The organism is Actinoplanes campanulatus (assembly GCF_014647795.1).
In the GTDB taxonomy this organism is placed as follows: Bacteria; Actinomycetota; Actinomycetes; order Mycobacteriales; family Micromonosporaceae; genus Actinoplanes; species Actinoplanes campanulatus.
This window is the reverse complement of the sequence record NZ_BMPW01000001.1, coordinates 339,620-454,962: the sequence shown is the minus strand read 5'-3', so window position 1 is coordinate 454,962 and position 115,343 is coordinate 339,620. Positions and strand designations below refer to the sequence as shown.

General features: G+C 71.5%; 95 protein-coding genes, 3 tRNA genes, 2 pseudogenes and 2 riboswitches (2 of these 102 running past the window's edge). Of the genes and pseudogenes, 52 read left to right on the top strand and 48 right to left on the bottom strand.

The window, feature by feature from the left end; all coding sequences use genetic code 11:
- The 9 genes and pseudogenes from IEZ13_RS46275 to IEZ13_RS01945 form a co-directional block, all read right to left on the bottom strand.
- A protein-coding gene (locus IEZ13_RS46275; RefSeq protein WP_229794450.1) for a cupin domain-containing protein crosses the window boundary here: on the bottom strand, positions 1-206 show its 5' end (the start). 220 nt of this gene lie to the left of the window's left edge; 206 of the gene's 426 nt are visible here — the first part of the coding sequence; the start codon lies at positions 204-206; its stop codon lies off the left edge, out of view.
- Positions 207-296: 90 nt separating this feature from the next.
- Positions 297-647, bottom strand: a pseudogene (locus IEZ13_RS46270) (SRPBCC family protein); the annotation flags it as partial.
- 13 nt (positions 648-660) lie between these two features.
- Positions 661-909, bottom strand: coding sequence for an acyl carrier protein (locus tag IEZ13_RS01975; protein ID WP_183216026.1), 249 nt, complete (start codon positions 907-909; stop codon positions 661-663).
- A gap of 185 nt (positions 910-1,094) precedes the next feature.
- On the bottom strand, positions 1,095-1,421 hold the full coding sequence (locus tag IEZ13_RS01970; RefSeq protein ID WP_183216024.1) for a TcmI family type II polyketide cyclase: 327 nt from the start codon (positions 1,419-1,421) through the stop codon (positions 1,095-1,097).
- A 113-nt stretch (positions 1,422-1,534) separates the two neighbouring features.
- Entirely contained in the window at positions 1,535-2,209 is a 675-nt protein-coding gene (locus IEZ13_RS01965; RefSeq protein WP_183216022.1) for a response regulator, read from the bottom strand.
- Positions 2,188-2,970: a sensor histidine kinase gene (locus IEZ13_RS01960; protein ID WP_183216020.1), complete on the bottom strand. Its 783-nt coding sequence runs from the start codon at positions 2,968-2,970 to the stop codon at positions 2,188-2,190. The genes IEZ13_RS01965 and IEZ13_RS01960 overlap by 22 nt, the downstream gene beginning before the upstream one ends.
- A 431-nt stretch (positions 2,971-3,401) precedes the next feature.
- A complete protein-coding gene (locus IEZ13_RS01955) occupies positions 3,402-3,701 on the bottom strand; it encodes an antibiotic biosynthesis monooxygenase family protein (RefSeq protein WP_183216018.1) in 300 nt (99 codons plus the stop codon).
- Positions 3,698-4,480, bottom strand: a complete 783-nt coding sequence (locus IEZ13_RS01950) for an SDR family NAD(P)-dependent oxidoreductase (RefSeq protein WP_183216016.1) — start codon at positions 4,478-4,480, stop codon at positions 3,698-3,700. The genes IEZ13_RS01955 and IEZ13_RS01950 overlap by 4 nt, the downstream gene beginning before the upstream one ends.
- Entirely contained in the window at positions 4,477-4,845 is a 369-nt protein-coding gene (locus IEZ13_RS01945; protein WP_183216014.1) for a SchA/CurD-like domain-containing protein, read from the bottom strand. Before IEZ13_RS01945 ends, IEZ13_RS01950 begins: the two co-directional genes overlap by 4 nt.
- Before the next feature lie 160 nt (positions 4,846-5,005).
- Between IEZ13_RS01945 and IEZ13_RS01940 the strand changes: the two genes are divergently transcribed.
- The 5 genes from IEZ13_RS01940 (at position 5,006) to IEZ13_RS46265 (ending at position 10,607) form a co-directional block, all read left to right on the top strand.
- The gene (locus tag IEZ13_RS01940) at positions 5,006-6,175 is read left to right on the top strand and encodes an FAD-dependent oxidoreductase (RefSeq protein WP_183216012.1); all 1,170 of its coding nucleotides are present in this window, start codon (positions 5,006-5,008) and stop codon (positions 6,173-6,175) included.
- A gap of 10 nt (positions 6,176-6,185) precedes the next feature.
- Positions 6,186-7,025: an SAM-dependent methyltransferase gene (locus IEZ13_RS01935; RefSeq protein ID WP_183216010.1), complete on the top strand. Its 840-nt coding sequence runs from the start codon at positions 6,186-6,188 to the stop codon at positions 7,023-7,025.
- Entirely contained in the window at positions 7,022-8,212 is a 1,191-nt protein-coding gene (gene metK / locus IEZ13_RS01930; RefSeq protein ID WP_183216008.1) for a methionine adenosyltransferase, read from the top strand. The genes IEZ13_RS01935 and metK overlap by 4 nt, the downstream gene beginning before the upstream one ends.
- Positions 8,213-8,252: 40 nt before the next feature.
- Positions 8,253-9,425: an oxygenase MpaB family protein gene (locus tag IEZ13_RS01925; protein ID WP_183216006.1), complete on the top strand. Its 1,173-nt coding sequence runs from the start codon at positions 8,253-8,255 to the stop codon at positions 9,423-9,425.
- A gap of 90 nt (positions 9,426-9,515) precedes the next feature.
- Complete coding sequence (locus IEZ13_RS46265) at positions 9,516-10,607, top strand: dipeptidase (RefSeq protein WP_229794407.1); 1,092 nt, start codon at positions 9,516-9,518, stop codon at positions 10,605-10,607.
- Between the two features lie 101 nt (positions 10,608-10,708).
- Here IEZ13_RS46265 and IEZ13_RS01920 read toward each other — a convergent pair.
- Positions 10,709-13,321 (bottom strand): annotated as a pseudogene (locus IEZ13_RS01920) (ATP-binding protein); the annotation flags it as partial.
- A gap of 396 nt (positions 13,322-13,717) precedes the next feature.
- Between IEZ13_RS01920 and IEZ13_RS01915 the strand changes: the two are divergent.
- A complete protein-coding gene (locus tag IEZ13_RS01915; protein ID WP_183216002.1) occupies positions 13,718-14,140 on the top strand; it encodes an acyl-CoA thioesterase in 423 nt (140 codons plus the stop codon).
- A 40-nt stretch (positions 14,141-14,180) separates the two neighbouring features.
- On the opposite strand, the gene IEZ13_RS01910 is transcribed toward IEZ13_RS01915, so the two are convergent.
- The gene (locus tag IEZ13_RS01910; protein WP_183216000.1) at positions 14,181-14,786 is read right to left on the bottom strand and encodes a hypothetical protein; all 606 of its coding nucleotides are present in this window, start codon (positions 14,784-14,786) and stop codon (positions 14,181-14,183) included.
- Positions 14,787-15,052: 266 nt separating this feature from the next.
- Here IEZ13_RS01910 and IEZ13_RS01905 point away from each other — a divergent pair, with 266 nt between their 5' ends.
- The 7 genes from IEZ13_RS01905 to aqpZ all read left to right on the top strand — a co-directional run bounded on the left by IEZ13_RS01905 (position 15,053) and on the right by aqpZ (position 17,809).
- Positions 15,053-15,241 carry a hypothetical protein gene (locus IEZ13_RS01905; RefSeq protein WP_183215998.1) on the top strand — a complete coding sequence of 63 codons (189 nt, stop codon included), beginning with the start codon at positions 15,053-15,055 and terminating at the stop codon, positions 15,239-15,241.
- Between the two features lie 93 nt (positions 15,242-15,334).
- Positions 15,335-15,406: transfer RNA gene (locus tag IEZ13_RS01900), tRNA-Gly, on the top strand.
- A gap of 39 nt (positions 15,407-15,445) precedes the next feature.
- A tRNA-Cys gene (locus tag IEZ13_RS01895) sits at positions 15,446-15,516 on the top strand.
- A 10-nt stretch (positions 15,517-15,526) separates the two neighbouring features.
- Positions 15,527-15,598: transfer RNA gene (locus IEZ13_RS01890), tRNA-Val, on the top strand.
- Between the two features lie 365 nt (positions 15,599-15,963).
- A complete protein-coding gene (locus IEZ13_RS01885) occupies positions 15,964-16,194 on the top strand; it encodes a hypothetical protein (protein ID WP_183215996.1) in 231 nt (76 codons plus the stop codon).
- A 266-nt stretch (positions 16,195-16,460) separates the two neighbouring features.
- Positions 16,461-16,934, top strand: a complete 474-nt coding sequence (locus tag IEZ13_RS01880; protein ID WP_183215994.1) for a hypothetical protein — start codon at positions 16,461-16,463, stop codon at positions 16,932-16,934.
- A gap of 110 nt (positions 16,935-17,044) precedes the next feature.
- Positions 17,045-17,809 carry an aquaporin Z gene (gene aqpZ / locus IEZ13_RS01875; protein ID WP_203833613.1) on the top strand — a complete coding sequence of 255 codons (765 nt, stop codon included), beginning with the start codon at positions 17,045-17,047 and terminating at the stop codon, positions 17,807-17,809.
- A 127-nt stretch (positions 17,810-17,936) separates the two neighbouring features.
- Here the strand turns inward: aqpZ and IEZ13_RS01870 are convergent, their stop codons facing one another.
- Complete coding sequence (locus tag IEZ13_RS01870) at positions 17,937-18,449, bottom strand: phospholipase (protein ID WP_183215992.1); 513 nt, start codon at positions 18,447-18,449, stop codon at positions 17,937-17,939.
- A gap of 316 nt (positions 18,450-18,765) precedes the next feature.
- Between IEZ13_RS01870 and IEZ13_RS01865 the strand changes: the two genes are divergently transcribed.
- Positions 18,766-20,118 carry an FAD-dependent oxidoreductase gene (locus tag IEZ13_RS01865; protein WP_183215989.1) on the top strand — a complete coding sequence of 451 codons (1,353 nt, stop codon included), beginning with the start codon at positions 18,766-18,768 and terminating at the stop codon, positions 20,116-20,118.
- A 4-nt stretch (positions 20,119-20,122) separates the two neighbouring features.
- On the opposite strand, the gene IEZ13_RS01860 is transcribed toward IEZ13_RS01865, so the two are convergent.
- Entirely contained in the window at positions 20,123-22,021 is a 1,899-nt protein-coding gene (locus IEZ13_RS01860) for an acyl-CoA dehydrogenase family protein (RefSeq protein WP_183215987.1), read from the bottom strand.
- Between the two features lie 181 nt (positions 22,022-22,202).
- On the opposite strand from IEZ13_RS01860, the gene IEZ13_RS01855 reads away from it, so the two are divergent.
- From IEZ13_RS01855 to IEZ13_RS01835, 5 genes are read left to right on the top strand one after another with little or no spacing between them, the layout of a single operon-like run.
- Complete coding sequence (locus IEZ13_RS01855; protein WP_183215985.1) at positions 22,203-23,054, top strand: S1C family serine protease; 852 nt, start codon at positions 22,203-22,205, stop codon at positions 23,052-23,054.
- Between the two features lie 30 nt (positions 23,055-23,084).
- A complete protein-coding gene (locus tag IEZ13_RS01850; protein ID WP_183215983.1) occupies positions 23,085-24,077 on the top strand; it encodes an AAA family ATPase in 993 nt (330 codons plus the stop codon).
- Positions 24,074-24,958 (top strand): DUF58 domain-containing protein, encoded by an 885-nt coding sequence (locus IEZ13_RS01845; protein ID WP_183215981.1) that lies wholly within the window; start codon positions 24,074-24,076, stop codon positions 24,956-24,958. Before IEZ13_RS01850 ends, IEZ13_RS01845 begins: the two co-directional genes overlap by 4 nt.
- Positions 24,955-25,908, top strand: a complete 954-nt coding sequence (locus tag IEZ13_RS01840; RefSeq protein ID WP_183215979.1) for a VWA domain-containing protein — start codon at positions 24,955-24,957, stop codon at positions 25,906-25,908. The genes IEZ13_RS01845 and IEZ13_RS01840 overlap by 4 nt, the downstream gene beginning before the upstream one ends.
- Positions 25,908-26,981, top strand: coding sequence for a VWA domain-containing protein (locus IEZ13_RS01835; protein ID WP_183215977.1), 1,074 nt, complete (start codon positions 25,908-25,910; stop codon positions 26,979-26,981). The genes IEZ13_RS01840 and IEZ13_RS01835 overlap by 1 nt, the downstream gene beginning before the upstream one ends.
- Before the next feature lie 443 nt (positions 26,982-27,424).
- On the opposite strand, the gene IEZ13_RS01830 is transcribed toward IEZ13_RS01835, so the two are convergent.
- On the bottom strand, positions 27,425-29,443 hold the full coding sequence (locus IEZ13_RS01830; protein WP_183215975.1) for a bifunctional sugar phosphate isomerase/epimerase/4-hydroxyphenylpyruvate dioxygenase family protein: 2,019 nt from the start codon (positions 29,441-29,443) through the stop codon (positions 27,425-27,427).
- 6 nt (positions 29,444-29,449) lie between these two features.
- Positions 29,450-30,091, bottom strand: a complete 642-nt coding sequence (locus IEZ13_RS01825; protein ID WP_183215973.1) for a TetR/AcrR family transcriptional regulator — start codon at positions 30,089-30,091, stop codon at positions 29,450-29,452.
- A gap of 90 nt (positions 30,092-30,181) precedes the next feature.
- Between IEZ13_RS01825 and IEZ13_RS01820 the strand changes: the two genes are divergently transcribed.
- A complete protein-coding gene (locus IEZ13_RS01820) occupies positions 30,182-31,006 on the top strand; it encodes a shikimate dehydrogenase (protein WP_183215971.1) in 825 nt (274 codons plus the stop codon).
- Complete coding sequence (locus IEZ13_RS01815) at positions 31,000-32,388, top strand: Nramp family divalent metal transporter (protein WP_183215969.1); 1,389 nt, start codon at positions 31,000-31,002, stop codon at positions 32,386-32,388. The genes IEZ13_RS01820 and IEZ13_RS01815 overlap by 7 nt, the downstream gene beginning before the upstream one ends.
- A gap of 37 nt (positions 32,389-32,425) precedes the next feature.
- Here the strand turns inward: IEZ13_RS01815 and IEZ13_RS01810 are convergent, their stop codons facing one another.
- The 3 genes from IEZ13_RS01810 to IEZ13_RS01800 all read right to left on the bottom strand — a co-directional run bounded on the left by IEZ13_RS01810 (position 32,426) and on the right by IEZ13_RS01800 (position 35,773).
- The gene (locus IEZ13_RS01810; RefSeq protein WP_183215967.1) at positions 32,426-33,190 is read right to left on the bottom strand and encodes a peptidase; all 765 of its coding nucleotides are present in this window, start codon (positions 33,188-33,190) and stop codon (positions 32,426-32,428) included.
- Positions 33,190-34,437, bottom strand: a complete 1,248-nt coding sequence (locus tag IEZ13_RS01805; RefSeq protein ID WP_183215965.1) for a VWA domain-containing protein — start codon at positions 34,435-34,437, stop codon at positions 33,190-33,192. Before IEZ13_RS01805 ends, IEZ13_RS01810 begins: the two co-directional genes overlap by 1 nt.
- 169 nt (positions 34,438-34,606) lie before the next feature.
- Positions 34,607-35,773, bottom strand: a complete 1,167-nt coding sequence (locus IEZ13_RS01800) for an acyl-CoA dehydrogenase family protein (protein WP_183215963.1) — start codon at positions 35,771-35,773, stop codon at positions 34,607-34,609.
- 64 nt (positions 35,774-35,837) lie between these two features.
- Between IEZ13_RS01800 and IEZ13_RS01795 the strand changes: the two genes are divergently transcribed.
- The 5 genes from IEZ13_RS01795 to IEZ13_RS01775 all read left to right on the top strand — a co-directional run bounded on the left by IEZ13_RS01795 (position 35,838) and on the right by IEZ13_RS01775 (position 41,659).
- A complete protein-coding gene (locus IEZ13_RS01795; protein ID WP_183215961.1) occupies positions 35,838-36,836 on the top strand; it encodes a polyprenyl synthetase family protein in 999 nt (332 codons plus the stop codon).
- A 73-nt stretch (positions 36,837-36,909) separates the two neighbouring features.
- On the top strand, positions 36,910-38,607 hold the full coding sequence (locus tag IEZ13_RS01790; protein ID WP_183215958.1) for an Ig domain-containing protein: 1,698 nt from the start codon (positions 36,910-36,912) through the stop codon (positions 38,605-38,607).
- Positions 38,608-38,621: 14 nt separating this feature from the next.
- Positions 38,622-39,236: a PilW family protein gene (locus IEZ13_RS01785; RefSeq protein ID WP_189285726.1), complete on the top strand. Its 615-nt coding sequence runs from the start codon at positions 38,622-38,624 to the stop codon at positions 39,234-39,236.
- The gene (locus IEZ13_RS01780) at positions 39,233-40,705 is read left to right on the top strand and encodes an RICIN domain-containing protein (RefSeq protein ID WP_183215954.1); all 1,473 of its coding nucleotides are present in this window, start codon (positions 39,233-39,235) and stop codon (positions 40,703-40,705) included. Before IEZ13_RS01785 ends, IEZ13_RS01780 begins: the two co-directional genes overlap by 4 nt.
- Positions 40,706-40,753: 48 nt before the next feature.
- Positions 40,754-41,659, top strand: coding sequence for a DUF6282 family protein (locus tag IEZ13_RS01775; RefSeq protein WP_183215952.1), 906 nt, complete (start codon positions 40,754-40,756; stop codon positions 41,657-41,659).
- Between the two features lie 280 nt (positions 41,660-41,939).
- Here IEZ13_RS01775 and IEZ13_RS01770 read toward each other — a convergent pair whose 3' ends face one another.
- From IEZ13_RS01770 to IEZ13_RS01760, 3 genes are all read right to left on the bottom strand, one after another.
- Entirely contained in the window at positions 41,940-42,719 is a 780-nt protein-coding gene (locus IEZ13_RS01770) for a hypothetical protein (protein WP_183215950.1), read from the bottom strand.
- On the bottom strand, positions 42,716-43,216 hold the full coding sequence (locus IEZ13_RS01765; RefSeq protein WP_183215949.1) for a SigE family RNA polymerase sigma factor: 501 nt from the start codon (positions 43,214-43,216) through the stop codon (positions 42,716-42,718). The genes IEZ13_RS01770 and IEZ13_RS01765 overlap by 4 nt, the downstream gene beginning before the upstream one ends.
- Before the next feature lie 125 nt (positions 43,217-43,341).
- A complete protein-coding gene (locus IEZ13_RS01760; protein WP_183215947.1) occupies positions 43,342-45,780 on the bottom strand; it encodes a glycogen/starch/alpha-glucan phosphorylase in 2,439 nt (812 codons plus the stop codon).
- 131 nt (positions 45,781-45,911) lie between these two features.
- On the opposite strand from IEZ13_RS01760, the gene IEZ13_RS01755 reads away from it, so the two are divergent.
- Positions 45,912-46,553, top strand: coding sequence for a 4'-phosphopantetheinyl transferase family protein (locus IEZ13_RS01755; RefSeq protein ID WP_183215945.1), 642 nt, complete (start codon positions 45,912-45,914; stop codon positions 46,551-46,553).
- On the opposite strand, the gene IEZ13_RS01750 is transcribed toward IEZ13_RS01755, so the two are convergent.
- On the bottom strand, positions 46,554-48,065 hold the full coding sequence (locus tag IEZ13_RS01750) for a glycosyltransferase family 39 protein (protein WP_183215943.1): 1,512 nt from the start codon (positions 48,063-48,065) through the stop codon (positions 46,554-46,556).
- Positions 48,066-48,104: 39 nt separating this feature from the next.
- Positions 48,105-48,269, bottom strand: a complete 165-nt coding sequence (locus IEZ13_RS01745) for a hypothetical protein (protein ID WP_183215941.1) — start codon at positions 48,267-48,269, stop codon at positions 48,105-48,107.
- A 130-nt stretch (positions 48,270-48,399) separates the two neighbouring features.
- Between IEZ13_RS01745 and IEZ13_RS47405 the strand changes: the two genes are divergently transcribed.
- The 7 genes from IEZ13_RS47405 to IEZ13_RS01715 all read left to right on the top strand — a co-directional run bounded on the left by IEZ13_RS47405 (position 48,400) and on the right by IEZ13_RS01715 (position 58,375).
- Positions 48,400-51,129, top strand: coding sequence for an ATP-binding protein (locus IEZ13_RS47405; protein WP_268240064.1), 2,730 nt, complete (start codon positions 48,400-48,402; stop codon positions 51,127-51,129).
- 77 nt (positions 51,130-51,206) lie between these two features.
- Positions 51,207-52,577 carry a WD40 repeat domain-containing protein gene (locus IEZ13_RS01740; RefSeq protein ID WP_268240071.1) on the top strand — a complete coding sequence of 457 codons (1,371 nt, stop codon included), beginning with the start codon at positions 51,207-51,209 and terminating at the stop codon, positions 52,575-52,577.
- A 79-nt stretch (positions 52,578-52,656) separates the two neighbouring features.
- Entirely contained in the window at positions 52,657-53,442 is a 786-nt protein-coding gene (locus tag IEZ13_RS01735) for a 2,3-dihydro-2,3-dihydroxybenzoate dehydrogenase (RefSeq protein ID WP_183215937.1), read from the top strand.
- 42 nt (positions 53,443-53,484) lie between these two features.
- Positions 53,485-54,633, top strand: coding sequence for an isochorismate synthase (locus tag IEZ13_RS01730; protein WP_183215935.1), 1,149 nt, complete (start codon positions 53,485-53,487; stop codon positions 54,631-54,633).
- Positions 54,623-56,221, top strand: a complete 1,599-nt coding sequence (locus IEZ13_RS01725; RefSeq protein WP_183215933.1) for a (2,3-dihydroxybenzoyl)adenylate synthase — start codon at positions 54,623-54,625, stop codon at positions 56,219-56,221. Before IEZ13_RS01730 ends, IEZ13_RS01725 begins: the two co-directional genes overlap by 11 nt.
- Positions 56,221-56,895, top strand: coding sequence for an isochorismatase family protein (locus IEZ13_RS01720; RefSeq protein ID WP_183215931.1), 675 nt, complete (start codon positions 56,221-56,223; stop codon positions 56,893-56,895). The genes IEZ13_RS01725 and IEZ13_RS01720 overlap by 1 nt, the downstream gene beginning before the upstream one ends.
- A gap of 142 nt (positions 56,896-57,037) precedes the next feature.
- On the top strand, positions 57,038-58,375 hold the full coding sequence (locus IEZ13_RS01715) for an alpha/beta hydrolase-fold protein (RefSeq protein ID WP_183215929.1): 1,338 nt from the start codon (positions 57,038-57,040) through the stop codon (positions 58,373-58,375).
- A 410-nt stretch (positions 58,376-58,785) separates the two neighbouring features.
- On the opposite strand, the gene IEZ13_RS01710 is transcribed toward IEZ13_RS01715, so the two are convergent.
- From IEZ13_RS01710 to IEZ13_RS01695, 4 genes are all read right to left on the bottom strand, one after another.
- The gene (locus IEZ13_RS01710; RefSeq protein WP_183215927.1) at positions 58,786-59,964 is read right to left on the bottom strand and encodes a CynX/NimT family MFS transporter; all 1,179 of its coding nucleotides are present in this window, start codon (positions 59,962-59,964) and stop codon (positions 58,786-58,788) included.
- A gap of 27 nt (positions 59,965-59,991) precedes the next feature.
- Positions 59,992-60,834, bottom strand: a complete 843-nt coding sequence (locus IEZ13_RS01705) for a siderophore-interacting protein (protein WP_183215925.1) — start codon at positions 60,832-60,834, stop codon at positions 59,992-59,994.
- Between the two features lie 272 nt (positions 60,835-61,106).
- Complete coding sequence (locus tag IEZ13_RS48195) at positions 61,107-62,522, bottom strand: hypothetical protein (protein ID WP_183215923.1); 1,416 nt, start codon at positions 62,520-62,522, stop codon at positions 61,107-61,109.
- A 237-nt stretch (positions 62,523-62,759) separates the two neighbouring features.
- On the bottom strand, positions 62,760-63,521 hold the full coding sequence (locus tag IEZ13_RS01695; RefSeq protein ID WP_229794405.1) for a glycerophosphodiester phosphodiesterase family protein: 762 nt from the start codon (positions 63,519-63,521) through the stop codon (positions 62,760-62,762).
- 288 nt (positions 63,522-63,809) lie between these two features.
- Between IEZ13_RS01695 and IEZ13_RS01690 the strand changes: the two genes are divergently transcribed.
- The 9 genes from IEZ13_RS01690 to IEZ13_RS01650 all read left to right on the top strand — a co-directional run bounded on the left by IEZ13_RS01690 (position 63,810) and on the right by IEZ13_RS01650 (position 76,465).
- Positions 63,810-66,020: an FAD-dependent oxidoreductase gene (locus IEZ13_RS01690; RefSeq protein ID WP_183215919.1), complete on the top strand. Its 2,211-nt coding sequence runs from the start codon at positions 63,810-63,812 to the stop codon at positions 66,018-66,020.
- 266 nt (positions 66,021-66,286) lie between these two features.
- Positions 66,287-66,970: an L-type lectin-domain containing protein gene (locus IEZ13_RS01685; protein WP_229794404.1), complete on the top strand. Its 684-nt coding sequence runs from the start codon at positions 66,287-66,289 to the stop codon at positions 66,968-66,970.
- Between the two features lie 100 nt (positions 66,971-67,070).
- Entirely contained in the window at positions 67,071-67,937 is an 867-nt protein-coding gene (locus IEZ13_RS01680) for a glycosyltransferase family 2 protein (RefSeq protein WP_183215915.1), read from the top strand.
- The gene (locus IEZ13_RS01675; protein WP_183215913.1) at positions 67,934-69,031 is read left to right on the top strand and encodes a glycosyltransferase family 4 protein; all 1,098 of its coding nucleotides are present in this window, start codon (positions 67,934-67,936) and stop codon (positions 69,029-69,031) included. Before IEZ13_RS01680 ends, IEZ13_RS01675 begins: the two co-directional genes overlap by 4 nt.
- Positions 69,028-70,995 carry a hypothetical protein gene (locus IEZ13_RS01670; protein ID WP_183215911.1) on the top strand — a complete coding sequence of 656 codons (1,968 nt, stop codon included), beginning with the start codon at positions 69,028-69,030 and terminating at the stop codon, positions 70,993-70,995. The genes IEZ13_RS01675 and IEZ13_RS01670 overlap by 4 nt, the downstream gene beginning before the upstream one ends.
- Positions 70,992-72,581 carry a hypothetical protein gene (locus IEZ13_RS01665; RefSeq protein ID WP_183215909.1) on the top strand — a complete coding sequence of 530 codons (1,590 nt, stop codon included), beginning with the start codon at positions 70,992-70,994 and terminating at the stop codon, positions 72,579-72,581. The genes IEZ13_RS01670 and IEZ13_RS01665 overlap by 4 nt, the downstream gene beginning before the upstream one ends.
- Positions 72,566-73,960 carry a lipopolysaccharide biosynthesis protein gene (locus IEZ13_RS01660; protein ID WP_229794403.1) on the top strand — a complete coding sequence of 465 codons (1,395 nt, stop codon included), beginning with the start codon at positions 72,566-72,568 and terminating at the stop codon, positions 73,958-73,960. Before IEZ13_RS01665 ends, IEZ13_RS01660 begins: the two co-directional genes overlap by 16 nt.
- Positions 73,961-74,034: 74 nt before the next feature.
- Positions 74,035-75,279, top strand: coding sequence for a glycosyltransferase family 4 protein (locus tag IEZ13_RS01655; protein ID WP_183215907.1), 1,245 nt, complete (start codon positions 74,035-74,037; stop codon positions 75,277-75,279).
- Positions 75,251-76,465 (top strand): glycosyltransferase, encoded by a 1,215-nt coding sequence (locus IEZ13_RS01650; RefSeq protein ID WP_229794402.1) that lies wholly within the window; start codon positions 75,251-75,253, stop codon positions 76,463-76,465. Before IEZ13_RS01655 ends, IEZ13_RS01650 begins: the two co-directional genes overlap by 29 nt.
- Here the strand turns inward: IEZ13_RS01650 and IEZ13_RS01645 are convergent.
- From IEZ13_RS01645 to IEZ13_RS01630, 4 genes are all read right to left on the bottom strand, one after another.
- Positions 76,405-78,075: a glycoside hydrolase 5 family protein gene (locus tag IEZ13_RS01645; RefSeq protein ID WP_183215905.1), complete on the bottom strand. Its 1,671-nt coding sequence runs from the start codon at positions 78,073-78,075 to the stop codon at positions 76,405-76,407. The genes IEZ13_RS01650 and IEZ13_RS01645 overlap by 61 nt on opposite strands.
- Before the next feature lie 209 nt (positions 78,076-78,284).
- Positions 78,285-79,940, bottom strand: coding sequence for a precorrin-2 C(20)-methyltransferase (locus IEZ13_RS01640; RefSeq protein WP_183215902.1), 1,656 nt, complete (start codon positions 79,938-79,940; stop codon positions 78,285-78,287).
- Positions 79,941-80,076: 136 nt separating this feature from the next.
- Positions 80,077-80,694 carry a precorrin-8X methylmutase gene (locus tag IEZ13_RS01635; protein ID WP_183215900.1) on the bottom strand — a complete coding sequence of 206 codons (618 nt, stop codon included), beginning with the start codon at positions 80,692-80,694 and terminating at the stop codon, positions 80,077-80,079.
- 1 nt (position 80,695) lies between these two features.
- Positions 80,696-82,174: a precorrin-3B synthase gene (locus IEZ13_RS01630; RefSeq protein ID WP_183215898.1), complete on the bottom strand. Its 1,479-nt coding sequence runs from the start codon at positions 82,172-82,174 to the stop codon at positions 80,696-80,698.
- A 104-nt stretch (positions 82,175-82,278) separates the two neighbouring features.
- A riboswitch (cobalamin riboswitch) is annotated at positions 82,279-82,406 on the top strand.
- Between the two features lie 35 nt (positions 82,407-82,441).
- On the opposite strand from IEZ13_RS01630, the gene cobN reads away from it, so the two are divergent.
- Positions 82,442-86,113 carry a cobaltochelatase subunit CobN gene (gene cobN, locus IEZ13_RS01625; protein ID WP_183215896.1) on the top strand — a complete coding sequence of 1,224 codons (3,672 nt, stop codon included), beginning with the start codon at positions 82,442-82,444 and terminating at the stop codon, positions 86,111-86,113.
- 45 nt (positions 86,114-86,158) lie between these two features.
- On the top strand, positions 86,159-86,692 hold the full coding sequence (locus IEZ13_RS01620) for a GNAT family N-acetyltransferase (RefSeq protein WP_183215894.1): 534 nt from the start codon (positions 86,159-86,161) through the stop codon (positions 86,690-86,692).
- A 34-nt stretch (positions 86,693-86,726) separates the two neighbouring features.
- Here the strand turns inward: IEZ13_RS01620 and cobF are convergent, their stop codons facing one another.
- The 14 genes from cobF to IEZ13_RS01550 form a co-directional block, all read right to left on the bottom strand.
- Positions 86,727-87,482 (bottom strand): precorrin-6A synthase (deacetylating), encoded by a 756-nt coding sequence (cobF, locus tag IEZ13_RS01615; RefSeq protein WP_183215892.1) that lies wholly within the window; start codon positions 87,480-87,482, stop codon positions 86,727-86,729.
- A gap of 15 nt (positions 87,483-87,497) precedes the next feature.
- Positions 87,498-88,670 carry a DNA polymerase IV gene (dinB, locus tag IEZ13_RS01610; RefSeq protein WP_183215890.1) on the bottom strand — a complete coding sequence of 391 codons (1,173 nt, stop codon included), beginning with the start codon at positions 88,668-88,670 and terminating at the stop codon, positions 87,498-87,500.
- Positions 88,671-88,696: 26 nt separating this feature from the next.
- Complete coding sequence (locus tag IEZ13_RS01605; RefSeq protein WP_183215888.1) at positions 88,697-89,338, bottom strand: carbohydrate-binding protein; 642 nt, start codon at positions 89,336-89,338, stop codon at positions 88,697-88,699.
- A 13-nt stretch (positions 89,339-89,351) separates the two neighbouring features.
- Positions 89,352-90,407: an ABC transporter ATP-binding protein gene (locus IEZ13_RS01600; RefSeq protein ID WP_183215886.1), complete on the bottom strand. Its 1,056-nt coding sequence runs from the start codon at positions 90,405-90,407 to the stop codon at positions 89,352-89,354.
- 11 nt (positions 90,408-90,418) lie between these two features.
- Positions 90,419-91,507 (bottom strand): ABC transporter ATP-binding protein, encoded by a 1,089-nt coding sequence (locus IEZ13_RS01595; protein ID WP_183215884.1) that lies wholly within the window; start codon positions 91,505-91,507, stop codon positions 90,419-90,421.
- 55 nt (positions 91,508-91,562) lie between these two features.
- Complete coding sequence (locus tag IEZ13_RS01590; protein ID WP_183215882.1) at positions 91,563-92,543, bottom strand: ABC transporter permease; 981 nt, start codon at positions 92,541-92,543, stop codon at positions 91,563-91,565.
- A 140-nt stretch (positions 92,544-92,683) separates the two neighbouring features.
- Positions 92,684-94,408: an ABC transporter substrate-binding protein gene (locus tag IEZ13_RS01585; protein ID WP_183217166.1), complete on the bottom strand. Its 1,725-nt coding sequence runs from the start codon at positions 94,406-94,408 to the stop codon at positions 92,684-92,686.
- A 53-nt stretch (positions 94,409-94,461) separates the two neighbouring features.
- A complete protein-coding gene (locus IEZ13_RS01580) occupies positions 94,462-95,478 on the bottom strand; it encodes an ABC transporter permease (RefSeq protein WP_183215880.1) in 1,017 nt (338 codons plus the stop codon).
- 600 nt (positions 95,479-96,078) lie between these two features.
- Positions 96,079-96,984 (bottom strand): TIGR03619 family F420-dependent LLM class oxidoreductase, encoded by a 906-nt coding sequence (locus tag IEZ13_RS01575; RefSeq protein WP_183215877.1) that lies wholly within the window; start codon positions 96,982-96,984, stop codon positions 96,079-96,081.
- Between the two features lie 83 nt (positions 96,985-97,067).
- Entirely contained in the window at positions 97,068-99,797 is a 2,730-nt protein-coding gene (locus tag IEZ13_RS01570; RefSeq protein WP_229794401.1) for a putative bifunctional diguanylate cyclase/phosphodiesterase, read from the bottom strand.
- 88 nt (positions 99,798-99,885) lie between these two features.
- Positions 99,886-100,542 carry a response regulator transcription factor gene (locus tag IEZ13_RS01565; RefSeq protein ID WP_183215875.1) on the bottom strand — a complete coding sequence of 219 codons (657 nt, stop codon included), beginning with the start codon at positions 100,540-100,542 and terminating at the stop codon, positions 99,886-99,888.
- A 2-nt stretch (positions 100,543-100,544) separates the two neighbouring features.
- A complete protein-coding gene (locus IEZ13_RS01560) occupies positions 100,545-101,639 on the bottom strand; it encodes a sensor histidine kinase (RefSeq protein ID WP_229794400.1) in 1,095 nt (364 codons plus the stop codon).
- 136 nt (positions 101,640-101,775) lie between these two features.
- Positions 101,776-102,732 carry a DNA polymerase domain-containing protein gene (locus tag IEZ13_RS01555; RefSeq protein WP_183215872.1) on the bottom strand — a complete coding sequence of 319 codons (957 nt, stop codon included), beginning with the start codon at positions 102,730-102,732 and terminating at the stop codon, positions 101,776-101,778.
- 17 nt (positions 102,733-102,749) lie between these two features.
- Positions 102,750-104,012, bottom strand: coding sequence for an ABC transporter substrate-binding protein (locus IEZ13_RS01550; RefSeq protein WP_183215870.1), 1,263 nt, complete (start codon positions 104,010-104,012; stop codon positions 102,750-102,752).
- A 116-nt stretch (positions 104,013-104,128) separates the two neighbouring features.
- Between IEZ13_RS01550 and IEZ13_RS01545 the strand changes: the two genes are divergently transcribed.
- Positions 104,129-104,488, top strand: a complete 360-nt coding sequence (locus IEZ13_RS01545; RefSeq protein WP_183215867.1) for a hypothetical protein — start codon at positions 104,129-104,131, stop codon at positions 104,486-104,488.
- Here the strand turns inward: IEZ13_RS01545 and rnhA are convergent.
- Complete coding sequence (gene rnhA, locus IEZ13_RS01540) at positions 104,454-104,939, bottom strand: ribonuclease HI (RefSeq protein WP_183215866.1); 486 nt, start codon at positions 104,937-104,939, stop codon at positions 104,454-104,456. The genes IEZ13_RS01545 and rnhA overlap by 35 nt on opposite strands.
- Positions 104,940-105,061: 122 nt before the next feature.
- Here rnhA and IEZ13_RS01535 point away from each other — a divergent pair, with 122 nt between their 5' ends.
- The 6 genes from IEZ13_RS01535 to IEZ13_RS01510 all read left to right on the top strand — a co-directional run bounded on the left by IEZ13_RS01535 (position 105,062) and on the right by IEZ13_RS01510 (position 112,586).
- Positions 105,062-106,021, top strand: coding sequence for an ABC transporter ATP-binding protein (locus tag IEZ13_RS01535; protein WP_229794399.1), 960 nt, complete (start codon positions 105,062-105,064; stop codon positions 106,019-106,021).
- Positions 106,018-106,773 carry an ABC transporter permease gene (locus IEZ13_RS01530; protein WP_229794398.1) on the top strand — a complete coding sequence of 252 codons (756 nt, stop codon included), beginning with the start codon at positions 106,018-106,020 and terminating at the stop codon, positions 106,771-106,773. The genes IEZ13_RS01535 and IEZ13_RS01530 overlap by 4 nt, the downstream gene beginning before the upstream one ends.
- A gap of 341 nt (positions 106,774-107,114) precedes the next feature.
- Positions 107,115-108,311: an RNA-guided endonuclease InsQ/TnpB family protein gene (locus IEZ13_RS01525; RefSeq protein WP_203833616.1), complete on the top strand. Its 1,197-nt coding sequence runs from the start codon at positions 107,115-107,117 to the stop codon at positions 108,309-108,311.
- Positions 108,312-108,423: 112 nt separating this feature from the next.
- On the top strand, positions 108,424-109,509 hold the full coding sequence (locus IEZ13_RS01520) for a sensor histidine kinase (RefSeq protein ID WP_183215862.1): 1,086 nt from the start codon (positions 108,424-108,426) through the stop codon (positions 109,507-109,509).
- Positions 109,506-110,123, top strand: a complete 618-nt coding sequence (locus IEZ13_RS01515; protein ID WP_183215860.1) for a response regulator — start codon at positions 109,506-109,508, stop codon at positions 110,121-110,123. The genes IEZ13_RS01520 and IEZ13_RS01515 overlap by 4 nt, the downstream gene beginning before the upstream one ends.
- Positions 110,124-110,304: 181 nt before the next feature.
- Positions 110,305-110,384: riboswitch (cyclic di-GMP riboswitch) on the top strand.
- A 15-nt stretch (positions 110,385-110,399) separates the two neighbouring features.
- Positions 110,400-112,586 carry a Calx-beta domain-containing protein gene (locus IEZ13_RS01510; RefSeq protein WP_183215858.1) on the top strand — a complete coding sequence of 729 codons (2,187 nt, stop codon included), beginning with the start codon at positions 110,400-110,402 and terminating at the stop codon, positions 112,584-112,586.
- Positions 112,587-112,656: 70 nt separating this feature from the next.
- On the opposite strand, the gene IEZ13_RS01505 is transcribed toward IEZ13_RS01510, so the two are convergent.
- Positions 112,657-114,618 (bottom strand): ABC transporter ATP-binding protein, encoded by a 1,962-nt coding sequence (locus tag IEZ13_RS01505; RefSeq protein WP_183215856.1) that lies wholly within the window; start codon positions 114,616-114,618, stop codon positions 112,657-112,659.
- Positions 114,615-115,343: the end of an ABC transporter ATP-binding protein gene (locus tag IEZ13_RS01500; RefSeq protein ID WP_183215854.1), read on the bottom strand. The gene runs 1,008 nt beyond the window's last position; the window shows 729 of its 1,737 coding nt (coding positions 1,009-1,737); the start codon falls outside the window, past its right edge; the stop codon is at positions 114,615-114,617. Before IEZ13_RS01500 ends, IEZ13_RS01505 begins: the two co-directional genes overlap by 4 nt.

Here is a 115,343-nt window from a genome sequence, read left to right as displayed (position 1 = left end):
TCGCCGCTGACCAGGTAGAGGTACTCCTCGGAGTACGGGTGGTAGTGCTCGGAGACGCCCTCGCCGGGCGCCAGCCGGACCGCGCCGCAGAACCCGGAGGTCGAGCCGACGGTCGCCGGCGAGACGAGGGTACGCAGGTCGCCGCCCCGCCGGGTGTTCGACGGCACGTCCGGGAAGCCGATCACGGCCTGCCGCCGCCGCTCCAGCGTCTCCCTGATCACCTTCTGCTGGACCAGGGTGTTGCGGTTGATCCGCTCGGTCATCCCGGCGGTGTCCACCGGTGCGTCCGGGCGCATGTGGAAGTCCTGCGTCCAGCGCATCCGGGTGCGGTCGGGGGCCAGTTCCTCGTACGTCCAGGTGATGTTCATGAACTCGAACGGGCCGGTCTCCACCCGCCGCGCCCGGGCCGTCCAGGTGTCCCGGTCCCAGGTGCGGTGCGAGACCCAGGACCAGACCCGGCCCTGCTCGTCGGGGTGCATGGTGAGCCGGAAGGTCACGCCGCACGGCTCCTCGTCGAGCACGTCGACCGAGGCGTACTCGGTGAACAGGGCGGGCCAGGCCCGTACGTCGTTGGTGTTGGCCCAGACGAAATCGATGGGCGCGCCGATCTCGACGGCGTTGTCGGTGTGTCCCAGCAGGCCGGTCATCGGTCCCCCTCGGCTAGTTCGCGGCGGCGAGGTCGTTGACCAGGGCGCGCAGGCTCTCCGGCGTGCTGTCGGCGTCCAGCCGCGGCTCGACGTCGACGCCGTACCGGTCCTGGATCCGGGTGCCGATCTCGGTCCGGGCCAGCGAGTCCAGGTCCAGTTCGGCGAACGATCGACCGTAGTCGGCGGCGCCGATGCCGGGGTCGGCGCCGACCGCCAGCAGCAGGGTGCGCAGATCGTCTTCGGTGAAGGCTTGGGATGCCATGCGGGCTTCTCCTTCTCATCAGAGCGCCCGGGCTGGGCGTCGTCACGACGCTAGGTCGGTGTGCGCGTCCAGTCTTCCACCGGCGTGATGAGAAAGGGCCTCCCACCAGGGATGATGTGCCCGCCCGGGGGAGGAGACGACGAGGCGCCCGCCGATGGGCGGGCGCCACGGTAAGGTGGGGCGGGTCAGCGGGTCCAGGTGTAGAACGAGTGCGCCATGGCGTCGGCCGGGCTGCGCCATGTCGCCGGATCGTAGGGCGTGATGTGCGCGTCGAGGGCCGTGCTGAGAGCCCGGAAGTCGTCCCGGTCACGGGCGCGGGACACCGCCTCCCGGCTGTCCCCGTCGAACTCCGCATAGTGGAAGTAGAGATCCCGGTACTGGAACAGGTGCCGCCGGGTGACGCCGAGGGCGTGCGGCAGCGGGCCCGCGTCCGATTCGGCGAAGAGGCGGGCGACGTCGGGCGACGCGTCCGGCTTGATCCGGGCAACGATGAGGATCCGATGGTCGCTCATGTGACAGCTCCCTGGTCGGCGTGATGGTCGGATGCCGTCACGTTAGGATGCCGGGCCCGCGCTGTCGTCCGCTGCGGAATGAAGCATGTTCTCCCCCGGGCGGGGGAGAACACCTACGCCGGCAGGAGCCGGCGATCGATGAGACCGTTCTCGTACGCGTAGATGACGACCTGTACCCGGTCCCGGACCCCGAGCTTCTGGTAGAGGTGCTGGACGTGTGATTTCACGGTGCTCTCCCCGAGGACCAGCATCCGGGCGATTTCCTGGTTGGAGTGCCCGCACACCAGCAGCCGGAAGACGTCCAGCTCGCGGTCGGTGAGGTGGCTCAGCTCGGCGCCCGGCGTGGACAGCGACGGCCGGCGGGCGAACTCCCCGATCAGCCGCCGGGTGACCGACGGCGACAGCAGCGCCTCCCCGGCCGCCACCTCGCGGACGGCCTGTTCCAGCGTGCTGGTCGGGGAGTCCTTCAGCAGGAACCCGCTGGCGCCGGTGCGCAGCGCCTCGAAGACGTGCTCGTCCCGGTCGTACATGGTCAGGATGATCACCCGGGTGCCGCTGTTCTCCTCCGGCGCGCAGATCCGCCGGGTGGCTTCCAGACCGTCCATCCGCGGCATGTTGACGTCCATGAGCACCACGTCCGGCCGGAGCCGGCGCACGTCGCGGACCGCGTCCAGCCCGTCCGGCGACTCACCGACCGTGACGATGCCCGGCAGACCCTCGAAGACCGACCGCAGCCCCCGCCGCACCAGCGGCTGGTCGTCGACGATCAGGATGCGAATTCCATCCATTCCCGCTCCCCGTGTTCGTGTGTGCGACCGATCCGCGTGACACCGGCGGGCTCCACTGGCAGCCGGGCGTGGACCAGGAAGACTCCGCCGTCGCGGCGGCCGTGGGCGAACTCGCCGCCGACCTCGGCGACGCGTTCGCGCAGCCCGGCCAGGCCCTTGCCGCCGCGGCGCTGGTTCTCCCGGGCCGGGCAGGAGATCTCGATCTCGACGTCGGCGCCGAACCGCAGCGAGATCCGGGCCGGGCCGGCGCCGTGCTTGATGGCGTTGGTCAGGCTCTCCTGGACGATGCGCAGCGCGGTGGTGCGGATCGGCACGGACAGCCGTGGCTCGGTGCCCGAGGTGTGCAGGGTGACCGTCAGGTGGGCGGCGGCCAGCCGGGCGATCAGCTCATGGATCCGGCCGAGCAGCGTCTCCTCGGCGTCCGGCTCCCGGCGCAGCTCGCCCACCAGCGAGCGGACCTCGGTCATGGTGGCCTGGGCCAGTTCGTCGATCGCGGTCGCGACCGGCTCCGGATCGGTGGGCCCGGTCCGCAGCCGGCGGGCCTGCATCGAGATCACGACCAGACCGTGGCCGACGACGTCGTGCAGCTCGCGGGCGATCCGCCGGCGTTCACGGTGGACGGCGGCCATCGACGGATCGGCCGCCCGCTCCCTGGCCCGCCTGCGGACCACCAGGGCCGTGACCACCGCGGTGAGCACGCCCAGGACGATGCCGATCACGAAAGCCGTGCCGTGGGTGTGATCGTAGGAATTCAACGGCATCAGCCACTCCTGCTCGACGCGATCTCGACACGGCGTGAAAGATCATTAACGGCGAAGATGGTTGAGACCGAAACCTTTGTCAGAACTGAACAACCCTGCTGACCGCCCCCGCCGCAGCCTTCCGCCGAAACGCTAATGGACCGCACAACGCACTGCAAGGCATCTATGTGACAGCTCTAAGGAAGAGGGTTGTTGACATTCCTCAGCTGCTTGATTTACTGGTCCTTCTTGTCCGTAATACCCGGACTTAGCGTGTCGATAATGTGACCAAGGCCGCTGATTAATGCTCTTGCTTCGAGAGTTCTTAGAGTTTCATCTGAATCGCTGTGAGAGTCCCGGCAATCGGTTACCGGTGGGTCAAATTCACTTGCCGGTAACAAATACGTGAGGGCTCCTCCGAAAACGCGGAGGAGCCCTTCGTGCAGCGGGGTTCAGGCCGTCTCGGCCCGGATCAGGAAGCGCAGCGAACGCGCCTCGGTGAAGTTCTCCCGCATCGGCCGCACCAGATCCCGGTGCTCGGCGGTGGCCTCCCAGGCGGTGAAGTCGTCCAGCGAGCGCCACTCGCTGGTGATCAGCCACTGCTCCGGATCGGTGGACGACTGGCACACCTGATCCCGCAGGTGTCCCGGCACGCCGCCGGCCACCAGATGGCGGATCTTCTCGTACGCCGCCAGGAACGCCTCCTGACGGTCGTCCGGCACCCGGATCAGGAAGACGATCCGGGCGCTCACGCGACGATCCCCGGCGGCGGTCCACCCGGGCCACCCGCACCGGGCGGGCCACCCCTGCCGGGCGGGGGACCGGCCAGCGCCGAGCTGAACTCGAACTTGTTCAGCACCGGCACGCAGCTGCCGTACAGGCCGTCGGCCGCCTCGCTGGTCAGGAAACCCACCACCGGGGCGACCAGCTCCGGGCTGATCGTGTGGTCGAAGTCCAGGTGCGGCCGGGCGGCCCGGACGTCCTCGGTGTCCGCGATGGTCATCACCACCGCGTTGGCGTGCACGTCCTTGCGCTTGACCTCGTGCGCGATCGACCGCATCCAGGTGAGCAGGGCGGCCTTCGCGGCGCCGTACGCGGAGAAGGCCGGCAGCGGCTCGGTGGCCAGCGGGGTGGCGAAGTAGACCAGCCGCCCGCCCTCGCCGAGGTGCGGCAGCACGGCGTGGGTGGCGATCACCGCCGACAGGAAGTTCGACCGCCACAGCTCCTCGTACGCGGCCGGCTCGGTCCGGAACAGCGGACCGACCGCGAACCCGCCGACCAGGTGGATCAGCCCGTCCAGCCGCCCGAACCGGGCCACCGCGGTGTCCGCCGCCCGGTTGATCGAGATCGGGTCGAGGGCGTCCGCCTCGGCGGTCTCCACCTCGCCGGCCCGGCCGTAGCGCTCGGCCAGCCCGTCCAGCTTCGCCTTGTTGCGGGAGGTGAGCAGGATCCGGTCGCCCCGGGTGGCGAGCAGGTCGATGATCGGCGGCGCCAGCTTCCCGGTCGCCCCGGTGATCATGAAGACGCTCATGTCGGCGCGTCCTCGAAGGTCGCCCGGCGGGTGGTGACGTGCTCCATGAGCGCCCTCTGGAAGAAGGTGCGGGCGCCGTCCGGCGAGCTCACGTCACGCTGGTGCCCGTCGGCCAGGTACTGGTTCAGCTCCCGCTCCAGCTTCTGCACGCTGGGCTGGCGGCCGAGGTGGGCCATCACCGACGGCAGGTTCCCGTCGATCTCGATCATGCGGATCACCAGACCGTCCTTCATGAAGATGGACGTGCTCAGCAGCCGGGTGCCGTCCGGCGTGACCCACTCCGGTGGCGCATAGGTGGCGAGCAGCTCCCGGACCTTGTCCTCGGTGCCGGGCCTGATCCGGAACATCACGGCGTACCGTTGCATCGCTTTTCCTCCGTTTGACGTGGCATGGGGCATCAGCCTGGCCGCAACGGCGCCGGGGGTCTTCCGCCGCCGGTCGGAAATGCCGTCTCCGGCGTGCGGATGACCGGCTCCGCCGCCTGGTGGAAGACGTTCCCATGGACCCGCCCCTAGCGTCGGCGAAATGAACGAGCGCACCTCCAAGGTGGTCATCGTCGGCGCCGGCATCGGTGGGCTCGCCGCCGCGGTGGCGCTGCGCCGGGCCGGGATCCCGGTCACCGTCTACGAACGAGCCGCCGAGCTGGGCCGGGCGCAGGCCGGGCACGGGCTGGTGCTCTGGCACAACGCGGTGCTGGCGCTGCGTGCGCTGGGCCTCGGCAAGGAGACCGCCGAGATCGGGTACGCGCTGGACCGGCACCAGTTCTGGACCTGGTACGGCCCCAACCTCGCCGACTGGCCGCTCGACGAGGGTGCGGCCCGCACCGGCGCCCCGGTCTACTCGGTGAGCCGCCCGGCCCTGCACCGGATGCTGCTCGACGCGGCCGGCGGCGACGTGGTGCTCGGCCACACCTACGCCGGTCACACCGAGGACGACGACGGCGTGACCGTGCGGTTCGGCAACGGGCGCACGGTCCGGGCCGGGCTGCTGGTCGGCGCGGACGGGCTGCGGTCGGGGGTCCGGGCCGCACTCATGCCGTACGAGCCGCCGCCCGTCTACGCCGGCTTCACCGCCTTTCAGGGCGTGATCGACACCGGCGTGCCGGGCGTGCGCGACCACGCGTTCGTCAGCACCTGGGGCCGTGGCCGGTGGTTCGTGTACTACCGGCTCGCCGACGGCCGGATCTACTGGGACGGCATCCTGGGCGACCGCCGGGTCCGCCGCCTGTCCGGGGTCGGCGGCGGTCGCCGGGAACTGCTGCTGGGCGAGTTCGCCGGCTGGCCGGCCCCGATCACCGGCCTGATCGAGGCCACCGGCGAGGAGGGGATCGTCCCGGCCCACATCTTCCACCGCCCGCCGGTCGACCGGTGGAGCACCGGCCGGGTCACCCTGCTCGGCGACGCCGCCCACCCGATGACCTTCAACCTCGGCCAGGGCGCCGGGCAGTCCGTCGAGGACGCCGTGGTGCTCGCCCAGTGCCTCGGCCGGAGCGGAGAGCTCGCCGAGTACGAGCGGCGCCGCGCCGGCCGGGTCCGGCGGATAGCGAACCGGTCCCGGGCCAACGGCGAGTTCACCCGCTGGCACAGCCTGCCGGCCTGCCTGTTCCGGGACGCCTTCATGCGCCTGACGTTCGACCGGCTGGTGCGGCGCAAGACGTACCAGCTGACCATGCGCGTCGACTTCGTTGATTCTTAGGAGGACACCCATGCACCCGCCCACCCCCACCGGAGTCAGCCGGACCGCCGTTCTGATCGCGCAGGCCCGGGCACGCGAGGGCCGCCGCAGGGACCGGATGTTCATCGACCAGTACGCCGGACCGCTCGCCGCCGCGGCCGGCTGGATCGGCAACCTGAGCCGGGCCGGGATGCTCGTCGAGGACCACTTCGTGCTGCGTACCCGGTATTTCGACGACTACCTGACCACGGCGCTCGACGACGGCATCCGGCAGGTGGTGCTGCTCGCCGCGGGGCTGGACAGCCGGGCGTACCGGATGCTGTGGCCGGACGGCACCCGGGTCTTCGAGGTCGACCTGCCGGACCTGCTCAGCTTCAAGAACGAGGTGCTGGCCAGGCGGGGCGCGGTGCCGTCCTGCGAGCGGGTGCCGGTGCCGGCCGACCTGCGCGAGGAGTGGCCGGGCGCGCTGCGGGACGCCGGCTTCGACCCGGAACTGCCCACCGCCTGGCTGGTCGAGGGCCTGATGGTCTACCTCACCGCGGCGGACAACGACCGCCTGCTGGCCCGGATCGGCGCCCTCAGCGGCACCGGCAGCAGGCTGGCGATCGAGCACGTGAACCAGGCGTACAGCGAGCATCCGCGGATGAAGCCTGCGCACAACCGGCTCGCCGCCACCGCCGCCTCCTGGCAGTCCTCCGTGGAGGATCCGGTCGCCTGGCTGGCCGGGCACGGCTGGCGCGGCCGGATCACCGGGCAGGCGGAGATCGCCAAGCGCAACGGCCGGGACATCCCGCCGATCGCCGACGTCACGGTGATGGGCGACGCCCGGCTGTGGCTGGTGGACGCCGTCCAGGAGGGCGCGGACCGGTGAGAACACATCTGTTCACCTCCGAGTCGGTCACCGAGGGACACCCCGACAAGATCGCCGACCAGATCAGCGACGCCGTACTGGACTGCATGCTGGCCGGTGACCCGGCGTCCCGCGTCGCGGTCGAGACGCTGATCACCACCGGGCAGGTCCACGTGGCCGGCGAGGTGACCACCCAGGCCTGGGTCGACATCCCGGCGGTGGTCCGCTCGACCCTGCTGGACATCGGGTACGACTCCTCGTACAAGGGTTTCGACGGCGCCACCTGCGGGGTGAACGTCGCGATCGGCACCCAGTCGCCGGACATCGCCCGGGGCGTCGACCGGGCGCTGGAACGGCGTACCGGGGACGGGGACGATCCGCTGGACGCACAGGGCGCTGGCGACCAGGGCCTGATGTTCGGCTTCGCCTGCGACCAGACCCCGGAGCTGATGCCGCTGCCGATCGCCCTGGCGCACCGGCTGGCCCGCCGCCTCGGCCAGGTCCGCCGCGACGGGACGATGGCCTACCTGCGGCCGGACGGCAAGACCCAGATCACCGTCGAGTACGCCGGCCGGCGCCCGGTGCGGCTGCACACCGTCGTGGTGTCCAGCCAGCACGCGTCCGGCGTCTCGCTGGACGGGCTGCTCACCCCGGACGTGCGTGAGCACGTGATCGAGCCGGAACTGGAGGGCCTCGGCCTGGACGTCGACGGCTACCGGCTGCTGGTCAACCCGACCGGGCGCTTCGAGGTCGGCGGCCCGATGGGTGACGCCGGACTCACCGGCCGCAAGATCATCGTGGACACGTACGGCGGCTGGGCCCGGCACGGCGGCGGCGCGTTCTCCGGCAAGGACCCGTCCAAGGTGGACCGGTCCGCGGCGTACGCGATGCGCTGGGTCGCCAAGAACGTGGTGGCCGCCGGGCTGGCGGCCAGCTGCGAGGTGCAGGTGGCGTACGCGATCGGCGCCGCCCGCCCGGTGAGCCTGTCGGTGGAGACGTTCGGCACCGAGAACGTGCCGCCGGAACGGATCGAGAAGGCCGTCGGTGAGGTGTTCGACCTGCGCCCGGCCGCGATCTGCCGGGATCTCGGCCTGCGCCGCCCGATCTACGTCGGCACCGCCGCCTACGGCCACTTCGGGCGGGAGCTGCCCGAGTTCACCTGGGAGCGCACCGACCGGGCCGCGGATCTGAAGGCGGCCGCGGCCTGAGCCGGTAGCGTGCGAATCCGGATTCACTTATCGTCGGTTCATGACGACGCACGCGGAACTGCGGGTGCCCACCCGGTTCGGCGCCGACCGGGAGTGGTCCGAGCGGGCCGCCCGCCCGCTGCGGCTGGTCACCGGCCCGGGAGCGAACCCCACCGGGGAGGAACTGGCCGCGCTCGGCGCCGGCCTGATCCGCCGCGACGAGCTCGCCGCCGAGCTGGTCCGGGCGGTGCGGCCGAACGAGCTGCACCGGGCGCTCGCCGCCGGCCCGGACGGCGACGTGCCGGAGCCGCTGCGGGCCTTCTACGACGCGGTCGGGCGGCGGCCGTCCTGGGTGGACGACACGTTGCTGGCCCACGGCGCCGAAGCCTGCCGGACGTTCGGCATGGACGCCGGCCTGGTCCTGGCGTACGGGTCGCTGCTCGGCGGCTACCGCACCGCGGCCGCGCTGGAGCCGCTGGTGCGGACCGGGCGGCTGGCCGGCGGCGAGACGCTGCGCCGGATCCAGGAGACCTCGATCTGGTGGCGCGCGGTCACCGCACCGGGCGGCCTCGACCCGGGCGCCGAGGGCTACCGGATCAGCCTGCACGTCCGGGTCATGCACGCGCTGGTCAACGCCCGCCTGGAGGCCGATCCGGCCTGGGACTGGGAGCTGCGCGGCGTGCCCGTCAACCAGTACGACCAGGCCAGCACGCTCGGCGTCTTCAGCACCAGCTTCCTGCTGCACCTGCGGCTCCTGGGAGTCCGGGTGTCCCGCCCCGACGCCCACGCGGTGATGCACCTGTGGAGCTACATCGGCTGGCTGATGGGTGTCGACGAGGACTGGCTGCCACACACCGAGCGGCGCGGCCGGCGGCTGCTCTACCACTTCCTGTCCCACGATCCGCCGCCGGACGGCAACAGCGTCGCCCTGGCCCGCGCGCTCATCGACATGACCGACGACGTGACGACCGGCTGGCGGCGCCGCTACGAGCGGGAGCGGGCCCTGTCGGTGAGCTGCTGGCTGCTCGGCCGGGCCGCCCTGCGCGACCTCGGCCTGCCCTACCGCCCGCCGTGGTACGGCCTCGCCCGGATAGGCGCGAACCTGCTGGTCAGCCAAGGCCTCGGCCGGCTGCCCGGAGGCCGCGCCCGGCTGCTGGCCCGGTCCGAGCGGCAGGCACGGGCCCAGTTCCGCCGCTGGGGCGCCACCCTCCCGCCCGGCCTCCCGCCGGGCTGACAGAAACGTGCCAGAAAACCGGCAGACGCCCGTGACAGCCTGAGGACGTCGCCGGGACGAGACACGGCTTCGGATGGGGTGTGACCGCGGGTGTGGCCGATCGACGAGTCTGCTCGTGACGGGGGCGACCGAATCGCCCGCCTGCTCAGCGCGTACCCGCTGATCGACGGGCACAACGATCTGCCCGACGCGCTGCGCACCCTGGCCGGAGGCCCGGTCTCCCCGGCCGAGCTGGAGAAGTTCGCCCTGGACCAACCGCATCCACGGACCCGCACCGATCTGCCGCGGCTCACCGCGGGACGGGTCGGCGCCCAGTTCTGGTCCGTCTACGTGCCCGGCGACCTGCCACCGGCCGCCGCCGTGGTGCGCACCCTCCAGCAGATCGACCTCGTCCACGAGATGACCCGGCTGCACTCCGGCCGGCTGGCGCCGGCGCGGACCGCGGACCAGGTGGAGGCGGCCTTCCGGGCCGGGCGCATCGCCGGGCTCATCGGGGCCGAGGGCGGCCACAGCATCTGCGACTCGCTCGCCGTCCTGCGCATGCTGGCCCAGTTGGGCGTACGGTATCTGACCCTGACCCACAACCAGAACGTCGCCTGGGCGGACAGCGCCACCGACGTACCCCGGCTCGGTGGCCTGAACGACTTCGGCCGTGCGGTGATCGCCGAGATGAACCGGATCGGCATGCTGGTCGATCTGTCGCACGTCGCCGACACCACGATGCACGACGCCCTGGACGTCAGCACCGCGCCGGTGATCTTCAGCCACTCGTCGGCGCGGGCGCTCTGCGGCCACCCCCGCAACGTGCCCGACGACGTGCTGACCCGGCTGCCCGGCAACGGCGGCGTGTGCATGGTGACCTTCGTCCCGGCGTTCCTGACCGCCGACCGGTGGGCCTGGGAGCGGCAGCCGGACGGCCCGCCTCCACCGGTGACGGTGGAGCAGGTGGCCGACCACGTCGAGCACGTCCGTGCGGTGGCCGGGATCGAGCACGTCGGCATCGGCGGCGACTTCGACGGCTGCGGCGACATGCCGGCCGGGCTCGACGACGTGTCCGGCTATCCCCGGTTGTTCGGGGAACTGGCGGCCCGCCGCTGGTCCGACGCGGACCTGGCGGCGCTGGCCGGCGGCAACGTGCTGCGGGTGCTGCGGGCCGCCGAGACGGTCTCCGGCGGGCAGTGACAGCCGAACCGGGCACGCCACCCGGTCAGCTCGGTGCGTTCCCGGACGCCCAGCTCCTGAAAGACCTCCCCGGCCGCCGCCCAGTCCCGGTGCGCGGCATCGTGATCGCCGGCCGCGCGGCGTGCCGCGCCCAGATCCCGCAGCGTCCGCGCCCGCCCCAGCTCCATCCCGATGGCCCGCCACTGCTCGGCGGCCGACTCCAGCAGCCTGATCGCCTCGGCCGGACGGCCGGCCGCCAGATGCAGCTCACCGAGGGTACGGGTGACCAGCGCCGTCCCGTACCCGTCGCGCCGCCCGGTGGTGGTGGCCAGCGCGGTCCGCAGCGGATCGCGGCCCCGCTCCGGATCGCCCTGCCGGATCCACACCTTGGCCAGCGCCTGCGCCGTGTAGGCGGCCAGGTGCGGATCGCCGATCCCGGTGGCGATGGCGTGCGCCGAGGCACAGTGCTCGGCGGCCTCGGCCAGCTCGCCGCGGGCCCGGTGCACCAGGCCGATGCCGCGGATCGAGATCAGCTCGCCGCGCCGGTGGCCGATCCGCCGGTACCGCTCCAGTGCGGACGCGAAGTGGCCCAGCGCTACCGCGTCGTGGCCCAGCTCCCGGTGCGCGAAACCGAGGCTGTAGTGGGCGTGCGCCACCCCGGCGTCGTCACCCAGCCGGTCCAGCATCTCCCGGGCCCGGTTGATCTGCGGCAGCGCGACGGTGTGCTCGCCCAGCTCCCGGCCCACGGTGCCGAGGCCGTTCAGCGCCACCGCCTGGCCGTGGTCGTGCCCGGCCGCCTCGAACAGCCCGGCCGCCCGGGAGAAGTGCTCCCGCGACTCCGGGAACCGGTCCTGGGCATAGCGCAGCTGGCCGATGCCGCACTCCATGGCGGCCTCGGCGAGACGGTTCCCGGCCCGGCGGGCGGCCACGCTGACGGCGGTGTGCGTGCGCTCCCAGCCGTCGAAGTTGTTCCGGGCCGCGAACGACGCGAACACCAGCGCGTCGGCCAGCCCGCACGCCGGCTCGACCAGGTCCAGCGCGGCGGCCCGCTCCACCGCGGCGATCAGGGCCGGCTCCTCGTGGGCGAACCAGCAGTTCAGGTCGACCCGGTCGATGGTGGTGGCCCAGTGCGCGGGCGGCTCCGGCAGGCCCGCCGGGTGGTAGAGCCGCGGGGTGGCCACCGGAAGCTGCTCGGCCAGGCGCTCCACCAGGCGCAGCAGCGCGGCCAGCGCCCCGGTCACGGTCGCCCGGGCGGCCTCCGGTTCGGCCCGGCTCAGCTCACCGGCGTACAGGCGGACCAGGTCGTGCATGCGGTAGCGGATGCACGACCCGTCCGTGCCGATGACGTCCAGCAGCCGCGCGTCGGTGATCTCCTCGACCAGGTCGCCGGCCTCGTCCAGACCGGTGCCGAGCAGCGCCGCCACGGTGAGCGCGGTCAGCGACGGCGGGTCCAGGTTGCCCAGCGCACGGAAGGCGACCTGGGCCCGCGGGCTCAGCCCGCGGTAGCCGACGGCCAGCCCGGCCCGCACCTCCATGTCGTCGACGGCCAGCTCGTCCAGCCGGCGGCGCTCGTCGTCGAGCCGGTCGGCGAGCTGGGCGACCGCCCAGTGCGGCCGGGCCACCAGCCGGGCGCCGGCCACCCGAACGGCCAGCGGCAGCCGCGCGCACAACCCGATGAGGCGGGCGGTCTGCTCCGGATCGGCGTCCGTCCGGGCCGCGCCGATCACCCGGGTGAGCAGCGCCCACGCCTCGCCCAGCGACATCATGCCCAGCTCGACCCGGCCGGTGGCGGGCACCGTGGCGAGCCGGAACCGGCTGGTCACCAGCAGCGCCGACCCGGCGTCCCCAGGTAGGAACGGATGAACCTGCCGGGCCCGGACCGCGTCGTCGACGACCACCAGCACCCGGCGGCCGGCCAGCTCGGCCCGGTAGCGCGCCTCACGCTCGCGGAGGTCCGGGTTGCCCTGCGCGTCCGCGTCGGTGACGCCGAGCATGCGCAGCAGCCGGCTCAGCGCCTCGGCCGGCTCCAGCGGGTCGGCGCCGCCGACGTCCAGGAAGAGCAACCCGTCCGGGTAGTGGTCCCGGACGGCGTGCGCCACATGCACCGCGAACGCCGTCTTCCCGGCGCCGCCAGGCCCGGAGACCACCACCACCGGGCTGGCCCGGGGCGCCCGCAACGCCGCCACGGTCTCGGCCACCCGCTCGGTGAAACCGGTGTAGTCGGGCAGGTCCGGAGGGAGCAGGAACGGCTTCCCGGCCGCCTTCGGAAGCGCGGGCCCGGCACGCTCCGGCACGGACGCGGCGGGTGAGCGCAGGATGGCGGTGTGCGCTTCGCGCAGCAGCCGCCCGGGTTCCGCCCCCAGCTCATCGACGATCCGGTTGCGCGACCGGGCAAAAAGATCAAGAGCCTCGACGGTACGCCCGGAGGCGTGCAACGCACGCATCATGGCCGCGATCAGCGGCTCACACAGTGGATCCCGGGTCAGCGCCGCGGCCAGCCGGTCGACCGCCTCGACGGGCCGGCCCCCCTCGACCGCGGCCGCCGCCCAGTCGGCCAGCGCCGCGAGCCGCTGCTGCTCCAGGCTCTCCCGGGTCAGCCGGGCCCACTCGCCGGGCAGCCCGGCCAGCGCCTCGCCACGCCACAGCCCGAGCGCCTCGTCCAGCGCGGCGAGCCGGTCGCCGGGCCGGGCGGACCGGGCCGACTCGAGCAGCTCACGGAACCGGAACAGGTCCACCGCGCCGTCCGGGACCTGCAACGTGTAGCCGCCGGACCAGCGGACCAGGGTGACACCGGTGCTGTCCTTGACCACCCGGCGCAGCCGGGCCACATAGCCGTAGAGCGCGCCACGGGCGTCGGCCGGCGGCCCGTCACCCCAGAGCCGGTCGATCAGCGTCTCGAAGGTGACCGGGTGCCCGCCGTCGAACAGCAGCGCGGCCAGCAGGTGCCGTTGTTTGAGCGCGCCGAGCGCGACGATGCGTGCCCCCTCGGATGCATCCACCGGACCCAGCAGCCGGAACCGCACCACACCCCCTCGGACACGGACCTCGCGCCGGCCAAGCCTAGGACGGGGAATCGTCAGCGTCTATGTCGTTCTTGATCCCGCGCCACCGGGGTGTGCCAGGATCGGGTGATGGCTGACCTCTTCCAGGTACGCATCGCGGTCCGTGGTTACGAGCTGGACCTACAGGGCCACGTCAACCAGGCGGTCTATCTCCAGTACGGCGAGCACGCCCGCTGGCAGTGCTTCCTCGCCGCCGGGGTCGGCCCCGACGTGCTGGTCCGCGCCGGTGTCGGGCCGGTGGTGCTGGAGACCACGATCCGCTACCTGAAAGAGCTGCGGGCCGGCGACGAGGTGGACGTGACCTGCCGATTCGTCTGGGGCGACGGCAAGACGTTCCAGGTCGAGCAGGACTACACCCGGGCCGACGGGGTGCCGGTGGCCCGGGTGACCGGGGTCGCCGGGCTGATGGACCGGACGACCCGGCGACTAGTCACCGACCCGGCCGGGCGGCTGCGGGAGCTGGCCACCGACCCATCCTGGCTCGGCGTCTGACACGGCGGCGGCGGTCGCCCACCGCCGCCGCGCCGTCGGATCAGGTCCCGGATCCCTGCTGAGTGCCCTGCTGTCCGCTGCCGGTGTCGCCGGAGCCTTGCTGGCCGCCCGTGTCGCTGGAGCCTTGCTGGCCGCCCGTGTTGCCGGAGCCTTGCGGGGCGCCGCCCGGGAATCCGCCGCCACCCCGCATCCCGCCCCCGCCGCGCATGCCGGGCCCGCGCTGCCCGGTGCCGTCCTGCCGGGTGGTGGTGGCCGGAGCGGTGTCCCTGTCGATCGCCGTCATCACCCCGGCCGTGACCCCGGAGCTGGCGATCGCGGTGATCAGCACGGCGGCGATCAGCACCAGCTTCGGGCTCCGGCCGAACCGGCCCTTGGCCGCCGGCGCGGCTGCCGGCGGAACCGGCGGGCCGGGCGGGAACGGGCCGGTCGGTGCGGTGCCACCCGGATCACCGGCCGACGGCGCCACATGCTCGACCGGCTGGACCGCGGCCGGTTCGGTCTCGACCGGCTGGGTCTCGACCGGCTTGACGTCCACCGCGGTGGGCGGCTCGTCCGGGGTGGTCTGTCGCACGGCGTCCGGGGCCCACGGATCGACGGCCTCGGTGGCCGGCTCGGCATCCGGGTTGATCTGGTCTTTCGATGTCATCTTCGTGGCTCCTTGGCTGGTCCCGAAGACCATCGTGCGGAGCCTGCTTGTGCGGAGTCTGTGCCGCGATTGAGGGATGACTGTCAGACCGCTACGTGACCGTCGTGGACCCTTCGGACGACTCGAGGGCTCTCCGGGACGGCCGTCCGTTCACCGGCATCCGGCGGAGGTGCCACTGCCGATCGGTCCGGCCCGCTCCGACGGGTGACCGGTATTGCGGCGAACCCGGGCGTGCGAGATTGTCGCGCGTGTTCGAGGAGGCCCCCATGGAAGAAGCATTCGAGGCGTACGCCGCCGGTCACGCGGACGGCTCCGCCGGACTGCGCGACCGGCAGCGCGCCGACCATCCGGAGACCGGCGACGACTACCGGATCGGCGTCGTCGACGGCAGCGTCGCGGCGTTCCAGGCGGAGCTGGTCGCCGAGGTCCGCCGGCTGCTCGGCGAGAACCGATGACCAGCGCCACGCGGAGAAAACCGGGGGCCGCTTTGGCATCTCCCCGGTGGCTCGGCTAAGGTTCATCCGTCGCCAGGGAAACCGGCGCGGCACGCGGAAGTGGCGCAGTGGTAGCGCATCACCTTGCCAAGGTGAGGGTCGCGGGTTCGAATCCCGTCTTCCGCTCGGAGAAGGCTGTTGCTGATCATGTGCATCGGCCGCCACGGTGGAGTGGCCGAGAGGCGAGGCAACGGCCTGCAAAGCCGTGTACACGGGTTCAAATCCCGTCTCCACCTCGCATCACCAGGGCGATTGGCGCAGCGGGAGCGCGCTTCCTTGACACGGAAGAGGTCACTGGTTCGATCCCAGTATCGCCCACGAGTAGTCGTTATCGAGCCGGATGCCCGTTTTGGGCATCCGGCTCGATCTGTATCGATGGCTTTTGAGCTGCGGTTGTGCGTAGGGCCACGACGGTTCGGTCGACGAGCCTGAAACGCTGCTCGACCAGGCCAAGCCGCAGCAACGGAACGTAACTGTCATTCGAGTCCGGCGCGCCGGACTCGCGACAGATCCGGGCGCCTGAGCGGCGTGCCTCCCTGCGGGGGCGCCGGCGCGTTGACCGGCTCCTCGACGAGGACGAGCCGATTGATGTCAGGTGATAGCTTTCGGAGGAAGACGGTTGCGCATCCGTCGTGGTGGGCCGCCAGATTGTCAGCCTTTCCACCCGTCCTGGGAGAGATGCGATGACGAACAACAGCAAGCCCTCGGGCGCCGCAGGTCTCGGGATCTGGGCAAATCTCGGGGTCTGGATCGCGTTCGGCGCTGCCTTCGGCCTTCTCTTCGACGTCGTCGTCGGGGGTTTTTTCGACAACGCCATTCTCGGTGCCGGGCTAGGTTTGTCCCTGGGGTCGGGCCTGGCTGTGGCCGCCTGGGCCGTCTTCATCGCGGGAAGGAATGCCCGCGGCGAATCCTGAGCGTCGCGCTCGAGGATGGGTGGGGTTCTCGTTTCCGTGCGGCGGCGAACCGCTGATACCGCCACGATTGGGCCTTGAGCTGCGCTTCAACCCGACCCTGCGCCCACCCACGGCCAGCCCTGTAGCGATCCGTCACCCCGGAATTGAATTGACAATGATCATTGTCGGCTGTGATGATCTGGGGCCTCAGTAGGACAATTCACCCGGGGGAATCGGTGCGCAAGCAATTTCGTTGGTCTGCATCCCGTTGGCTCACCAGCGCGATCATGGTCCTGGTCACCACTGCGGCCGGCCTGGTCTTGACTTCTTCGCCAGCATCCGCCTCTGTCTACCACTCGACGTTGCAGCTCTGCACGCCTGGTGACGACAGGGTCGTCATCCCGATGGGCAAGACCTGGAGCTTCAGCCCGGTGCACGCCACGAGCGATTTCACGGTCGACGCCAACGACTACTCGTTCCGGACCTGCAGTTGGACCGGCACCAACCACACTTACGAGTACAAGTGCGGCCGCGAAGACGCCAACGGCTGGACGATCAACCTCGTCGCGCGCTGGAGCGGCTCGGAACATGACCGGGTCGTTCATCAGGTCGTCTGCGACCGCCAGGTTCACCGGATCAGCTGGAACAGGACGCACCGGAACAGCGCTGCCGTGCACTTCCATCTGTGGGCGCCCAGCGGCAGCGGCTGTGATTCCAGCTGCAACAGCTACCTGTACGAGTGGTGGGCGAAGGTCAGCTGACGAACCCGGTGACCGACAGCGCATGACGACATTTTGAGAAGAGGGCCGCCCGAGGGGTGACCAGCAGCGAAAACGCGTCACGCACCGCCGTGTCGTGGGAGCCTGACGGCATGTCCACGCCCGCGCCGGCGATGCGCAAACGAATCGCCGCTGAATTCCTCGGCACCTTCTGGCTGGTCTTCGCCGGCTGTGGCTCGGCTGTTCTCGCCGCCGCGTTCCTCAGCCCCGCCGACGTGCAGCTCGGTATCGGCTTTCTCGGAGTGGCGCTGGCGTTCGGATTGTCCGTGATGACGATGGCGTACGCCGTCGGGCACATCTCGGGCGGTCATTTCAACCCGGCGGTGACCGTCGGTCTGGCCGCGGCCGGCCAGTTTCGCTGGCGCGACACACCGGCCTACATCGTGACCCAGGTCGTCGCGGCGATCGCCGGCGCCGGTGTGCTGTTCGTCATCGCGTCCGGCAAGCCGGGTTTCGACGCCGTCGAATCGGGCTTCGCGACAAACGGGTACGGCGACCGCTCACCCGGTGGCTACTCGCTGCTCGCCGCACTGATCACGGAGGTCCTGCTGACCGCCGTGTTCCTGTTCGTCATCCTGGGCGCGACGGACACCCGGGCGCCGCGCGGCTTCGCGCCGATCGCGATCGGTCTCGGCCTCACGCTGATCCACCTGGTCAGCATCCCGGTGACGAACACCTCCGTGAACCCGGCACGATCGATCGGCCCGGCGCTGTTCGCGGGCGGTGACGCCCTCGGCCAACTGTGGCTGTTCATCGTCGCGCCCCTCGCCGGCGGCCTCATCGCGGGGGCCGCCTACGGGCTGCTGCTCGGGCAGAACGAGCCGTCCGCCTCCCTCGAAAGCGCCACGCGAGCCTGACCGGCGGGCGGTTCCGCGAGGGCGGGTGGGTGCCCACGGTGGCGGTGTCGTGGTCGCCTACGTGGCAAGTAGCCGTGGTGGCCGCGCACGCGGCGCCTTCCGTATGCGGTCACCACGGGCGCCCGGTTCAGCCGAGCAGGGCCTCGGCGGCCTCGATGTCGGCGGACTCGACCGCGGCGGTCGAGCCGAAGATGACCACGGCCTCGTAGTAGGTCCAGGCCAGGCTGTTGCAGGCGGGGCGGACGGCGGCGGAGTAGGTGCCGCACTTGCGCTTGAGATCGGCGTAGAAGGCGTCGTCGAGGCGGGACTTGTTGGCGGAGAAGGCGCCCACCGCCTCGTAGTTGCCGTACCCGAAGTCGTGCCGCTGGCAGGCGAGGGTGAAGTCGAAGCCGAGCGGCTTGTCGGGGCTGGCCGTGCAGTAGTTGGTCTCCCAGTCGAACCCGTAGGCGGCCCAGGCGGCCTGGTTCTGCCGGGCGGCGTTCCAGCTGTTGTAGGAGTCCGCGCTGTTCTGCGTGAAGGAGGCGAGGACCTGGAGCTTCTCGGCGGGGGTGACGGCGTACGCCGGGGTCGTCACGCCGAGCAGGACGGTCACGGAGGCGACGGTGGCGAGCAGCGCGCGGAGGGGGTGTACGCGGGTCATCGAATGCTCCTTCGGGTGGGCAGGGCTACCGATCGGTAACGCCAGATCAGTAAGGCTCGATACGGCGCCTGCCGGGAACCCCAGAAGCCGATGACCGGGGGCTCAGGGGGGCGTCTAACGGGTGAACAGGGAGACCCGTTACACAGAAGTGGATGTTTTGCCAGGTCAGAGCCCTGCATGAGGGTACCCTAAGTCCGCTTTGCCCGGTTTGTCGAGGGAGGCGGCATTGATCTCAACCTAGGTTGAGGTTTTAAAGTCGCTCTGGCCTGCCGTCGATCTTGGCTGACGGAATCGAAGCGCGAGTTAGGAAGCGACCATGAACCGCCCCCTGCGAGTTGCCGTCATCGGAGCCGGCCCGGCCGGTATCTACGCCGCCGACCATCTGATCAAGGCATCGGAGACGGTCACCGTCGACATCTTCGACAAGCTGCCGACCCCCTACGGTCTCATCCGGTACGGCGTGGCCCCGGACCACCCACGGATCAAGGAGATCGTCAACGCGCTCTTCCGGGTCCTGGACAACCCCCGGATCCGGTTCATCGGCAACGTCTCGTACGGCGTCGACGTGAAGCCGGAGGAGCTGAACCGCTTCTACGACGCCACGGTCATCTCCACCGGCGCGGAGAAGGACCGGTCCCTCGACATCCCGGGCATCGACCTGCAGGGCAGCTTCGGTGGCGCGGACTTCGCCTCCTGGTTCAACGGGCACCCGGACGTGCCGCGCGACTGGCCGCTGGAGGCCCGTGAGGTCGCCGTCATCGGCGCCGGCAACGTGGCCATCGACGTCGCCCGGATCCTCGCCAAGACCGCCGACGAGCTGCTGGTCACCGAGATCCCGGACAACGTCTACCAGGCGCTCAAGTCCAGCCCGGTCACCGACGTGCACCTGTTCTCCCGCCGTGGCCCGGGCCAGGTCAAGTTCACCCCGCAGGAACTGCGCGAGCTGGACCACTCGCCGAACGTCGAGGTGATCGTCCACCCCGAGGGCATCGAGTTCGACGAGGCCAGCCTCGAGGCGATGCGCCAGACCCGGCACATCAAGATGTGCGTGGACATCCTCCAGAACTGGGCCGTCCGCGACCCGCGGGACCGTCCGCGCCGCCTGCACCTGTACTTCCTCCAGGCCCCGGTCGAGGTGCTCGGTGAGGACGGCAGGGTCGTCGGCCTGCGTACCGAGACCCAGGAGCTGACCGGCGACGGCTGGGTGCGCGGCACCGGCGAGTTCACCGACTGGGACGTGCAGGCCGTCTACCGTGCGGTCGGCTACCTCAGCACCGCGCTGCCGGACCTGCCGTTCGACACCCGCACCGGCACCATCCCGCACGCCGCCGGCCGGGTCATCGACCTCGACGGCGAGCACGTCCCCGGCACCTACGTGGCCGGCTGGATCAAGCGCGGGCCGGTCGGCCTGATCGGCCACACCAAGGGCTGCTCCGGCGAGACGGTCGCCAGCCTCCTGGAGGACCAGGAGCAGGGCCGGCTGCCGCTCGCCCCGGAGGGCGACCCGGACGCCCCGGTCACCTACCTGGAGCAGCGCGGCCTGCCGATCACCACCTGGGCCGGCTGGCAGCTCCTGGACGCCCACGAGATCGCGCTCGGCGAGCCGCACGGCCGCAAGCGGATCAAGGTCGTCGACCGCGACGAGATGACCGCCATCTCGCGCGGCTGAGCCGCTAGCCGGACGGGGGCGGGATCCGGCGGCGGACGTCCTCGGCGGTGCTGGCGCCGGGTTCCCACGCCGCCACCCAGGGCTTGTCCGCCGGCGGGTGGATCACCCCCTCCTCCAGGAACGCGTACCGGCCGCCGAGCACCCGCTCGGCGGCCTTCGCGTCGAGGGCGTCGGTGTTGTCCCACAGGGCGGCCAGGTGCGCCTCGGCCCGCAGCCGCGACTGTCGGCAGAACAGGTCGGCCAGCTCCCGGCCGGCGGGACGGTCGTCGCGCTCGGCGTGTGCCCGGGAGACCACCGCGGCCATCGCGAACAGTTCGGCGCCGATGTCCACGATCCGGCCCAGGAACGCCTGTTTGCGCTCCATCCGGCCCTGCCAGCGGGACATCGCGTAGAAGGTCGACCGGGCCAGCCGCCGCGAGGTGCGTTCCACCCACCGCAGATGGTGCGCCAGGGGACCGAATTCCCCGTACGCCGAAGGGTTTTGCCCCGAACCGACCGTGAGCGTGGGCAGCCAGCGTGCGTAGAACGCCCCGGCTCGCGCCCCGGCGCGGGCCTTGCGGGCGAGATCGGCGTCCGGGTCGATGATGTCGCCGGCCACCGACAGGTGTGCGTCGACCGCCTCCCGGGCGATGAGCAGATGCATGATCTCGGTCGAGCCCTCGAAGATCCGGTTGATCCGCAGGTCGCGGAGGATCTGCTCGGCCTCGGCGGCCCGCTCGCCGCGGGCGTCCAGCGACTCGGCCGTCTCGTAACCGCGGCCGCCGCGGATCTGGATCAGCTCGTCGGCCACCAGCCACGCCATCTCGCTGGCGAACAGCTTGACCAGGGCGGCTTCGATCCGGATGTCGTTGCGATGGTCGTCGGCGATCCGGCAGCAGAGGTCGAGCATGGACTCCATGGCGTACGTCGTGGCGGCGATGAAGGCGATCTTCTTGGCCACCGCCTCGTGGTCACCGACCGGGCGGCCCCACTGGACGCGGTCGGCCGACCACTCCCGGGCGATCGCCAGCGCCCGCTTGCCGGCGCCGACGCACATCGCCGGCAGCGACAGCCGGCCGGTGTTCAGCGTGGTCAGCGCGATCCGCAGACCCTTGCCGAGGCCGCCGATCACGTTCTCCGCCGGCACGAACACGTCGTGGAAACGGGTCACGCTGTTCTCCAGGCCGCGCAGCCCGAGGAACGCGTTGCGCCGCTCGACCGTGATGCCCGGCGCGTCGCCCTCCACCACGAACGCGGTGATCCCCTTCTCCGGGACCCGGGCCATCACCACGAGCAGGGTGGCGACCGTGCCGTTGGTGGCCCACAGCTTCACCCCGTTGAGCCGGAAGCCGCCCTCCACCGGCTCGGCCACCGTGCCCAGCCGGGCCGGGTCGGAGCCGACGTCCGGTTCGGTGAGCAGGAACGCGGACACCTCGCCGGCCGCCAGCCGGGGCAGGAACGCCCGCTTCTGCGCCTCGGTGCCGAACAGCTTGAGCGGCTGCGGCACACCGATCGACTGGTGCGCGGAGAGCAGCGCGGCCACCGAGGCACTCACCGAGCCGGTCATGGTCAGCGCCTTGCAGTAGTGCAGGTTGGACAGGCCGAGGCCGCCGAACTCCTCGTCGATCTTCATGCCGAAGGCGCCCAGCCGGGCGAGGCCCTGGAAGACCTCGTCGGGGATCCGCGCCTCCCGCTCGATCCGGGCGCCGTCCACTCCGGACCGCAGGAACTCCTCCAGCCGGTCCAGGAAGTCGGGCCGGGGCGGCGCTGCCGGCGGTGGGTCGATCAGGTCGAGCCGAAACCGGCCGAGGAACAGCTCCTTACCGAAGCTGGGGCGGGCCCACTCGGACTCGCGGGCGGCCTCCGCGGTCTGGCGGGCCTGCTTCTCGGAGACGTCGGTGGTTTTGCGCTGAGTCGTGCTCATGGCATTCCCCCCTCGGCGGAACACGTTACTCGCGGGTCACCCTGATAGGGAACTCCCGGCAACGTCCGCTTCGTCAGCTTATGGGTGATGTCGCGTACCGGAAACCATGAGCACTCTCTTGGCAAATTCTTAGGAATGGCTTCTAGGGTCAAATAATGCTGAGCGTGGCGGTCGTGCCGTGATGACGGTGCTCCGCGCGGAGGGAGCCGAGACACCGGAACCCCCTCCGGAGGAGCGGAAGAGCCGATGGAACACCGCTGATCTGCGTCGCCGGGTGCTCATCGGGGCGATCGTGGTGTGGGCCGTGGCGATCACGGTGCTCGTGGCCGTACGCGATGGGGGTGATGACGGCACGCCTGCCGGGACCGCCCCGTCGGCCGCGCCGTCCGCCTCGGACGCGCCCCTCACCGTGGCGCAGATCTACCAGGCACTCACCCCGTCGGTGGTGGTCATCGAGACCACCGGGCACGACTCGCGGGCCCATGCCGAGGCGGGCAGCGGCACCGGCGTGATCGCCAACGCCGACGGCACCGTCCTGACCGCCCTGCACGTGGTCGACGGCGCCGAGACGATCGAGCTCACCTACGCCGACGGCACCCGGGCCGCGGCCAAGTTGCGGAGCGAGGACCCGTCACGGGACATCGCCATGCTCACCCCGGAGAAGCTGCCGGAGACGCTGGTCCCGGCGGTGCTCGGCGGCGGCGCCGCGGTCGGCGACGACGTGGTGGCGATCGGCAACCCGCTGGGGCTGGTCTTCAGCACCACCAGCGGCGTCGTCTCCGGGCTGAACCGGAAGCTGAACGGCGACGATGGAGGGCAGGGCATCGAGGGCCTCATCCAGTTCGACGCGGCGGTCAACCCCGGCAACTCGGGCGGACCGTTGATCAACGACCGCGGGCAGGTGATCGGGATCGTGATCGCGCTGGCCAACCCGAGCGGCGCCGGCACCTTCATCGGCATCGGGTTCGCGGTGCCGATCGGGGCGGCTCTCGGCGGCACCGGCGAGGGCGACGGACAGTCGCCTCCCCTCTGACCCTCGCTTTTCAAGATCAAGGATGGACGAATGAGCTGGACCGACGCCCCGCCCGCCTCCGCCGGCCCGATCGAGAAGGTGCTGTACGAGGTCAAGAAGACCATCGTCGGCCAGGACAACCTGCTGGAACGGCTGATCGTGGCACTGCTCGCCCGCGGGCACATCCTGGTCGAGGGCGTGCCCGGCCTGGCCAAGACGCTCGCCGTGAAGTCGCTGGCCGAGGCGATCGGCGGCGACTTCCACCGGGTGCAGTTCACCCCCGACCTGGTGCCCGCCGACATCATCGGCACCCGGATCTACAACCAGCGGACCGGCGAGTTCCAGGTCCAGCTCGGTCCGGTCTTCACCAACCTGCTGCTGGCCGACGAGATCAACCGGGCGCCCGCCAAGGTGCAGAGCGCGCTGCTGGAGACCATGCAGGAACGGCAGGTCACCATCGGCCGGGAGACCCACAAGCTGCCCAGCCCGTTCCTGGTGATGGCCACCCAGAACCCGATCGAGAACGAGGGCGTCTATCCGCTGCCCGAGGCCCAGGTCGACCGGTTCATGATGAAGGTGGTCGTCGGCTACCCGAGCGTGACCGAGGAGTTCGTGGTGGTCGAGCGGGCCCTGGCCCGGGCCGCCGCGATCCAGGCGATCATCGACCCGGAGATCCTCACCGGGCTCCAGGAGGAGGTCGACCGGGTCTACGTCGACCCGTCGCTGATCGAGTTCGCGGTCAACCTGTCGCACGCCACCCGTGACCCGGCCCGGGTGGGGCTCACCGACCTGGCCCGGTACGTCACCTTCGGCGCCAGCCCGCGGTCCTCGATCAGCCTGGTGCTGGCCTCCCGGGCGCTGGCCTACATCCGCGGCCGCGAGTACGTGGTGCCCGAGGACCTCAGCGACCTGGCCCTGGACGTGCTGCGGCACCGGCTCGTGCTCTCCTACGAGGCGCTCTCCGACGAGGTCACCGCGGATCTGATCATCGCCAAGATCCTGGCGAACATGACGTTCCCGGAGCCGGCGGGCCGGACTCGATGACGACGGCCCCCGGTCGGCTGCTGCGGCGCCTGGAGTGGAAGCTCGGGCGCCGCCTCGACGGGCGCCTGCAGGGTTCCTACCGGACCGTGTGGCACGGGGCCGGGCTCGACTTCACCGACCTGCGGGCCTACACCTCCGAGGACGACGTCCGGCACATCGACTGGAACGTGACGGCGCGGGTGGACGAGCCGTTCGTGCGGTTGTACACCGAGGACCGTGAGATGACGGCCTGGCTGGTGATCGACCGGTCGGCGTCGATGCGCTTCGGTGGGGGTGCCGGTAAGGAGTCGACCGCGGCCGATCTTGCGATCAGTATCGGGCGGTTGATCTCCCAGGGTGGCAACCGGGTCGGGGCGATCCTGTTCGACAACGCTTCGCAACGGGTGATCCCGCCGCGGACCGGGCGAGACCAGATTTTGCGAATCGCGCGCGACCTGACCAGAGATGTCGCGAAAAAGTCGGATAAAACGACGGACCTCGCGGCCATGCTCAACCTGGCCGCCACGACGACTTCGAAAAAGCGCAGCCTCGTCTTCGTGATGTCCGACTTCATCGGCGACCCCGGCTGGGACCGCCCGCTCGCCCGGCTCGCCCACCGCCACGAGGTCGTCGTCATCCGCGTCGTCGACCCCGCCGAGCTGGAGCTGCCCGACCTCGGCCTGATCCTCGTCGAGGACGCCGAGACCGGCGAACAGCTGCTCGTCGACACCAGCGACCCGCTGCTGCGCGCCCGCCTCACCGAACAGGTCGGCGCCCACGAGCGGGAGGTCGCCGAGGCCATGCGCCGGGCCGGCGTCGACCCCCACCGGATCACCACCGACCAGGACATGCTCGCCACCCTGGTCGACATGGTCCGGCGTTCCGGACGGAGGCCCCGGTGACCTTCCTCTACCCGGCCGTCATCGCCGTCGCCGTCCTGCTGAGCGTCGCGGCGGTAGCCGGATACGTCGCGCTCGCCAAGAGGCGTGCGGCGGCCCTGGAAGCGGCCGGCTTCACCACCCTGACGAAGCGGCGGCACCTGCCCTACGCCCTGATCCTCGCCGCCCTCCCCGTCATGCTGATCGGCCTGGCCCGCCCACAGGCCGAGGTCGCCGTGCCCCGGGTCGCCGGCACCGTCCTGCTCGCCTTCGACATCTCCAACAGCATGTCGGCCGGCGACGTCGCCCCGAGCCGCCTGGCCGCCGCCCAGCAGGCCGCGAAAGGCTTCGTCGAGGACCAGCCGGACACCGTCGACGTCGGCGTACTGGTCTTCGGCAGCGAGGCCCTGCTCACCCAGGCGCCCACCGACGACCACGCGGCCGCCGTCGCCGCCATCGAACGGGTCTCGCCCAGCGGCGGCACCTCCCTCGGCAAGGCCATCCTGGTCGCGCTCGGCGCCATCACCGGCAAGCCGGTCAGTCTGCCTGATCAGAACGGTGCCGCGCCCGACCTCGGCTACTGGCCGTCGGCCACCATCGTGGTCTTCTCCGACGGCGAGGAGACCGGCGGTCCCGACGTGCAGGCCGCCGCCGAACTCGCCGCGGCCGCCGGCGTGCGGATCCAGACCGTCGGCGTCGGCACCGCCAAGGGCGGCACCGTCGAGGTGGACGGCTTCCAACTGGCCACCGCCCTCGACGAGACCCTCCTGACCGCGGTCGCCCAGGTCACCGGCGGCACCTACCACGCGGCCGGCGACGCGGGCGCGCTCGCCGCCAGCACCGGCTCGATCGACCTGCGGCTCACCACCGAGAAGGAGCCGCTCGAGCTGACCGCGCCGTTCGCCGCGGCGGCCCTGCTGCTCCTCACCCTCGGCGGGCTGCTGGGCGTCCGCTGGCACGGAAGGATCATCTGATGTCGCTGAGCTGGCCGTGGGCGCTGCTGGCGGTGCTGGCCGTACCGCTCCTGCTGACCGCCCGCTGGTGGCTGAACCGGCGCCGCAAGCGGACCGCGGTCACCGTCTCCAGCATCGCGCTGATCCGCGCCGCCCTGCCCGGCCGCACCGCCTGGCGCCGCCGGATCCCCGTCTATCTGTTCCTGGCCGGACTGTTCGCCCTGGCCGGCGGCGTGGCCCGGCCGCAGGCGTCGGTCACGGTGCCGTCCAACGACACCACCATCCTGCTCGCCATCGACGTCTCCGGCTCGATGTGCAACACCGACATCGCCCCGAACCGGCTGGCCGTCGCCGTCGACGCGGCCCGCGAGTTCGTCGAGGCCCAGGAGGGCGACACCCGGATCGGCCTGGTCGCCTTCTCCGGCATCGCCGGCCTGCTGGTCGCGCCGACCGCCGACAAGGCCCCGCTGCTGGAGGCCATCGAGAACCTCAAGACCGGCCGCGGCACGGCCATCGGCCAGGCCATCCTCACCTCGATCGACGCGATCGCCGAGATCAACCCCGAGGTGGCCGGCACCGGCGTCGAACTGCCCGAGACCCCGGACGGCACACCGATCGACTACCAGCCGGACACCATCGTCGTCCTCACCGACGGCTCCAACACCACCGGCGTCGACCCGGTCACCGCCGCCCAGCAGGCCGCCGCCCGCCGGCTGCGCGTCTACACGATCGGCTTCGGCACCACCGACCCGCAGCAGATGGTCTGCACCCCCGACCAGATCAGCGGCGACTCCGCCTTCACCGGCGGAAGCTTCGGCGGAGGCGGCTTCGGCGGCGGCCGGGGCGGTGGCAACCGCGAGATCGACGAGGAAGCCCTGACTCGGGTGGCCGACCTGAGCGGTGGCCGCTACTTCAAGGCCGAGGACGCCGAACAGCTCACCGACGTCCTCGCCGACCTGCCCCGCGAGTTCGGCCTCACCAAGCGGGACGTCGAGATCAGCGCCTGGTTCCTCCTCCTGGGCGCCCTCCTGGTCACCGCAGGCGTCACCCTCTCCCTCTGGTGGAACCGCGGCCCGGCTCTGCGTCGCCCTTAAACCCTTTTCCGGTACGGGGTGGAGCGCCCCCCAACCGCATCCACCCCGTCCCGCCCTGCCGGCGACCACCTGCCCACTCACCCGTGTGCCGCCCGCGCCGGGCTGACCTGCCCACACACCCTCACCCCACGGCCGCACCCGGTGGCCGGCTCCCCCACCTTGAGGGGCCGGTGGGTGCGCACGGTGGTGTTGTTGTGGTCGCTTGCCCGGGTTGTGGCGTTGACGGCCGCACGCGGAGGGACTTTTGTGTGCGGCCACCCGCCTTTGCCGTGCCCGGCTGTGTGCACTGGCCCGACTCGCAGCCGTGTGCGTCGTTTCGTGCGTGGGGTGCCGCCTACCGTGGCCGGCGCGACCGGCCGTGCGTGGGCAGTCGGGCGCCTGGCGAGCACGGCCGCGACCACCGACCGGCGCGACCGACGGCAGCGGTGGGTGCCGAAAGCTCGCTAGCTGGTCGTGGTCAGGCGGCGGTGGCGCTGGGCGGCCATGCGTACCGGGGCGTTGGGTTCGCCGAAGCGGTCGTAGCCGGCGCGGCGTTCGGTGATCTCGAAGAAGACGCGGCCGCCGAAGACCGGGGTGTAGAGGTGGAGCAGTTCGCCGCCGGAGGGGTCGCGGTCGTAGAGGATGCCGTGCTCGCGAAGGGTGGCGACGAAGTCGTCGGTGAGTCCGAAGCGGGCGGCCAGATCGGCGTAGTAGTTGGCCGGGACAGGTAGGGGCGGCAGGCTCAGGGCCTGGGCGGTGGCGATCAGGTCGGCGGTCGCGAAGGCCACGTGCTGCGGGTCGGAGACGGCGGGCGCCCATTCGCCGCGGCGGAGCAGGGCCACGGTCAGGGCGACGCGGACCGTCCTTCGTGGATCGGCTACGGCGCGGGAGCGCATCAGGCCGTACGGTGCCGCGTACTCCTCGGTGGGAAGGTGATCGAGGCCGAGCACCGAGTGGTAGAAGAGCCCGGCCTCGTCGAAGTGGTCGAACGGCTGGGTCAGGCCGAGATGGTCGACGGTGAGCAGCCCGGCGCCGGGGCCGGATGCCGTGCCGGTGGGCAGGAAGTCGGAGCGCCAGTCGTCGCCGGGGTGGGTGACGAAGACGCTGGTGCCGTCCGGGGCGGTGATCGCGGCGAGTTCGGCCTCGCCGGGCTCGCGCACGTTGGGGTGGGCGGGGGCGGACAGCGCCTCGGCCCGGGCCAGGGAGAGTGGCGGATTCTCCGACGTGACGGCGAAGGCGCTGATCGCGGCGGGGCCGGGGTGGGTGACCGCGCTGTTCAGGACGATCCGGCAGGCGCCCTGCTCCCAGAGTTCGACCGGTTTGGTGCGGTGCTGGCCGGTGTGCGCGAAGCCGAGACCGCGCAGCGCGGTCCGCAGCTCGGGCCCGGAGTGCCCGTCGACGGCGAACTCGGTGAAAGCGTGCCCGGTCAGCCGCGGAGCGGGAGGAAGACGCCGAACGCCGGGCCGGTCCGCGAGCGGAACGGCGGGGGAGACGCGGGGTGCGGCGGATGCGGGGGAGACGCGGAGTGCGGCGGATGCGGGGGAGACGCGGAGTGCGGCGGATGCAGGGGAGTCGCGGAGTGGGGTGGATGCCGGGGCGGCGGATGCGGGGGCCGGTAAGGCGAGGTGTGCGGGGGATGTGGGGGCGGGGGAGGTGAGGGGTACGGCGGGGAGGGGGGCGAGGCGGTCTTCGAGGAGGGTGAGGGAGCGCATCGCGTCGACCGCGGTGCGGGCCGGATCCGACTGGCGGAAGATGTCGTTGAAGACCTCCAGCGACAGTGGTCCGTCGTAGCCGGCGGACAGCACCAGGCCGAGGAAGCGGGGCAGGTCGAAGGCGCCCTGGCCGGGGAAGAGGCGGTGGTGGCGGCTCCACTGGAGCACGTCCATCCGCAGGTGTGGGGCGTCGGCCAGTTGCAGGAAGAAGATCTTGCCGGGGGTGATGCCGGCGATGTCGTCCGGGGGGACCTCGCGGGACAGTACGTGGAACGAGTCGAGGCAGAGCCCGAGCGCGGGATGGCCGGCCCGCTGGACGATCCGCCACGAGTGGTCCCACGTGGACACGTGACGGCCCCAGGCCAGTGCCTCGTAGGCGATCCGCATCCCGTGTGCCGCCGCGCGGTCGGCCAGCAGTGACAGGTGCGCGGCCGCCAGGTCGTCGTCGTCGACCGCGGCCGGGGACACCGACGAGCACACCAGGACGGTGTCGGTCCCGAGTTCGGCCATCACCCCGAATTTGCGCTCGGCCCGCGAGAGATTGGCCTTGAGCAGCTCGTCCGGCACCGCCTCGAAGTCGCGGAACGGCTGGTACAGGTCGATGGTGAGGCCCAGGTCGGCGCAGCGCCGCCGGATCTCCGCCGGTGACCACGGGGACACCACGAGGTCGTTCTCGAACAGCTCGATGCCGTCGAAACCGGCCGCGGCCGCCGCCGTCAGCTTGTCGTCGAGGGTGCCGGATACACAAACCGTAGCGATCGACCGGCGCATCGGATCTCACTTTCGTAGATAGCCGGTCACCAGGTCGCCGAGCATGGTGCGGTAGTGCCCGCGGCGGGACTCGTCGAGCAGGTCCCGGTCGAAGAGCGCGCCCCAGGTGTGGCGGTTGGCGACGCGGAAGAAACAGAACGAACTGATCATCATGTGTACGTCGAGAGCGTCGACGTCGTCACGGAACGTGCCCTCCGCACGGCCCCGGTCGAGGACGCCGCGGAGCAGGTCGACGGCCGAGCTGTTCAGGTCGACCAGCCGGGCCACGTGGTTCATGTGCTTGGCGTGCTGCGCGTTCTCGACGCCGACCAGTTTGATGAAGGCCGGGTGTGCCTCGTGGTGGTCGAAGGTGACCTCGGCGAGGCGGCGGACCGCGGCGACCGGGTCCAGGTGGTCGACGTCGACGGTGCGTTCGGCGGCTCTGATCTCGGCGTACGCCCGCTCGAGAACCGCCAGGTAGAGCTGCTCCTTCCCGCCGAAGTAGTAGTAGATCATCCGTTTCGTGGTGCGGGTCCGGGCCGCGATCTCGTCGACCCGGGCGCCGCTGTAGCCGTTCTCGGCGAACTCCTCGGTGGCCACGTCGAGGAGCTCGGTGCGGGTGCGTTCCGCGTCGCGCTGTCTCTCCACCACGGCCTTCTCCTGTGTCATGAAAAGTAAGTCTGCCGTGAGCCTTGACAGTGTCCGCCGTCACACCCGATAACTAACGTACCAGTTCGTACATTAGATGCGGAGATCAATATGGCGGCAAGCCGGTGCGGGTTGATCGGAGCCGGAATCGGCACGTCGCTGTCACCGGCGCTGCACGAGGCCGAGGGGCGCCACCACCACCTCGGGCTCACCTACACGCTGTTCGACACCGGGGAGACCGCGGATCTCGAACGGCTGCTCGACGAGGCCGACCGCGCCGGTTTCGCCGGGCTCAACATCACCCACCCGTTCAAGCAGCAGGTCATCAAGCATCTCGACGACCTCTCGCCGCAGGCCCGCGACATCGGTGCGGTCAACACCGTGGTATTCCGGGACGGTCGGCGGCAGGGACACAACACGGACGCGTACGGCTTCGCCCAGTCCTTCCGTTCCCAACTGCCCGACGTGCCCACCCGTCACGTCGTGCAACTGGGCGCGGGCGGCGCCGGGGCGGCCTGTGCCCATGCGTTGCGTGAACTGGGCGCCGAGCGGCTGACGATCGTGGACCCGGACGGGGCCCGCGGTGCGGAGCTTGCCGGCCGGATCGGCGCGCGCCACGAGAAGACGGCCACGCCGGAGCTGCTCGCCGGCGCCGACGGGCTGGTCAACGCCAGCCCGATCGGCATGCACCACCACCCGGGAATCCCGCTGCCCACAGAGTCGCTCCACCGTGGCCTGTGGGTCGCCGACATCGTCTACATGCCGTTGGAGACGGAGCTGCTGCGTGCCGCCCGTGCCCGCGGTCTGCGGACGATCGGCGGCACGGCGATGTGCGCCTACCAGGCCGCCGCGGCGTTCGAGCTGTTCACCGGGCGTACCCCCGATATCGCGCGGATGTTGCTTCACCTCTCCCAGATCCTGGAGCGGCAATGCTGACCGAGACCACCACTCGTGAACTCCCCGAACCCCTCTCGCTACGCCGGATGGTCGGCCCCGGCATCGTCGCCGTCGGCATCGGCATGGCAGCCGGCGAGATCATCCTCTGGCCGTACCTGACCGCGATCGGCGGCCTGGGCCTGCTCTGGCTGGCTTTCACCACGCTGGCCGTGCAGTTCGTCATCAACATGGAGATCGAGCGCTACACCCTGGCCACCGGGCAGACCGTGGTCGCCGGCTTCTCCCGCTGGTGGAAGGGCTGGGGCGTCGTCATCTGCCTGGCCGGCGCCTTCCAGTACGTCTGGCCCGGCTGGGCGACCAGCGGCTCGACCGTCTTCACGTACCTGATCGGGGGTGGCGACCCGGTCTGGATCACGGTGGCCACCCTGGTGATCATCGGCGTGCTGCTGTCACTGTCCAAGGTGGTCTACCGGACCGTCGAGCGGGTCGAGGTCGTCAAGGTCGCCCTGACGCTGTTCTTCCTGGCGGTCGTGGTCGTCTTCGTGATCTCGCTGACCACCTGGGGCGACGGTGCGAAGGCCACGGTCACCGAGTTCGGGCAGATCCCGGACGGCATCACCTTCACCATGCTGCTCAGCGCGATCGGCGCGGCCGGCGCCGGTGGCGTACACAACCTGGTGCTGAGCAACTGGATCCGGGACAAGCGGTACGGCATGGGCGCCCACGTCCCCCGGCTGATCTCCCCGATCACCGGGCAGGAGGAGGCGGCCGGCGGCGGCGACCGGTACACGTTCCCGCTCGACGAGACGTCGATGGGCCGCTGGAAGGTGTGGTGGAAGCGGGCCAACATCGAGCACCTGGTCACGTTCGTGGCGGTCTGCTTCGTGACGATCGGCGTGATGAGCCTGCTCGCGTACGAGACGCTGTTCGGCCGGGGCGACCTCAAGTCGGACCCGTCGTTCCTGCGGATCCAGGGCGAGATCTTCGCGGACGAGGTCGGCCCGTGGCTCAAGCTGCTGTTCCTGGCGGTGGCCGCGGTGTCGCTGTGGGCCGCCGCGATGGGCCTGCTCGACATCATCGGCCGGGTGGCGTCGGACTTCCTGCGCCGCAACTACCTCGCCGATTCCGCGCGCTGGACCGAGCCGCGGATCTACCTGACCGTGGTGTGGGCGGAGATCGTGCTCGGCTCGATCATCCTGCTGGCCGGCTTCACCCAGCCGCTCGGCCTGCTGATCGTCTCCACCTGCGCGGCCTCGGTGGTGACGCTGCTCTACTCGATCCTGCTGGTGAAGCTGAACACCCGGGACCTGCCGGCGCCGGTGCGGATGCGTGGCTGGCGGCTCGGCGGCATGATCGTGGCGATCGGCTTCTACGGCTTCTTCGCCGTCGCGATGGTCGTCACCCAGCTCGACAAGCTGTAACGGGAAAGGGGGGCCGAGCGGCCCCCCTTTCATCGGATCAGGCCCGGCGCCGCCGGGTCCAGGAGAACCCGATCAGGCCGGTGATCGCGGCGATCACGCCACCGGCGGCCGTCCACACCCAGCGGGACGAGAAGTCCGGCAGCCAGTCCAGCGAGATGTCGTCCTCGTCGGCCTCGGCCGTCGGCGACGGAGCGGCGGTCAGCACCTCGCCCGGGCGATTGTCCGGAACCAGGGGCGCCGCAAGCGATCCCTGGTCCGCGCTGGTGTCACCGGTCGGAGAAGTGAGGTTCAGGGCCACGTCGATCGGCAGGCCCAGGTCCTTCTCCGGCAGATCGGTGCTGGAGAGCCGTACGTAGTAGGTGCCCGGCAGCGGGTCACCGTCCCACGGCTCGGCCCACGACCGGACCTGCCGCAGCCGGCAGCCGAGGGTGAGCTCGGTGTCGGAGACCGCGGCGACCGGGCTCTGCTCGCCGCCCACGCACGCCTGCCGCCGCCGCAGCCCGTCGAACACCTCGACGGTCCAGGACTGGGCGCCGGAACGGCCGGCGGCCTCCGACAGGTCCACGGTGACCGCGAGCTCCGGGCGCTGCCCGGCCTCGGCGGGGAACGACCAGTAGAGGTAGTCACCGGTGACCGCGGCGACCTTCACCGGCTGACCGGCGCCGATCGTCACCGCGGTCAGGAAGGAGGTGCCGGCCGAGCTGATCCCGGCGGCCGGCTTCGGCCCCTCCGAGGGGTCGGCGAGCGCGGGAGAGGGCAACATGATGAAACCGAGGGCGATCAGAGCCGGCAGACTGCGCATCAGTTCACTCCCCACTTGGCGACCCACCAGCGGGTCAGCCATCCGGCCAGCACGCCGGCCACCAATCCGGCGATCGCCAGCACGAACAGCAGCAGCAGGCCACGGCCCAGACCCGGCGCGTCCGGCGCCTCGGAGGCCGGGGCCAGGCCGATGCTCAGCTCGACCGGCATGCCGGGGGCGCCGGCCGCGGTGGCCGAGGCGAACGAGTTGCTGACCTCCAGGCAGATGTCCGAGGTCGCGGAGAGATCCGGTTCCTCGTCGCCGGACCAGCGCAGGCCCGCCGAGATCACGTCGGCGCGGCCGCTGCTCGCGTCCACCCCGCGGACCAGTTCCCGGCCGTCCATCGTGGCCGCCTTGATCAGTACGCCGTAGTCGCGGTTCAGCGGCCGGTCCAGCGCCACGCTCACCGAGGCGCGCAGCTCGTCACCGGAGTCGACGGCGACCCGGTAGTAGCGGTGCTCGCCGATCAGCTCCCGGTCGGTGTAGACGCCGGCCGCCAGGAGCGGCGCCTTGGCACAGTCCTTCGCGCCGGTCACCGCGGCCGGGGTCACCGGCGGCGGCAGGGCGGCCCGGTCGACCAGCTGCTTGATCCGGTCGGTCAGCTCGTCCTCGCTCTGCGCCGCGGCGTACGTGCCACCGGTCGCCTGCGAGATGCAGACCAACTGCTTGCGGGTCTTCTCGTCGGGCGCCAGGCCGAGCGTGTCGATGACCAGCTCGGTGCCCTGCGCGGCCAGTTCCCGGGCGACGTCGCACGGGTCGGGCGGTGTGCAGGTGTCCTCGCCGTCGGTGATCAGCACGATCCGGCGTACCGATCCGGTGTCGCCCAGGTCCGCCGCCGCCTCGCGCAGGGCCAGGCCGATCGGGGTGAAGCCGGTCGGTTTCAGGGTGGCGATGGCGTTCTTGGCGGCGACCGGGTTGACCGTGCCGACCTTGACGATCTGCTGGGTGTCCTGGCAGCCGAGCCGCTTGTTCTTGCCGGCGTAGGTGGCGCCCAGCACCCGGATCCCGAGCTGGGTGGTCTCCGGCAGCGAGTCGACGACCTCGTTGAAGGCCTGCTTGGCGACGGCCATCCGGGTCGCACCGCCCTCGACGTCGGCGGCCTTCATCGATCCGCTGACGTCGAGCACCAGCTCGACCACGGGCGGTTCGGTCTCGGTCTCGTCGGCGAGCGCGGGGGTGGCACCCAGGAACGCAGAGGCCGCGATCAATCCTATTGCTGCCACTAAGGACAGTTTCCTATGGATCACGCGGCAAGATCATAAACAACCTTCAACGGTACGGCGTACGCCGCCCCCCGGCCACCGATCTGAGCCCGGCGGTCGCGTCGCGGGCCGGACCTGGCAGTGGGATCGCGTGGTGCCGCGGAGCGGGCGGAATGCGGTCGGGGACGGCGTACGCCGTACCGGAGAAAGGGTTTTATCGGTAAGCGGCGTGGCCGGTGAGCGTCTGGCCGATGACCAGCGTGTGGATCTCCGAGGTGCCCTCGTAGGTGACCACCGACTCGAGGTTGTTGGCGTGGCGCAGCGGGGAGTACTCCAGGGTGATGCCGCTGCCGCCCAGGATGCCGCGGCACTCGCGGGCGATGGCCAGCGCCTGGCGCACGTTGTTGAGCTTGCCGACGCTGATCTGGTGCGGCTTGAGCCGGCCGGCGTCCTTGAGTCGGCCCAGGTGCAGCGCGAGCAGCGCGGACGTGCCGAGGTCGACCGCCATGTCCGCCAGCTTGCCCTGGGTGAGCTGGAAGGCGGCGATCGGCCTGCCGAACTGGATGCGGTTGTTCGCGTAGCCGATCGTGGTGCGCAGCGAGTCGAGGGCCGCGCCGACCGAGCCGAAGACGATGCCGAACCGGGCCTCGCTCAGGCAGCTCAGCGGGGCGCCCAGGCCGGCCGCCCCGGGCAGCATGGCCGAGCCGGGCAACCGGACGTCGTCGAGGGCCAGCTCGCCGGTGATCGAGGCGCGCAGCGACAGCTTCCGCTTGATGGTCCGCGTGGTGAAGCCGGGGGTGTCCTTCGGTACGAGGAAGCCGCGGATGCCGTCCTCGGTCTGCGCCCAGACGGTTGCCACGTCGGCGATGCTGCCGTTGGTGATCCACATCTTGGAGCCGTTCAGGATCCAGTCGCCGCCGTCGCGGACCGCGCGGGTGCGCATGTTGGCCGGGTCGCTGCCGAAGTCCGGCTCGGTCAGGCCGAAGCAGCCGATCGCCTCGCCGGCCGCCATCCGGGGCAGCCACTCCCGACGTTGCTCCTCGGAGCCGTACTTCCAGATCGAGAACATCGCGAGCGAGCCCTGCACCGAGACGAAACTGCGCAGTCCGGAGTCACCGGCCTCCAGCTCCAGACAGGCCAGGCCGTACGCCACGGCGCTGGTGCCGGCGCAGCCGTACCCCTCCAGGTGCATCCCGAGCACGCCCAGTTTGCCCAGCTCGGGGGCGAGTTCGCGGGGGAAGGTGCCGGCCTCGAACCAGTCCGCCACGTGCGGGCGGACGTGGTCGGTCACGAACCGGGCCACCGTCTCCCGGATCTGCCGCTCCTCGTCGCTGAGCAGGCTGTCGATGTCGAGCAGGTCGAACGGATCAGTGACGGTCATCCGTCGATTCTGCACCGGAGGCCTGATCAGCGTGCTCTCAGCCGGGTGATCTAGCCTCTTGATCATGGCGGCCGCGATACCGGGACTCAGTGACCTCGTCGATCCGTCCGTCCGGGACGCCGTCTCGGGCTTCCTGGCGGATGTGGAGACCGGGCTGTACGCCGCCGTGGCCAGCCCCGACCCGCTGGTCGCCGAGGTCGCGGCACATCTGGTGCGGGCCGGCGGCAAGCGGTTCCGCCCGATGGTGGTGGCGCTCTGCGCCCAGTTCGGCGACCCGAACCGCCCCGAACTGCTGCCGGCGGCGGTGCTCATGGAGCTGACCCACCTGGCCACCCTCTACCACGACGACGTGATGGACGAGGCGTCCCTGCGGCGCGGCGCGGCCAGCGCGAACTCGCGGTGGAGCAACCGGCTGGCCGTGTACGTCGGCGACTTCCTGCTGGCCCGGGCCGCGTCGATGGCCGCCGGCCTGGGCGACGAGGCGGTCCGCCTCCAGGCCGCCACCCTGTCGCAGCTGGTCCGCGGCCAGCTCGCCGAGACCGTCGGCCCGCGCGGCGGCGACCCGATCCGGCACCACCTGCGCGCCGTCGAGGACAAGACGGCCTCGCTGATCGCCACCTCGGCCCGGTTCGGCGGCCTCTTCTCCGGGTTGCCCCCGGCGCACGTGGAGACGCTCGCCGCGTTCGGCACCGCCATCGGGATCGCCTTCCAGCTCTCCGACGACCTGCTCGACATCGCCTCCGAGTCGGCCCAGTCCGGCAAGACGCCCGGCACCGACCTGCGCGAGGGCGTGCCCACCCTGCCGGTGCTCTACGCCCTGTCCGACCCCTCCGCCGCCGGCCCCCGTCTGCGGGAACTGCTCAGCAAGGGCCCGCTCACCGACGATGGTGAGCATGCCGAGGCGCTGGCCCTGCTGCGTGAGTCGGCCGCCCTGAAGCAGGCCCGGGAGACCGTGCACGGCTACGCCGAGGCGGCCCGCCGCAGTGTCGGCACGCTGCCCGCCGGGGCCGCCCGGCAGACGCTGGAGCAGTTCTGCCACTACATCGCGGATCGCACCGGCTGAGTTTCCTCCACTCCACCGCCGGCCTGCCGATGAGGCCCTGTGAATTCTCCGGAATGACACGGCAGGGAGTGCGATGCGCGGCGAACCGGTCCGATCCTCGGACGAGGGCTCCAGCCTTCTCGAGGTGCTCGTGTCGTTGGCTGTGATCAGCATCGCGATGGCCGGACTGGGCTCCTTCTTCATCACCGGCAACCTCGCCGTCGCGCACTCGCGTGACGTGCGCCAGGCGGTTCAGGTGGCCGCCGGCGGGCTCGAGGAGGTACGCGCGCTGGAGGGCAGCTCACTGCTGTCCGGGCGCGGGCCGGTCAAGGTCAAGGGTCAGTGGGACGCCGCGCTGACCGGCCCGAGCCGCAAGAAGCTGAAGCCGTACCTGAGCAGCATGAAGATGGCCTCCGACCCGGAGATCAAGGACAGCGCCTCGACGGTGGGCGACGAGGCGCCCCTGTCGACCGCGACGCGGACGGTGACGGTGGGCAGCGCCACCTACCAGCGCACGATCTACGTCGGCAAGTGCGAGGTCTACTACCTGCGCGGCGACGACTGCGTCAACCCCGACGACTACACGGCGCCACCGAACAAGGCCGAGATCCTGCGGTACTTCCGGGTGGTCGTGCTGGTCACCTGGCCGGGGAAGAACTGCGCCGACGCCACGTGCAGTCACATCGCCTCGACGCTGGTCTCGGAGGCCGCCGAACCGACGTTCGACTCCAACCCGGGCGTCCCGAAGGTGGTGACCAGCGAGCTGACGTTCTACGTGGGCAGGGAGAAGAGCTACCAGCTCGACGTCGACGCCGGCAAGCCGCTCTACACCTGGACCATCGGGTCCCGGCCGTCCTGGCTCACGGCGCCCACGGCAGTCGGCTACGTCACCGGCACACCCACCGCGGTGGGCGTGACGAACACGACGCTGCGGGTGACCGACAGCAACGGCATCTGGGACGAGCGACCGCTCAAGCTGACCGTGGTGCAGCCGCCGAGCCTCGCCGCGCTGCCCCCGTCGAAGAGCCTGGTCGGCGCGGACGTGTCGCTGACCCTCGCGGTGACCGGTGGCGTCCCGAAGTACACCTTCACCTCGACGAACCTGCCCGATGAGCTGAATCTCGACCCCGCGACCGGCGTGATCACCGGCCGGATCGGCAAGGCCGGCGCCTACCCGATCACGGTCCGGGTCGTGGACGCCAACGGCATGCGGTCCGACCCGATGACGTTCACGCACACCGTCTACCAGCCGGTGACCCTGGCGGCGCTACCCGCGCAGTCGGTGAACCTGGGATCGGCGGTCTCCGTCACCGCGGTGGCGGCGGGCGGTGACGGGGCGTACACCTACGCCCTCAGCGGCGCCCCGCTGGGTGTGACGATCGACGCGGCCACCGGTGTCGTCTCCGGCACGCCGACGGTCCCCGGGCGGTACCTGCTGAAGGCCACCGTCACCGACGGTCTCGGCGGCACGGTCAGCCAGACCTTCGAGCTGGTGGTGGCGACGACGACCAGGTTGACCTTCACCACGCCGAACCCGGTCGGTGCCGACCGGACATCGGTGGCGGGTACGGCGACCAGCATGGCCCTCGTGACGAACGGGCAGAGCCTGTCGCTGGGGAACATCTCGTACACGGTGACCGGACTGCCACCGGGGCTCACCCTCAACAGCGGACAGCAGACGATCACCGGTACGCCGACGGCCAAGGGCACCTACCCGGTCACGATCACCGCGACCAGTACGCCACCGACGCCGCAGACCGCCGTCCTGAATTTCGTCTGGACCATCACGTGAGAAAGGGGAACCGGATGCGGCAGCACAGCGACGACCGGGGTTTCTCCCTCGTCGAACTCATGGTGACGGTGGCGATCATGTCGGTCGTGACGCTGGTGATCGTCGGCGCCACGGTCCAGATCTACTCCGGTACGAAGTCGATCGACAACACCGCCGAGGTTCGCGACCAACTGGACAACAGCTTCCGCCGGCTGGACCGGGAGCTGCGCTACGCCAACTGGATCTCCCCGCAGGGAAAGGTCGGCGACCGGTGGTTCATGGAGTACGAGACCAAGACCGGATGCCGGCAGCTGAAGATCGAGGACGGCGTGCTGTCCCTGGCGGAATGGACGTCGGGCACGACGCCGGGCACGGCTGCGGCGGTGGCCAGCGGAATCACCCTGATCAGTGGCGTCGACCCCTTCAATCTGCTCCTCGCCGGGGCGAAGCCGTATGCCTCGGCCAGCCCTGGAACCGGTATGGGCGCCCATTACGAGACCGAGTTCCAGCAGGTCAGGATGCACTTCATGGTGAAGGCCGGAACGGTCACACTGCCTTTCGAGTCGGTTTTCACCGCGCAGAACCTCAGCCGTAGCGCCGCCGGTAAGACCTCCACCAAAGAATGCGACAAGGGCAGGCCGACCTCATGATGCGTATCCGTGGCACCGACGACCGTGGCTCGCTGCCGATGGCGATGCTGGTCATCACCATCGGGCTGTCCCTGTCGGCGGCGCTGCTCCCGCTGGTCGTCCGGCAGGTCAAGTCGACGACCGGTTTCGCCGACCGCACCGCCGCTCTGAACGGGGCGCAGATCGGGCTGGACGTCGTGATGGCCCGGGTCCGGGCGGCCTCCGACAGCCTCAAGAACGGCAAGCTGGAGGACATGCCGCAGTGTCACATCATCGGTGACGCCGGGGTGGACGGGACCGGCGAGAAGCTGCACTACGAGGTCACCATCGACTACTTCAAACGGGACGGCAGCCCGATCGGCTGCCCGCTCGCCGAGGTCCCGTTCACGGCCAGGGTGACCTCGGTGGGCACCAGCAGCGGCAGCCGGACGCTGAAAGCCACCTACACGTTCTCCACCACCAACAACAACATCGACGGCGGCGCGATCCGGATCGACTCGCCGTCCGCCAAGACCCTGTGCATGGACGCCGGATCACGGACGCCGGTGAGCGGCGACAAACTGACCATGCAATGGTGCAACGGGAGCAGCACCCAGCAGTTCGGTTACACCAAGGAGCTCTACCTCAAGCTGATCAACTCGGAGTCGGCGGCCGCGCCGCGCGGGTCCTGCCTGCACTCGGGCGCGTCCCACAGCAAAGGCAACCAGGTCGTCCTGCGGCCGTGCCCGAATCCCGGCTCCCCGGAAGGCCTGTTCCAGTTCAGCCTGGACGGCAACAGCCAGTTCCACTCGGTCACCGCCGGGAACGTCACGGAGAACAGTCTCTGCGTCAACGTGAAGACCGCGAACACCTCCGGAAGCCTCGTCGTCCTCGGCGACTGCAACTCCAGCAGCACCCAGACCATCTGGCGGTCCGAGACCACGGTCGGCGCCGGCATGGCCGGTGACAGCACCAACCAGCTCGTCAACTACGCCCAGTTCAGCCGGTGCCTGGACCTCACCAACAAGGACCCGAAGGCGACGTACATGATCGCCTGGTTCTGCAAGCAGGATCCGCAGGGCCGGGTGGACTGGAACCAGCAGTTCGTGCACCCGGTGCCGGTGAGCCCGGCGTTCAGCGCCGAGGGCAACATCGTGGTGACGAAGGACGGCGTGGAGTTCTGCCTCAAGTCGCCGTTGAGCACCGCCTCGGGCGCCTACGCGACGGTGGTCAACTGCGACAACGTCACCGCCGCCAATCCGCGTAAGGACAAGGAACTGTGGTGGAAGGTGGTGCACGACACCGGTGTGTACGCCACCAGCTACCGAATCCTGGACAGTGACGGGAACTGCCTGGCGCCCACCGACCTGAAGGCCACGCCCAAGGACACCCACTCCGACGGCACCAGCAAGGTCAAGGTCTACCAGTGCAGCAGCTCGGAGCTCCAGAAATGGAACGCGCCGGCGAACATCAGCCGGACCACGCCGATCTCCGACGTCGTGGAGGATTAGAAGCGCGGGAGCCGGAACCGGCCGGTTCCGTGGCAGCATGGCGACATCATGACTGAGCCGTCAGCCGCCGCCCGCGCGCTGGTCGCCGGGGCCTACGACACGCATGTGCACGTGGCCCCGGACGTGATGGACCGGCGCATCGACGATCTGGACCTGGCCAGGCGCTGCCGTGAGGTGGGCCTGGCCGGTTTCATTCTGAAATCGCACTATGTCACGACAGCGGAACGCGCCGCCGTCGTCCGTAAGGCCGTCCCCGGCGTCGACGTGCTCGGCGCCATCACCCTGAACGGCTCGATGGGCGGCATGAACCCGGCCGCCGTCGAGATCGCCGGCCGTCTCGGCGCCCGCATCGTCTGGATGCCCACGGTCGACTCGCGCAACCAGCGCACCAACACCGCCGGCGACCTGCCCGGCGCGAAACCGGCCATGTGGGGCGCGCTCCAGGCCGACCTGCACGCCCAGGGCATCGTCCCGGACATCGTCGAGGTGCTCTCCCCGGACGGCCGGGTCCTCGAACCGGTCCGCCGGGTGCTCCGGGTGATCGCCCGGCACGACATGGTGCTGGCCACCGGGCACCTCGCCGCCGCCGAGATCATCGCCGTGGTGCTGGCCGCCCGCGAGGAGGGCGTCCGCCGCATCGTCGTCACCCACCCCGAATTCACCTCGCAGCGCCTCCCGGTGGCCGATCAGATCCGGCTGGCCTCGCTCGGCGTCCTCCTGGAGCGCTGCTTCACCACCCCGCACACCGGCAAGGTCTCCTGGGACGACCTGATCGCCGCCATCCGCGCGGTCGGGCCCGAGTACTCGCTGCTCTCCAGCGACCTCGGTCAGCCCTTCAACCCGCCGGTCGAGGACGGGCTCGCCCTCTTCGCCGACCGCCTGCTCGGCGCGGGCTTCACCGAGGCCGAGATCCACACCATGGCCGTCGTCAACTCACGCTTCATCGCCCTATGAACCCGTTTCCGGTACGGCGTCCGCCGCCTTCAAACGCACCGGGCCCGCTCCGCGGCACCACGCGACCTGCTGCCCGCTGCGGCCTTTGCCGCGCCCGCCGGGCGTAGATCGATTGACACTCCCGCGTGTGCAGCCGCTCCCTCTCAGCGGGCTCGCCAAGCATCCGAGTTGCTGTTCCTGGCCGTCACGCCGGTCGCGGTGAACGCACACGAAGGCGATGTCGTGGTCGTCCACCTGGCCTATAGCGCTGGTGACGCGGCACTCGACCACAAAAGGCCTTTCAGGAGAAGTCGCCGTTGACCCTCAGCGCGCCGGAGGTGGCCTCGTAGGTGTCACCGCCCGCATCGCGGCCGCCAGTCGGGTGGGCGTATTTCGCGGTGAACGTATAGGTGCCCGGGGCCAGCCTGTCCGCGGAGGCCAGGGTGAAGCGGTAGAGGAAGGCGCCCGGCTCCTCGGTCACCGTGGTCGTCACCGACGCGCCCGGGGTCGACTTGGTGCCACCCCGGGATGTGAGCCCGTCGGTGCGGGCCACCCGGATCACCACCTCAAGCGTCCTCAGTTCCGCGGTGGTCTTCAGGGTGACCACCGACGCTCCCGAGGTGTCGCCGCTGTCCGGATCGACGGAGCCGTCCGACCAGAGCGGGCCCTGCTCGACCCGGGTGCCGCCGGGCTGCGCCTTGGTGGGCGCCGGTGGCGGGGCCGCGGAGGTCGGCTTCCGGGTGGGCGTGGTCCGGCTCGGGGTGGGCCCGGTGGTGGCCGGGGCGACGCTCGTCGGGGTGGGGTCGGTGGTGGGTGCGACCGTCGGGGCCGGGGTGGCCTCGTCCCGGTCGATCGAGTTGGCCAGCGCCCACGTGCCGACGCCGCCGCCACCGAAGAGGACCACCACGGCGGCCACCACGGTGGCCATCCGCACCCGGGGGCCGCGGCGGGGCGTGCGGCGGCGGCCGGAGTCCTGCATGGCGGCCGTGCTGATTCGGTCCAGCATCGCCTCACGGTCGGGCTGGTGGGCGGCCGCCTCGGACCGCAGGGCGGCGCGCAGACCATCGTCGGAGAGCCTCATCGGGCCGCCTCCCAGCCGTCGATGCGGACATGGTCACCCAGTAGTTCGGCAAGTTGCCGCGCGCCCCGGGAGGTCGCGCTCTTCACGGCGCCCACGGAGATGCCGAGAATCGCGGCCACCTCGCGTTCCGGCAGGTCGAAGGCATACCGCAGGACCACGCAGGCCCGCCGCCGGTGGGGCAGCCGGCGCAGCGCTCCGCGCACGTCGAGGACGGCCGGCACGTCGGTGTCCCGGCCGCGGCGCAGCGACCCGAACGACAGGAGCCGTTCCCGGCCGCGCCGGCGCACCCACTGGCGGGACAGGTTCATCACGATGCCGTGGCCGTACGCCACCGGGTCGTCGGCCGCGTCCACCCGGTCCCAGTGCCGCCACACCTCGGTCAGCGCGTCGGCGGCCAGATCGTCGGCCACCTGGGACTCGCCGGTCATCAGGTACGCCAGACGTGACAGCGAGGCGTGATGCCGCTCGAAATACGCGCGGAACGCGTCGTCGCGCACTGGCGGGCACCCCCTGTTCCGGACCGGGCGACGTCAGAGATCTTGGCAGGTTACCGGCTCGGCGGCGGGCACGCCGAAGGGGTACGAGAGGTGATCACCCCTCGTACCCCTTCGGATGTGCTTGCTCAGCCCTCCTTCGGGACCGGGACCGGGGCGACCCGCCAGATGCGGGCCGCGTAGTCGGAGACCGTGCGGTCGGAGCTGAAGAAGCCGCTGTGCGCCGTGTTGAGGACCGACATGCGCGCCCACCGCTGCGGGTCGCGCCAGGCCCGGTCGACCTCGTCCTGACTCTCCACGTAGGAGCGGAAGTCGGCGAGCGTGAGGTACTCGTCGCGGCCCAGCAGGGAGGCGGCGACCCGCTGGCCCGCCTCGCCGAACGTGCCGGCGCGCAGGGTGTCGAGGGCGGCCCGCAGCTCACCGTCGGCCTCGTAGTAGGCCCACGGGCTGTATCCCTGCTGGTGGGCGTTGGCGGCCTGGTACGCGTCCATGCCGAAGAGGAAGAAGTTCTCCGCGCCGACCCGTGCCCGGATCTCGATGTTGGCGCCGTCCAGCGTGCCGATGGTGAGCGCGCCGTTGAGGGCCAGTTTCATGTTGCCGGTGCCGGATGCCTCCTTGCCGGCCAGCGAGATCTGCTCGCTCAGGTCGGCGGCCGGGATGATGCGCTCGGCCAGGGTGACGTTGTAGTTCTCCGGGAACACCACCTTGAGGTACGGGGAGACGACCGGGTCCGCGGCGATCCGGGCCGCGATCATGGCGATCAGCCGGATGATCTCCTTGGCCGCGTGGTAGGCGGGCGCCGCCTTCCCGGCGAACAGCACGGTACGCGGCACCCAGTCGGCGCTGGGATCGGCGCGGATCCGGTGGTACATGGCGATCACGTGCAGCAGCTTGAGCTGTTGCCGCTTGTACTCGTGGAACCGCTTGATCATCACGTCGGTGAGCGAATCCGGGTCGCCGGCCGCCAGGTCGACCTTGTTGGCCCGCTTGATCGCCCGCCAGCGCTCCAGGAACGACGCGTCGCCGGCGAGCGCCTCCAGCCCGGCGAGCCGTTCCAGGTCGCCGAGCCAGTCGTCGCCGCCGAGACCCTCGGTGATCAGGTCGGAGAGCCGGGGGTTGGCGATCTTGACGAACCGGCGGGGTGAGACGCCGTTCGTGACGTTCTGGAACTTGGCCGGCCACAGCTCGGCGAAGTCGTTGAGCACTGTCTCGCGCAGCAGCTTGGAGTGCAGTTCGGCCACGCCGTTGACGGCCTCGGTGCCGACCACGGCGAGGTGTGCCATCCGGACCCGGCGCTCCGGTTCCTCACCGATGATCGACATGCGGCGCACCCGGTCGTGGTCACCGGGGAACCGGGCCTCGACCTCCTTCAGGAACAGCATGTTGATCAGGTAGATGATCTCCAGGTGCCGGGGGAGCAGCCGCTCGAACATGTGCACCGGCCACGTCTCCAGCGCCTCCGGCAGCAGGGTGTGGCAGGTGTACGCGAACGTCCGCCGGGTGATCGACCAGGCCTCGTCCCACTCCAGCTCGTACTCGTCGACGAGCAGCCGCATCAGTTCGGCGATGGCGATCGTCGGGTGGGTGTCGTTGAGCTGGATGACGGTCTTGTCGGCGAACTCGGCCCAGCCCTCGTTGCGCAGCCGGAACCGCCGGATGATGTCCCGCAGCGAGCAGGAGACCAGGAAGTACTGCTGCTTGAGCCGCAGCTCACGGCCCAGTTCGGTGCTGTCGTCGGGGTAGAGGACCTTGCTGATGTTCTCGGCGCGCACCGCCTCCTGGACGGCCTCGGCGTACTGGCCGGCGGAGAAGCGGCTCAGGTCGAAGGACGCCTCACTGCCCCGGGCCCGCCACAGCCGGACGATGTTGACCGTCTCGGTGCCGTAGCCGGGGACCAGCATGTGGCTGGGCTCGCCGAGCACGATCTCGCCGGGCACCCAGCGCTTGCGGGTCTGTGCGCCGGGGATCGGCTCGGTGTGCCCGTAGAAGCCGACGGTCTGCCGGTCGTCGGGGGCCGGGAACTCCCACGGGTTGCCGTGGAAGGCCCAGTCGTCGGGGCGCTCGGTCTGCCCCTCCTCGGTGATGATCTGGTGGAAGATGCCGAAGTCGTAGCGGATGCCGTAGCCGACCGCCGGGATGTCCCGGGTGGCCATCGAGTCGACCAGGCAGGCGGCGAGACGGCCCAGGCCGCCGTTGCCGAGGCCCGGTTCGATGTCCAGCTCCTCCAGGTCCTCCAGGCTGAAGCCGAGGGTCTTGACCGCCTCGGCGGCCAGGTCGCCGGTGTCGGAGTAGAGCAGGTTCTGCTCCAGCTGAGCGCCGAGAAGGTACTCCGCGGAGAGGTAGTAGACCCATCTGGGGTTGGTGGCGAAGTGCGCGGCCGCGGTCCGGGACCGCCGCTCGGCGAGCCGGTCCCGCACGGTGAGGGAGAGCGTCTCGTACGCGTCGCGCGCGCTCGCCGACTCGACCGTCGTGCCGCGCCGGTAGAAGAGGTTGCTCAACAGGTCCTGCTGGAACTCATCGGCGGTCTTGCCCGGTCGGCGCGGACCGATGCCCTGTCGAAGATCCATGCCGCCATTGTGCCCGCCGAAGGTTTCGGATGGCCGCCCTTCCTGGTAACTCCCGGATAGCCCGATTCGTTGATCTATGCCGGATATCACCGATGAAGCGGATGGCGACCCGGGGTGGGACACTCCCGTTCGTGCTCGAGATCCTCCTTCCCCCGCCGGTGGTCACCGCCGTGGCGTACACCGACCGCGAGGACGAGCCGTGCTTCGCGGGCGAGGAGGACATGATCGCCACGGCGGTCGCCGGCCGTCGCCGCGAGTTCGTCACCACCCGCCGCTGTGCCCGCGAGGCGCTGGCGGGCATCGGCGTGCCGGCCGTCCCGATCCGCAGCGGCCCTCGCCGGGAACCGCTCTGGCCGTCCGATGTGGTCGGCAGTCTCACCCACTGCGCCGGGTTCCGGGGCGCGGCTGTGGCCCGGTCCGGCGACCTGGCGGGCATCGGCGTCGACGCCGAACCGCACGCCCCGCTGCCACCCCGGGTGATCGGCGCGGTCACCGCGCCCGGCGATGTCGAGCACCTCGCCGAGCTGTCCGAAAAGGACCCGTCGGTGCACTGGGACCGGCTGCTGTTCAGCGCCAAGGAGTCGGTCTACAAGGCGTGGTTCCCGCTGACCGGGCGGTGGCTCGGCTTCGAGGAGGCGGCCCTGACCGTCGACCCGGCCGGGAACGCCTTCACGGCCCGGCTGCTGGTGGACGCCCCGTTCCCGGCCCTGCACGGCCGCTACCTGATCGGGAACGGGCTGGTCGTGACCGCGGTGACCATCGCCCACGCCTGATCAGTCGTAGTGCTGGAGGCGGGGCCAGACCGTCGACCACGGCTCGTTGCGGCGGCAGAGGTAGACGCGGGCGCCGACCTCCTCGTTCTCCACGCCGAGCGTGTTGCTCAGGGTGGCCTTGGGCACGCAGCCGCCGATCAGCTCGTTCGCCCGCTCCGGCGGGGCCTGCAACACGGCCAGGATGATGGTCTTCGACTCCGGTGGCGGGCCGAACTCGTACAGCGCGTTGTGCCCGCTGTAGACCTCGGGCAGGCCCAGCGGCGGCCCGAACCGGTCGAGCGCCCCGGCCTCGCCGTAGTTGCCGGTGAACAGCACCGTCTTGCGCTGCTCCACCGGGTCCAGGTCGGCGTGGACGGTGGCGACCTGCCACACGTACTGCCGCCAGCCGATCTGGTCCGGGATGGTGGAGTTGGCGGCGGCCGGGACCGAGCCGGCCACATCCCTCGCGGGGATCACCGGCAGCGACATCACCGCGCCGGCCACCGAGGAGACGATCACCCCGCCGGCGAGCAGCGCCTGCCGTCCGCCCCGCCCGGTCACCCACCGCTCGGTCGGCACGGCGCCCAGCGCGAACAGGCCGAGGAGCAGGCCGAGCGGATAGTACGGCTGCCCGGCGGTGACCAGCACCACCACGAGCATCATCGGATAGGCGACGGCGATGGACCGCAGGCGCCGCAGCCGGGGGTCGCGGACCAGCGTGACCATCCCGGCGATCCACACCGGAGGGAGGGTGAGCAGGACGATCTGCATCGGCAGCAGCAGGATCCGCGACTCGGTCCCCTTGTTCTCGGCGATCGCGGCCGCCATCTCCGCTTGCGGGAACCCGTTGCGCACCTGGTAGATCAGGTTCGGCAGGCCGATCAGCACGGCCAGCACGACGCCGCCCCACAGATGCCGGGAGCGCAGCACCGACCGCGGCCCGGCGATCAGCAGCCCGGCGCCCAGGCAGGCCAGCAGCAGGATCACCAGGTGCTTGTTGTAGAGCCCGAGCCCGGCCACCACGCCCGCGCCGAGCCAGGCCCGTGGCCGGTCCCACAGCAGGGCGCGCACCACGAGGAGCAGCACGCCGAGCCAGACCAGCAGGTCGGTGGCCGCGGTCGAGGCGACGTGCGCGGCGGTGAGCGGGAAGGTGCCGAAGATCCCGGTGGCGGCGAGCGACTGGGCGATCGGGCCGCCGCCGGCCTCCCGGGCGATCCCGGCGGCCACGACGGCGGTGAGCCCGAGCAGCACGGCCGGGAGCACCCGGATCGACCACAGGTCGTCGCCGAACAGCTCGATCCCGAACCGGACCAGCAGCGGCGTGAACGGCGGCTGATCGGTGTAGCCCCACTGTGGATGCTCGCCGAGCATGCGGAAGTAGAGCTCGTCCCGGTGATAGCCGTACCCGTCGGCGGTGTAGAGCAGCAGCAGCGCGGCGCTCGCCGCGATCAGGCCGACCGGCCACCACGCGATCGGCCTGCGACCGATCTCCATGCGCTGCGTAATCGCGGTGTCACTGAGAGCATCGACCACGGTTCCACCGTACGGGGACCGCGCCACCTCCCGTCAATGTCACTTGTCCGACCAGTGCGCTCCCAGCAGGCAGGAGCCACAACCGCGGCAGGCGCCGTCACCCGTGACGGTGCCGTCGGTCCGCACCAGGTACGGGCACGGCTCCCCGGTCGGCGTCGAGTAGGTCCTGGCGGGCTTCTCAGGTGCCTGGGCGGTGGTGGTCATGCATCCATTGGGCCATGCCGGGCCGATCCCGTGACCGGCCGAAGGTCCCGCCCGTACGGGCAGGGTTGCCCACTGGCCCGCCGGTGCCATCATGGGACTGCGAAAAGCGTCGATGTCTACGGAGGTTTCCGTGACCGAGCTCGAACCCACCGGGGAACCCGCCGCCGAGCGGGCCCGTGCCGGGGTGCGCGCCTGGGTCCGGGACGCCGGCCGCCGCACCCGGGCCCGCCTGCGCGCCGCCAGCCCGTACGCGATCCTCGCCTTTCTGACCGCCTCGACGGTGGCGCCGGTGGCCGGGGCGCACCTGGGCGCCACCGGGGCGTACGCCGCGGCGCTCGACCAGATCGGCGGCCTGGGCAGCAACTTCCTGGCCGAGGCCATGGCCGGCGCCGCGAAGCGCCTGCGCGACACCGACCCGGAGGCCGGCGGCTGGAGCCAGGAGCAGTGGCGGGACGCCATCGCGGCCGACCTGCTCCCGCTGCTCGCCGCCGCCGACGAGCGCGGCACGGCGCTGCACGAGGAGGTCTCCCGGGTGCTGCGCGCGGTGGACGCGGTCGGCGCCGCGATCGCCGAGGCCGCGGTCACCGACGACGAGCTGCGGCACCTGCTGGAGGGCGCGTTCCGCGAGCTCGGGCTCGGGGTCGGCGAGCTGGGCTGGATGATCGCCGAGGTGCGGCAGGGTGTCGACGGTCTGCGGCAGGAGTTCGCGAACCAGACCGTCGTGCTCAACCGGCAGCTCGACGAGGTGCGCCGTCGGCTGATCGCGGTCACCCGGGAGCAGCTGCCCGACGGCGACGAGGTGCCGGCCGACGTGCCCGGGGGCGCGGTCCCGCCGTACCCCGGGCTGGTCAGTTTCCAGCCGGAGGACGCGCCCCGCTTCCGCGGCCGGGAGACGACCGTCGCGCAACTGCTGAGCCGCCTCGCCGAGCAGGCGGTGGGCGGGCCTCCGCTGGTCGTCACCGGGGTGTCCGGCGTGGGCAAGTCGTCGCTGCTGCGCGCCGGTCTGCTCCCGGCTCTCGGCGTGGGCGCGCTGGGCGCGGAGGCGGCGGCCTGGCGGTGGGTTCTGACCAACCCGGGGGTACGCCCACTCGAGGATCTCGTGGCCCGCCTGCACCGGCTGACCGTCCCGGACGACGGCCCGGAACCGGAGACGACCTCGGACGTCGCCGGTGAGCTGCTCCGGCAGGTCCGGGCGGAACCGGCCCGCCTCGGTGAGCTGGCGGCGAAGGCGGCCGCCGCCGGGCACCGCCCGGTGATCGTGGTGGACCAGTTCGAGGAGCTGTTCACCCAGTGCCCCGACCCGGCCGCCCGGCTGGCCTACGTGACCGCCCTGACCAGCGCGGCCCCGGCTCTCGTGGTGATCGCCGTGCGGTCCGACTTCTACCCCGCCTGCGTGGCGCTGCCGCCGCTGGCGAAGGTGCTGGCCGCCGGCCATCTGGTGCTCGGGCCGCTGGACAGCGCCGCGGTCCGCCGGGCCGTGGTGGAACCGGCCGAGCACGCCGGCCTCACCGTCGAGCCGGGCCTGCCCGACCTGCTGCTGCACGATCTGGGCGCGGACGGACGGGACGGTTACGAGCCGGGCGCGTTGCCGCTGCTGGCGCACGCCCTGCGGGCCACCTGGGACCGGCGGGAGGGGATCCGGCTGACCGTGGCGGCGTACCGGGCCACCGGCGGGATCCGGCACGCGATCGCCGAGACCGCCGAGCGGATCTACCTGGACCTGCCGCCGGACGATCGGGACCGGCTGCGCGACGCCCTGCTCGCCCTGGTCACGGTCACCGGCGACGGGACCGCGGTGCGCCGTCGCGGCGAGCGGGCGGCCAGCGACTCCCGGGTGCTGCGCCGCCTGGTGAAGGCCCGCCTCGTCACGGTCGGCGCGGACACCGTGGAGATCAGCCACGAGGCGCTGCTGACGAGCTGGCCGCGGCTGGCCGGCTGGGTCGGCGAGGCCCGCGAGGACCTGCTGCTGCGCCGGTCGGTCACCGAGGCGGCCCGGGACTGGGACCGGTCCGGCCGCGACCCGGACCTGCTGCCCCGCGGCTCCCGCCTGCTCGCCGCCCGGGAGCGGGTGCCGGCCGGCGACGGCGTGCCCCCGGTGGTGGGGGAGTTCCTCGCGGCCGGTGGCGCCGCCGCCGACCGGGAGCAGGCGGAGCAGCGGAAGGTCACCCGTCGCCTGCGGTGGCTCGCGGCCGGGCTGGCGGCGGCCCTGCTGCTCGCGGTCGGCGGCGGCCTCGTGGTGCTGGACCAGGCGAGGGACGCCGAGGCCCGCGCCCGGGAGTCCCGCTCCCGGCAGTACGCGTCCGAGGCGCTGCGGGCCCTGGAACAGGACGAGACCCAGGCCGTCGGCAAGGCCCTCGACGCCTGGCGGGAGGCGCCCACCACGGAGGCCCGGAGCGCGCTGCTGTCCACCCAGATGGTCCGGTTCCGCGGGCGGCTGGGCAGCGAGCCAGGCGGGTCCGCGGTGGCGGTCAGCCCCGACGGTTCCCGGATCGCGGTCGGCGACACCACCGGCGCGGTTCGGCTGTGGGACACCGCCACCCTGTCCCCGGTCGGGGAGCCGCTGCGCTTCCCGAAGCCGGTCGCGGTGGCCGGGCTGGCCTTCTCCCCGGACGGCCGGTTCCTGGCCGGCGGCTCGTTCCAGGGGACGGCCTGCGGATCTGGGAGGCGGCCACCGGCCGGCTGGCGCACGCGCTCGACGGCTGGGGGCCGGTGGCCTGGCTGCCCGGCACCGGCACCGTGCTGGCCAGCCGGCGGGAGATCGTCGACGGCCGGTTCTCACTGGGCCGGTGGGACGCGGAGAGCGGCACGGCCACCGGCACCCTCCCGGCCGGCGATGTCACGGGCTCCGACCTGTCGGTGAGCCCGGACGGCCGGTACCTGGCGGAGAGCGACATCGACCGGAAGGCCGAGATCCGGCGACTGTCCGACGGCAAGCTCATGGCCACCCTGACCGGCGGCATAGCCTTCGTCGCGTTCGCACCGGACGGCACGCTGGTGACCACCAGCGAGCAGGGCGACGTGATCCAGTGGGCGGTGCCGTCCGGGAAACGGCTGCGCGACCTCACCGCCGAGGCCGGCACGACCCCCGGGCCCGGCCGGGTCACCGTGGCCCCGGACGGCACGGTGATCAGCACCGGCGTACGGCGCACGGCGAGCCTGTACTCGCTGACCGGCGACGGGACCGGCGAGCTGGACACCGGCATCGGCGCCTTCGGCGGGGCCGCGACCTCGGCGAACGGCCAGATCGCGGTGGTCACCGGCCGGGACGCGCCGACCGTCGTGTTCCGCCGCCAGTCGAGCTGGCTGAACACCGACGGCGGCGTCCTCGACCTGGCCTTCTCCCCGGACGGCGCCCGGCTCGCGGCGGGCAGCGACACCGGCGAGGTCCGCGTCTGGGACACCGCCACCCGCGAGCTGATCACCGAGTTCCGGACCGCCGGCGAGCCGCGCGGCGTCGTCTACGGGGCCGGCGGCGTGCTCGCGGTGGCCACCACCACGGGTACGAGCTGGGGCCTGGAACTGTGGGACGGCACCGGGAAACGGGAGCGGACCGTGCCGCTGAGCCGGGAGCCCAGGGACATGGCCGTCACCGCCGACGGCAACCTGCTGGCGGTCGCGGTGGGCGCCTCCCTCGCCGATCCGGTCGAATCCGAGTACGGCGCGGTGCACCTCTACGACCTGGGTCAGCGCCGGGACCGGGGAGTCGTCGATCTGGGGAAGCAGACGGCGTACGCGGTCGCCTTCTCCGCCGACGGCACGGTCCTGCACACCGCCGGGGTGGCCTACGAGCCGGGCTTCGACACTCGGCAGCGGTTGTGGTCGGAGCTGCGGTCCTGGCGGGTGGACGGGCCGCGCGAGATCGGCGGGCAGCTCCTGGGTGACTACCAGCCGCTGGACCTCGCGGTCGCCCCGGACGGGAGCTCGATGGTGGTCACCGGGACCAGCCGGGTGCTCGACGTGCGCTCCGGCGACGGCAGCCGGTCACTGTGGACCTCGAAACCGCAGCTGGACCAGATCGACCGGATCGTGTTCGCGCCGGACGGGCGGACCCTCGCGGTCAACGGGGCGAACGGCGACGTCCAGCTGTGGGACACCCGGGACTGGTCGGTGCTGCGGTTGCAGGGGCACGGGGCCGGGGTGGTCGGGCTGGCGTACACACCGGACGGACGGGTGCTGGCCAGTGGCGGGGCGGATTCGCTGGTCGGCGTCTGGCCGCTGGAGCCGGCGGTGGCCGTACGAAATCTGTGCTTGATAGACGGTCCGCTGCGCCGCGCCGAAGGTGCGGAGGTCTCCCCGCTCTGCGCATGAAGAGTGACGTGATCCCCCCTCCTCGCTCTCGGGCGTCAATGCTAGGTTAGCCTTACCTAACCTAAGGAGCGGTGCCGTCATGCCCCTGGACAGGGAAAACGTGCCCGGCCTCGCCGGGAAGACCGCCCTGGTCACCGGCGCCGGGCAGGGGATCGGCCGGGCCGTCGCGGTCGCGCTGGCCGGCGAGGGCGCCCGGGTCGCCGCCGCCGACCGCTCCGAGGCGGGCGTCAAGCTCCTCGCCGACGAGTACCCGGGCATCCTGCCGCAGGTCGCCGACGTCACCTCGGCCGAGCAGGTGGAGGCCGTCGTGGACGCCGCCGAGCGCTTCCTCGGGCCCCTCGACCTGCTGGTCAACGTGGCCGGCGTGCTGCACATGGGCGACGTCGTCGACCTCACCGACGACGCCTGGGCGCAGACCTTCGCGGTCAACACCACCGGCGTCTTCCACGTCAGCCGGGCCGTCGCCCGGCGGATGGTCCCGCGCTGCTCCGGCGCCATCGTCACGGTCTCCTCGAACGCGGCCGGCGTGCCCCGCTCCGGCATGTCCGCCTACGCCGCGTCGAAGGCCGCCAGCACCATGTTCACCAAGTGTCTCGGCCTCGAGTTGGCGCCGTACGGGATCCGCTGCAACGTGGTCGCCCCCGGCTCCACCGACACACCGATGCAACGGCAGCTCTGGACCGACGGCGTACCCGCACCGGTCCTCGACGGCGACCCGGCCACCTTCCGGGTCGGCATCCCGCTCGGGCGCATCGCCACCCCGGAGGACGTCGCCGACGCCGTGCTGTTCCTCGCCTCCGACCGGGCGCGGCACATCACCATGCACGACCTGTACGTCGACGGCGGCGCCACCCTCCGAGCCTGATCACCGACCGGCCACCCCAAGCCGGTGAAGGGAGAATCATCCGTGTCCGTCGCCGTATCCACCCTCGACGGAGCCGACCTGCTCGACGCCTACCAGGCCGGGCAGTCGTCGGTGTTCGTGTCGCCGCGCGGCACCCTCCTCGCCGAGGGCGTGCACTCGGAGGTGAACACGTCCGGCCTCGCCGATCTGCCCGAGCAGGTCGCGGGCGTCTTCGGAACCTGCGGGCATCCGGTCCGTACCGTGATCGGGGCCGTCCCGTTCGCGCCCGACGCACCGGCCCGCCTCGTCGTCCCCCGGCGTCTGCGGCGCGCGCCCGTCCTCGGCGCCGCGCCCGCCGTACCGGCCGCCTCGGCCGCGCGGGAGAGCCTGCCGCCGATCCCCGACCCCGGGTACGTCGCCGCGGTGGCCCGGGCGGTCGAGGAGATCCAGGCCGGCGCGTACACGAAGGTCGTGCTGGCCCGCGCGCTGCGGCTGGCGGCGCCCGGCTTCGACCCGGCCCCGGTGGTGCGCGCCCTCGCGTACGGCGGCGCCGGCACGTACACCTTCGGCATCGACCTCGGCGGCGGGCGCACCCTCCTGGGCGCCAGCCCCGAACTGCTGGTGGCGCGGCACGGCCGGACCGTCTCGGCGAACCCGCTCGCCGGGTCCATCCCGCGCAGCACCGACCCGGCCGAGGACGCCCGCCGCGCCGCCGGGCTCCTGGAATCCGCCAAGGACCTGCACGAGCACACGTTCGCCAGCGAGGCGGTGGCCGAGGGGCTGCGGCCGTACTGCCGGAACCTTCGGGTGCCGTCCGAGCCGACGCTGACCGCCACCCCGACCATGTGGCACCTGGGCTCCCGGATCACCGGCGAGATCATCGACCCGGACGTGTCCTCGCTGGCCCTGGCCACCGCCCTGCATCCGACCCCGGCCGTCTGCGGCACCCCGCCGACCGCGGCCCGCCGGGCGATCACCGAACTGGAGCCGTTCGACCGCGGCTTCTTCGCCGGCATGGTCGGCTGGGCGGACGCCGACGGCGACGGCGAGTGGGCGGTCACCATCCGGTGCGCCACCGCCGGGCCGGAGGGCCTCGACGTGTACGCCGGAGCCGGCATCGTGGCCGCCTCCGACCCGCACGCCGAACTCGCCGAGACGACCGCGAAACTCGGCACCATGCTGACCGCCCTGGGAGTGTTCAATGTGGCCTGACGACTTCGCCGAGCGGTACCGCAAACTCGGCCACTGGACCGGCCAGACCCTGTTCGACCTGCTCAGCACGGCCGCCGAGAGGTTCGGCGACCGCGACGCGGTCATCGACGGAGACGCCCGGGTCAGCTACCGGTCGCTCCACGAGCGCGCCTCACGCCTCGCGGCGGGCCTGCACGATTTCGGGGTACGCCGTGGCGATCGGGTCGTGGTGCAACTGCCGAACACGGCCGCCTACTTCGACGTGATCTTCGCGTTGTTCCGCCTCGGGGCGCTGCCCGTCTTCGCCCTGCCCGCCCACCGCGGCGCCGAGATCGGCTACTTCTGCTCGCACACCGACGCCGTCGCGCTGATCACCACCGACGTGTACGACGGCTTCGACCACCGCACCCTCGCCTCCGTGGCCGGCGCCGCCAAGCTCATCGTGGCCGGCGACCCGGGCTCGCACACCGCCCTCTCTTCTCTCTATACCTCGTCCGTCTCCTCCCTTCCTCCTGGTCCAGGCCCTTCCGACCTGGCGTTCCTGCAACTCTCCGGCGGCAGCACCGGACTGCCGAAACTGATCCCGCGGACCCACGACGACTACCTCTACAGCGTCCGGGCCAGCGCCGAGATCTGCGAACTCACCCCGGACAGCTCCTACCTCGTGGTGCTGCCGGTGGCACACAACTTCCCGATGTCGTCCCCCGGTGTCCTCGGCGTCTTCCACGCCGGCGGCAAGGTGGTGCTCTCCACCACGCCCGACCCGGCCCGGGTGTTCCCGCTGATCGAACGGGAACGGGTCACCATCGCGGCCCTCGTACCGCCGCTCGCCCTGGTCTGGCTCGACGCCGCGGCCAACCTCGGCGCCGGCCTGCCCAGCCTGGAGGTCCTCCAGGTGGGCGGGGCGAAACTGCTCGACTCCGTCGCCGCCCGGGTCGAGCCGGTGCTCGGCTGCAAGCTCCAGCAGGTGTTCGGCATGGCCGAGGGCCTGGTCAACTACACCCGCCTCGACGACGGCGACGACATCGTCCTGCACACCCAGGGCCGGCCGATCTCCCCGGACGACGAGGTGCTCGTGGTCGACGACGAGGACGTCCCGGTGCCGGACGGCACCGTCGGGCACCTGCTGACCCGCGGGCCGTACACGATCCGCGGCTACTGGCGGGCCGACGAGCACAACCGGACCGCGTTCACCGACGACGGCTTCTACCGCACCGGCGACCTGGTCCGGCGGCTCGACGGCGGCTACCTGGTCGTCGAGGGCCGGGCCAAGGACCAGATCAACCGCGGCGGCGAGAAGATCGCCGCCGAGGAGGTCGAGGACCACCTGCTCACCCACCCGGCCGTGCACGACGCCGCCGTGGTCTCGGTGCCGGACACCTACCTGGGCGAGCGCAGCTGCGCGTTCGTCGTGGTCAAGGACGGGATGACCGCCCCGAGACTGCGTGACATCCGCGAGCACCTGCGGGACCGCGGCCTGGCCACCTTCAAGATCCCCGACCGGCTCCGGGTGGTGGACGGCTTCCCGGTCACCGGCGTCGGCAAGACCAGCCGCCGCGAGCTGCGCGCCCTCCTCCGCGAACTCGCCGCTTCGAAAGGAACAGCCTGATGCTTCCCCGCATCACCCCGTACCACGTCCCCGGTGGCTTCAACCGGGCCGGCGGCAAAGTCGACTGGCGGGTCGACCCGTCCCGGGCCGCGCTGCTCGTGCACGACATGCAGAACTACTTCCTGGCCCCGTTCGGCACCGCCGACAACGCGCTGCTGTCCAAGGTGGTCGGCAACATCGCCACACTGCGGAAACACGCCGCCCGCACCGGAATCCCGGTGTTCTTCTCCGCCCAGCCCGGCGGCCAGTCCCGCGAGGAACGCGGCCTGCTCCAGGACTTCTGGGGCGACGGCCCGCCCGCCGACCCGCAGGCCCTGGCCATCACCGAGGCGCTGCGCCCGGCCCCCGGCGACGTGGTCCTCACCAAGCGCCGCTACAGCGCCTTCGTCGGCACCGACCTGGCCGACCGGCTCGGCTCCCGTGACCAGCTGATCGTCACCGGCGTGTACGCCCACATCGGTGTCCTGGCCACCGCACTGGACGCCTTCATGCGCGGCATCAAGCCGTTCGTGATCACCGACGCGGTCGCCGACTTCAGCCCGGCCCACCACGCCGACGCCCTCCGGCACATCCAGACCCGCTGCGGCGTGGTCACCCCCACCGCCGAACTCACCGCCGACCTGCTCACCCCCACCGCCGAACTCACCGCCGACCTGCTCACCCCCACCGCCTGACCTTCCGGGCGGCCTTGTTCAGGCCCGGTGCGCCGGCACTTCCTCGGTCTCGGCGCACCGGGCCGTCCCAACCCTTCAGCTGGCTCTCAGGGCTGTCTCAAGCCGCCCGAGACAGCTCTGAGAGCCGGCCGTGAGGTGCCCGATGCCGACGAGCGTGCCAATCACCTCGGTGCCGCCGCGGGTGCCCCGGCCATCGCCGCCGGTCATCGCCGTGAGCCCGCGCGTCGAGGCGCTGCGGGGTGCCGGCCCGGATGCCCTCACCCGGTTCTGGGCAGAGATCGAACGCGACGGCGCACCCCTGATCGAGAAGGACGGCTACGCGGTCCTGATCACCTTCGTCTGGCGCGAGACCCGGCCGGTCCGGGACGTCCTCGCCCTCGTCAACAAACTCGTGGACCGCGCCGACCTGGGCCGCTCCCGGATGCGGAAGATGCCCGGCACCGACCTGTGGCACCTCACCTACCGCGTCCGAGACGACTGGCAGGCCACCTACCACCTCGCCCCCGACTACATCGCCTCCGGCCCTGGCCGCATCGCGCCCGGTTCCGGCCCTGGCCGCATCGCGCCCGGTTCCGGCCCCGAGCACCCACAACCCGGCGGACCCGCTGGCCATTGGGGTTTCGCGGCCCCGGCCGATTCCGTTCGGCTGCGGGCCGTCGCGGCGAACGGGGTGCCCGACCCGCTCAACCCGGTGACGTTTCCGCAGGAGCGGCCGCCGCACAAGTCGGTCGCCGTAGCGCCCGCCGCCGCGCCGGAGCCGTGCTGGTGGCGGCCCGATCCCGCGTCACCGGCAGGGATCCTGGACGAGACGACGGTCGACGGGCGCCGGTTGTGGCGCTACCGGCCGCCCGGACACTCGGCCGACGCCGGGCCGTACCCGCTGCTGGTCCTGCTCGACGGCGACCTGTGGGGCCCGCTGCTGCCGGTCGCCCCGATCCTGGACAACCTGATCGCCGCCGGCCGCATCCCGCCGGTGGTGGCCCTGCTCCCGGACGGCGCCGACCACGCTACCCGCTCCACCGAGTACGCCTGCGACCCCGGGTACGCCGCCTTCCTGGCTGCCCTCCCGTCGTCGCCGGCCGGCCGTGACCTGGCGGCGACCACCGACCCGGCCCGCACCGTCATCGCCGGGCAGAGCCTGGGCGGCCTGATGGCGGCGTTCACCGCGGTCACCCGCCCGGACCGCTTCGGCAACGTACTGAGCCAGTCCGGCGCTTTCTGGTGGAAGAGCCACACCCCGGCCGATGAGGAGGCCGAGTGGCTGGCCCACCATCTCGCCGTCACCGAACGCCGCCCGGTCCGCTGGCACGTCGAGGTGGGCCTGGATGAGTGGGTGACGCTCGGCCCCAACCGCCACCTCCGCGACGTGCTGCTGGCCCGCGGCTACCCGCTCACCTATACCGAGTTCGCTGGCGGCCACGACCGCCTCTGCTGGCGCGAACGCCTCGGCGAAGCCCTCACCGCCCTCTTCACCCTTTGAGCCCTCCCTCCCTCCCTCCCTCCCTTCCTCCCTCCCGTCCCCGCCCGCCGAGGCCGATCCTGAACGTTCGACCACCAGTGGGGGTGGCAAGACGTCCAAGATCGACTTGCGGGGGTGGGTGAGCGCGGGTGGTGGGCGATCTTGGACGTTGGGCTACCGGGTGGGGTGGCCGAGCGTCCAAGGTCGCGTTGCGCGGGTTGGCGAGCGCGGGGGTGGGGCGGTGGCGCGGTGGGCGGTTGGTGATCTTGGGCCCCTGGCCGCCGGGGGGAGCCCGGGGGAGCGGGGGCAGGAGAGCGGGGACCGCACCGCCCTGGCCGCGCTCGGGCTGCTCGCCCGGCAGCAGGGAGAGCGGGGAGAGCCGGGGCAGCGGGGCGGGGGAGCGGAGGGAGCGGGGGGGAGCGCGGGAGGGGCTAGAGCTGGCGGTTCTGGCCGGCGAAATAGCCGGCTGTGAGCTGGGGGATCATCAGGGCGATCATCAGGGCCAGGGGGAGCCGCCAGCCGTGGGAGACCTCGTGCAGGAGGCCGACCACGATCGGGCCGGGGATGGCGAAGAGGTAGCCGACGCTCTGGGCGAAGGCGGACAGCCGGACCACCGTCGCGGGTGTGCGGCCGCGTAGCGCGATCATGGTGAGGGCCAGCGGGAAGGCGGCGTTCACGACGCCGAGGAGGGTGGCCCACAGCCATGGGGCGGCGGCCGGCGACAACCACAGGCCGGTCCAGCCGGCGATGCCGAACAGGCCCAGCGCCACCGCGATGCCGCTCTGTGAGCGGAGACGGCCCGCGTACGCCGACAGCAGGAACGACAACGGCACGCCGAGCAGGGACGTCACCGCGAACAGGACGCCGGCCAGCGAGGCGGACAGGCCGGCGTCGCGGTAGATCTGCGGCAACCAGCCGATGATCACGTACGCCGAGGTGGACTGCATGCCGAAGTACACGGCCAGCGCCCACGCCACCGGGTGCCGGCTCACCCGTACCGGAGACGGGGTTTGATCTTGATCTTGTGGGGTCGCGGCCCGGGAGCGGGCCAGCAGGAGCCATGGCGGCAGGGCGATCACCGCGGCGAGCGCCCAGCAGGCCAGACCGAGCCGCCAGTCGCCGAACGCGCCGGTGAGCGGCACGGTGGCCGCCGCGGCCGTGGTGGCGCCGATGTTGAGCGCCACCGAGTAGAGGCCGGTGACCGTGCCCACCCGGTCCGGGAAGCGGTCCTTGACGATCGACGGCAGCAGCACGTTGACCAGCGCGATCCCGGCCAGCGCCACGGCGCTGAAGAGCAGGAACGGGGCGGGCGCGCCGGTGTACGGCCGCACCGCCAGGCCCACGGTGAGCAGGACGAGCCCACCGAGGATCACCCGCGCGGCACCGAAACGCCGGGCCAGGCGGGGCGCCGCCAGCCCGATCAGGGCGAAACAGGCCACCGGTACGGACGTGAGCAGCCCCGCGGTGGTGGCGCTCATGCCCAGCCCGGCCCGGATCTCGGTGAGGACCGGCCCGATGCTGGTGACCGCGAGCCGCAGGTTGACCGCGGCCAGAACGAGCCCGGCGAGCGCCCCGATGTGGGTCTTCTGCTTGATCAGCACCAACACCATGGTATTGAGTGCTGGGCGTCACACTCCTTACACGGTGGCGGTCGCGGGCTCCTGCTCGCGCTCGATCTGCGCATTCCACTCGGCCTTGCTGGACTGCCAGCCGTCCTCGTTCATGCCGCGGCGCCAGTAACCCGAGACGGAGAGCTGGCTCATCGGCAACCCGAGCTCGACCCGCAGCAGCCGGCGCAGGTCACGCACGAAGGTGGCCTCGCCGTGCACGAACGCCTGCACCTGTCCGGCCGGGAACTCCAGCCCGCGCACCGCGGCGACCAGCGGCTCGCCGACCGGCCGCCCGCCCCGGTGCAGCCAGGTGATCTCGGCGTCGCCCGGGCAGTCGAACTTCTGCTCCTCCTCCGGCCCGGCGACCTCGATGAACGCCCGAATCGGCGCGCCCTCCGGCATCCGCTCCAGGGCGGCGCCGATGGCCGGGATCGCGCTCTCGTCACCGGCGATCAGGTGCCAGTCGGCCGAGGCGTCCGGCGCGTAGCCGCCGCCCGGCCCCATGAACCGGAACGGATCGCCCGGCCGGGCCCGCGCCGCCCACGGCCCGGCGATGCCGTCGTCTCCGTGCACCACGAAGTCGACCCACATCTCGCCGGCCTCGGGCGCCCATCGGCGGACCGTGTAGGTGCGCACCACGGGCCACGTCTCACGCGGCATCGTCTCGCGGATCAGGCCCATGTCGAACGGCGCCGGATAGTCCACGCCGGCCTGGGGGAAGAGCACCTTGATGTAGTGGTCGGTGAACTGCCCGGCCTGGATCCGAGTCAGAGCGTCACCGCCGACCACCACCCGCACCATGTGCGGAGTCAGCTGCTCCACCCGGGTGACCACGGCCTCGTGGCACGGTCGCGCGGGTCTGTTCGCCATGACTGCACCTCACTGCCGGTGGGACTGATCTCGGCAGGTAAGGCTACCCTTATTCGCGACGTTCTACCGCCCGGCCTCCGGTTTCCCGGAGATTTCTCATCCGGAAGCGAACTCAGACACCGATTCGGCGGACACTCCCCGTGTCGGTCGCCGCCGCTCAACGGGTCCCGCCCGCGATCATGAGAAGCCGCGCGGTGATCCTTGTCACTCACGAATGAGGGAGGGGCGGGACCCGACCGGGTCCCGCCCCTCCCTGCGTTGCTCCGTGCCGGTCAGTTCCAGGAACGGGGCCGGGTCCGCATGAAGGCCGCGATGACCAGGCCGACCAGGACCAGGACCGCGCCGCCGCCGATCCACGCCAGGTTGTTGCTGACCAGGGCGATCGGGCCGCTCTGCTGGGCCGGCGGTTCGGCCACCGTGTCGGAGGTGCTCTCCGGCTCGTCGGGCGCGCCGTCACCGGGGTCGCCGGCGAGCGCCGGGCCGTCGGTCTCGGTCGCCTCGGGCTCCGGGTCGAACTCCGGCTGGGCCGTCGCCTTCTTGGTCGGCTTCTTGGTCGGCGCCGTCGTCTCGTCGCTGCCGGAGTTCTCGTTCTCGTTGCTGGAGCCGCCGGTCGTACCGGTGGTGGTCTCGTCCTTCGGCTCCGAGGTGGCGGTGCCGCCGTTGTTGCCGGAGGTGCCCGCGGTCTCGCCGCCGCCGGTCGTGGTGGTGGTCGAGTTGGTGCGCGGCGTCGCGGTCACCGTGGTGCGGTTCGGTGTCGCGGTGGTCGGCTTCGTGGTCGACGGCTTGGTCGGCCTGGTGGTCGCCTTGGTGGTCGGCGGCGCGCTGGTGGGCGGGGTGGTCGGCGTGACGCCACCGTTGTTGGTGTCGTTCCCACCGTTGTTGTTGCCGCCGCCGTTGTTCTGACCGCCGCCGTTGTTGTTCCCGCCGTTGTTCTGGCCGCCACCGTTGTTGCCGCCGTTGTCGTTCCCGCCGCCGTTCTGGCCACCGTTGTCGGCCCGGACGGTGATCCGGACCGAGTCGAGGGCGGGCGTCTGGTTGGCGCGCTCCATCATCGGGATCCGGTGCGAGCCGTCACCGGCCCAGGACGAGCACTGTGCGATGCCTTCCTGCGGCAGGCCCGGCACCTGGATGGTGACGGTGTCCGGGTCGGCGCCGCCGCGGCGGTCCTCGGTGGCGACGAAGAACGCCGGCACCGGCGCGGACTCGGGCGCCTCCTCGGTGCTCGTCAGCATCCGGCAGGCGGTGTGGAAGTGACCGCGGACCAGGCCGTTCTGGAGAACGCTGCTCTCCACGTAGTACCCACCCTGGCCGGCCGCGAGGAAGCGGTCCCGGATCAGGTTGCGGGTGCTGACCTGGAGCGTGAACGGGGTGCCGACGGTGACGTCGTCGGGTGCCCGGGTGATGAGCAGGGTGGGGTTGTTGGCGGCCGCGCCGACCTCGCCGAACTCGGTGGACACGCATCGTTCGCCGCGCTGGAAGCCGTCGTGTGCCGGCAAGTCGCTGTCCACACAGGTGTCGGTGAGGATGGTCAGGTTGTTGCCGACCACCTTCCCGGCCCCACTCTCGCCGGCCTTGGTGCTGTTCTCATCGGCCGAGGCAAGCTGGGTGAAACCGATGACGCCGCCGATCGCGGTGAGTACGGCACCGGCGGCCAACAGCCGGGTGCGTCGTTGACCCGAGCTTCGCATGACGAGACCTTCTTTTCCCCAAGTTCCCGGACGCCGCAGACGTTAGGGACGCGTCTCACAGAAAGCAATTCCGCGCGGAGATTTGAGGAATTCTTACGGTGAACTTAAAGAAAAAATATGGGAACCGTCTTGAACTCCTAGCATCATCCGTTCGGATGATGTCGTGGGTTCATGCGATCTTGGGTAGATGCCGCTGAACTGGGAGGTTAGCGGAACGGTCTGTGAGCGGCCAACTCCTCAGCCGGACCAGAAACCGCGCGCCGCATAGACGTCGCGAAGTACCTCGATACGGTCCGTCATGATTCCGTCCACGCCCATATCGAGCAGCCGAACCATTTCTTCCGGATCGTCGATCGTCCACACGTGCAGGTGCAGCCCGAGCCGGTGCAGGTAGCCCACGAAGCGCGGCGTGACCAGGGTGATCCGGCCGTGCCGGACCGGGATCTGGGCGGCGGCCACCGACTCCGGCAGGCGGAGCCGGACCCCGGCGGTCGCGGCGATCCGGAGCCGCGCCACACCGCGCATGCCCAGCGAGGTGGCGATCTTCGGCCCGCCGAGCGCCCGGACCCGGGCCAGCCGGGCGTCGCTGAACGAGGCGAGCAGCACCCGGTCCTCGGCGCCGGCCGCCCGGACCGCGGCGACGGCCGGCTCGACCACCGGGTCGGACTTGACGTCGATGTTGAACCGGATCCGCGGCCAGGCGTGCAGCACATCGTCGAGGCGGGGCACCGCGGCGGCGCCGCCCACCCGTACGGTGGCGAGGTCGGCCCAGGTCAGATCGGCGACCCGGGCGGCCCTGCCGGCGACCCGGTCGAGTTCGGCGTCGTGGATGACGACCGGGATCCCGTCGGCCGTGGCGTGCACGTCGGTCTCCACGTACCGGTAGCCGATGGCGACCGCCCGCTCGAAGGCTTCCGCGGTGTTCTCGTCACCGGCCGCGGCCCCGCCGCGATGGGCGAAGGCGAGCGGGCCGGGGCCGTCAAGGAACGGATGGCGCACCCGGGCAGTATGCCGGGCTTGTTGCACAGATGTAAAAGACGGATCGGCCCATTGACCTCGGCCCCGGACGTGAAGATCCTTGTCCCACAGTGTGGCCGCGGCCTCGCATGGGTGGAGGGAAGAACGGTGATTTCGACGATGGCGCTCCATCAACCGGTGCGGCCGCGAGCCCAGAAGATTCGGTTGGTGACCCGCCGGTTCGGTGCCCGGCGGCACGCCCGGCTGCGATCGATTCCCCGTCATCCTCACCTGCGCTGGACGGCGCCGCTGAGCCCGGCGGGCTGACCGTTGCCCGGCCCGGCGGTGGTGATCATCGGCGCGGGCGTCACCGGCTGTGCCATGGCCGACGAGCTGACCGCGCGGGGCTGGACCGATGTCACCGTGCTGGAGCAGGGGCCGCTCTTCGAGACCGGCGGGTCGACTTCGCACACTCCCGGGCTGGTCTCCCAGATCGCGCCGTCCCGGACCCTGACCAGGCTGGCCCGCTACACCGCGGAGAAGTACGCGCGGCTCGGCTGCTACTCGGCGGTCGGCGGACTGGAACTGGCCACCACCCCGGAGCGGCTCGCCGATCTGCACCGGCGGCACGGGTTCGGGGAGGCGTGGGGGGTCCACTCCACGGTCGTCGACCCGGCCGGCTGTCTCGCCCTCTTCCCGCTGCTGGACAAATCGCTGGTCCTGGGCGGTCTGCACGTCCCGTCGGACGGTCTGGTGGCGGCGGTCCGGGCCGCCGAGATCCAGGCCGCGAACGCCACGGCGCGCGGCGCGCGGTTTATCGGAAATAGGCGCGTCACCAATCTGCTGACCGATAAAGGCCGGATCACCGGGGTGCACACGGCCGAGGACGAGGTCTTCCCAGCCGACCTGGTGGTGAGCTGCACCGGATTCTGGGGCGCCACCGGCCGGCCGATCGTCCCGATGGTCCAGCAGTACGTGCGAACCACCGCGGCCGGCGCCGGCGACTCCCTGCCGATCGTCCGGCACCCCGACCGTGGCCTCTACCTGCGAGCCCACGGCGACCGACTGGGCATCGGCTCGGTCCGGCCCGATCCGCGCCCGGTCCGGCTCGGTGACCTGCCCGGCGACGCGCACCCGGCGATGCTGCCGTTCACCCCGGACACCTTCCGGCAGTCCTGGACGGCGGCCACCGACCTGATCCCGGCGCTGCGCGGGACCGCCCTCGACGAGGCGTACAACGGGGTGCTCGGGGTGACCGCGGACGGGTTCCCGCTGCTCGGCGAGGCCCGGGAGCCGCGCGGTCTGTGGGTCGCCGAGGCCGTGCCGGTGGCGCACTCGGCGGGCGTGGCGAAGGCTCTCACCGAGTGGATCGTCGACGGCCGTCCCGTGATCGACCTGCACGAGTGCGATCTCAACCGGTTCGATCCGGGCCGGCTCGCCCCGGAGTACGTACGGCGCCGCGCGGTCCGCCGGCTCGCCGACGAGCAGCGGCCGGCCCATCCGGCCGACCCGCCCGGGGTCCGCGATCTGCGGATCGGGCCGTTCCACTCCCGGCAGGCCGAGCTGGGCGCGGTGTTCGGCGAGGACGGCGGCTGGGAGACCCCGCTGTGGTACGCGTCCAACCCGGCCCCCGATCCACCGGTCACCCGGGACGAGTGGTCGGGCCGGCACTGGTCGCCGATCGCCGAGACCGAGGCCCGGCTGACGCGCCGCCGGGTCGGGCTGTTCGACCTGACCCCGCTCACCCGGATCGAGGTGACCGGCCCGTTCGCCGCCGGCGCCGACATCCCGGTCGGGACGATCCGGCCGCGGGGCGGCGTCACCGTGACGCGGCTCGCCGGGTCCCGGTTCCTGATCGGCGTCAACGGCCCGCTCGACCTGGACCGGCTGCTGCGCGCCGTCCCGCCCGGCGTCACGGTGCGCGACGTCTCGGCCGGCACCTGCGCGCTCGCGGTGTGGGGTCCGGCCGCCCGGGAGCTGCTCGGCCCGCTCACCACGGTCGACCTCGCCTCCTTCGGCCACCTCCAGGCGCGGGAGGGGCACCTTGGCATGGCGCCGGTCACCCTGCTGCGCATTTCCGCCGCAGGCGAGCTGGGCTGGGAGATCTGGGCCGAGGCCGGGTACGGGCCCCGGCTGTGGGACACCCTCTGGGAGGCGGGCCGGGAGCTGGGCCTGGTCGCCGCCGGCCGGCTGGCCCGGGACTGCCTGCGGATGGAGAAGGGTCACCGGCTCCGGTGGACCGACACCACCGACGAGGACGAGGCCGACCCGGAGCGGAGCAGCGCCTGTCTGGTGCTGGCGGAGACCGGGGACGTCCCGGTGGGTGGTGAGCCGGTGTACGCGGGCGGGTTCGTGGTGGGCCATGTGACGAGTGCGGCGTACGGATGTTCGGTGGGGGCGCCCATCGCGTACGCCTGGTTGCCGTCCGTCCTGGCGGTCCCCGGCACGCAGGTGGAGGTCGGATACTTCGAGCGGAGGCTGCTCGCCACGGTGACGGCCGAGCCCCTGTTCGATCCGAAGCGCGAGCGCCTTCTCCGCTGAGGCTGTTACTCGCCGGTACCCCGCCGGAAAACCGCCCATTTCTGCCTACTATCGGCAATGGATCGCATACGTACGGTTCCCTCGGGGGTGAAGCCATCCGGGGGTAATAACGGAGACTCGCTAACGCGGCTTCGCGGACTGTCCTAGCTTTGGCCAAGTCTAAGTCGGGCAAATCCGCTGAAACGGAGCATGTCGTGCGTTTTTCTCGTTCATCCCGAGTGGCGCGGGGCGCTCTCTGGGCCTCTGTACTGCTCTCCACGGCTGCCGTGGCGCAATCCGGAGGAGCGTTCGCGGCCGACGGCAAGCCACGGCCGGACCGGGAGCTGTCGCTCAGCGGGACGGCCGAACTGGTCCCCCGCAAGGGTGATCGCAAGCCCATCATCCGGCTCACGAACGACGGCTTCAAGCAGATGGGATCGGCTTGGCTGGTCAGGCGGCTGGACCTGACCCGCTCGTTCGAGATCGTTTTCACGGCGCGCCTGCGCGGCGGCGTCCGGAGCGGCGCCGACGGCATCGCCTTCGTGGCGCAGGGCATCGGCCCGCGGGCGCTCGGCGGCTGGGGCGGCGGGATCGGCTACCGGGGCATCAGCCGCAGCGTGGCGGTGGAGTTCGACACCTACCAGAACACGCCCGACCCCAACAGCAACCACGTCGCGGTGACGCTCGGCGGCGACCCCGACCAGCACATCGCCACCGCCGAGCCCTCGATGCCGCTGCTCGGCAAGCCGTTCCGGGCCCGGATCGGCTACGACGCCGCCGCGAAACGGATCACCGTCCACGCCCGTGCCCTCGCGCCCGGCGCCACCGAACAGCTCCTGCTCGACGAGAGCGTGGACGTCGCCCAGACCACCGGTGAGAACCGCGGGTGGATCGGGTTCACCGGAGCCACCGGCGACGTGACCTCCCGCCAGGACGTCTACGACTGGGCCGTCACCACACCGCAGGCCTGACACACGTTCTCTTCCCGCCGGGGCGCACGCGCCCCGGCCCGTCACCATGCCCCCGGCCCGGACCGGGCCGACTCCCACCATGCCCCGATCGGAGACAGCCATGCCCACGGCCAACCGTGTGCTCCCCGACGAGACCGGCGACGTCATGTCCCTGACCGCCACCGACATCGAGATCAAGATTCCGGCGACCCCGCCCGAGGGTGATGCCGAGCCACGGCCCCGGGTCAGCGTCATCGTCCCCGCACTGAACGAGGCCCAGAACCTGCCGCACGTCTTCGCGCGGCTTCCGGAGGTGGACGAGATCGTCCTGGTCGACGGTGGATCCACCGACGACACCGTGGCGGTGGCCCGGCGGCTGCGTCCCGACATCCACGTCGTACGGCAGAACCGCAAGGGCAAGGGCAACGCCCTGGCCTGCGGATTCGCCCAGGCGACCGGCGACATCATCGTCATGATCGACGCCGACGGGTCCACCGACCCGCTGGAGATCCCCAGCTTCGTGCAGGCGCTGCGCGACGGCGCCGACTTCGCCAAGGGGTCCCGCTTCCACGGCGCCGGCGGCAGCGCCGACATCACCCGGCTGCGCCGGGCCGGCAACAAGTGCCTCAGCACGCTGGTCAACGTCCTGTTCGGAACCCGGTACAGCGACCTCTGCTACGGCTACAACGCGTTCTGGGCGCACTGCCTGGACGTCTTCGACCTGGACAGCACCTCGCCGGCCCCGAACAACACGGACGGCCGGCTGTGGGGCGACGGCTTCGAGATCGAGACCCTGCTCAACCTGCGCGCGGCCCGGGCCGACCTGGCCATCGTCGAGGTGGCCAGCTTCGAGCACTCCCGGATCCACGGCGTCAGCAACCTCAACGCCTTCACCGACGGGATGCGGGTGCTGCGCACCATCGCCCGGGAGTGGCGGCCCAAGCGCGCCAAGGCCGGGCGCCGGGCCAAGGACCGGGCCGCCCGATGAGGATCGGAGTTGTCTCGAACGCCTACCACCCCGACATCGGCGGGGTGGAGACCCATGTCAAGCGGCTCTGCGCGGGCCTGATCGCCGCCGGCGACGACGTCGAGGTGATCACCCAGCATGCCACCCGCTCGGTGGAGACCGTGGACGGCGTCGTGGTACGCCGTTTCCCGCTCACCGTCCCGGCCGGCAACTACCGGCTCTCCGTCCCGCTGTGGCGCTGGCTGCGTGCCCACGCCGCCGAGTACGACGTCCTGCACGCACACAGCTACCACGCCCTCGCCGCGCTCTGCGCCGCCCTGGGCAACCGCACTCCGCTGGTGTTCACGCCGCACTACCACGGCACCGGGCACACCCGCTTCCGGGCCGCTCTGCATCCGCTCTACCGGCCGCTCGGCCGTGCCGTCATGCACCGCGCCTCGGCCGTCGTCTGCGTCACCTCCGCCGAACGCGAACTGGTGCTGCGGGACTTCCCGGCGGTCGCCACCCGGATCGTGGTCATCCCGAACGGCACCGACCCTCGGCCGGCCCCCAGCGCACGGCCGCCCCGAACCCGGCGCATCCTCTGCGTCGGGCGGCTGGAGCAGTACAAGCGGGTGGACCGGGTGATCCGGGCGATGACCCGGCTCGGCCCGGAGCACCGCCTCGACGTGGTCGGCACCGGCCCGGCCGGCGACCGGCTGCGGCAGCTCGCCGCCGACCTCGGGCTGGCCGGGCGGGTGGTCTTCCACGGGCGGCTCGACGACGCGGCCTTCGAGTCCTGCCTGTCGAGCGCGTCGGCGGCGGTGTCCGCCTCCGAGTACGAGGCGTTCGGCATGGGGGTGGCCGACGCGCTCGCCGCCGGGCTGCCTACCGTCGCCACCCCGATCCCGGCGCACCGTGAGGTCGCGCAGCTGGCCGGGGACAGCGCGTGGCTGCGGTTCGCCGACCCGGACGACGAGTCCGCGTTGGCGGCCGCACTCGCTGCCGCCGCGGCCGCCGGCCGTACCCGTCCCGCGATTCTGCCGACCTGGCCGGACGTGGTGGGTGCGACCCGGGACGTCTACGCCGCGGTGGCCCACCGCACGGCACCCGCGGCAGGTGCCGTCACCCCATGAGCGAACTGGCGAGCGCATCGGCCACGGTCGGCCGTACCACCGACCGGCGGGACGACCGGCCGCCCGAGCCGCCCCGGCGCGCCTGGGCCGGGCCGGCCGTCGCCGGGACCAGTCTCACGATCGCCGCGGCGGTCGGGGCCGCTGCGCTCGTCATCGCGTACCGGCGGGCCGAATGGGGACAGGAGGGCGCGTTCACCTGGTTCTGGGGCGGGATGCTGGTCTTCACGCTGCCGGCGGCGTACTGGGGGATCCGCCGCGGCTCGGACCACCGGCTCCGGCTCGCCGTCCTGATCGGCTACGCCTGCTTCACCTACCTGCCGAAACTGCTGCGCAACCCCACCGGACCGCTGTTCCACGACGAGTACGCCCACTGGGGACAGAGCCGGGACATCCTCCTCGACGGCGTGCTGTTCCAGCAGAACCCGATCGTCCGGGTGATCGGCGACTATCCCGGCCTGCACGCCACCGTCGCCTCGCTGGCCTCGCTCACCGGCCTCACCGTCTGGCACGCCGCCCTGTGCGTGCTGATGCTGGCCCACGTACTGGTGGTGCTCGGTGTCGTGGTCCTGGCCGGACAGCTCTGGCCGGACCCGCGGATCGCCGCCGCGGCCGCGATCATCTACAGCCTCAACAGCTCGTTCCTCTACTTCGACACCCAGTTGGGCTACGAGTCGCTGGCGATCGCCGTGATGATCTGGGCCCTGGTGGCCGGGCTGCGCGCCGTCCGCGCCCACGGCCGGGCGGCCCGCGCCCGCTGGTTCGCGCTGACGCTGGTGCTGGCCGTGGCGATCGCCGCCACCCACCATCTCACCGCGATCTGGCTGACCGGCATGTTCGGACTGGTCGCGTTCTGCTGCACGGTCGCCGCCTGGCGCGATCGTGCGCTGTCCGGCCCGGCCCGCACCGGATGGCTGCTCACCGTCGCCACGGGCGCGACCGTGGCGATCTGGATGGGCGTCGTCTCACCGCGCACCGGCCGCTACCTCGAGCCGTACCTGGGCCGGGCGCTCGACCAGTTCGGCGGCATGGCGGGAGGCGGCTCCGGCGGCCGCACCCTGTTCAGCCAGTCGATCGCCCCCTGGTGGGAGCAGCAGGCCGCGTTTGCCGCCCCGGGTTTCGCCCTGCTCGCCGCGGTCGGCGCCGCGCTGCTCTGGTGGCGCCGCCGCCGTCGCGCCGAACCGCTCACCCGGGCCCTCTCGGCCGCCATGCTGCTGCTCGGCGCCCTCTACTTCCCGGCCACCCTGCTGATCCTCACGCCCTCCGGGGCGGAGGGCGCACGGCGGTCCTGGGCGTTCAGCTACCTCGGCATCGCCCTGGCCGTCGCCCCGTTGATCACCGCACTGCTGGACCGGGCGGGCCGTCCGATCGGCCGTTCGCGGCTGACCGCATCCGGCCCGGTCGGCGCCCTGCTGCTGACCGGGTGCGCCCTGGTGATGATCGGTAACACGGCCTCCGGCATGAACCCCGCCTACCGCATGCCCGGCCCGCCGGTCTTCGGCTCGGACACCCGGGCCGCCACCCCCGAGGTGATGGCCGCCGCCCGATGGCTGCTGGAGACCCGGGGCCGCGGCGCGCGACTGGTCGCCGACCGCTACTCCGGGCTGATCTTCGGGTCCTACGGCGAGCAGGAGCCGACCACCGGCTCGGAGAGCTTCCGCGCCTACGACCTGTACATCGCCCAGCCCGGTAGGCCGATGCCCGCCGCCATCCTGGAGCAGCTTCGGACCTGGCGCTTCGAATACCTGGTGGTGGACCGCCGGATGGCCGAACAGGTGCCGGACATCAAGATCTACTTCGAGAACAACGAGCCGATCCCGCACAACGGGAAACCCGGCTTCACCCGGTCCCAGCTGACCAAATTCGACACCCTGCCCTGGCTGATCAAGATCTACGACGGGCCGCACGTGGCGATCTACCGCTTCGACTTCGACAGCCTGGGCCAGCGCGTCCGCATGGGGGCATGATGATTCGGCCGCTGCTGTTCGCGTACGCCGGCCTCGGCGGCGCCCTCGCCGCCGCCGGCCGGCCCTGGCTCGCCGCCCCGCTCTGCCTCGTGGCGCTCTACGCCATCGGCGAACTCTGGATCCGCGCCCTGCCCGGCCGCCCGGCGGAGACCGCGCTGCCGGCCGTCCGGGCCGGCCTGTCCGCCGTCAGTGGCCTGATCACCCTGCCGCTGGTGGCGCTGCTGCTGCACCTCGCCGGGCATCAGGTCCGGCCGGTCCCGCTGACCGTGGGCGGCGCCACCACCGCGACGCTCCTCGCGGGGGCGGCCCTTCTGCGGGAGCGCCTGACCACCCGCCGTGCGGTCGCTCCGGCCGTCCTGCCGTCCCAGCGCGGCCACGCGACCGTCTCAGCCGATCCCGGCGGTCGCTCTCTCGGCGGGAGCCCTCCCCGCGATGCCGCCGGTCACCCTTCTGCCGGGGCCGCGGCCTCGGCGGATGGTCAGAACCACGAGCCGGGGTACGCCCGGACGGCCGCGATCGTCGGCGTCCCGGTGCTGCTGGCGGTGGCCGTCGGGGCGGTGGCCGTCCGCGGGTATCTGAAAGCTCCGCACCCCGCCGAGCCCGGCTACCTGAGTGTCGCCCTGAGCGGCTGGGCGGCCGCCATCAACCGCCCGGTCACCGTTCCGGCCCGTGGCCTGTCCGTCCCGGTCCGGGTGGCCAGCGCCGGCCTGGCCGACACCACCACCCGGCTCAGGCTGCGGGTCGGCGGCCGGATCGTGGCAAGCGCCCCGCTGACGGTGGCCGCCGACACGGTCCGCTCGCTGACCGTCCACATCCCGGCCCTTCCCCCGGACGGCTGCCTCCGCGCGATCGACATCAGCGTCGGCGCGATCAGCACCGGCTTCTACGCCCGCGGCCTGCCCGTCGTCACCCGCTCCACCTCCTGCCGGGGCCGGCACACCTCCACCACCGCCGCCGGCACCACGCGCGGCGACTCCGGTCGTTCCGGCTCGGCCCCGGCCGATGCCGCGGTCGCCGATCGGGGCGGTGCCCACACCCACAACGGCGCTGCTCACGCTCGCCCGAACGCCGGCGACGCAACGGCTCCCGGCGGTCATCGGCGGGGCACCCGTGACGACGCCGGTCACGCCCGTACGGATGCCGCTGTTCCCGGTGATCATCGGCGGGGTACCCGTGACGGCGCCGCAGGCACCCGCCCGGATGCCGGTCGGCACCGGCCCGGCACCCACGTGGATGCCGGCCGGCACCGGCCCGGGACCCGCGACGGCGCCGGTCGAGCGGGCGCGGGCGCCGACGGCGGACATCGCCCCGCGCCGGGAGCGACGGCCGCCGTTCCCGGCACCGATCACCCGGGCGCCGGAGGTACGGCGGTCATCCCTGATCGGAAACAGCCGGATGCCAAGGACACCGCCGCCGCTCCCGCGGACGCGCCCGCCGGGGACGCCACGGCCGGCGTGAACCGCCCGGGCTTCCGGGGCCGCTTCACCGGCCCGCGTCCCGCCGACGACGCGAACCATGCACCCTCCGCCGAGAGGTCCTTCGGCCCGATCCCCGTTCTGGAGAAGACGGAGTGGACCGCGTGCTGATCGCCACGGCCCGGCGGCTGTCCGGGGACTCACTGGCCCGGAACAGCCTGCTGATCATGGCGACCACGGTGGGCAACGGCGGTCTCGGCTATCTCTACTGGATGCTGGCGGCGCGGACCGTCCCGCCGGACCAGGTCGGCCCGGCGACCGCCCTCATCTCGGCCGCCACCGCGGTCAGCATGATCGCCAACCTGGGCGCCGGGCACATGTTCATCCAGCGCCTGCCAGGCATCGACACCGGAACCTGGTCCCGCGTCGTCGGCGCCGGCCTGTTCGCCGGTTCGGTGGCCACCGCGGCCACGGCCGCCCTGACCGCGGTGGCAGTTCCGGCGGTGTCCGGGAACTTCGCGTTCCTGGCCGGGGCGGGCGCGACGGCCGCGCTGATCGCCACCGCCGTCGCCGTCACGCTGACCACCCTGCTGGACAACCTCTACGTCGCCCACCGGGCCGGGCACGGCATGCTGCTGCGCAACCTGGCCGTGGCCGGTGGCAAGATCGTCGCCCTGGCCGGGGTGCTCGCCGCAGGCTTCCACGGCACGGTGGCGGTGCTGCTCTCCTGGACCCTGCCGACGCTGGTGATCAGCCTGGTCACGATCGTCGCCGCGCTGGGCCGGCTCCGCCCGGGCGCCCGGGCGCGGCTCACCGGCCTGCGCTCCGAACTGCCCCATCTGCGGGCCGCCCTCACCGGCCATCATCTGATCAACCTGACCCAGGCCGGTCCGGCGGCGCTCCTGCCGGTGCTGGTCACGGCCCGGCTGGGCGCCGATGCGAACGCCCACTTCTACCTGGCCTGGATGACCGCCTCGATGCTCTTCATGGTGTCCCCGGCGGTCGCCTCGGCCCTGTACGCGGAACGGACCAACGCCGCCCAGGTCACCGTCACCCGCGCCGCCGTCGTGGTGGCGGCCGTGGTCGGCGTCCCCGCGGTCGCCCTGCTGGCCGGGGGCGATCTGGTGCTCGGCCTGTTCAGCACGGCCTACGCCACCGAGGGCGGAACGCTGTTGCGAATCCTGGTGCTGGCCGCTCTCCCGGACGCGGTGGCGAACCTGGCGGTGGCGCACTGGCGGTCCCGTGGCGAGTTCCGGCTCTGCCGCCGCCTCAACCTGATCCGTGCCGTGACCTGCCTGGTCCTGGCCTGGCTGCTGCTGCCCACCCACGGCGTGACCGGCGCCGGCCTGGCCTGGCTGGCCGGCCAGACGGCGGCCGCCCTCCTGGTCGCGGCCGTGGCCCTCCGTCACCGCCCCACCCTCCGCGAACCGGCCCGCACACCGGCCACCCGTGAGCCGGCCGGCCCGGAGGCGGTGGTGGGGCGGGCGCCGTCCGGGTGGGCCGAGCGCGACCGGAAAGCGGCAACCACGAGAGCGACGGCGAAGGAATGAGTGCTCACGGCGTACCCCGTGGGTTTGAGAAGCGGCAGCAAGCCGGCGGCGAGCCACCGACCCGGAGAAAACCGATGAAGATCCTGCACCTGTCCAATCTCTATGCGCCGGTGATCGGCGGCCTGGAACGCAGCATCGCCACCAGCGGCGAGGAGATGGTGCGCCGCGGGCACGAGATCACCGTGCTCACGCTGGCGACGCCGCGGGCGCCGCACGACGAGATGATCAACGGGGTACGCGTGATCCGCGTCCGCAGCGTCGCCAACACCCTGCTGCCCGGGATGAACCGGGATCCGCGGAAACCGTTCCATCCGACCGTCGCCGACCCGCTGACCACCGCGGAGATCGCGCGGGTGCTGCGTGCGAACGAGTTCGACCTGGTGCACAGCCACGACTGGCTGATGTACAGCTACCTGCCGCTGCGCTCCGGGCCGAACGGGCTGCCGCACGTGCACACCGCCCACGACTTCGGGCTGACGTGTGTGCGCAAGACGTTCGCGCGGGAGGGCCGCCGCTGCGACGGGCCGGCCCTGGGCCGGTGTGTGCGGTGTGCCTCGGAGCAGTACGGCACACCGAGGTCCGCCCTGCTCACCGCCGGTCTGCGAGCCCAGCGGCACCGGGGCATCGACGTCCTCACCGCGATCTCGTCGTCGGTGGCGTCGGCGCTGAACCTGGCCCGGCTGCCCGGCGACCTGCCGGTACAGGTGATCTCCAGCCTGGTCCCGGACGGCCTGGACGCGCTGGCCCGGGACACCCCGCGGCCGGAGTGGCTGCCGGACCGGCCCTACCTGCTGTTCGTCGGCCAGCTCGGCCCGCACAAGGGCATCGACGTGCTGTTCGACGCGTACCAGAAACTCTGCGCCGACTGGCAGGGCCCGGACGAGCCGCCCGAGCTGGTCTGCCTCGGTACTCAGCGTGACGACACCCCGCCCGTCCCGGACGGCGTCCACCTGCGTACCGATGTGCCGCATCCCAGCGTGATGGCCGCCTGGCGGGGCGCCGCCGCCGGGGTGGTTCCGTCGTTGATGGAGGGGATGGGCCAGGTGGCGGTCGAGGCGATGCTGGCCGGAGTCCCGCTCGTCGCGTCCGCCGCGGGCGGCCTGCTCGACGTGGTCGAGGACGGCGTGAGCGGCCTGCTCGTCCCGCCCGGCGACCCGGGCGCCCTGCACACCGCGCTGCGGCGCGTGCTCACCGACCGTGACCTGGCCGCCCGGATGCGGGCCGCCGGTAAGCAGCGTGGCCTCGAGTTCACCGCGGCCCGCGTCGTACCGAAGATCGAGGAGGTCTACCGTGCCTGCATCGCGGCCCACCCCCGCTGACCGTCCGGACCGCATCCTGGTGGTCGGCTCGGGCTGGCGGTTCCTCTCCGGGATCAGCTACTACACCTGCCGGCTCAGCAACGCGCTGGCGGAACGCTACGAGGTCGGCACGATCCTGATGCGCCGGCTGCTGCCGGCCCGGCTCTACCCCGGGCGTGAGCGCGTCGGTCACTCTCTCGCCGACCTGCGCTATTCCGAGGACGTACGGGTCTTCGACGGCATCGACTGGTACGCCGTCCCGAGCCTGTTCCGGGCATTGGCGTTCCTGCGCCGGTTCCGCCCGGACGTGCTGGTGCTCCAGTGGTGGACCGGTACGGTCCTGCACTCCTACCTGGCACTCACCCTGGCGGCCCGGGCCCTCGGCATCCGGGTGATCGTGGAGTTCCACGAGGTGCAGGACACCGGGGAGGCCCGGCACCGGTGGGCGGCCCGGTACGTGCGCCGCTGCATCCGCCCGATGCTGAGCCGCACCGACGGGGTGGTCGTCCACTCCCGGTACGACGAGGCGGCGCTCGACGAGGCGTACCGGCTGGACGGGGTGCCGTGCGAGGTGGCGCTGCACGGTCCGTTCGACCACCACGTGCCGGACCGGCCGGTACGCGAACCCGGCGACGACGTCTACCGCCTGCTGTTCTTCGGGACGATCCGGCCGTACAAGGGTCTCGAGGATCTGATCGAGGCGTTCGCGTCGCTGGGCCCGCGGTACCACCTGACCGTGGTGGGGGAGACGTGGGAGGGCTGGACCCGGCCCGGCGAGATGATCGCCACCTCGCCGGTGCGGGACCGGATCTCGTTCGTCAACCGGTACGTGGCCGACGCCGAGGTCGACGAGTACTTCGCGAACGCCGACGTGGTGGTGCTGCCGTACCGGCGCAGCTCGGCCAGCGGGCCGCTGCACATCGCGATGAGCCACGGCCTGCCGGTGGTGGTGACCGCGGTCGGCGGGCTGGTCGAGGCGGCCGAGGCGTACAGCGGCGCGGTCCTGGTGCCGGCCGCCGACCCGGACGAGCTGCGGCAGGCGATCGTCCGGGCCGCCGGGCTGGCCGGGCGGCGGCACACCGATCCGTCCTCCTGGGGGCGCACGGTCGACGCGTACGCCCGCCTGTTGTCCCGGATCGGTGCCGGTCAGGAGAACGAGACGTCGTCGAACCAGACCGTGCCGCGGTTGTCACCCGACTTGAGGTGAAGCTGGACGCTCGTCGCACCGGCCGGGGCGACCGCGTCGACGGTCAGCTTGGTCCAGCCGCTGGTGCCCTTCGCGACCTGCTTCGAGCTGGTCTGGCCCAGCCAGCGGTCGTTGATGTCGAACCAGCTCAGCGCGATCTCGTTGGTGCCGGTCACGTCGACGCCGCGGGCCCACGCCTCGGCGTGCCACTTGCCGCCGGCCGTCACCGGGGCGATCGGGGAGATGCGGATCGACGGGACGTTGGTGCCGTTCCGGCCGGTCTGCTGGAACCGGGCCGAGAAGGAACCGGTCCGGCCCGCGCCCTTCGCCCGCACGGCGGTGCCGACCTCGGACAGGAACGGCCGCCACGGCGAGGCGGGCTCGACCGACTCGAAACCGAGGTCCAGGATCTTGTTGTCCAGCTTCTGCCCGGCCCAGGCGGCGCGCACCACCGCGGCCGCGGGCTTGGCCGTCCCGTTCGCGCGGTACAGGCCGAACTTGTACTGCGCCGGAATCCGGGAGACCTGCGAGTTGGACGGGATCGCGCCCGTGCTGAAGTCGTACAGCGTCCACGGCGCCACCGACTTCACCCCTGCCGCCCGGGCCGCCTCGAACACCCGGGCCAGGAACGCGGCCTGCCCGCCCTCACTGTTGGCGGCCGTGCTCAGCCCGGTCTCGCCGATCACCAGCGGCGACGGGCTGACCGCGGCCTGGGCGCGCCGGATCTCCGCGTGGGCACGCTCCGAGTTGCCGTAGAAGTGGTAGTCGTAGAAGTCCAGCGGGGCCGACGTCAGCGACGCCTTGATCCGGGCCAGGCCGGCCGCGCCCGCGCCACCGTCCACCGACAGGGTCAACGGCATGTTCGGTACGGCGGTGCGAACCGCCGGGATCAACTTGCGCACCCAGGCCACGGCCGCCGTGTCGGTGGCATCGAACTCGTTCTTCAGCTCGACGGAGAGCACCCGGGGGTCGTTCGCGTACGGCGCCAGCACAGCCTTGGCCCAGGCGGCGCTGCCGGCCGCGTCCTGGTAGCCGGCCCACCAGTCGAACAGGGTGAACTTGACGGTCAGGCCGTGCGCGTCGGCGCTGCTGACGAACTTGCGGAGCCGTTCGGAGTACTCGGCCTTGGGCTGGGGGAAGCCGAAGGACTGCGGGAAGATGATCACCCGGACGTTGTCGGCGCCGAGCTCGGCGGCCTTCGCCATGTCGGCGTCGATGCGGGCGGCGTCGAAGCCGGTCCACATCGCCGACCAGCCGGCGTTCGACGGGTAGTAGTTGATGGTCTTGGCGGAGAGCGCCGCGGCGAGCCGGGTCTTCCGGGCGGCCGACTGCACGGCGGCCGACTTGACCGGCGCCTTCGGCTGCACCGACGCCTTGGGGGCGACCTTCTTGGCGGTGACCTTCTTGGCGGTGACCTTCTTGGCCTTCTTGGCGCTGGCCTTCTTCTTGGTGGCCTTCTTCTTGGTGGCCTTCTTGGTCTTCTTGGCGGTGGTCTTCTTCGCGGTGGCCTTTGACGACGCGGAAACCTTGGACGAGGGACGTGGCGCCGCGAAGGCCCCGGAGGTCGGCAGGGCGAGGACAAGCACCAGCGAGGAAAGCAGGATCGCAGCGAACTTGCGAGCAGTACTCACTGAGTGGTCAGCCCCTTATCTCGTGGATTTCCTTACCGCGCCCCCTCTTATTCGGTCTTCCACATGTCGTACGGAGAACTGCGCTGCTGCAACGTGGTTGCAGCCCGGTAGCGGACCCTCACCCACCCCTCATCACGGCGGCGCATGCCGACGGCCGCCGTCCGGGGCGCGTTGCAGAACGGGTGCTGCCGCCCGATCTGCAACCGGCCTCAGGCCGGATAGTGCCTCGGCGTGAAGACGGCCGTGGTGCCGTCGCCCCGGGTGACCGCACGGGTCTGCGACGAGCCGATGATCAGCAGGCAGCGCATGTCGACGGTGGCCGGATCGAGCGCGGCCAGGGTGGTGATCCGCACCGACTCGGCCGGCCCGCCCACATCCCGGCCCACCACGACCGGCGTCCCCGGGCGGCGGTGACCACGCAACAGCTCCAGCGCCCGGACCAGCTGTGCCCGGCGGCTCTTCGAGGCCGGGTTGTAGACGGCGATCACCAGGTCGGCGGCGGCCGCCGCCTCCAGCCGGGACTCGATCACCGACCACGGCTTGAGCCGGTCCGACAGCGACAGGATGCAGAAATCGTGCCCGAGCGGCGCCCCGGCCCGGCTCGCCACCGCCTGCGCGGCGGTCAGACCCGGGATGATCCGGATCGGCACGTCCTGCCACTGCGGGTCCTCGGCCACCTCCAGGACGGCCGCGGCCATCGCGAAGACCCCCGGGTCACCGGACGACACCACCGCCACCCGGCGCCCACCCTTCGCCAGGTCCAGTGCGAACGCGGCGCGCTCCGCCTCGACCCGGTTGTCGGAGGAGTGCCGGCGCTGCCGAGGGTTCGGCGGCACCCGGTCGACATAGGGGCCGTAGCCGACCAGGTCGTCGGCGGCGGCCAGCGCCTCCTGCGCCTCCGGGGTCAGCCAGTGCCGGGCGCCCGGCCCCAGCCCGACCACCGTCACCCCGCCGGTGCCGCGGTCGTCGCCGCTCGCGAACCTCGTCAGCGCGGCGGCGTTCGCGTCCTCCAGGCTGACCAGTCCGCCGTCCGGCTCGGCCGTCGCCGCGGCCGTGCCGTTGAACGTCGTGTCCGCCGGGGCCTCGGCGAACCCGGCCGGTGCCGCGGCGCCGGACCCGAACGCGGTCGCGGCCGGGCTCGGCAACAGGGCCAGCGAGAAGTACGGCACGGTGGCCGGGTCGACGTCCCGCAACGGGCCGGAACGCTCCCGGCCGGTGGTGGCGCGCTCCACATACCAGGCGTCGTCGAGCCGGCCCGCCTCGGTGAGCGCCTCCCGGACACCCTCGAAGGTGCGGCCCAGCTTCATCACGGCCGCCGAGTCGGTGGCGGCCAGGCGCTCCGCCAGATCCTTCGGCTCCAGCGTGCCGGGCAGCACGGTGAGCACCTCGTCGCGCTCCATCAGCGGCCGGCCGAGCACCGCCGACGCGGCGCTGACCGACGTGACACCGGGGACGACGGTGGTGTCGTACCGGCCGGCCAGGCGCTTGTGCATGTGCATGTAGGAGCCGTAGAAGAACGGGTCGCCCTCGGCCAGCACCACCACGTCCCGGCCGGCGTCCAGGTGCGCGGCGAGCCGGGCCGCCGACTCGGCGTAGAAGTCGTCGATGGCGCCCTGGTAGCCGCCCGGATGGTCGGTCGTCCCGGTGGTCACCGGGTAGATGAGGGCTTCCTCGATCTGGCCCTCCCGCAGGTAGCCGGCCGCGATGGCGCGCGCGTTGCTGCGCCCGTGCCGGGCCGCGTGATAGGCCACCACGTCCGCCGCGGCGATCAGCCGGGCCGCCTTCACGGTGACCAGCTCCGGGTCGCCGGGGCCCAGCCCGACCCCGTAGAGGCGGCCGGTCTTCCCTACTGGCTGGTTCGTCATCTCTTCCGTTCCCGACCTATTCCGCTTCATTCCGCTTAGAGGGCTTCCGGCCGCATCGGACGCCTCATTCCGTTTCGAGGGCTGATTCCGTTTCGGGGGCTGATTCCGTTTCGGGGGCTGATTCCGTTTCGGGGGCTCATTCCGCTTCGGAGGCGAGGGCGTTCACCGCGGCGGCGGTGATGGCGCTGCCGCCCCGGCGGCCACGCACGATCAGGTACTCCAGGCCGGACTCGGCGAGAGCCTCCTTGGACTCGGCCGCACCGATGAAACCGACCGGGATGCCGAGCACCGCGGCCGGCCGGGGCGCGCCCGCCGCGATCATCTCCAGCAGCCGGAACAGCGCGGTCGGCGCGTTGCCGACCGCCACCACGGCACCGCCCAGCCGGTCACCCCACAGGTCGAGAGCGGCCGCGCTGCGGGTGTTGCCGATCGCCGCGGCCAGCCCCGGCACCGCCGGGTCCCGCAGCGTGCAGATCACCTCGTTGGCCGCCGGCAGCCGCGACCGGGTCACCCCGGACGCCACCATCTCCGCGTCACAGAGGATCGGCGCGCCGTCGAGCAGCGCCTTCCGCGCCGCGGTGACCACACCCGGACTGAACCGGACATCCTCCACCAGATCCACCATCCCGCAGGCGTGGATCATCCGGACCACCACCCGCGACACGTCCTCCGGCAGCCCCGAGAGGTCCGCCTCGGCCCGGATCGTGGCGAACGAGCGCCGGTAGATCTCCGCGCCGTCGCGCACATACTCCATATCAGGGCCTCCTAGCCACAGCCACGATCTCCCCCAACCCGGTCACGGCCGTGCCGACTCCGCTGATCCTCGGCGATCCCGCCCCGGCAGTCGATGGGCCGACCAGTCCAGATCCGTCACCCTCCGCGCCGGACATCCCCGGTGGGCCGACGAGTCCGGATCGGCTGCTCTCCGAGCCGGTCGTTCCCGGTGGCCGGGTGGGGCCGTTTCGGTCGCTCTCCGCGTTGGTCGTCCCCGGTGGGTGGGCTGGGCCGGATCGGTCACCGTCCGTGCGGGCGACCAGGTAGCCGTCAGCGGTGGCCTCGACGCGGACGTGCGGACCGGACGGGCTGCCGCACGCACGGGCGCAACCCACCCAGTGGACCGGCAGGCCGTCGACGAAACGGGCCGTGGCGGTGGCGTCGGCGCGCACGTCGGCCAGCGACTTCGCGCACCCTGGCCGCCCGGCGCAGGCGGTCACCCCGGACCAGGGCGAATCCGCGGCCACCGCGAGCCCGGCCGCGGCCAGACGGCCCGCCCACCCCGGCGCCGCCGACGGCGGCAGGTCGGCCACGATCACCCCGCGCCAGGGGGTCACCACCAGCTGATCGGCCTCCTCCAGAACCCTGAGGGGTACGCCGGTCAGGCGCCCCAACGGCACCAGCGCCCCCACCGCGGCCAGCCCGTCTTCCTGAGCCACCACGCCGACCAGATCGGTGGCGTCGGTGGCCTCGACCGGCACCGCCGCCGCGAGGGCGACGGGCGTCAACCGGAGTGCGCCGGCCACCCGGGCCGACACGCGGGCCGGGCCGTCGGTCAGCTCCCGCAACCGCCACGCGGCCGGGCCGTCACCCCGCTGCTCCTCCCGCTCGGCGAGGAACGCGTGCGCCGCCGCGATCAGCGCCGGCACCACCCGGTCGCCCTCCACCCGGAGCCCGGTGTCGTGCCCGGCGAAGCGGATCGCGAACAGCCCGCCACTCGTGCGCCCCCGATCCCCCGACCCGGCGAATCCTGCGTGGATGGTGGGCGCCGGTGGTGTGGGGCCGGTGGGGACCGGGACGGCGGCGACGTCGGGGGACAGGGGGACGTGGCCGAGCGCGAACAGGAACTTGCCGGGGAGGCCGGCCAGGACGGGATCGTCCAGGATGGCGCGATCCAAGGCCGGTATCAGAGCGCGGATCGTCGATCCCGGGAGCGGCGGCGACGCGATGTTCCGAACATTGTCGTGGGTCTGTGAGGGCAGCAGACCGGCGGCGCGCAAGCGGGTCGCCAAGGCCGGGGCATCGATGGCCGACAAACCTCTGAGCTGGAGATTGGCCCGCGAGGTCAGCTCCAGGGCGCCGTCGCCGAACTCCTCGGCCAGCTCGCGCAGGGTGCGCAACCGGGCGCCGGTCAGCAGCCCGCCGGGCAGCCGCACCCGGGCCAGCAACCCGTCGGCGGCGGCGTGCAGCCGCAGCGCGCCGGGACAGGCGTCGGTGTCGGAAGTCCGGACGGGAGACATGGCCCGGATACTACGGCCGACCGCCGACAGGAATTCACCTTCGCCTCTCGGTGGGTCGGCAGCGTCACAGCGGCCGTTCGGCCTTGACGTGGGACACCGGGGTTCGGAAAAGTTATGGCTCACGAGCGGCGACGCCGCGGAGGAAGCCGGTGTGACTCCGGCGCGGTCCCGCCACTGTCACCAGGGAGTTCGAGCCCTGGGAGCCAGGAACTCCGGTCGCCGTGACATCCGACTACCCGGGGCGCGGACCCCGAGGGGAGCGCGCGCGTGTTTCTGCTGCTGTCGACGTCCGACACCGACCTGCTCAGCGCCCGGGCCAGTGGTTCGGCCTGGCGCCCGGCCAACCCGGCCCGCACCTCGGTCGCCGATCTGCCCGCCCTGCTCGACGGGGCCGACCTCGTCGTGGTGCGCATCCTGGGCGGCCGCCGGGCCTGGGAGGAGGGGCTGGACACACTGCTCGCGGGCGACGTGCCGGTCGTGGTCCTGGGTGGCGAGCAGGCGCCGGACGCCGAGTTGATGAAGCTGTCCACGGTGCCCGCCGGGGTGGCCGCCGAGGCGCACGCCTATCTGGCGCACGGCGGCGCGGACAATCTGGTCTCGCTGCACGACTTCCTCTCCGACACGGTGCTGCTGACCGGCAACGGGTTCGCGCCGGCCGTGGAGAGCCCGCAGTGGGGCTTCCTGCCGCGCGCGGAGTCCACCGGCGAGGCGACCGTGGCGGTGCTCTATTACCGTGCGCACCACATGGCCGGCAACACGGCGTTCGTCGAGACGCTCTGCCGGGCGATCGAGGCCAAGGGCGCGCGGGCCATGCCGATCTTCACGGCCTCGCTGCGGACCGCCCCGCCGGAGCTGCTGGCCGAGCTGCGCAAGGCGGACGCGCTGGTGGTGACCGTGCTGGCGGCCGGCGGCACCCGCCCGGCGACCGCGAGCGCGGGCGGCGACGACGAGGCGTGGGATGTCGGGGTGCTCGCCGACCTGGACGTGCCGATCCTCCAGGGGCTGTGCCTGACCAGCTCGCGGGCCGCTTGGGAGGCCGGCGACGACGGCCTGACCCCGCTGGACGCGGCGACGCAGGTGGCGATCCCGGAGTTCGACGGCCGGATCATCACGGTGCCGTTCTCGTTCAAGGAGATCGACGAGGACGGGCTGTCGGTCTACGCGGCCGACGAGGAGCGGGCGTCGCGGGTGGCCGGGATCGCGGTGGCGCACGCCCGGCTGAGGCACGTCCCGCCCGCCGACCGCAGGATCGTGCTGATGCTGTCGGCCTATCCGACCAAGCATTCCCGGATCGGCAACGCGGTCGGCCTGGACACGCCGGCCTCGACGGTCGCCCTGCTGGCGGCTCTCGCCGACCGGGGTTACCGGATCGGTGACTTCGGGTCCTACGACGGCGACGGGCTCATCCACACGTTGATCGCGGCCGGTGGGCAGGATCCGGACTGGCTGACCGACGAGCAGTTGTCCGGAAATCCGGTGCGGATTCCGGCATCTCGCTACCAGGCCTGGTTCGACCAGCTCCCCGAGGACTTCCGGGAGCGTGTCGAGCAGCATTGGGGTCAGGCGCCCGGTGAGCTGTATGTGGACGACGGCGACATCGTGCTGGCCGCGCTCCGCGACGAGAACATCGTGGTGATGGTCCAGCCTCCGCGCGGGTTCGGGGCCAACCCGGTCGCCATCTACCACGACCCGGACCTGCCTCCGAGCCATCACTACCTGGCGGCCTACCGGTGGGTGGCCGACGAGTTCGGCGCGCACGCGGTGGTGCACGTCGGCAAGCACGGCAACCTGGAGTGGCTGCCCGGCAAGAACGTCGGCATGTCCGCGTCGGACGGCACCGACGCGGCTCTCGGCGACCTGCCGCTGATCTACCCGTTCCTGGTCAACGACCCCGGCGAGGGTACGCAGGCCAAGCGCCGGGCTCACGCCACGCTGGTCGACCACCTGATTCCGCCGATGGCCCGCGCCGAGTCCTACGGGGACATCGCCCGCCTGGAGCAGCTGCTCGACGAGCACGCGACCATCGCCGCCCTCGACCCGGCCAAGCTCCCGGCGATCCGGGCGCAGATCTGGACCCTGATCCAGGCCGCCAAGATGGACCACGACCTCGGCCAGCGGCACCGGCCGGAGGACGAGGAGTTCGACGACTTCATCATGCACATCGACGGATGGCTGTGTGAGGTCAAGGACGTGCAGATCCGCGACGGGCTGCACGTGCTGGGGGTGGCGCCGGCCGGGGAGGCGCGGATCAACCTGGTGCTCGCCATGCTGCGGGCGCGGCAGATGTGGGCCGGTCAGGTGGCGGCGCTGCCGGGTCTGCGGGAGGCGCTGGGCCTCGCGGAGGACGCGTCCACCGCGGAGACCGACGCGATCGAGGCGCAGGCGCGGGCACTGGTCACGGCCATGGAGGAGCGCGGCTGGCCGACGACGATCCCGGCCGACCTGGTCGCCTCCAGCGGTTCCGAGGCTGCTTCCGCCCCGGGAGCCGCCTCCGTCGCCCCGGCTTCCGCCCCGGCCCTCGCCGCCCCGGCTTCCGTCGGGCTTTCGGCGACGCTCCCCGCCGTACCAGATATTTCGGATTTGTCGGTTTTGCCGGATGTGGTGCGCGTGCTGGAGTTCGCGGCCACCGAGGTCGTGCCGCGGCTCGCCCGCACCACCGATGAGCTGACGAACGTGCTGCACGCGCTCGACGGCGGTTACGTCCCGGCCGGCCCCAGCGGCTCCCCGCTGCGCGGCCTGATCAACGTGCTGCCGACCGGCCGCAACTTCTACTCCGTCGACCCGAAGGCCATCCCGAGCCGGCTCGCCTGGGAGACCGGGCAGGCGATGGCCGACTCGCTGCTGACCCGCTACCGCGCCGACCACGGCGAGTGGCCCCGCTCGGTCGGGCTCTCCGCCTGGGGCACCAGCGCCATGCGGACCGCCGGCGACGACATCGCCGAGATCCTCGCGCTGATCGGCGTCCGCCCGGTCTGGGATCCGGCGTCCCGGCGGGTCACCGGCCTGGAGCCGATCCCGGCCGAGGAGTTGGGCCGTCCCCGCATCGACGTGACGGTCCGCGTCTCGGGCTTCTTCCGTGACGCGTTCCCGCATGTGGTGGCGCTTCTCGACGACGCGTTCACCCTGATCGCCGGGCTGGACGAGCCGGACAACTTCGTCCGCGAGCACGCCCTGCGCGACCAGGGCGAGCACGGCGACTGGCGGCGGGCCACCATGCGGATCTTCGGGTCGCGGCCGGGGGCGTACGGCGCGGGCATCCTGCCGCTCATCGACAGCCGGAACTGGCGGGACGACGCCGATCTGGCCGAGGTGTACGCGGTGTGGGGCGGCTTCGCGTACGGGCGGGACCTGGACGGGGTGCCGGCTCGTGGGGACATGGAGAACGCGTACCGCCGGATCGACGTGGCCGCCAAGAATATCGACACCCGTGAGCACGACATCGCCGACTCCGACGACTACTTCCAGTACCACGGCGGCATGATCGCCACGGTGCGGGCGCTCACCGGTCGCGCGCCGGCGGCGTACATCGGCGACTCCACCAACCCGGACCAGGCACGGACCCGCAGCCTGACCGAGGAGACCGCGCGGATCTTCCGGGCCCGCGTGGTGAACCCGCGCTGGATCGCCGCGATGCGGCGGCACGGCTACAAGGGCGCCTTCGAGCTGGCGGCGACCGTGGACTACCTTTTCGGGTACGACGCGACCGCCGGCGTGGTGACCGACTGGATGTATGAGCAGCTCGCCGCGTCCTACGCGCTCGACGACGAGAATCAGAAGTTCATGCGCCGGTCGAACCCGTGGGCGCTGCACGGCATCACCGAGCGGCTGCTGGAGGCCGCCGACCGGCGCCTGTGGGAGTCACCCGAGCCGGAGACGCTGGCCGCGCTGCGTGAGCTCTACCTGGAGACCGAGGGCGAGCTGGAGGACGGCCCGGCCTAGGTAAAACGGCTTGCAGCGTGCCGGGCCGGACGGAAGGCTGAGGGGATGATCGTCAGACGCGAGACCCCGGCCGATGTCGACGCGATCCGGGCGGTGACGGCCGCCGCCTTCGCCGCGCCGCACTTCCGGGAGCCGCTGCCCGACGGGGTGGAGCCCGACGAGGCGCCGCTGGTCGGCAAGCTGCGCGCCGACGAGGGCTGGCTGCCGGCGCTGTCGCTGGTGGCGGTCGTGGACGGCGCCGTGGTGGGGCACGTGGTGTGCACCCGCGGCCACGTCGGCGATGCGCCCGCCCTCGGGCTGGGGCCGGTCAGCGTGCACCCGGACCATCAGCGGAGCGGCGTCGGTTCGGCGCTGATGCACGCGGTGCTGGGCGCCGCCGAGGCCCTCGACGAGCCGCTGGTGGTGCTGCTCGGCGACCCGGCCTACTACTCCCGGTTCGGGTTCCGGCCGGCCGCCGACCACGGCATCGAGCCACCGGTGGCGGAGTGGGCGCCGCACTTCCAGGTCCGCCCGCTGACCGCCCACGATCCGGCGGTGCGCGGCGTCTTCACCTACGCCGCGCCCTTCAACGACCTGTAGATCAACTTCAGCTGGCTGAGAACCAGCCGGGGTCCTACTCCACCTCCGGGCGGCGGAGCAGATAGGTGTCCATGATCCAGCCGTGGCGCTCGCGGGCCTCGGTGCGGGTCTCGACGATCCGCTCCGCCACCTCGGACACCCGGCCGGCATCGAGCAGCTCGTCCGCGGTGCTGACGTAGGCGCCCCAGTAGATGTCGGCGTCCGGGTGCGCGGTGAACGCCTGCTGGGCGTCGAGCATCACGACCACGTCGTCGACGCCCTCCGGCCAGCCCTCGGCGAGCCGCCGGCCGGTGGTGATCTGCACCGGGCGGCCCACCCGGTTCAGGCCGATCCGGTGCTTGGCGGCCAGGGCCGAGACGCTGCTGATGCCGGGGATCACCTCGTACTCGAACTCGACCGCCCCGCGCTGGAGGATCTCCTCCAGGATGGCGATGGTCGAGTCGTACAGCGAGGGGTCGCCCCAGACCAGGATCGAGCCGATCTCGTCGTCCTTGAGATGCTCGGTGATCAGCTCCTCGAGGACCAGCGAGCGGCGGTGCCGCCAGTCCGCGACCGTGCCGGTGTAGTCGGCCGGGGTGCGATCGCGGTCCGGGTCGCGGCCCTCCACGATCCGCTTGTGCGGGTGCCCGTAGTGCCGGATCAGGCCTTCCCGCAGTTCGATCAGGCTCGCCTTGGCCTCACCCTTGTCGAGCAGGAAGAACACATGGGTACGGCCGATGGCCTTCGCCGCCTGGAGGGTCAGATGGTCCGGGTCGCCAGCGCCGATTCCGACTACACAGATCTTCCGCACGCCATGCAGTCTGCCTCAGTCGGAAAGCAGGGGGACGGACGGGTGCAGCTCCCGGCCCACCATCGCGGCCCGTTGCAGGGCGGCCGAGCCGAACCGGTCGCGCACCCGGTCCACCGCGGCGTCCAGACCGTCGTCGCGCGGCGCCTCGAACGGCAGCTCCAGCTGCACGGCGCCCTCGGAGTCAAGGTTGCTCACCGCGACCCCGACCAGGGTCAGGCCGCGCTCGGCGATCAGCGGCGCCGCCTCGTGCAGAAGCTCCCCGGCGACCCGCAGGATCTCGCCGGTGCGCATGGTGGCCTTGAGCAGGCTGCGGGACCGGGTGGCCCGGGTGAAGTCGCCGAACCTCAGCCGCAGCGTGATCGTGCGCCCGGCGCGGTGCGCCCGCCGCATCCGGTGGGTGACCCGGTCGACCAGCGCCCCCAGCGTGGCCTCGACCTCGGTGTACGACAGCGACCGGGAGAGCGCGGACTGCGCCCCGATGGAGCCGCGCCGCCGCCCCGTCTCGACCCCGCGCGGATCGCGGTTGTGGGCGAGCGCGTGCAGGTGGCGGCCCGCGCCGCCGCCGAGCATGGCGACGAGGGCGGCCTCGCCGATCCGGGCGACGTGGCCCACCGTGTGGATCTGCCGCTCGCGCAGCCTGGCCGCGGTGACCGGGCCGACGCCCCACAGCTTCTCCACCGGCAGCGGATGCAGGAATGCCAGCTCCCCGCCGGGCGGCACGACCAGCAACCCGTCCGGCTTGCCCACGCCGCTGGCCACCTTGGCCAGGAACTTGGTGCGCGCCACGCCCACGGTGATCGGCAGCCCGGTGCGGGCGCGCACGTCGGCCCGCAGCTGCCGGGCGATCTCCTCCGCCGTGCCGCGGATCCGGCGGAGGCCGTCGACGTCGAGGAAGGCCTCGTCGATGGAGATCGGCTCGACGATCGGGGTGGTGTCCCGGAAGACCTCGAACACCGCCCTGCTGGCCGCCGAGTAGGCGCTCATCCGCGGTGGGACGACGACGGCCCACGGGCAGAGCGCCCGGGCCCGGCCGAGACTCATCGGGGTCCGGACGCCATGGGCCTTCGCCTCGTACGACGCGGCGAGCACCACACCGCCACCGACGAGGACGGGCCGGCCGCGCAGCGCGGGATCGTCGCGCTGCTCGACCGACGCGTAGAACGAGTCCAGATCGGCGTGCAGGATCACGCCGCCACATTAGTACAGACGTTCGATCAGTGGTCGAACTGCAGCCAATTCAGATTCACGAACTCGGCGCCCTCGTTCGAGGTGAACGTCACGAAGACGGTGTGCGTCCCGGTCACCGGCTTGAGCACCGCGGTGTCGGTACGCCATTTCTGCCAGCCGCCGGTGTTGCCGACCGACAGCTCACCCACCGGGTCGTTGGTCCGGCTGTCCAGCCGGATCTGCACCCGCCCGGTGATCCCCGCGCCGGACGACACCCGGATCCGGGCCGACGTCGCCGGCACCGCCCCGAAGTCGAAGTTGTCGAACCGCAGGTGGTCGTCTCGGTTGATCCAGCCGACGTTGTCCCCGCCACCCTCGTCCTCGGTGGGCTGGGTCTCGACGCCGGCCAGCTCGGTCGCCGCCTCGGCTTGGAGCACCGGGTACTTCACCGGGGTCGCCTCGGCGGAGGTGGGGGTGGTCGACGGGGGCGCCGGTGGCGCGGCCGACGCGCTGGCGGCGCCCGGGGTGACGGCGGTCTGCCCGGTGATCATCGGGTCGGCCGGCGTGTCCTGCCAGCGCCCGAGCAGATAGCCCACCAGGACCAGAACGGCGCCGCCGAGCGCGAGGAGCGCTCGGCGGCGGTTCTGCCACGACCTGGTGCGATAGACGGTCGGGGATCGATTTTCCACTCGGCCAGGGTAGTCAGACCGTCTCGGCCACGATCGACTCGGTCGGAGGCGCGGCGAAGTGGCACGCGGTGTGCAGCTTCTCCGTGTGCTCCAGCAGCGCCGGGTCCTGCGTGGCGCAGATCTCCTCGGCCTTCCAGCAGCGGGTGCGGAAGCGGCAGCCGGACGGCGGGTCGACCGGGCTGGGCACGTCACCCACCAGACGGATCCGGTTCTTCGGCGGGACGCCGCGGACCACCCCGATGTCCGGCACGGCGGAGAGCAGCGCCTGGGTGTACGGGTGGTTCGGCTTCTCGTACAGCTCGTCGCGCGGACCCTCCTCGACCACCCGGCCCAGGTACATGACCGCGACCCGGTCGCAGAAGTGCCGCACCACGCCGAGGTCGTGCGCGATGAAGACGAAGGCGATGCCCAGCTCCTTGCGCAGGTTCTCCAGCAGGTTCATGACCTGCGCCTGGATGGACACGTCCAGGGCGGAGACCGGCTCGTCGGCCACGATCACCTTGGGCCGGGCCGCCAGCGCGCGGGCGATGCCGATGCGCTGCCGCTGGCCGCCGGAGAACTCGTGCGGGTAGCGGTTGTAGTGCTCCGGGTTCAGGCCGACCATCTCCAGGAGCTCCTGGACCCGCTTGAGCTCGCCGCTCTTCGGCACCATGTCGTGGGTGCGCAGCGCGGTGCCGACGATGGTGCCGACGGTGTGCCGCGGGTTCAGCGACGAGTACGGGTCCTGGAAGATCAGCTGGATCTCGCGGCGGTACGGCCGCAGCTGGCGCTCGTTCATGTGGGCGATGTCCACGCCCTGGAACCTGATCTGCCCGCCGGTGGGCTCGAGCAGCCGGGTGATCAGGCGGGCCGTGGTGGATTTGCCACAGCCGGACTCGCCGACCAGGCCCAGCGTCTCGCCGGGCTGGAGGGTCAGGCTGACCCCGTCGACGGCCTGGACCCATTTGTTGCCCAGGGCGAGGATGCCATCACCCTTGATCCGGAAGTGCATCTTGACGTCGTCGAGTTCGAGCAGCGGTGCGCCCTCGACCTTGCGAACGCCCGATTTGGCAGCGGTGGCGTCGGTCATCGTCGTGTTCCTTACGGCAGCCGGGGCAGGACTTCGGCCTCGAACACCCGGTCGGGGTCGTGGAGGTGGCAACGGGAGGCACGGCCGGTGTCGGCGGTGCGCGCGATCAGATCCGGCCGCAGCGTCCGGCACAGGTCGTCCTTCACCCGCTCGCGGAACTCGCACCGCGGGTTGAAGGAGCAGCCGCTCGGCATGGCGAGCAGGCTGGGCGGCGAGCCGGGGATCGGGTGCAGCGGGCCCGGCGTGCCGGAGACCGCCGGGATGCTTTCCAGAAGACCCCAGGTGTACGGGTGCAGCGGCGAACCGAGGATCTTGTCGACCGGGCCGTGCTCGACCGCGTTGCCGGCGTACATCACCAGGATGTCGTCGGCGATCTCGGCCACCACGCCGAGGTCGTGGGTGATGAAGACGACCGCCGAGCCGAAGTCCCGCTGGAGGTCGGCGATCAGGTCCAGGATCTGCGCCTGCACGGTCACGTCGAGGGCCGTGGTCGGCTCGTCGGCGATCAGCAGCTTCGGGTCGTTGACCAGCGCCATGGCGATCATGGCGCGCTGCCGCATGCCGCCGGAGAACTCGTGCGGGTACTGGTCCACCCGGCGCTTCGGGTTCGGGATGCCGACCCGGTCGAGCATCTCGATGGCCCGCTCCTTGGCGGCCTTCTTGGAGGTCCGGTTGTGCGACCGGTACGACTCCATGATCTGGTCGCCGATGGTGAAGTACGGGTGCAGCGAGGACTGCGGGTCCTGGAAGATCATCGCGGCGTCGGCGCCACGGAACGACATCATCGCCCGCTCCGACATGCCGACGATCTCCTTGCCGCCGACCTTGATCGACCCGGTGATCTTGGTCGACTTGCGGTCGTGCAGCCCCATCACCGCCATGCTCGAGACACTCTTGCCCGAGCCGGATTCGCCGACGATCGCCAGCGTGCGGCCCAGCGGCAGGGAGTAGCTCAGGCCCTGCACCGCCTTCACGACGCCGTCCTGGGTGGGGAAGTGCACGTGGAGGTCGGAGACCTCGAGGTAGGCCTGCTCGTCCGCCGAACGGGCCCGGGGTGTCCGGGCCACCGTCTGCGGGGCCCGGACCGTCTGGTCGCTCATGCCAATGCCGCCTTTGTGCTGCGAGCCGTGGTGGGGTAGGGGTGGCCGGCCGGGATCATCCGAGCCGGACCCGCGGGTCGAGGAAGGTGTAGACGATGTCGACGACGAGGTTCATCAGCACCAGCACCACCGAGCCGAGGAGCACGGTTCCCATCAGCACCGGAAGGTCGTACTGGTAGAAGGCCCGGATGCTGAGCAGGCCCAGACCGGGAAGACCGAAGATGCTCTCGGTGAAGATCGCGTTGGTGAGCTGGAACGCCACGTCCAGACCCAGGATGGTGACCACCGGGGTGAGACCGGCCCGGACGCCGTGCCGGTAGACGACCCGCCGCTCGCTGATGCCCTTGGACCGCGCGGTGCGGATGTAGTCCTGGCCGAGCGTCTCGATCATCGAGGCTCGCGAGTAGCGGGTGTAGGAGGCGGCGTTCGTCAGGCCCAGGGTCATCCAGGCGGCGAGCAGGCCGCTCGCCCACGCCCAGGGATTGGTCAGGAGCGGGGTGTACTGCGCCGGTGGGAACACGGTCGCGTACAGGGCGACGAGCAGGGCGACCACGAAGTACGGCACCGAGTTGACGAGCAGGCTGGTGCCGACGGCGACCTTGTCCATCGTCGAGCCGCGGTTCTTCGCGGCGAGGGTCCCGGTGAGCACGCCGACACCGAAGTACACGACCGCGCCACCGAGCACGATCGACAGGGTCACCGGCAGCGCGTCCGCCAGCATCTTGGTGACCGGCTGGCCGAGCGTGTAGGAGTAGCCGAGGCAGGGCGCCGGGCACTCGGTCACCACACCACCGGCGGTGGTGTAGGTGCGGCCGACGACGATGCCCTTCATGTAGAGGCCGATCTGGGTGATCGCCGGCTCGTCCAGGCCGAGGCTGTCGTTGATCGCCTCGATGCGTTCCGGAGTACAGCGGTTACCACAGATCACGCCCGCCGGGTCGGTCGGCGCCAGGAAGAAGAGCGCGAAACTGGCGATCAGGGTGACGATCACGACCGAGATCGCGCTCGCCAGCCGACGCAGGATGTAGAACAGCACCGCGGGTTCCTCCGGATGACACAGACGCGGGTTCAGGGGCGCCGCGCGGGGTCGCCGGCGGCGGGGAAAGAACGTTGGTGAGCCACTACGGTGGCCCGGCCCATGTGGGGGACCGGGCCACCGCGTTACCTACTAGTGGATCAGCTCTTCAGGAAGATATTGGTGAAGAGCGGCATACCCATGGTGGGGTCGGCCTCGACGCCACCGACGTTGGTGCCGATCACGACACCGAACTTGGTGTAGTAGAACGGGATCGCGGCGTACATCTTCATGACCTCCTCGTCGAGGGCGGCCCACTTGGCGGTGGACTCCTCGACCGGCAGGTTCGCGACCTCGTCGATCTTGGCGTCGAGCGCCGGGTCCTTCAGCTCGCCCATGCTGGTGCCGGCGGCGATGCTCTCGGTCTTGAAGAGAACCGGGAGCCAGCTACCACCGGACGGCCAGTCGGAGCACCAACCACGCGGGCCCTGGGCGATGTTGACCGGGGCGTCGTAGTCGTTGATCTTGGTGCGGAGCTCGGCGGTCGGGACACCGATCGCCTTGACCGCGAAGCCGGCCTCCTTCATGGCAGCCTCGCGGACCGCGGAGACCTGCTGCGGGATCGGCTTGGTGTTGTCGTAGAACCAGCTGAGCTCGAAGCCGACCTTACCGGCGGCCTCCAGCATCTTCTTCGCGGCGGCCGGGTCACCGGTGCCCTCGCCGTCCAGGTCCTCGACCGGGGTGTACTTCTGGTAGCCGGGGACGCTCGGCGGCATGAAGGTGGTGGCCGGCTGACCGACGTAGTCGTTGACGCCGGCGGCCTTCCAGGTCTGGTCGTACGGCCAGGCCTTGGCGATCGCCTTACGGACCTCGAGCGGCACCTGGGTGGTGTCGATCTGCCAGGTGTAGGTGCAGGGCGACTCACCCTGGACGAACTGCGCCTTCTTCTCACCGGTCAGCTGCGGGATCAGCGAGGCGTCCACGTCCACGTAGTTCAGGGCGCTGGCGTCCGGGCCGTTGCTGTTCAGGACCTGCTGCTGGGTCTTGACGTCGTCGCCACCCCACTTGAAGGTCCAGCCGTCGACGTACTGGTGCTTGACCGGGTCGGTCGCGGCGTTCCAGTTGTCGTTCTTGACCAGCTTGAGCTCGCTGCCCGGGGTGTAGGAAGCGATCTTGTACGGGCCGCTGGCGATCGGCTTGTTCTTGTAGTCGGCCTTGGTGTCCTTCGCCTGGGGGATCGGCGAGAACATCGGGAACGACATGTAGAACGGCAGGTCCGGGAACGGCTTCGCCAGGTTGATCTTCAGGGTGTCGGCACCCGAGACCTCGACGCCGGCGTAGTCGGTGCCGCTGGTGTACGGGCCCTTGTACTTGTCGCCGTCCTTGAAGTAGGACAGCTGGTACGCCGGGCCGTTCGCGAAGACGTCGTGGGCGAACGAGCGCTTGATCGCGTACGCCAGGTCCTCGATCTTGATCTCGGAGCCGTCCTCGTACTTCTCGCCGGTCTTGAACTTGAAGGTCCAGGACAGCTTGTCAGCGGAGACGGTGCCGACGTCGGTCAGGTCCGGCACGAGGACCGGCTTCCCGTCGCGGATGGCGAACTGGGTGGAGGTACGGAAGAGCAGCTTGCCGATCTCGTTCGAGTCGACGTAGTAGATGTCCGTCGGGTCGATCGTGTTCGGGGTGGACTGCGAGTAGATCGTGATCTCGCCGCCCTTGCGGGCGCCGGGGACCTCGGGCGCGGGGCCCTTGGCGTCGGGGTCGATCGCCGCGGTCTGGGTCGAGATCTTGCCGGTGTCGTCCGACTTGTTCTCGTCGTTGTTGGACGACGGGCTGCCACAGCCCGCCAGGCCGAGAGTCAGGGCGGCGGCCGTAGCCGCGGCCATTCTCAAACGCCTCGCCATTTCTCCTCTTTCCATTGCCGGCAACGTACGCCGGTTCACCGTCGGGTACGGGGGTCGAAGGCATCCCGGATGGCGTCGCCGAGCAGGCTGAGCGCCAGGACCAGGATGGTGATGCCGATCACCGGAACCCACAGGAAGATCGGGTGGGCCCGATAGAACGTCACCGCGGTGGAGATGGTCAACCCCCAGGAGGGGGTGGGCTCGACCAGTCCGACACCGAGGAACGTGAGACCGGCTTCGGTGACGACGTACGTCGGGAGTGCGATCGAGGCCGAGACGATGATCGGCCCGACCAGGTTCGGCAGCAGCTCTTTGAAGAGCACCTTGTGGGTGGGCACGCCGAGCACCCGGGCGGCCTGGACGAACTCCCGCTCCCGCAGGGAGAGCACCTCGCCGCGGATCAGCCGCGCGAGGCTCGCCCACCCGAAGATCGAGAGCACCAGGATCAGGCTGAAGAAGCGGACCTGGGCGACCTGTTGCGCGTCCGCGTTCTCCGCGGTGCCGACGAAGATGGTGAGCAGTACCGCCGGAACGGCGATGGCGAAGAGCAGGTAGGGCAGGCTCAGGATGAAATCGATGATCCAGGACAGGACCCGGTCGACCCAGCCGCCGGCGAATCCCGCGATCAGGCCGACGGTCACGCCGACGATCGTGGTGATGACGGTGACGAGACCGGCCACGATCAGTGACGGACGGGCCCCGTAGACCCAACGGGCGAAGAGGTCGCGACCGAGACGCGGCTCGATGCCGAACCAGTGATCGCCGGTGATCCCGATGAGCGGGTATCCGTTCCGGTCGATCAGGTCGATGTTCAGCGTGGTCGGGTCCTGGCCCTCGAGTTTGGCCAGCAGGGGCGCGAAGATCGCGATGAACACGAAGAGTAGGAACACGCCCAGGCTGACCATGGCCACCTTGTCGCGGCGCAGCCGGGACAGGGCGATGCGGGTCGGCGACTTGCCCTTCGCGGTGTTCGGGGAAGTCTTCGACGGGGTCGCCGGCTCGGATGAGAGCGGCTTTCCCGTCAGCGCGGGGTCATCGATCAACGGTTCCACGCTGGTAGTTCACCTCCATGGACGGACACACCTCACATGCGCCGTGCGTGAGAGGTATTCGGATGCTGCGGTTGGCAAACGTAGTCGGGAATCGGGCCGTAGGAAATGAGTTGACGCATCGAATGAATAACAGAGAGCGGGCCCGAGCATATGGATTAGGTCATACCATCGGCCACGGAAGTACTCCTCAAAACCCCAAATTTACCACCATACCGGCATGTAGTGGGTTGGTTCCGTGGGCGTTTTGTCGGCTATGGAGATTCGGCGGGCAATCGTACGGTTGCGCAGAGTCATCGAAGTGGCGGGCCTGGAATGTCGCATCACCGTTTCTTCATCGTTTCAAGATCATGTCCTCGTTGGCTGTTCCTCCCGTGGGTCCTGCGGCCGGTAGAGGCCATCGCCGGAAGATTTACGGTCGGTGACCGTCTCCGCCGTATATAGATGGGCTCCGCCGACCGTCCGCCTGGCCCGAACGGGACGCGCTCTCCGGCCGGCTGGGCGACAATTCGGCAACCATTCCGGCCATCGAAAGCCGCCATTGATGACCGACCGGGCACGGCGCCGGCACCGGATCGGCCTAATGGCAGCGGTCTGGAACGGTCAGCCGTTGGGCGCGAGCGCGTCGAGGATCTCGGCCCCGAGATCCGCGGCCGCGCGCGGGTCGGCCTCCGGTCCGCCGATCCGCGGGTCCCAGTTGGGCTCGTAGAACAGCTCCGTGGCGCCGGCCTCAGCGTACCTCTCGGCTCCCGCGCGGATCTGGCCCCAGGTCCCGGACAGCGGAATCGCCTCGTCGCGCCGCCCGGCCTGGACGACGCCACGTACGACGATACGCACCGAATCCGGGTCCCGTCCTGTGGCCTCCGCCGCTTCGCGGACGATCCGCACGCCACGCTCGATCTCCGGCAGGCTTGTCCGGCTGCTGCTCACCCAGCCGGCCGCGATCCGCCCGGCCCGCCGCAGCGCGACGTCGGCGGTTCCGCCGAGCAGAACCGGCGGGCCACCCGCCTGCGCCGGCGCCGGCGCCATCCGGCTCGGCGGCACCCGGTAGAAGCGGCCGTCGTACTCGGCCTCACCCCCACTGAACAGCACCTTCAGCACCTCCAGATACTCCTCGGTGCGTGGCCCGCGCGGCTTCGGATCGGACCCGGTGGCCACGAACTCCGGCTCCGACCACCCTGTTCCCAGTCCCAGGTCGAACCGCCCCCCGGACAGCCGGTCCAGGGAGCCGGCCTGCTTGGCCAGATAGGTGGGCGACACGTACGGCAGGTTGATCACCGAAACCCCGAGCCGGATCCGGGACGTGGCGGCGGCGGCCCAGGTCAGCGCGACCATGGGATCGAGCACACTGTGATAGATCGGCGCGAGATCCTGGTCCCGCCCGACGAGCAGTCGCTGAAACGCCCAGAGCCCGTGATACCCGAGCTCCTCGGCCCGTCGGGCGATCGTGGTCAGTGTCTCCGGTTGCGCCCAGGCGCCGGAAACCGGACATCCGAAACTGATGAGCATGCACGTCAACCTAAACCTGTGCCGCGTCTCGGCCGCGGGATCTGCCGGGTCCTTCTGGAGGACCTTTCTCGGGTACGCCTGGATCAGGCGGGTGTGTGGGCTCCCTCCAGGAAGAGGAGGCCGGCCTCGTCGGCCGGGACCGGGCGGGAGAAGTAGTAGCCCTGGGCGAAACCGCAACCCATCTCACGGAGGGCCGCGAGCTGGCCGAACTCCTCGATGCCCTCGGCGACGGTGGCCATGCCGAGGCTGCGGCCCAGGCGGACGATGGTGTCGGTGAGGGCGGTGTCGTCGGCGATGACGCCGAGGCGTTCGACGAACGAGCGGTCGATCTTGAGGGTGTCGACCGGGAAACGGCGCAGGTAGGCCAGGGACGAGTAGCCGGTGCCGAAGTCGTCGATGGCCAGGGTGAGGCCGAGCGCCTTGAGACGGACGAGCTGTTCCAGGTTGGCCTCGGTGTCCGTCATCAGAACGCTCTCGGTCATCTCCAGGCAGAGGCGGTCGGCGGGCATGCCGGTCTCGGCGAGCACGGCGGCGACGGTCTCGGCCAGGTCGGCCCGGTCGAACTGGCGGACCGAGACGTTGACCGACATCTTGAGCGGGCGGCCGCCGGAGGCTGCCGACCATTCGACGGCCTGACGGCACGCCTCGTGCAGGACCCAGCGGCCCAGCGGCACGATCAGGCCGGTGGCCTCGGCGATCGGGATGAAGTCCAGTGGGTTGATCATGCCGCGGGTCGGGTGCGGCCAGCGGATCAGCGCCTCGAAGCCGACCACCTGGCTGGTCTCCAGGTCGACGGTGGGCTGGTAGTGCAGGCGCAGCTCACCGTTCTCCAGGGCGGCACGCAGGTCGGACTCGAGTTCCAGGCGCTCGACCAGGCCGTCGCGCATCCGCGGGCGGTAGGTCGCGAAGACGCCGCCGCCGACCGCCTTGGCGTGGTGCATGGCCAGGTCGGCGTTGCGCATCAGCTGCTCGGCCCGGTCACCGTGCGTGTCGGCGGACTCCTCCAGCAGGTCGGTGCCGGCCAGGCCGATGCTGGCCCGTACGTGGATCTGCCGTGCGCCCAGCATGACCGGCGCGTCCAGGTCGTCGAGGATCCGCCGGGCCACCTCCTCGGCGCCGTCGTCGCCGGTCAGCAGCACCCCGAACTCGTCGGCGCCGAACCGGGCCACCAGGTCGTCCTCACGGAGGCAGCCGCGCAGCCGGTCGGCGATCCGGACCAGCAACTGGTCGCCGGCCAGGTGCCCGAGACTGTCGTTGACCCGCTTGAAGCCGTCCATGTCGAGATGCAGCACGGTGGCGGTGGCGCCGCTCTCCAGCGCGGCGGCGGTCCGCTCACGGAACATGGCACGGTTGGCGAGCTGGGTGAGCGAGTCGTGGTACGCCTCGTGCACCAGCTGCTCCTGGAGCTCCATCCGATCGCTGATGTCCCGGGTGTTCAGCACGAAGCCGGCCACGTGCGGGTCGTCCACCAGGTTCGTGATGATCGCCTCGGAGGGCCGCTTGCGCCCGTCCTGGTGGGTGTGCACGACCTCGAGGGTGACGTTGGCGAACGGGCGGGCGGCGACCTGCCGCATCGCCTGGGCCAGCCGCATCGCCACCTCCGCGTCGACCAGGTCGGTGTAGCGGCGGCCGACGAACAGCGCCGCCGGGTAGCCGAACACACGCTGCATCGACTCGGACTGGTAGCGGATCACCCCGGAGCTGTCGATCACCGTGATCACGTCCGAGCTGCTCCGGACGAGGGCGTGGAAGTGCTGCTCACGGGCGTACAGCTCGGCGGTGCGGTCGGCGACCCGGATCTCCAGGCCGCGGGTCAGCGCCCGGTTCTCCAGCTGGGTGAGCAACTGCCGGCCGATGAGCAGCAGGATCAGGAAGGACCTGGTGAAGCCCACGAACGTGGGGACGTGCCCGGTCTGTAGCTGGAGCATGACGCTGGCGACCAGGGCGGCGATCACCGTGAGGTACGGCATCATGACCGCGGTGCTCCACACGCCCGGCGGCAGGCTCAGCGGGGCGTCGGTGGCGACCCGGGGTCGCAGCGCGCCCATCGTGATCAGCGCGTAGCCGGCCAGCCAGCCCAGATGCGCGATCGGCCCCGCGCCGAAATCGTGTACCAGGTGCAGATAGACGTGCCCGGCGTCGGCGACCGCGAAGGCGAGCAGGCCGGCGCAGACGAACGTCAGGTCGGCGCCGAAGTCGCGCCGGTCCCGCCGCAACGGCAGCATGTAGGCGACCATGGTCGCGATCACGACGTCGGCCAGCGGGAAGAACAGCGTCAGGTAGAAGCGCGGCCCGTGCGCGTCGGCCGCGAGGTCGTCCACGACGAAGATCCAGGCCAGCAGTACGAGCGACGCCGCGATCAGCAGGCCGTCGAGGACGCTGCGGATCCGGTTCGCCAGAGGCTGGGCGGCGCGCGGCATGGTCAGCAGCGCGGCCGGGATGAGCAGACCCAGCCCGACCAGGCCGACGTCCTCCACACCCCGCCGCGCCAGGACCTCCGGCACGCCCGGCACCCACCGGTGGGCAAGCCACGTGAACTGGGCGAAACCCCAGGTCAGCAGCCCGGCGGCGAGCAGCGCCCAGCCCCAGCGGGCCCGGCCGGTGAAGCCGCGGGACCGCCACACGCAGGCGCCGGCCGCGAGCGCGGCCCCGGCCAGCAGGGCCCAGGTGCCGATGGCGCCGGCCACGGCAGTTCCGCCGGCCCTGCTCATCACCAGTACGGCGACGACCAGGAACAGGGCTCCGACCGCGACACAGCGGCGGATCCAGCGACGCGACGCGCCCGGTTCCATGGCCGTACGGTCGACCGCCATCCGCTCACCCCCTTCCGGTCCGCCACCATGCACTGGTGGTAACCGGGTCATCGGGCCGCGGCAGCCGCTCTTGAGGAGATCCCGCGGGTCAGTTCCCGACCAGGCCGTCCTGGAACGCCACGATCACCAGCTGCACCCGGTCGCGGACGCCCAGCTTGGCGATCGCCCGGGTGACATGGGTCTTCGCGGTCAGCGGGCTGATCACCAGTTCGCGGGCGATGTCGTCGTTGGAGAGGCCGGTGGCGACCAGCCGGACCACCTCCCGCTCCCGCTCGGTGAGCACCGCCAGCCGGTCGCCGCCGGGGGACGCGGCCGCCGCGACCGGGCGGTGGGCGAACTCACCGACCACCCGGCGGGTGACGCTGGGGGAGAGCAGGGCGTCCCCGGCGGCCACCACCCGGACCGCGTTGCGCAGCCCGTCCGGGTCGATCTCCTTGGTGAGGAAGCCGCTGGCCCCGGCCGCGAGCGCGGCGAACACGTACTCGTCGGTCTCGAAGGTGGTCAGGATGATGATCTTCGCGGGGTGGAAGCCGAGGATCTGCCTCGTGGCCGTGATGCCGTCCATCCCGGGCATCCGGATGTCCATCAGGATCACGTCGGGGCGCAGGGTACGGGCGGCGCGCACCGCCTCGTCACCGGTGGACGCCTCGCCCACCACCGTGATGTCCCGCCCGCGCCGCAGCAGACTGCGGAAACCGGCGCGGACCAGGTGCTGGTCGTCGGCGAGGAGCACCGAGATGGTCATCTTCACTCCGTGATGGGGATGGTCGCTCGTACCGTGAAACCGTCCTTGACCGGACCGGCGGTGAGCGCGCCGCCGAGCGCGGCAACCCGCTCCCGCATGCCGGAGATGCCGTGCCCGTCGGCCATCGGCCCGGCCGCGGCGCCGTCGTCGTGCACGTCGACCAGAACACTGCCGGGCGCGTAGCGCAGGGTGACCCGGACGCGGGTGGCGCCCGCGTGCCGGACGGTGTTGGTCAGCGACTCCTGCACCACCCGGTAGACGGCGGCGGCCACCGGCGCCGGCACCTCGACCGGGTCGCCGACCTCGTCGAACGACACGTCCAGCCCGGCGTCACGGACCCGGCCGATCAGCCGCTCCAAGCCTTCCAGCGCCGGCAGTTCACCCTCACGCAGCACGCCGACCAGCGCCTTCAAGTCGGTCATGGCCCGGCCGCGGACCTCCTGGGCCAGCTTCAGCGAGGCCTTCGCCTCCTCCGGCTCCTCGTCGAACGCGTCCAGCGCCACGTTCAGGTGCACGCCGACCACGGCCAGCGTGTGCGAGACCACGTCGTGCAGGTCACGGGCGATCTCCACCCGCTCCTCGGCCCGCCTCCGGCTCGCCTCGAGGTGCCGTCGCTGCTCGTCCTGGGTGATCCGGTGCGCCATCTCGGCACGCCAGCGGAGCGTGTTCCGGTACGCGGACGCGCCGGCGAGCGCGGCGGCCACCCACAGCGCCTCCCCGCCGAGGTGGGCGAGCACCCAGTCGGGCGAGTGCGGGTAGACGAAGGTGTCCAGGGTGAGACCCCACCACAGCATGAGCACCGAAGCGATGATCGCGGTCCGCGGCCGCCCGGCCAGGACCAGTGCCACCAGGGCGGCGGTCGCGGGCCACAGCCAACCGGCGGTGATGAGCTCGGCCACCCGCCAGGCGGCGACGGTGCAGAAGGACATGATGAGCACGCCGAGCGGCCACCGGCGGGCGGCCAGGACCAGTCCGGCCAGGCACGCGGCGAGCGTGCCGACCAGGACGGTCTCGCCGAGCCCGCCGGTCAGGGCGAGCCCGGTCGGCACGCCCACCAGCGTCAGGACGGCGGCGGTGCGGGTCAGGTTCGTCGTCATGCCGGGAACGCTAGGTTCGGCGGGCGGGGCGGCGCGTCCTACCGCCGCTGTCAACCGCATCGACGCCTCCCGAGTACCGGCCTACACCGATCGGTGTAGACCCTAGGGCCTATCTGGTGGATCACCCAGATAGGCCCTAGCCCTCGCCGGCCGCCTCCCGGCGTGCCCGGGCGCGGCGCTTTCCCTCGTGCATGGCCTGCACCCGGGCGACCGGGATGGTGTGCCCCTCGGCGACCAGCCCGGGGTCGAGTCGCTGCGGGGCGGGCATGCCGGCCGCCCACGGGTCGCGGTCGCCGAGCAGGCCGGGCACGGTGCGCAGGGTGAAGTCGGCGGGCGTGACCCGGTCCAGGTCGTCCCAGCCGACCGGGAACGAGACCGGAACGCCGGGCCGGGCCCGCGGGCTGTAGGCCGCCGCCACGGTGGCCCCGCCCGCCCGGGTGGCGTCGAGGAACACCCGGCCGTGCCGGTCCTCGCGGATGAACGCGGTGGTGGCCAGCTCCGGGTCCAGGCGCTCGGCCCGGGCGGCGACCGCGCGCTGGGCGGCCGCCACGTCCTCCACGGCGGCGCCCTCGGCGAGCGGGACGAAGACGTGCACGCCCTTGGCCCCGCTGGTCTTGACCGCCCCGGACATGCCGATGTCGGCGAGCGCCTGCCGGACCAGCCGGGCGCCGGCCACGGCCACGCCGAAGCCGCCGTCCTCCGGCGGGTCCAGATCCATGATCAGGTGGGTCGGGTGGGTGGATCCGGCGGTCATCAACGCCGGGTGGTACTCGACGGCCCGCTGGTTGCCCAGCCAGTAGAGCGTGCGGCGGTCGTTGGCCAGCGGGTAGGTCACCTCGCGGTGCGACGATTCGGCCCAGACCGTGGCCCGGGGCACCCAGTCCGGCGTGTACTTCGGCAGGTTCTTCTGCATGAACCGGTCCTGGCCGCGGAGCACCCGGATGACCGAGAGCGGCCGGTCGCGCAGCACCGGGAGGAACCGGCCGGCCATCACGTCCAGGTAGTCGATCAGATCCCGCTTGGTGGCCCCGGCCCCGGGGAAGAGCTCCTGGTCCAGGTTGGTCAGCGGTACGCCGTCACGTTCCTCACCCATGCACCCATCGTGCCCTGTTACGGCTGCCTGATGAACTGTTTGGCGGCCGCGGCGAGGGCGCTCCGCAACGCGGTGGCGTCACCCGAGGTGGAGAAGGCGCCGAGTGCCGCGTTGGCCGCGTTCTGCCAGGGCTGCGAGCAGGCCGAGCCGTGCGCGCAGGACGGGACCGGGGTGCCCGACCGCCAGTCCGCGACCGCCTCGAGCTGATAGTCGGTGAAGCCGTCGGTCGGCGCGTCGGTCCGGGCCGGGATGGAGCCCTTGCGCACGCTGAACGCCTGCTGTCCCCGTGGCGAGGCGACGGTCTCCAGCCAGCAGCGGGCGCCCTCCGGGTTGGCCGCGCCGGTGGTCAGCACGAACGAGTCGGCCAGCCACTGGAAGGCCATGCCGTTGCCGGGGAAGGTGAAGCTGTCGTACCCGCTGAAGGTGTTCGCCGCCATCTCGGCGGTGACCCAGTCGCCCATCAGCTGGTAGCCGGCCTTGCCGTCGATGAGCAGGCGGGTGGCCTCCGGCCAGTCGAGCGAGTCGCGGTCGGTGTTGCTGAACTCGACGATCCGGGCGTAGTCCTCGATCGCCAGCTCGACCGCCCGGCTGTCCCACTTCGTCGTGCCGGTGAACAGGCCACTGAACCGCTTCGGGCCGAGATCGCTGATCAGCACCGACTCCAGCAGCATGAGCTGGGTCCAGTCACGGCCGAGCGCGAGCGGGGACTCGACCCCGGAGCGGCGCAGCCGCTCCAGGTTGCCGATGAACTCCTTCAGGGTCTTCGGGGCGACCAGGATGCCGGCGTCGGCGAGCACCTGGTCGTTGGTCCAGACCACGTTGGCCCGGTGCACGCCGGCCGGAACCGAGTAGATCCGGTCGTTGACGGTGAGATCGGCGACCAGGCCGGCCGGCAGCGCGTCGCGCAGGCCCCAGGTCCGGTACTCCGCGCTGAGGTCCCGCACCTGGTCCGCGTCGATGTGGTCGAGCAGCTCCGCGCCGGCGTGCACCTGGAAGGTGTCCGGGGCGTCGTTGTGCTGGAGGCGGGCGGCGAGCACCTGCTTGGCGTCCACCCCGGCGCCGCCGGGGACCACTCCGCTCTCGAACCGCTGCCCGGGGCAGGACTCCGTGAACAGGCCGGCCAGGGCGTCCAGGCCCGCCTTCTCGCCGCCGCCGGCCCACCAGGTGAAGACCTCGACCGTCGAGGCGGCGGTGTCGTCCTCGCCGGGCCCGCAGGCGGACGTCACCAGCAGCGCGGTGGCGCCGACGACGGCCGCCAGGGCACGACGGGTGGTGCGCATGGACTTCCCCCATCATCGAGTCGCTTCATTGCACAGTGCGACCATTAACCTAATTCCAACGGGGTACGTCAAACGGGCCATAGCTGGCGGTCTATCCGATTCGTCACAATCGCAGAATGAGCGCACCGGGCGACACCCTTCTCCTCGTCGGTTTGGCCGCCGCCGCCATGGCCTGTGCCGGATACGTCGCGGGCCGGATCCACCAGCGCCGGCAGAGCGGGGCGGAGCTGCGGGAGGCGTACCGGCACGGCTACGAGACGGCCACCCGCAGCGTGTTCAGCATGGCCGCGCGCGCCGCCGGTCAGCGGCCGGTCGCGCCGCAGGTCGTCCCGCTCGCCCCGGACGTGCCGGAGCAGCGGGAGGGACGGCACACGGTGCCCGAGGGGCTGGTCCGGGCCGCCACCTACAAACTGCCGCCGGACCGGGTCGCCCGCGCCAAGGTCACCGGCCGGCGGGTCCCGCGGCCGCGCGGTTGACGCCCGCCGCCTCCACGGCCTCGCGCAGCCCCCGGGCGGCGAGGCGGTCGGCCCGTTCGTTCTCCGGGTGGCCGGCGTGACCCTTCACCCAGTGCCAGCTCACCTCGTGCCGCCGCACCGCCTCGTCCAGCCGCTTCCACAGGTCGACGTTCTTCACCGGCTGCCGGGCCGCGGTCTGCCAGCCGTTGCGCTTCCAGTTGTGCATGTACTGCGTGATGCCGTTCCGCACGTAGACGCTGTCGGTGTAGATCTCCACCGTGAGTGGAGCCCGGTTCAGGGCCTCCAGCGCGCGGATCGGGGCCATCAGCTCCATCCGGTTGTTCGTGGTCGGATTCGCCTCGCCGCCGCACAGATCCTTCTCGGCCGTGCCCCAGCGCAGCACCGCGCCCCAGCCGCCCGGTCCGGGATTGGGGACACACGCCCCGTCGGTGTAGATCTGTACGACGCTCATACTCGGAGACGATAAGGCCCGACCTGGGTAGGAGGTCCCCACCGCCGCCGTGGGGCAGTGTGGGACAGACCATCGGGGCGCACCGCGGGCCGGAGGCCTCAGCGGCTCACCGTATGGTGGCCGTGGCGGACGAATCCGGATGGGCGGGACTCATGGTTGGTGGCGACGCGGCCGCGGTCGAGGTGACGGACGTCGTGGTGCGCTACGGCGACACGACGGCTGTCGACGGGGTGTCCCTGTGTCTGCCGCGCGGGCGGGTGCTGGCCCTGCTCGGGCACAACGGCGCCGGCAAGACCAGCCTGCTCCAGGTCTGTGAGGGCTTCCGCCGGCCGGACGACGGCCGGGTCCGGGTGCTCGGGCTGGACCCGGTCGGCGATCACGACGCGCTGATGCCGCGGCTCGGCATCATGCTCCAGTCCGGCGGTGTCTACCCGTGGGCCACGGCCGGCGAGATCCTGCGGCTGTTCGCCTCGTTCGCGGCCAACCCGCTGGACACCGACATGCTGCTGGACCGGCTCGGCCTGCGCCGCTTCGAGCGCACCCGGTTCCGCCGGCTCTCCGGCGGCGAGCAGCAGCGGCTCAGCCTCGCGGTGGCCCTGGTCGGCCGTCCCGAGTTGGTCTTCCTCGACGAGCCGACGGCCGGCATGGACACCGAGGCCCGGCACACCACCTGGCAGCTGATCGAGGAGCTGCGCGCCGACGGCGTCTCGGTGCTGCTCACCACCCACCTGCTGGACGAGGCGGAGCGGCTCGCCGACGACGTGGTGATCATGCGGTCCGGCCGGGTCGCGGCCACCGGCACCCCGGCCGAGCTGACCTCGGCCGCGGCCGTCGACGTCCTGGAGGTCCGTGCCGACCCGGGGCTGGACATGGCCGGGCTGCGCGGCCGGTGGAGCGTCGCCGAGCCGTCCCCCGGGCAGTACACGATCTCCGGCGCCCTCGACACCGCCGGCCTGGCCGAGGTGCTGACCTGGTTCGCGTCGGCGGGCGCCGACGTGACCGCGGTGAACACCCGCCGCCGCACGCTCGAGGACGTCTACCTCGCCCTGACCACGCAGACCCCGGTGGGAGCCGCCCAGTGAGCACCTTCGCCCCCGCGCCCGGGCGTGCCCCGATGCGGACCATCCTGGCCACCCAGATCCGCATGGAGCTGCTGCTGACCGCCCGCCGGGGCGAGGCCGTGGTGCTCGCCATGGGCGTCCCGCTGCTGGTGCTGCTCGGCGCCGGCCTGTTCGACGTCACCAACCTGCCCACCGAGGACCGGCTCGGCTATGTCGTCCCCGGCGTCCTGGCCCTCACCGTGATGTCCACGGCGTTCACCGGCCAGGCCATCACCACCGGCTACGAGCGCAGTTACGGCGTACTGAAAAGGCTCGGGGCGTCTCCGCTCACCCGGCCCGGACTGCTGCTCGCCAAGACCGCCGCCGTGCTGGTCCAGATCGTGGTGCAGGTGCTGGTGCTGGCCCTGGTCGGCCTGGCCGTCGGCTGGCGGCCGGAGGCCGGCGCCCTGCTCCCCGCGCTCGGGGTGACCGTGCTGGCCGCCGCGGGGTACAGCGGCCTCGCCCTGCTGCTGGCCAGCGTGCTCAAGCCGGAGACCACCACCGGCGCGGCGACCCTGATCTACGTGGTGATGCTCTCCGTCGGTGGCATCATGTTCGGCGCCCCCGACCTGGGCACGGCCGGCTGGTTCCTGCTGCCGCTCGCGGCACACGCCGAGGCGCTGCGCGAGACGCTCATGCACGGCGGTTCGGTGCCGGCCGGCATCTGGCTGGCCCTGGTCGCCTGGGCGGTGCTCTGGCCGGCCGTGGCGGCCCGCAAATTCCGCTGGGAATGATCGGTGTCCACCGATCGGTGGACAACCGGTGACCGCCGCGCGGTCGTCCCGTCCGGGATCTTCGCCTGGATCCTCCTACTCTCGATGATCTCCTGCTGGCGTCGCGGTCAGCGGCCTGGTCAGGAACGCCCGCAATGCCGGCGCCGGCCTGAATGTTCCGGTGGTGGTGCTCCAGCTCATCGGTTGCCTTCCGTGGAAACCCGGCTTTAGCCGTAGGGAAGAAACGGAACCCAGCGGAGCAGGTCTGGGCCCCGATCGCCTCGATAAGAGGTGTTCCGTTCGGCGCGCAACTTTCGGATGGTCCCTGGGGCTGTGTGTCTTGCCGCTGCATAATGTCCGGTGTGGACGAGACAGTGCGATACACCTACCGCCTGCGGCCCGGCCGCATCGCGGAGGCCGCACTGCTCGACGAGTGGGGCCGCTGCCGGTGGCTGTGGAACGAAGCCGTCCACCAGCAGAGGACCGGCCGCAAGCCGACGTTCGGCAAGCTGTCGACGCTGCTGACTGAGGCCCGCGGCCGTAACTCGTGGCTACGTGAGGGCTCGCATGTCGCCCAGCAGCAGACGTTGCGCACCTACGCGACAGCCCTGGGTCACTCGTTCAAGGTCGAGGGCCGGGGCCGGCCGAAGGCCAAGCGCAAGAAGGACGGGCTGCCGAGCCTGGAGTACACCACCCGTGGATTCCGGATCAAGGACGGCCGGCTGTGCCTGCCCCGCAAGGTCATGATCCCGGTGGTGTGGTCTCGGGAGTTGCCGTCCGAGCCGTCCAGCGTGCGGGTCTACCGCGACAGCCTCGGCCACTGGTACGCATCCTTCGTGGTCCGCCGCGACATCACCGTGGCGCCGGACGCCGGTCTGCCGGGCATCGGGGTGGACTGGGGCGTCAAGACCACCGCGACCACCACCGATCCCCGCTACGACCTGCCGCATCTTGGCCACCGCCGTCGCTGTGCGGCCGAGCTGGCGAAGGCTCAGCGCAAGATGGCCCGGCGCAGCCGGCCCAAGGGGCACGCGCCCTCGAACGGCTACCGAACGGCGAAACGACAAGCCGCCCGGCTCGCCAAGAAAGCGGCCCGGCAGAACACCCACGACGCCCGTGTCTGGGCCAAGAACGTCACCGAGCATCACAGCCTGATCGCCGTGGAGGACTTCAAACCGAAGTTCCTCGCGAAGTCCCGGATGGCCCGCAAAGCCTCCGACGCGGCGATCGGCGCGTGTAAGCGAGAACTTGTCGAGCATGGCAAGCGGGCGGGCCGGAAGGTGGTGCTGGTGCCGCCCGCCTACACCACGATGACCTGCTCCGGGTGCGGCGAGAGAGCCAATCACCGCCTCGGACTGGGTGTACGAGTCTTCGAGTGCGCGGCGTGCGGATACACCGCCTGCCGCGACCTCAACGCCGCGAGGACGATCCTCGCCATGGCCGAACGAGACCGTGCCAGTGCCGACGACGTGAGACATGCGATCACCTCCTTCCGGGACGGTGGATCGGATGCGGTCCGAGCTGGGAATCCCCCGGATTCATCCGTCGGGAGCCGTTAACCACCCGATGAGCCAGCTGCTGCTGCTGCCGGACTGGCGAGAGAAGGCGGCGTCGCTGTTCCCGGTCCGCTGGATGGCCTAGAGCTGCCGGCTCTGGGAGCTGTACTTCCTGGTGGTCGCGGTCGCCATCGCGGCCGCGGTCCTCCTGGCCGACGGTTACTCGGTGACCGAGCGGGCGGTCGCCGTCGGCTCGGTCACCGCGATGGCGGTGCTCTACCTGTCCGCGGCCCGCCCGCTGATCCTGATCGACCACCACGGTAAGCGGTCGATGCTGGTGAGTGTCGCGTACCTCCTGCTCTTCGCCGTGGCCGTGGCCGGCGTGCCGGTGACCACCTGGCTGATGTTCATGATCATCCCGCTGTTCTTCATGCTGGTGTCGCTGCGGCGGGCGGTGGCCCTGGTCCTTTGTGCCAACCTGATCCCGGTCGTGCTGGAACTCCGCGCCGACCCCGGCGGGATCCTGATCGACCTGGTGATCGCGGCCATCTCCACGGCCGCAGGCCTCTGCATCGGCGTCTGGATCACCAGGATGGCCGAGCAGAGCGAACAGCGGGCCCAGCTCATCGCCGAACTCGAGGCCAACCGCGCCGAGGTGGCCCGGCTCTCCCACGAGGCCGGGGCGGCGGCCGAGCGGGCCCGCCTGGCCGGCGAGATCCACGACACCCTCGCACAGGGGTTCACCAGCATCATCACCCTGCTCCAGGCGGTCGACCCGGACCTGAAGGACGAGCGCCTCGCGCTCGCCGTGCGCACCGCACGGGAGAATCTCGCGGAATCGCGGGCCATGGTCGCGGCTTTCGCACCCTCGGCGCTGGCTTCCGCTTCACTGCCCGAGGCGGTACGCCGTAGCGCCGCCCGTTTCACCGAAGAGGCCGGGGTGCCCGCCACCGTCCGGATCACCGGCGCCGAGCGCGGCCTGCCGACCCGGGCCGAGGTGGTGCTGCTGCGCGCCGCCCAGGAGTCCCTGACCAACGTCCGCCGGCATGCCGGGGCGCGTGAGGTGGCCGTGCTGCTGGCGTACTCACCGGACACGGTGCGCCTGGTGGTCCGGGACGACGGCCGCGGCTTCGACCCCGGAATCTCCGGGAACTTCGGCCTCTCCGGGATGCGCTCGCGAGCCGCCGACATCGGCGGCGCCCTGGCCATCCGCAGCGACGCCGACACCGGCACCACCGTCGAACTGGAGATCCCCGCGTGATCCGCATCCTCCTCGTCGACGACCATCCCGTGGTGCGGATGGGCCTGCGGGGCATGCTGGACGCCGAACCCGGCCTGACCGTCGTCGGTGAGGCCTCGTCCGGTGTCGAGGGGGTGGCGCTCGCGCTGGCCGAACGCCCGGACATCGTGCTGATGGACCTGCGCATGCCGGGCGGCGACGGGGTCGAGGCGACCGAGCGGATCCTGGCCGCCACCAGCGGCGTTCGCGTGATGGTGCTGACCACCTACGAGTCCGACCGGGACATTCTGCGCGCCATCGAGGCCGGCGCCGCAGGCTACCTGCTGAAGGACGCCTCGCCGAAGGAACTGGCCGATGCCGTCCGGGCCGCCGCCCGCGGGGAGACCGTGCTGGCGCCGAGTGTGGCGTCCACGCTGGTCCGGCAGGTGCGCAACCCGGCGCCGCCGGCGCTGTCGGCGCGCGAGACCGAGGTGCTGCGCCTGGTCGCGGCCGGTCTCACCAATGCCGAGATCGGCAAGCGGCTGTTCATCAGTGAGGCCACCGTGAAGACGCATCTGCTCCGGGCCTTCAACAAGCTCGACGTGGCCGATCGCACGGCCGCCGTCACGACCGCGATGCGGCACGGTCTGCTCTGAGCACTGTCTGTGGCGGACGTTGAGTTACTTGAGGACGATTCGTCTTAATAGCCCGTTCCGCCGGTAAGGCGTCGATACGCCGGTTAGATTACGGGAGGCATCGCCCCGCACGGGATCCGTATCCCGGTGCTTGCGCTGCTGAGGGCCGGTTTTCCGGTGCCCCTAGACCGCCCAAGGTGCGGTACCGAACAGGCAAACCCGCTGCGAAGCGGGGACGCAAAGCCAGGGGCCTCCCAGGACGGAGGTAGCCCAGCCGCCGAAGGAGAAAGAACAGACATGCGCTACCGACAAGCCCATGCGGCCAAGAGCGGCTCCGTTCCGTTCGCGCTGCGTGGCCCGAAATCCCTGCGAGGGGCCCTGTTGGCCGCCGTCGCGATGGCCGTCGGCTTAGTAGGGGCAGCGCCGGCTTCGGCCGACGCCCTACCGACCCTGTCGATCGAACCCCCGGCCGGGCCGGTGACAGAAGCTGGCACCGCTACCTTCACGGTGAGGGCGAGCGCCGTCTCTGACGTGCCGATCCAGGTCAAGTGGAACGTCGTCGATGTGACTCCGGCATCCGGCCATGCCGCGGCCAGCACGAGCGCCGACCTTACCGGTCTCTTGTCGGGTACGGCCACCATCGATGCGGGTGACACAACGGCGGAAATCGCCGTCGGGACCGCGACTGACTCGCTTTTCGAGCTTCCCGAGGACTTCGCCGTCGAGATCTCTGAGCCGACGTACGCAACCTTGGGAACGCCGACCAAGGCCACCGCCACCATCGACGATGACGACGCTGAGCCGACCGTCACCATCACTCCGGCTCCGACTACGGTTACCGAGGGGAACTCCGGAACCCGACAACAGTCGTTCACCGCCGAGCTGAGCGCCGTGGCCGGCACGCCAATCAAGGCGGATTGGTCGACGAGCGCATCCCCGGCCGGCATTGGGAATGCTGTGCCCGGCAAGGACTTCGTAGCGTCGAAGGGAGCCTTGACGTTCCCGGCCGGCACGGCTACGCAGACCTTCACGGTCGACATCATCGGCGACACGATCGACGAGGGGCAGGAGGACCGCACTGGCCCCAATGGAGACGCCGAGGAATTCTCCATCGTCGTCGACTTGACTACCCCTGCAATGGATGCGCAGGCTCCGGTTTTGGTCTATATCACCGATGACGACGCCACGCCGACGGTCGCTCTTGATGATCTGACGGTTCCTGAGGATGATGAGACCTCGGCGGTCTTGGCACCGATCAAGCTCAGCAACGCCAGCGACCGTGCGGTCACCTTCACTGTCGCCACGAGCCCGGGTGCCGTCAACCCCGCTTCGAACCTCGTCGAAGGGGTGGTCGGGGACAACGACTTTGCCGGACTCAGCACGACGGCTACGATCGCGCCGGAATCGACCACAGGCTACGCCGCCACGCTTGTCAACGGTGACACGACGTTCGAACCGAACGAGACCGTGGCCCTGACGACAACGCCACAAGCGGATGGTGATGGCAACTTCTGGGTCACGCCGCAGACGGCAGACTCGGCCACGCTGACGCTCAATAACGATGACAAGGCGCCAGACCTGGCGGTTCGCGATAGTTCCGGCAAGGAAGGCGACACCGTCGATGTGCTCGGTACGGTCACCGGCATCTCGCAGGACGCGACCACGCTGACCCTCACCTTCACGGGTTCCGCGGCCAAGGGCCACCGTGCGGCCAGTGCCTCGGACTTCGTCCCTCCGGAAACCAAGACGGTAGTCATCGACGCGGGCACCCTGCCCGGCACTGAGCTGCCGGTGCCGCCGCTCCAGGTGAAGCTCTATGACGACACCGAAGCGGAACCGGCCGAGACCATCGTCGTCTCCGGCGCCGGCGGCGCCACCGGCGGCACGGTGACCGATGGCGTGATCGTCATCGACGCCAATGACGGTTACCAGCCTGCGAAGCCGACCATCAGCGCGCCGAAGACGATCGACGGCCCGGGAACGGCCAAGATCACCGGTAAGGTCGGCGCGAATGAGACCGTCCGCCTCCTGGCCGCGCCGGTGGCAGCCACCAAGCAGCCGCTGAAGCAGATCGCCTCGACCAAGGCCGACAGCACCGGGGCCTACTCCTTCAGCCGGGCGATCAGCACGGGTTACCGCTTCCAGACGAAGTCGGACGAGGGGGCGACCTCGAACGAGGTCACGGTCAAGGTCATGCAGGACCCGGCCTTCACCGCGACCTCCGGTACCAAGGGCAAGCTGTCGCTGAAGGTCACCGCTGACCCCAAGCTCTCCGGCCGCAGCGTGGTCGTCGAGCGTTACAGCGGCGGCAAGTGGGCGAGCACCTCCTGGAAGGGCAACACGAACGCCAGCGGTGTCTGGTCGTCCACTGTCTCGGCGAAGGCCGGCTCCAGCTGGACCCTGCGGGCCAGGGTCGGGGGCAACTCGTCGGTCGGTGTCGAAGCCGGACTCAGCGCCAACAAGAAGGTCACCGTCAAGAAGTAGTGACGACTGACCGGTAGACGAGACGGGGGCGGCCGACCGGCCGCCCCCGTTCCGTCTGTTCCGTGAGCGGTCAGTCCACCTCGGCCACGGCCTGGGCGAACTGGGCCGAGTAGAGGCGGGCGTACGCCCCGTCGGCCGCGATCAGGGACTCGTGATCGCCCTGTTCGACGATCGTGCCGTTCTCCATCACCAGGATCACGTCGGCGTCGCGGATGGTGGAGAGGCGGTGCGCGATGACGAAGCTGGTCCGGCCGGTGCGCAGCGTCGCCATCGCCCGCTGGATCAGCACCTCGGTACGCGTGTCCACCGAGCTGGTCGCCTCGTCGAGGATCAGGATGCTCGGCTCGGCGAGGAACGCCCGCGCGATGGTGACCAGCTGCTTCTGGCCGGCGCTGACGTTCGACCCCTCCTCGTCGATCTTCGTGTCGTAGCCCTCGGGCAGCATCCGCACGAAACCGTCGACGTGGGCCGCCTCCGCCGCCGCGTGGACGGCGGCGAGATCGGGGGAGGAGGCGCCGTACCCGATGTTGTCGGCGATGCTGCCGCCGAACAGCCAGGTGTCCTGGAGGACCATCCCGATCTGCGACCGCAGCTGCTCGCGGGGCAGGGTGGCGATGTCCACCCCGTCCAGCGTGATCCGGCCACCGGTCACGTCGTAGAACCGCATCAGCAGGTTGACCAGTGTGGTCTTGCCGGCGCCGGTGGGCCCCACGATCGCCACGGTCTGCCCGGGCTCGACGCTCAGCGACAGGTTCTCGATGAGCGGCTTGTCCGGCAGGTAGCGGAACGACACGTTCTCGAACGTGATCCGCCCCTGCACGTCCCCGAGCCGGACCGGGGCCGGCTCCGGGGACTGCTCCTCGGCGTCGAGCAGGGCGAACACCCGCTCGGCCGAGGCCACCCCGGACTGTACGAGGTTCGCCATGCTGGCCACCTGGGTGAGCGGCTGGCTGAACTGGCGGCTGTACTGGATGAACGCCTGCACCTCGCCGAGGGTCAGAGTGCCGGACGCCACCCGCAGACCGCCGACGACCGCCACCAGCACGTAGTTGACGTTGCTGATGAACATCATGGCGGGCTGGATCAGGCCGGAGATGAACTGGGCGCGGAAGCTCGACGCGTACAGATGATCGTTGTGGGTCTTGAAGGTCGCCGCCGCCTCGTCCTGCCGGCCGAAGACCTTGACCAGCGTGTGCCCGGTGAACATCTCCTCGATGTGCCCGTTGAGCCGGCCGGTGGTCTTCCACTGGGCGACGAACTGGGGCTGCGACCGCTTGCCGATCACGGTGGTCAGCCAGATCGACACCGGCACCGTGACCAGGGCGATCAGGGCCAGCAGAGGCGAGATCCAGAACATCATCCCGAGTACGCCGACGATCGTCAGCAGTGCCGTGACCAGCTGGGCGAACGTCTGCTGGAGGGTCTGCGCGATGTTGTCGGTGTCGTTGGTGGCGCGGCTCAGCACCTCACCGCGCGGCTGCTTGTCGAAATAGGACAGCGGCAGCCGGGCCAGCTTGTCCTCCACGTCCTGCCGGAGCTGGTAGACGGCGGCCTGGACGGCGCGGGTGGTGAGCCGGCCCTGCATGACGCCGAAGATCCAGGCGAAGAGGTAGATGACCGCCACCCAGACGAGAACCCCCATCAGCCGGTCGAAGTCGATGCCCTGCCCGGGGACCAGGTCGGTGATGCCGTTGAGCAGGTCGGCCTGGGTGTCGTCGCCGCGCGCCCGCAGCCCTTCGACGGCCTGTTCCCTGGTGATCCCGGCCGGGAGCATCCGGCCGATCACCCCGGCGAAGATCACGTCGGTGGCGTGGCCGAGCAGGTACGGGCCGAGCACCGACAGGAACACGCCGACCGCGCCGAAGGCCAGCGCCCCGCCGACGAACAGCCGCTGTGGCTTGAGCAGCCTCAGCAGCCGCTTGGTGGAGCCCTTGAAGTCCTCGAGTTTCTCCGGCGGCCCACCGGCCATCATCATGCGGGCGGCCGGCGGCCCACCCGGGACCGGACCGCGACGCTCGCTTCGCTCGGTCATGCCGCCGCCTCCTCCACCGTCAGCTGCGAGAGAACGATCTCGCGGTACGTCGGGTTGGTGTCCATCAGTTCCTCGTGGGTGCCGGTGCCGACCACCCGGCCGTCGTCGAGCACGATGATCCGGTCGGCGTCCCGGATGGTGCTGACGCGCTGCGCCACGATCACCACGGTGGCGTCCGTGATGTGCTCGGTCAGCGCCGCCCGCAGGGCCGCGTCGGTGGCGTAGTCGAGTGCCGAGAACGAGTCGTCGAACAGGTAGACCTCCGGCCGGTGCACCAGGGTGCGGGCGATCGCGAGCCGCTGCCGCTGACCACCGGAGACGTTGGTGCCGCCCTGCGCGATCGGGGCCTCCAACTGCCCCTCCATCGACTCCACGAACGACCGGGCCTGGGCGATCTCGAGGGCCTCCCAGAGCTGTTCGTCGGTGGCGTCCGGGTTGCCGTAGCGCAGGTTGGACGCGATCGTGCCGGTGAACAGGTACGGCCGCTGCGGGACCAGGCCGATCACCGACGACAGCAGGGCCGGGTCGATCTCCCGGACGTCCACGCCGTCGACCAGGACCTGGCCCTCGGTGGCGTCGAAGAGCCGGGGGACCAGGTTGAGCAGGGTGGTCTTGCCGCTGCCGGTGCTGCCGATGATCGCGGTCACCTCGCCGGGGTGCGCGCTCAGGCGGACCCCGGAGAGGACGCCCGCCTCGGCGCCCGGATAGCGGAAACCGACGTCCCG

Excerpts from the sequence above, each read along its gene's own strand:
- IEZ13_RS01975 (WP_183216026.1), bottom strand. The coding sequence starts at position 909 with ATGGCATCCCAAGCCTTCACCGAAGACGATCTGCGCACCCTGCTGCTG.
- IEZ13_RS01970 (WP_183216024.1), bottom strand. The coding sequence starts at position 1,421 with ATGAGCGACCATCGGATCCTCATCGTTGCCCGGATCAAGCCGGACGCG.
- IEZ13_RS01965 (WP_183216022.1), bottom strand. The coding sequence starts at position 2,209 with ATGGATGGAATTCGCATCCTGATCGTCGACGACCAGCCGCTGGTGCGG.
- IEZ13_RS01960 (WP_183216020.1), bottom strand. The coding sequence starts at position 2,970 with ATGCCGTTGAATTCCTACGATCACACCCACGGCACGGCTTTCGTGATC.
- IEZ13_RS01950 (WP_183216016.1), bottom strand. The coding sequence starts at position 4,480 with ATGAGCGTCTTCATGATCACCGGGGCGACCGGGAAGCTGGCGCCGCCG.
- IEZ13_RS01945 (WP_183216014.1), bottom strand. The coding sequence starts at position 4,845 with ATGCAACGGTACGCCGTGATGTTCCGGATCAGGCCCGGCACCGAGGAC.
- IEZ13_RS01940 (WP_183216012.1), top strand. The coding sequence starts at position 5,006 with ATGAACGAGCGCACCTCCAAGGTGGTCATCGTCGGCGCCGGCATCGGT.
- IEZ13_RS01935 (WP_183216010.1), top strand. The coding sequence starts at position 6,186 with ATGCACCCGCCCACCCCCACCGGAGTCAGCCGGACCGCCGTTCTGATC.
- IEZ13_RS01925 (WP_183216006.1), top strand. The coding sequence starts at position 8,253 with ATGACGACGCACGCGGAACTGCGGGTGCCCACCCGGTTCGGCGCCGAC.
- IEZ13_RS01915 (WP_183216002.1), top strand. The coding sequence starts at position 13,718 with ATGGCTGACCTCTTCCAGGTACGCATCGCGGTCCGTGGTTACGAGCTG.
- IEZ13_RS01910 (WP_183216000.1), bottom strand. The coding sequence starts at position 14,786 with ATGACATCGAAAGACCAGATCAACCCGGATGCCGAGCCGGCCACCGAG.
- IEZ13_RS01905 (WP_183215998.1), top strand. The coding sequence starts at position 15,053 with ATGGAAGAAGCATTCGAGGCGTACGCCGCCGGTCACGCGGACGGCTCC.
- IEZ13_RS01885 (WP_183215996.1), top strand. The coding sequence starts at position 15,964 with ATGACGAACAACAGCAAGCCCTCGGGCGCCGCAGGTCTCGGGATCTGG.
- IEZ13_RS01880 (WP_183215994.1), top strand. The coding sequence starts at position 16,461 with ATGGTCCTGGTCACCACTGCGGCCGGCCTGGTCTTGACTTCTTCGCCA.
- aqpZ (WP_203833613.1), top strand. The coding sequence starts at position 17,045 with ATGTCCACGCCCGCGCCGGCGATGCGCAAACGAATCGCCGCTGAATTC.
- IEZ13_RS01870 (WP_183215992.1), bottom strand. The coding sequence starts at position 18,449 with ATGACCCGCGTACACCCCCTCCGCGCGCTGCTCGCCACCGTCGCCTCC.
- IEZ13_RS01865 (WP_183215989.1), top strand. The coding sequence starts at position 18,766 with ATGAACCGCCCCCTGCGAGTTGCCGTCATCGGAGCCGGCCCGGCCGGT.
- IEZ13_RS01860 (WP_183215987.1), bottom strand. The coding sequence starts at position 22,021 with ATGAGCACGACTCAGCGCAAAACCACCGACGTCTCCGAGAAGCAGGCC.
- IEZ13_RS01855 (WP_183215985.1), top strand. The coding sequence starts at position 22,203 with ATGACGGTGCTCCGCGCGGAGGGAGCCGAGACACCGGAACCCCCTCCG.
- IEZ13_RS01850 (WP_183215983.1), top strand. The coding sequence starts at position 23,085 with ATGAGCTGGACCGACGCCCCGCCCGCCTCCGCCGGCCCGATCGAGAAG.
- IEZ13_RS01845 (WP_183215981.1), top strand. The coding sequence starts at position 24,074 with ATGACGACGGCCCCCGGTCGGCTGCTGCGGCGCCTGGAGTGGAAGCTC.
- IEZ13_RS01835 (WP_183215977.1), top strand. The coding sequence starts at position 25,908 with ATGTCGCTGAGCTGGCCGTGGGCGCTGCTGGCGGTGCTGGCCGTACCG.
- IEZ13_RS01830 (WP_183215975.1), bottom strand. The coding sequence starts at position 29,443 with ATGCGCCGGTCGATCGCTACGGTTTGTGTATCCGGCACCCTCGACGAC.
- IEZ13_RS01825 (WP_183215973.1), bottom strand. The coding sequence starts at position 30,091 with ATGACACAGGAGAAGGCCGTGGTGGAGAGACAGCGCGACGCGGAACGC.
- IEZ13_RS01820 (WP_183215971.1), top strand. The coding sequence starts at position 30,182 with ATGGCGGCAAGCCGGTGCGGGTTGATCGGAGCCGGAATCGGCACGTCG.
- IEZ13_RS01815 (WP_183215969.1), top strand. The coding sequence starts at position 31,000 with ATGCTGACCGAGACCACCACTCGTGAACTCCCCGAACCCCTCTCGCTA.
- IEZ13_RS01810 (WP_183215967.1), bottom strand. The coding sequence starts at position 33,190 with ATGCGCAGTCTGCCGGCTCTGATCGCCCTCGGTTTCATCATGTTGCCC.
- IEZ13_RS01800 (WP_183215963.1), bottom strand. The coding sequence starts at position 35,773 with ATGACCGTCACTGATCCGTTCGACCTGCTCGACATCGACAGCCTGCTC.
- IEZ13_RS01795 (WP_183215961.1), top strand. The coding sequence starts at position 35,838 with ATGGCGGCCGCGATACCGGGACTCAGTGACCTCGTCGATCCGTCCGTC.
- IEZ13_RS01790 (WP_183215958.1), top strand. The coding sequence starts at position 36,910 with ATGCGCGGCGAACCGGTCCGATCCTCGGACGAGGGCTCCAGCCTTCTC.
- IEZ13_RS01785 (WP_189285726.1), top strand. The coding sequence starts at position 38,622 with ATGCGGCAGCACAGCGACGACCGGGGTTTCTCCCTCGTCGAACTCATG.
- IEZ13_RS01780 (WP_183215954.1), top strand. The coding sequence starts at position 39,233 with ATGATGCGTATCCGTGGCACCGACGACCGTGGCTCGCTGCCGATGGCG.
- IEZ13_RS01775 (WP_183215952.1), top strand. The coding sequence starts at position 40,754 with ATGACTGAGCCGTCAGCCGCCGCCCGCGCGCTGGTCGCCGGGGCCTAC.
- IEZ13_RS01770 (WP_183215950.1), bottom strand. The coding sequence starts at position 42,719 with ATGAGGCTCTCCGACGATGGTCTGCGCGCCGCCCTGCGGTCCGAGGCG.
- IEZ13_RS01760 (WP_183215947.1), bottom strand. The coding sequence starts at position 45,780 with ATGGATCTTCGACAGGGCATCGGTCCGCGCCGACCGGGCAAGACCGCC.
- IEZ13_RS01745 (WP_183215941.1), bottom strand. The coding sequence starts at position 48,269 with ATGACCACCACCGCCCAGGCACCTGAGAAGCCCGCCAGGACCTACTCG.
- IEZ13_RS01740 (WP_268240071.1), top strand. The coding sequence starts at position 51,207 with ATGGCCACCCTGACCGGCGGCATAGCCTTCGTCGCGTTCGCACCGGAC.
- IEZ13_RS01735 (WP_183215937.1), top strand. The coding sequence starts at position 52,657 with ATGCCCCTGGACAGGGAAAACGTGCCCGGCCTCGCCGGGAAGACCGCC.
- IEZ13_RS01725 (WP_183215933.1), top strand. The coding sequence starts at position 54,623 with ATGTGGCCTGACGACTTCGCCGAGCGGTACCGCAAACTCGGCCACTGG.
- IEZ13_RS01720 (WP_183215931.1), top strand. The coding sequence starts at position 56,221 with ATGCTTCCCCGCATCACCCCGTACCACGTCCCCGGTGGCTTCAACCGG.
- IEZ13_RS01715 (WP_183215929.1), top strand. The coding sequence starts at position 57,038 with ATGCCGACGAGCGTGCCAATCACCTCGGTGCCGCCGCGGGTGCCCCGG.
- IEZ13_RS01710 (WP_183215927.1), bottom strand. The coding sequence starts at position 59,964 with ATGGTGTTGGTGCTGATCAAGCAGAAGACCCACATCGGGGCGCTCGCC.
- IEZ13_RS01705 (WP_183215925.1), bottom strand. The coding sequence starts at position 60,834 with ATGGCGAACAGACCCGCGCGACCGTGCCACGAGGCCGTGGTCACCCGG.
- IEZ13_RS48195 (WP_183215923.1), bottom strand. The coding sequence starts at position 62,522 with ATGCGAAGCTCGGGTCAACGACGCACCCGGCTGTTGGCCGCCGGTGCC.
- IEZ13_RS01680 (WP_183215915.1), top strand. The coding sequence starts at position 67,071 with ATGCCCACGGCCAACCGTGTGCTCCCCGACGAGACCGGCGACGTCATG.
- IEZ13_RS01675 (WP_183215913.1), top strand. The coding sequence starts at position 67,934 with ATGAGGATCGGAGTTGTCTCGAACGCCTACCACCCCGACATCGGCGGG.
- IEZ13_RS01670 (WP_183215911.1), top strand. The coding sequence starts at position 69,028 with ATGAGCGAACTGGCGAGCGCATCGGCCACGGTCGGCCGTACCACCGAC.
- IEZ13_RS01665 (WP_183215909.1), top strand. The coding sequence starts at position 70,992 with ATGATGATTCGGCCGCTGCTGTTCGCGTACGCCGGCCTCGGCGGCGCC.
- IEZ13_RS01655 (WP_183215907.1), top strand. The coding sequence starts at position 74,035 with ATGAAGATCCTGCACCTGTCCAATCTCTATGCGCCGGTGATCGGCGGC.
- IEZ13_RS01640 (WP_183215902.1), bottom strand. The coding sequence starts at position 79,940 with ATGACGAACCAGCCAGTAGGGAAGACCGGCCGCCTCTACGGGGTCGGG.
- IEZ13_RS01635 (WP_183215900.1), bottom strand. The coding sequence starts at position 80,694 with ATGGAGTATGTGCGCGACGGCGCGGAGATCTACCGGCGCTCGTTCGCC.
- IEZ13_RS01630 (WP_183215898.1), bottom strand. The coding sequence starts at position 82,174 with ATGTCTCCCGTCCGGACTTCCGACACCGACGCCTGTCCCGGCGCGCTG.
- IEZ13_RS01620 (WP_183215894.1), top strand. The coding sequence starts at position 86,159 with ATGATCGTCAGACGCGAGACCCCGGCCGATGTCGACGCGATCCGGGCG.
- IEZ13_RS01600 (WP_183215886.1), bottom strand. The coding sequence starts at position 90,407 with ATGACCGACGCCACCGCTGCCAAATCGGGCGTTCGCAAGGTCGAGGGC.
- IEZ13_RS01595 (WP_183215884.1), bottom strand. The coding sequence starts at position 91,507 with ATGAGCGACCAGACGGTCCGGGCCCCGCAGACGGTGGCCCGGACACCC.
- IEZ13_RS01585 (WP_183217166.1), bottom strand. The coding sequence starts at position 94,408 with ATGGCCGCGGCTACGGCCGCCGCCCTGACTCTCGGCCTGGCGGGCTGT.
- IEZ13_RS01575 (WP_183215877.1), bottom strand. The coding sequence starts at position 96,984 with ATGCTCATCAGTTTCGGATGTCCGGTTTCCGGCGCCTGGGCGCAACCG.
- IEZ13_RS01570 (WP_229794401.1), bottom strand. The coding sequence starts at position 99,797 with ATGGCGGTCGACCGTACGGCCATGGAACCGGGCGCGTCGCGTCGCTGG.
- IEZ13_RS01565 (WP_183215875.1), bottom strand. The coding sequence starts at position 100,542 with ATGACCATCTCGGTGCTCCTCGCCGACGACCAGCACCTGGTCCGCGCC.
- IEZ13_RS01560 (WP_229794400.1), bottom strand. The coding sequence starts at position 101,639 with ATGACGACGAACCTGACCCGCACCGCCGCCGTCCTGACGCTGGTGGGC.
- IEZ13_RS01555 (WP_183215872.1), bottom strand. The coding sequence starts at position 102,732 with ATGGGTGAGGAACGTGACGGCGTACCGCTGACCAACCTGGACCAGGAG.
- IEZ13_RS01550 (WP_183215870.1), bottom strand. The coding sequence starts at position 104,012 with ATGCGCACCACCCGTCGTGCCCTGGCGGCCGTCGTCGGCGCCACCGCG.
- IEZ13_RS01545 (WP_183215867.1), top strand. The coding sequence starts at position 104,129 with ATGAGCGCACCGGGCGACACCCTTCTCCTCGTCGGTTTGGCCGCCGCC.
- rnhA (WP_183215866.1), bottom strand. The coding sequence starts at position 104,939 with ATGAGCGTCGTACAGATCTACACCGACGGGGCGTGTGTCCCCAATCCC.
- IEZ13_RS01510 (WP_183215858.1), top strand. The coding sequence starts at position 110,400 with ATGCGCTACCGACAAGCCCATGCGGCCAAGAGCGGCTCCGTTCCGTTC.
- IEZ13_RS01505 (WP_183215856.1), bottom strand. The coding sequence starts at position 114,618 with ATGACCGAGCGAAGCGAGCGTCGCGGTCCGGTCCCGGGTGGGCCGCCG.